This window comes from Bacillus sp. LJBS06 (genome assembly GCF_016924995.1).
Taxonomy (GTDB): domain Bacteria; phylum Bacillota; class Bacilli; order Bacillales; family Bacillaceae; genus Bacillus; species Bacillus stercoris.
In genome coordinates this window covers 2,790,401-2,905,743 of sequence record NZ_CP070483.1, presented here as the reverse complement: position 1 = coordinate 2,905,743, position 115,343 = coordinate 2,790,401, and the positions used below count along the sequence as shown (strand labels likewise).

Annotated in this window: 103 protein-coding genes, 2 tRNA genes, 4 pseudogenes, 1 riboswitch and 2 other annotated features (2 of these 112 running past the window's edge); of the genes and pseudogenes, 92 read left to right on the top strand and 17 right to left on the bottom strand. The window is 44.6% G+C overall.

Annotation, left to right across the window (positions count from 1 at the left end; all coding sequences use genetic code 11):
* Positions 1-172, bottom strand: the start of a protein-coding gene (ytrI, locus tag JQX68_RS14770) for a sporulation membrane protein YtrI (protein WP_003229408.1). It extends 332 nt beyond the left edge of the window; the window shows 172 of its 504 coding nt (coding positions 1-172); the start codon lies at positions 170-172; its stop codon lies beyond the left edge, outside the window.
* Positions 169-510, bottom strand: coding sequence for a sporulation membrane protein YtrH (gene ytrH, locus JQX68_RS14765; protein WP_003229410.1), 342 nt, complete (start codon positions 508-510; stop codon positions 169-171). The genes ytrI and ytrH overlap by 4 nt, the downstream gene beginning before the upstream one ends.
* 139 nt (positions 511-649) lie before the next feature.
* Here ytrH and dnaE point away from each other — a divergent pair, with 139 nt between their 5' ends.
* From dnaE to JQX68_RS14730, 7 genes are all read left to right on the top strand, one after another.
* Complete coding sequence (dnaE, locus tag JQX68_RS14760; RefSeq protein ID WP_172640529.1) at positions 650-3,997, top strand: DNA polymerase III subunit alpha; 3,348 nt, start codon at positions 650-652, stop codon at positions 3,995-3,997.
* Between the two features lie 137 nt (positions 3,998-4,134).
* A complete protein-coding gene (ystJ, locus tag JQX68_RS14755; protein ID WP_014664951.1) occupies positions 4,135-5,367 on the top strand; it encodes an NADP-dependent malic enzyme in 1,233 nt (410 codons plus the stop codon).
* A gap of 334 nt (positions 5,368-5,701) precedes the next feature.
* Complete coding sequence (accD, locus tag JQX68_RS14750; RefSeq protein ID WP_040082155.1) at positions 5,702-6,574, top strand: acetyl-CoA carboxylase, carboxyltransferase subunit beta; 873 nt, start codon at positions 5,702-5,704, stop codon at positions 6,572-6,574.
* Complete coding sequence (gene accA / locus JQX68_RS14745; protein WP_014664949.1) at positions 6,559-7,536, top strand: acetyl-CoA carboxylase carboxyl transferase subunit alpha; 978 nt, start codon at positions 6,559-6,561, stop codon at positions 7,534-7,536. The genes accD and accA overlap by 16 nt, the downstream gene beginning before the upstream one ends.
* Positions 7,537-7,719: 183 nt before the next feature.
* The gene (pfkA, locus tag JQX68_RS14740; protein ID WP_003229420.1) at positions 7,720-8,679 is read left to right on the top strand and encodes a 6-phosphofructokinase; all 960 of its coding nucleotides are present in this window, start codon (positions 7,720-7,722) and stop codon (positions 8,677-8,679) included.
* Positions 8,680-8,721: 42 nt separating this feature from the next.
* Positions 8,722-10,479, top strand: a complete 1,758-nt coding sequence (pyk, locus tag JQX68_RS14735; protein ID WP_014664947.1) for a pyruvate kinase — start codon at positions 8,722-8,724, stop codon at positions 10,477-10,479.
* Positions 10,480-10,572: 93 nt separating this feature from the next.
* Complete coding sequence (locus JQX68_RS14730; protein ID WP_014664946.1) at positions 10,573-10,956, top strand: FxsA family protein; 384 nt, start codon at positions 10,573-10,575, stop codon at positions 10,954-10,956.
* 31 nt (positions 10,957-10,987) lie between these two features.
* Here the strand turns inward: JQX68_RS14730 and ytvI are convergent, their stop codons facing one another.
* A complete protein-coding gene (ytvI, locus tag JQX68_RS14725; RefSeq protein ID WP_147772352.1) occupies positions 10,988-12,103 on the bottom strand; it encodes a sporulation integral membrane protein YtvI in 1,116 nt (371 codons plus the stop codon).
* 96 nt (positions 12,104-12,199) lie between these two features.
* On the opposite strand from ytvI, the gene JQX68_RS14720 reads away from it, so the two are divergent.
* From JQX68_RS14720 to coaE, 10 genes and pseudogenes are all read left to right on the top strand, one after another.
* A complete protein-coding gene (locus JQX68_RS14720) occupies positions 12,200-12,664 on the top strand; it encodes a DUF441 domain-containing protein (RefSeq protein ID WP_004398695.1) in 465 nt (154 codons plus the stop codon).
* A 332-nt stretch (positions 12,665-12,996) separates the two neighbouring features.
* Positions 12,997-14,115, top strand: a complete 1,119-nt coding sequence (gene citZ, locus JQX68_RS14715) for a citrate synthase (RefSeq protein WP_014664943.1) — start codon at positions 12,997-12,999, stop codon at positions 14,113-14,115.
* A 163-nt stretch (positions 14,116-14,278) separates the two neighbouring features.
* Positions 14,279-15,550: an NADP-dependent isocitrate dehydrogenase gene (icd, locus tag JQX68_RS14710; RefSeq protein WP_003229433.1), complete on the top strand. Its 1,272-nt coding sequence runs from the start codon at positions 14,279-14,281 to the stop codon at positions 15,548-15,550.
* 43 nt (positions 15,551-15,593) lie between these two features.
* Positions 15,594-16,532 (top strand): malate dehydrogenase, encoded by a 939-nt coding sequence (mdh, locus tag JQX68_RS14705; protein ID WP_003237775.1) that lies wholly within the window; start codon positions 15,594-15,596, stop codon positions 16,530-16,532.
* 211 nt (positions 16,533-16,743) lie between these two features.
* The gene (gene phoP, locus JQX68_RS14700) at positions 16,744-17,466 is read left to right on the top strand and encodes a two-component system response regulator PhoP (protein WP_014664941.1); all 723 of its coding nucleotides are present in this window, start codon (positions 16,744-16,746) and stop codon (positions 17,464-17,466) included.
* Positions 17,459-19,198 (top strand): sensory box histidine kinase PhoR, encoded by a 1,740-nt coding sequence (gene phoR, locus JQX68_RS14695; protein ID WP_147772351.1) that lies wholly within the window; start codon positions 17,459-17,461, stop codon positions 19,196-19,198. The genes phoP and phoR overlap by 8 nt, the downstream gene beginning before the upstream one ends.
* Positions 19,199-19,441: 243 nt before the next feature.
* Positions 19,442-22,084, top strand: a complete 2,643-nt coding sequence (gene polA / locus JQX68_RS14690; RefSeq protein ID WP_147772350.1) for a DNA polymerase I — start codon at positions 19,442-19,444, stop codon at positions 22,082-22,084.
* Between the two features lie 22 nt (positions 22,085-22,106).
* Complete coding sequence (gene mutM / locus JQX68_RS14685; RefSeq protein ID WP_147772349.1) at positions 22,107-22,934, top strand: DNA-formamidopyrimidine glycosylase; 828 nt, start codon at positions 22,107-22,109, stop codon at positions 22,932-22,934.
* Between the two features lie 151 nt (positions 22,935-23,085).
* A pseudogene (gene ytaF, locus JQX68_RS14680) lies at positions 23,086-23,736 on the top strand (sporulation membrane protein YtaF); the annotation flags it as partial.
* Between the two features lie 15 nt (positions 23,737-23,751).
* Entirely contained in the window at positions 23,752-24,345 is a 594-nt protein-coding gene (gene coaE / locus JQX68_RS14675) for a dephospho-CoA kinase (protein WP_103030821.1), read from the top strand.
* Between the two features lie 39 nt (positions 24,346-24,384).
* Here the strand turns inward: coaE and ytbE are convergent, their stop codons facing one another.
* Complete coding sequence (gene ytbE, locus JQX68_RS14670) at positions 24,385-25,227, bottom strand: aldo/keto reductase YtbE (protein WP_014664936.1); 843 nt, start codon at positions 25,225-25,227, stop codon at positions 24,385-24,387.
* A 23-nt stretch (positions 25,228-25,250) separates the two neighbouring features.
* Positions 25,251-26,441: an MFS transporter gene (locus tag JQX68_RS14665; RefSeq protein WP_147772348.1), complete on the bottom strand. Its 1,191-nt coding sequence runs from the start codon at positions 26,439-26,441 to the stop codon at positions 25,251-25,253.
* A 182-nt stretch (positions 26,442-26,623) separates the two neighbouring features.
* Between JQX68_RS14665 and JQX68_RS14660 the strand changes: the two genes are divergently transcribed.
* From JQX68_RS14660 to thrS, 9 genes are all read left to right on the top strand, one after another.
* Positions 26,624-27,004: a winged helix-turn-helix transcriptional regulator gene (locus JQX68_RS14660; protein ID WP_003229458.1), complete on the top strand. Its 381-nt coding sequence runs from the start codon at positions 26,624-26,626 to the stop codon at positions 27,002-27,004.
* A 203-nt stretch (positions 27,005-27,207) separates the two neighbouring features.
* A complete protein-coding gene (locus JQX68_RS14655; RefSeq protein WP_040082168.1) occupies positions 27,208-28,230 on the top strand; it encodes a glyceraldehyde-3-phosphate dehydrogenase in 1,023 nt (340 codons plus the stop codon).
* A 238-nt stretch (positions 28,231-28,468) separates the two neighbouring features.
* Positions 28,469-28,849 (top strand): adenosylmethionine decarboxylase, encoded by a 381-nt coding sequence (gene speD / locus JQX68_RS14650; protein WP_003223584.1) that lies wholly within the window; start codon positions 28,469-28,471, stop codon positions 28,847-28,849.
* A gap of 263 nt (positions 28,850-29,112) precedes the next feature.
* A complete protein-coding gene (gene nrdR, locus JQX68_RS14645; protein ID WP_040082169.1) occupies positions 29,113-29,571 on the top strand; it encodes a transcriptional regulator NrdR in 459 nt (152 codons plus the stop codon).
* A 114-nt stretch (positions 29,572-29,685) separates the two neighbouring features.
* Positions 29,686-31,104, top strand: a complete 1,419-nt coding sequence (gene dnaB / locus JQX68_RS14640; protein ID WP_147772347.1) for a replicative helicase loading/DNA remodeling protein DnaB — start codon at positions 29,686-29,688, stop codon at positions 31,102-31,104.
* A 26-nt stretch (positions 31,105-31,130) separates the two neighbouring features.
* Entirely contained in the window at positions 31,131-32,066 is a 936-nt protein-coding gene (dnaI, locus tag JQX68_RS14635; protein WP_147772346.1) for a primosomal protein DnaI, read from the top strand.
* Between the two features lie 33 nt (positions 32,067-32,099).
* Positions 32,100-32,741: a TVP38/TMEM64 family protein gene (locus tag JQX68_RS14630; protein WP_014664930.1), complete on the top strand. Its 642-nt coding sequence runs from the start codon at positions 32,100-32,102 to the stop codon at positions 32,739-32,741.
* A 78-nt stretch (positions 32,742-32,819) separates the two neighbouring features.
* Positions 32,820-33,665, top strand: coding sequence for a putative sporulation protein YtxC (gene ytxC, locus JQX68_RS14625; RefSeq protein ID WP_069150044.1), 846 nt, complete (start codon positions 32,820-32,822; stop codon positions 33,663-33,665).
* A gap of 395 nt (positions 33,666-34,060) precedes the next feature.
* Positions 34,061-35,992 (top strand): threonine--tRNA ligase, encoded by a 1,932-nt coding sequence (gene thrS, locus JQX68_RS14620; RefSeq protein ID WP_014480529.1) that lies wholly within the window; start codon positions 34,061-34,063, stop codon positions 35,990-35,992.
* Between the two features lie 38 nt (positions 35,993-36,030).
* On the opposite strand, the gene JQX68_RS14615 is transcribed toward thrS, so the two are convergent.
* Positions 36,031-36,813: an HAD family hydrolase gene (locus tag JQX68_RS14615; protein WP_147772345.1), complete on the bottom strand. Its 783-nt coding sequence runs from the start codon at positions 36,811-36,813 to the stop codon at positions 36,031-36,033.
* A 166-nt stretch (positions 36,814-36,979) separates the two neighbouring features.
* Here JQX68_RS14615 and lytS point away from each other — a divergent pair, with 166 nt between their 5' ends.
* The 8 genes from lytS (at position 36,980) to JQX68_RS14575 (ending at position 42,599) form a co-directional block, all read left to right on the top strand.
* On the top strand, positions 36,980-38,761 hold the full coding sequence (gene lytS / locus JQX68_RS14610; protein ID WP_147772344.1) for a two-component system sensor histidine kinase LytS: 1,782 nt from the start codon (positions 36,980-36,982) through the stop codon (positions 38,759-38,761).
* On the top strand, positions 38,739-39,464 hold the full coding sequence (gene lytT / locus JQX68_RS14605; RefSeq protein ID WP_014664926.1) for a two-component system response regulator LytT: 726 nt from the start codon (positions 38,739-38,741) through the stop codon (positions 39,462-39,464). The genes lytS and lytT overlap by 23 nt, the downstream gene beginning before the upstream one ends.
* A 133-nt stretch (positions 39,465-39,597) precedes the next feature.
* Positions 39,598-40,038, top strand: a complete 441-nt coding sequence (lrgA, locus tag JQX68_RS14600) for an antiholin-like murein hydrolase modulator LrgA (protein ID WP_069150039.1) — start codon at positions 39,598-39,600, stop codon at positions 40,036-40,038.
* Positions 40,039-40,058: 20 nt separating this feature from the next.
* Positions 40,059-40,754 (top strand): antiholin-like protein LrgB, encoded by a 696-nt coding sequence (gene lrgB, locus JQX68_RS14595; RefSeq protein ID WP_003229482.1) that lies wholly within the window; start codon positions 40,059-40,061, stop codon positions 40,752-40,754.
* A 205-nt stretch (positions 40,755-40,959) separates the two neighbouring features.
* Positions 40,960-41,090, top strand: a sequence feature (ribosomal protein L20 leader region).
* A gap of 58 nt (positions 41,091-41,148) precedes the next feature.
* Positions 41,149-41,670 (top strand): translation initiation factor IF-3, encoded by a 522-nt coding sequence (gene infC / locus JQX68_RS14590; protein WP_010886591.1) that lies wholly within the window; start codon positions 41,149-41,151, stop codon positions 41,668-41,670.
* Between the two features lie 12 nt (positions 41,671-41,682).
* Positions 41,683-41,883, top strand: a complete 201-nt coding sequence (gene rpmI, locus JQX68_RS14585) for a 50S ribosomal protein L35 (protein WP_003222418.1) — start codon at positions 41,683-41,685, stop codon at positions 41,881-41,883.
* Between the two features lie 31 nt (positions 41,884-41,914).
* Positions 41,915-42,274, top strand: a complete 360-nt coding sequence (gene rplT / locus JQX68_RS14580; protein ID WP_014114727.1) for a 50S ribosomal protein L20 — start codon at positions 41,915-41,917, stop codon at positions 42,272-42,274.
* Between the two features lie 55 nt (positions 42,275-42,329).
* Positions 42,330-42,599, top strand: coding sequence for a DUF1294 domain-containing protein (locus JQX68_RS14575; protein WP_014664923.1), 270 nt, complete (start codon positions 42,330-42,332; stop codon positions 42,597-42,599).
* Positions 42,600-42,615: 16 nt separating this feature from the next.
* On the opposite strand, the gene ysdB is transcribed toward JQX68_RS14575, so the two are convergent.
* On the bottom strand, positions 42,616-43,008 hold the full coding sequence (gene ysdB / locus JQX68_RS14570; RefSeq protein WP_003229493.1) for a sigma W pathway protein YsdB: 393 nt from the start codon (positions 43,006-43,008) through the stop codon (positions 42,616-42,618).
* Positions 43,009-43,191: 183 nt separating this feature from the next.
* Between ysdB and JQX68_RS14565 the strand changes: the two genes are divergently transcribed.
* The 17 genes and pseudogenes from JQX68_RS14565 to JQX68_RS14490 all read left to right on the top strand — a co-directional run bounded on the left by JQX68_RS14565 (position 43,192) and on the right by JQX68_RS14490 (position 60,408).
* On the top strand, positions 43,192-44,277 hold the full coding sequence (locus JQX68_RS14565) for a M42 family metallopeptidase (protein ID WP_014664922.1): 1,086 nt from the start codon (positions 43,192-43,194) through the stop codon (positions 44,275-44,277).
* A gap of 196 nt (positions 44,278-44,473) precedes the next feature.
* Positions 44,474-45,445 carry an arabinan endo-1,5-alpha-L-arabinosidase AbnA gene (abnA, locus tag JQX68_RS14560; RefSeq protein ID WP_040082185.1) on the top strand — a complete coding sequence of 324 codons (972 nt, stop codon included), beginning with the start codon at positions 44,474-44,476 and terminating at the stop codon, positions 45,443-45,445.
* A 181-nt stretch (positions 45,446-45,626) separates the two neighbouring features.
* Complete coding sequence (araA, locus tag JQX68_RS14555) at positions 45,627-47,117, top strand: L-arabinose isomerase (protein ID WP_069150037.1); 1,491 nt, start codon at positions 45,627-45,629, stop codon at positions 47,115-47,117.
* Between the two features lie 13 nt (positions 47,118-47,130).
* Positions 47,131-48,813 carry a ribulokinase gene (araB, locus tag JQX68_RS14550; RefSeq protein ID WP_147772343.1) on the top strand — a complete coding sequence of 561 codons (1,683 nt, stop codon included), beginning with the start codon at positions 47,131-47,133 and terminating at the stop codon, positions 48,811-48,813.
* A 16-nt stretch (positions 48,814-48,829) separates the two neighbouring features.
* Entirely contained in the window at positions 48,830-49,519 is a 690-nt protein-coding gene (araD, locus tag JQX68_RS14545; protein WP_040082189.1) for an L-ribulose-5-phosphate 4-epimerase, read from the top strand.
* Entirely contained in the window at positions 49,497-50,315 is an 819-nt protein-coding gene (gene araL / locus JQX68_RS14540; RefSeq protein WP_147772342.1) for a sugar-phosphatase AraL, read from the top strand. Before araD ends, araL begins: the two co-directional genes overlap by 23 nt.
* Positions 50,312-51,496: a sn-glycerol-1-phosphate dehydrogenase gene (egsA, locus tag JQX68_RS14535; protein WP_147772341.1), complete on the top strand. Its 1,185-nt coding sequence runs from the start codon at positions 50,312-50,314 to the stop codon at positions 51,494-51,496. Before araL ends, egsA begins: the two co-directional genes overlap by 4 nt.
* Before the next feature lie 30 nt (positions 51,497-51,526).
* Entirely contained in the window at positions 51,527-52,828 is a 1,302-nt protein-coding gene (araN, locus tag JQX68_RS14530; RefSeq protein ID WP_069150032.1) for an arabinooligosaccharides ABC transporter substrate-binding protein AraN, read from the top strand.
* 35 nt (positions 52,829-52,863) lie between these two features.
* Positions 52,864-53,805 (top strand): arabinooligosaccharides ABC transporter permease AraP, encoded by a 942-nt coding sequence (araP, locus tag JQX68_RS14525; protein WP_014664913.1) that lies wholly within the window; start codon positions 52,864-52,866, stop codon positions 53,803-53,805.
* Complete coding sequence (gene araQ, locus JQX68_RS14520) at positions 53,806-54,651, top strand: arabinooligosaccharides ABC transporter permease AraQ (RefSeq protein WP_040082200.1); 846 nt, start codon at positions 53,806-53,808, stop codon at positions 54,649-54,651.
* 18 nt (positions 54,652-54,669) lie between these two features.
* Positions 54,670-56,172 carry an alpha-L-arabinofuranosidase AbfA gene (gene abfA, locus JQX68_RS14515; RefSeq protein ID WP_147772340.1) on the top strand — a complete coding sequence of 501 codons (1,503 nt, stop codon included), beginning with the start codon at positions 54,670-54,672 and terminating at the stop codon, positions 56,170-56,172.
* A gap of 150 nt (positions 56,173-56,322) precedes the next feature.
* On the top strand, positions 56,323-56,649 hold the full coding sequence (locus JQX68_RS14510; protein ID WP_041521396.1) for a PadR family transcriptional regulator: 327 nt from the start codon (positions 56,323-56,325) through the stop codon (positions 56,647-56,649).
* On the top strand, positions 56,646-57,200 hold the full coding sequence (locus JQX68_RS14505) for an HAAS signaling domain-containing protein (protein WP_014664909.1): 555 nt from the start codon (positions 56,646-56,648) through the stop codon (positions 57,198-57,200). The genes JQX68_RS14510 and JQX68_RS14505 overlap by 4 nt, the downstream gene beginning before the upstream one ends.
* Positions 57,197-58,087, top strand: a complete 891-nt coding sequence (locus tag JQX68_RS14500) for a DUF4097 family beta strand repeat-containing protein (RefSeq protein ID WP_147772339.1) — start codon at positions 57,197-57,199, stop codon at positions 58,085-58,087. The genes JQX68_RS14505 and JQX68_RS14500 overlap by 4 nt, the downstream gene beginning before the upstream one ends.
* Positions 58,088-58,198: 111 nt before the next feature.
* Complete coding sequence (gene cstA / locus JQX68_RS14495) at positions 58,199-59,995, top strand: carbon starvation protein CstA (protein ID WP_014664907.1); 1,797 nt, start codon at positions 58,199-58,201, stop codon at positions 59,993-59,995.
* Positions 59,938-60,125 (top strand): annotated as a pseudogene (locus JQX68_RS21775) (hypothetical protein). The gene cstA and the pseudogene JQX68_RS21775 overlap by 58 nt, the downstream one beginning before the upstream one ends.
* On the top strand, positions 60,040-60,408 hold the full coding sequence (locus tag JQX68_RS14490; protein ID WP_237711724.1) for a VOC family protein: 369 nt from the start codon (positions 60,040-60,042) through the stop codon (positions 60,406-60,408). Before JQX68_RS21775 ends, JQX68_RS14490 begins: the two are co-directional and overlap by 86 nt.
* 38 nt (positions 60,409-60,446) lie before the next feature.
* Here JQX68_RS14490 and JQX68_RS14485 read toward each other — a convergent pair whose 3' ends face one another.
* From JQX68_RS14485 to sspI, 4 genes are all read right to left on the bottom strand, one after another.
* Positions 60,447-61,781 (bottom strand): (Fe-S)-binding protein, encoded by a 1,335-nt coding sequence (locus JQX68_RS14485; RefSeq protein ID WP_147772338.1) that lies wholly within the window; start codon positions 61,779-61,781, stop codon positions 60,447-60,449.
* Positions 61,778-63,190: a glycolate oxidase subunit GlcD gene (gene glcD, locus JQX68_RS14480; protein WP_147772337.1), complete on the bottom strand. Its 1,413-nt coding sequence runs from the start codon at positions 63,188-63,190 to the stop codon at positions 61,778-61,780. Before glcD ends, JQX68_RS14485 begins: the two co-directional genes overlap by 4 nt.
* Before the next feature lie 102 nt (positions 63,191-63,292).
* The gene (locus JQX68_RS14475) at positions 63,293-64,399 is read right to left on the bottom strand and encodes a CdaR family transcriptional regulator (RefSeq protein WP_147772336.1); all 1,107 of its coding nucleotides are present in this window, start codon (positions 64,397-64,399) and stop codon (positions 63,293-63,295) included.
* 68 nt (positions 64,400-64,467) lie between these two features.
* Positions 64,468-64,683 carry a small acid-soluble spore protein SspI gene (gene sspI, locus JQX68_RS14470; RefSeq protein ID WP_003222464.1) on the bottom strand — a complete coding sequence of 72 codons (216 nt, stop codon included), beginning with the start codon at positions 64,681-64,683 and terminating at the stop codon, positions 64,468-64,470.
* Positions 64,684-64,801: 118 nt separating this feature from the next.
* Here sspI and JQX68_RS14465 point away from each other — a divergent pair, with 118 nt between their 5' ends.
* Positions 64,802-65,548 (top strand): TrmH family RNA methyltransferase, encoded by a 747-nt coding sequence (locus tag JQX68_RS14465; protein WP_014664902.1) that lies wholly within the window; start codon positions 64,802-64,804, stop codon positions 65,546-65,548.
* Between the two features lie 66 nt (positions 65,549-65,614).
* On the opposite strand, the pseudogene JQX68_RS14460 reads toward JQX68_RS14465, so the two are convergent.
* Positions 65,615-65,822, bottom strand: a pseudogene (locus JQX68_RS14460) (hypothetical protein).
* Positions 65,823-65,902: 80 nt separating this feature from the next.
* Here JQX68_RS14460 and pheS point away from each other — a divergent pair.
* Both pheS and pheT read left to right on the top strand, forming a co-directional pair.
* Positions 65,903-66,937, top strand: a complete 1,035-nt coding sequence (gene pheS, locus JQX68_RS14455; protein ID WP_071581560.1) for a phenylalanine--tRNA ligase subunit alpha — start codon at positions 65,903-65,905, stop codon at positions 66,935-66,937.
* Between the two features lie 15 nt (positions 66,938-66,952).
* On the top strand, positions 66,953-69,367 hold the full coding sequence (pheT, locus tag JQX68_RS14450; RefSeq protein ID WP_147772335.1) for a phenylalanine--tRNA ligase subunit beta: 2,415 nt from the start codon (positions 66,953-66,955) through the stop codon (positions 69,365-69,367).
* Positions 69,368-69,559: 192 nt separating this feature from the next.
* On the opposite strand, the gene rnhC is transcribed toward pheT, so the two are convergent.
* Positions 69,560-70,501 (bottom strand): ribonuclease HIII, encoded by a 942-nt coding sequence (gene rnhC, locus JQX68_RS14445; RefSeq protein WP_147772334.1) that lies wholly within the window; start codon positions 70,499-70,501, stop codon positions 69,560-69,562.
* A 133-nt stretch (positions 70,502-70,634) separates the two neighbouring features.
* Here rnhC and zapA point away from each other — a divergent pair, with 133 nt between their 5' ends.
* The 14 genes from zapA to JQX68_RS14375 all read left to right on the top strand — a co-directional run bounded on the left by zapA (position 70,635) and on the right by JQX68_RS14375 (position 87,004).
* On the top strand, positions 70,635-70,892 hold the full coding sequence (zapA, locus tag JQX68_RS14440) for a cell division protein ZapA (protein WP_003229534.1): 258 nt from the start codon (positions 70,635-70,637) through the stop codon (positions 70,890-70,892).
* 6 nt (positions 70,893-70,898) lie between these two features.
* Positions 70,899-71,432, top strand: coding sequence for a CvpA family protein (locus tag JQX68_RS14435; protein WP_014664899.1), 534 nt, complete (start codon positions 70,899-70,901; stop codon positions 71,430-71,432).
* Between the two features lie 72 nt (positions 71,433-71,504).
* On the top strand, positions 71,505-73,217 hold the full coding sequence (gene polX, locus JQX68_RS14430) for a DNA polymerase/3'-5' exonuclease PolX (RefSeq protein WP_147772333.1): 1,713 nt from the start codon (positions 71,505-71,507) through the stop codon (positions 73,215-73,217).
* Between the two features lie 20 nt (positions 73,218-73,237).
* Complete coding sequence (locus JQX68_RS14425; RefSeq protein ID WP_040082230.1) at positions 73,238-75,595, top strand: endonuclease MutS2; 2,358 nt, start codon at positions 73,238-73,240, stop codon at positions 75,593-75,595.
* A gap of 14 nt (positions 75,596-75,609) precedes the next feature.
* Positions 75,610-76,014, top strand: a complete 405-nt coding sequence (locus JQX68_RS14420) for a DUF350 domain-containing protein (RefSeq protein WP_003222485.1) — start codon at positions 75,610-75,612, stop codon at positions 76,012-76,014.
* Between the two features lie 189 nt (positions 76,015-76,203).
* A complete protein-coding gene (lcfA, locus tag JQX68_RS14415; protein ID WP_147772332.1) occupies positions 76,204-77,886 on the top strand; it encodes a long-chain-fatty-acid--CoA ligase LcfA in 1,683 nt (560 codons plus the stop codon).
* A 101-nt stretch (positions 77,887-77,987) separates the two neighbouring features.
* Positions 77,988-78,572 carry a fatty acid metabolism transcriptional regulator FadR gene (gene fadR / locus JQX68_RS14410; RefSeq protein WP_040082234.1) on the top strand — a complete coding sequence of 195 codons (585 nt, stop codon included), beginning with the start codon at positions 77,988-77,990 and terminating at the stop codon, positions 78,570-78,572.
* A gap of 14 nt (positions 78,573-78,586) precedes the next feature.
* Complete coding sequence (locus JQX68_RS14405) at positions 78,587-79,363, top strand: enoyl-CoA hydratase (RefSeq protein ID WP_014664894.1); 777 nt, start codon at positions 78,587-78,589, stop codon at positions 79,361-79,363.
* 14 nt (positions 79,364-79,377) lie between these two features.
* On the top strand, positions 79,378-80,151 hold the full coding sequence (etfB, locus tag JQX68_RS14400) for an electron transfer flavoprotein subunit beta (RefSeq protein WP_147772331.1): 774 nt from the start codon (positions 79,378-79,380) through the stop codon (positions 80,149-80,151).
* 35 nt (positions 80,152-80,186) lie between these two features.
* Positions 80,187-81,164 (top strand): electron transfer flavoprotein subunit alpha, encoded by a 978-nt coding sequence (gene etfA, locus JQX68_RS14395; protein ID WP_134975972.1) that lies wholly within the window; start codon positions 80,187-80,189, stop codon positions 81,162-81,164.
* Positions 81,165-81,377: 213 nt separating this feature from the next.
* Positions 81,378-82,865, top strand: a complete 1,488-nt coding sequence (gene abfB / locus JQX68_RS14390; protein WP_147772330.1) for an alpha-L-arabinofuranosidase AbfB — start codon at positions 81,378-81,380, stop codon at positions 82,863-82,865.
* Between the two features lie 320 nt (positions 82,866-83,185).
* A complete protein-coding gene (gene trxA / locus JQX68_RS14385) occupies positions 83,186-83,500 on the top strand; it encodes a thioredoxin (RefSeq protein ID WP_014664890.1) in 315 nt (104 codons plus the stop codon).
* A 135-nt stretch (positions 83,501-83,635) separates the two neighbouring features.
* Positions 83,636-85,408: an excinuclease ABC subunit UvrC gene (gene uvrC, locus JQX68_RS14380; RefSeq protein ID WP_147772329.1), complete on the top strand. Its 1,773-nt coding sequence runs from the start codon at positions 83,636-83,638 to the stop codon at positions 85,406-85,408.
* Positions 85,409-85,472: 64 nt separating this feature from the next.
* Positions 85,473-85,652, top strand: a riboswitch (Lysine riboswitch).
* Between the two features lie 125 nt (positions 85,653-85,777).
* Entirely contained in the window at positions 85,778-87,004 is a 1,227-nt protein-coding gene (locus JQX68_RS14375; protein ID WP_014664888.1) for an aspartate kinase, read from the top strand.
* Positions 87,005-87,047: 43 nt separating this feature from the next.
* Here the strand turns inward: JQX68_RS14375 and JQX68_RS14370 are convergent, their stop codons facing one another.
* Positions 87,048-87,494 (bottom strand): YslB family protein, encoded by a 447-nt coding sequence (locus JQX68_RS14370; RefSeq protein ID WP_003222508.1) that lies wholly within the window; start codon positions 87,492-87,494, stop codon positions 87,048-87,050.
* Positions 87,495-87,786: 292 nt separating this feature from the next.
* Here JQX68_RS14370 and sdhC point away from each other — a divergent pair, with 292 nt between their 5' ends.
* From sdhC to JQX68_RS14285, 17 genes and pseudogenes are all read left to right on the top strand, one after another.
* The gene (sdhC, locus tag JQX68_RS14365; RefSeq protein WP_003222512.1) at positions 87,787-88,395 is read left to right on the top strand and encodes a succinate dehydrogenase cytochrome B558; all 609 of its coding nucleotides are present in this window, start codon (positions 87,787-87,789) and stop codon (positions 88,393-88,395) included.
* 33 nt (positions 88,396-88,428) lie between these two features.
* Complete coding sequence (gene sdhA / locus JQX68_RS14360; RefSeq protein ID WP_205440325.1) at positions 88,429-90,189, top strand: succinate dehydrogenase flavoprotein subunit; 1,761 nt, start codon at positions 88,429-88,431, stop codon at positions 90,187-90,189.
* Between the two features lie 2 nt (positions 90,190-90,191).
* Positions 90,192-90,953, top strand: a complete 762-nt coding sequence (sdhB, locus tag JQX68_RS14355; protein WP_003229569.1) for a succinate dehydrogenase iron-sulfur subunit — start codon at positions 90,192-90,194, stop codon at positions 90,951-90,953.
* A gap of 60 nt (positions 90,954-91,013) precedes the next feature.
* Positions 91,014-91,457, top strand: coding sequence for an acyl-CoA thioesterase (locus JQX68_RS14350; RefSeq protein ID WP_040082240.1), 444 nt, complete (start codon positions 91,014-91,016; stop codon positions 91,455-91,457).
* Between the two features lie 115 nt (positions 91,458-91,572).
* Positions 91,573-91,797 carry a spore germination transcription factor GerE gene (gerE, locus tag JQX68_RS14345; protein ID WP_003184172.1) on the top strand — a complete coding sequence of 75 codons (225 nt, stop codon included), beginning with the start codon at positions 91,573-91,575 and terminating at the stop codon, positions 91,795-91,797.
* Between the two features lie 246 nt (positions 91,798-92,043).
* A complete protein-coding gene (locus JQX68_RS14340) occupies positions 92,044-92,484 on the top strand; it encodes a MarR family winged helix-turn-helix transcriptional regulator (protein WP_003229573.1) in 441 nt (146 codons plus the stop codon).
* 7 nt (positions 92,485-92,491) lie between these two features.
* Positions 92,492-93,310, top strand: a complete 819-nt coding sequence (racE, locus tag JQX68_RS14335; protein WP_134975240.1) for a glutamate racemase — start codon at positions 92,492-92,494, stop codon at positions 93,308-93,310.
* Between the two features lie 113 nt (positions 93,311-93,423).
* Positions 93,424-94,524 (top strand): spore germination protein GerM, encoded by a 1,101-nt coding sequence (gene gerM, locus JQX68_RS14330; protein ID WP_172640508.1) that lies wholly within the window; start codon positions 93,424-93,426, stop codon positions 94,522-94,524.
* A gap of 110 nt (positions 94,525-94,634) precedes the next feature.
* Positions 94,635-95,372, top strand: coding sequence for a ribonuclease PH (rph, locus tag JQX68_RS14325; RefSeq protein ID WP_205440324.1), 738 nt, complete (start codon positions 94,635-94,637; stop codon positions 95,370-95,372).
* Positions 95,373-95,384: 12 nt separating this feature from the next.
* Positions 95,385-95,981: an XTP/dITP diphosphatase gene (locus tag JQX68_RS14320; protein WP_080488112.1), complete on the top strand. Its 597-nt coding sequence runs from the start codon at positions 95,385-95,387 to the stop codon at positions 95,979-95,981.
* A gap of 15 nt (positions 95,982-95,996) precedes the next feature.
* Positions 95,997-96,506, top strand: coding sequence for a metallophosphoesterase (locus JQX68_RS14315; RefSeq protein WP_014664882.1), 510 nt, complete (start codon positions 95,997-95,999; stop codon positions 96,504-96,506).
* A gap of 129 nt (positions 96,507-96,635) precedes the next feature.
* Positions 96,636-96,709 (top strand) — tRNA-Arg (locus JQX68_RS14310).
* 583 nt (positions 96,710-97,292) lie between these two features.
* On the top strand, positions 97,293-100,499 hold the full coding sequence (hsdR, locus tag JQX68_RS14305; protein ID WP_205440323.1) for a type I restriction-modification system endonuclease: 3,207 nt from the start codon (positions 97,293-97,295) through the stop codon (positions 100,497-100,499).
* 113 nt (positions 100,500-100,612) lie between these two features.
* Positions 100,613-102,043 (top strand): class I SAM-dependent DNA methyltransferase, encoded by a 1,431-nt coding sequence (locus JQX68_RS14300; RefSeq protein WP_205440322.1) that lies wholly within the window; start codon positions 100,613-100,615, stop codon positions 102,041-102,043.
* Entirely contained in the window at positions 102,040-103,473 is a 1,434-nt protein-coding gene (locus tag JQX68_RS14295) for a restriction endonuclease subunit S (protein ID WP_205440321.1), read from the top strand. Before JQX68_RS14300 ends, JQX68_RS14295 begins: the two co-directional genes overlap by 4 nt.
* A gap of 273 nt (positions 103,474-103,746) precedes the next feature.
* Positions 103,747-104,341, top strand: a pseudogene (locus JQX68_RS14290) (recombinase family protein).
* Between the two features lie 514 nt (positions 104,342-104,855).
* Positions 104,856-104,947: transfer RNA gene (locus tag JQX68_RS14285), tRNA-Arg, on the top strand.
* A gap of 59 nt (positions 104,948-105,006) precedes the next feature.
* On the opposite strand, the gene JQX68_RS14280 is transcribed toward JQX68_RS14285, so the two are convergent.
* The 3 genes from JQX68_RS14280 to cotQ form a co-directional block, all read right to left on the bottom strand.
* Positions 105,007-105,834: a YsnF/AvaK domain-containing protein gene (locus tag JQX68_RS14280; RefSeq protein ID WP_136654308.1), complete on the bottom strand. Its 828-nt coding sequence runs from the start codon at positions 105,832-105,834 to the stop codon at positions 105,007-105,009.
* Between the two features lie 169 nt (positions 105,835-106,003).
* A complete protein-coding gene (locus tag JQX68_RS14275; RefSeq protein ID WP_014664879.1) occupies positions 106,004-106,465 on the bottom strand; it encodes a GNAT family N-acetyltransferase in 462 nt (153 codons plus the stop codon).
* A 159-nt stretch (positions 106,466-106,624) separates the two neighbouring features.
* Positions 106,625-106,960: an inner spore coat protein CotQ gene (gene cotQ / locus JQX68_RS14270; RefSeq protein WP_205440320.1), complete on the bottom strand. Its 336-nt coding sequence runs from the start codon at positions 106,958-106,960 to the stop codon at positions 106,625-106,627.
* 446 nt (positions 106,961-107,406) lie between these two features.
* Positions 107,407-107,651 (top strand) — a binding site (T-box leader).
* 121 nt (positions 107,652-107,772) lie between these two features.
* On the opposite strand from cotQ, the gene ilvB reads away from it, so the two are divergent.
* The 7 genes in view from ilvB to leuD are tightly spaced (at most 49 nt apart) and all read left to right on the top strand, a layout consistent with a single transcriptional unit that may run on beyond the window.
* Positions 107,773-109,497 (top strand): acetolactate synthase large subunit, encoded by a 1,725-nt coding sequence (gene ilvB, locus JQX68_RS14265; RefSeq protein WP_205440319.1) that lies wholly within the window; start codon positions 107,773-107,775, stop codon positions 109,495-109,497.
* Complete coding sequence (gene ilvN / locus JQX68_RS14260; protein WP_069150004.1) at positions 109,494-110,012, top strand: acetolactate synthase small subunit; 519 nt, start codon at positions 109,494-109,496, stop codon at positions 110,010-110,012. The genes ilvB and ilvN overlap by 4 nt, the downstream gene beginning before the upstream one ends.
* 23 nt (positions 110,013-110,035) lie before the next feature.
* The gene (gene ilvC / locus JQX68_RS14255; RefSeq protein WP_003222549.1) at positions 110,036-111,064 is read left to right on the top strand and encodes a ketol-acid reductoisomerase; all 1,029 of its coding nucleotides are present in this window, start codon (positions 110,036-110,038) and stop codon (positions 111,062-111,064) included.
* Positions 111,051-112,607, top strand: a complete 1,557-nt coding sequence (locus tag JQX68_RS14250) for a 2-isopropylmalate synthase (RefSeq protein ID WP_040082253.1) — start codon at positions 111,051-111,053, stop codon at positions 112,605-112,607. Before ilvC ends, JQX68_RS14250 begins: the two co-directional genes overlap by 14 nt.
* A gap of 20 nt (positions 112,608-112,627) precedes the next feature.
* Positions 112,628-113,725: a 3-isopropylmalate dehydrogenase gene (gene leuB / locus JQX68_RS14245; protein ID WP_014664871.1), complete on the top strand. Its 1,098-nt coding sequence runs from the start codon at positions 112,628-112,630 to the stop codon at positions 113,723-113,725.
* A gap of 49 nt (positions 113,726-113,774) precedes the next feature.
* Positions 113,775-115,193, top strand: a complete 1,419-nt coding sequence (gene leuC / locus JQX68_RS14240; protein WP_014664870.1) for a 3-isopropylmalate dehydratase large subunit — start codon at positions 113,775-113,777, stop codon at positions 115,191-115,193.
* A 12-nt stretch (positions 115,194-115,205) separates the two neighbouring features.
* Positions 115,206-115,343, top strand: partial view of a 3-isopropylmalate dehydratase small subunit gene (leuD, locus tag JQX68_RS14235; protein ID WP_014664869.1) — the 5' portion only. It continues 462 nt past the right edge of the window; the window shows 138 of its 600 coding nt (coding positions 1-138); its start codon is at positions 115,206-115,208; its stop codon lies beyond the right edge, outside the window.

Here is a 115,343-nt window from a genome sequence, read left to right as displayed (position 1 = left end):
GATTGTTCAAGTCTTTTACATGCTCTTTTTGTTTTTCGATGAGGCTGACCTGCTCCTCTTGAAATGTTCCGTAAGTAAACAGGAAAAAGAACCAGCTGATTACGGCTCCGCACATCATTCCCGCGAAAAAGCGCTGCCATCCCGGTTTTTTGTAATGCTGTGGGACCCTCATGAAGAAAGATGCTCCTGGGTCAGCCATGATATAATAAGCCAGCCGCTTTGCGCGCCTCCCATGGCTGAAATAATCAAAAGAAGCTGCTTAAAGATATCTCTCGTATTGCCTTCGAGTATGCCGCGTTCAAAGCTGTATACCGCATCAAAGGTGCCTCCGATAGCTGCGACAAGCGCCCAAATTTTTAACCGGTTCGCAAGCTTTGTAATGGCTGTAAGCGGGGGTTCGCCCGCCAAATATGCTCCGAGCCCTCCGATGAGTGCGCCCCCGATCAGCACCCCTAACGCAATGAAGTAGCTATTGATAAAATTCACCATAAATCCTGCTTCCTGATCCATCTTTATCACCTCACCTTTTATATCATATTGAGCTTTCAGGACAAGTATGATGATGAGTCAAAAAAGAACATTTGTTTCTTTTGGAAACGGGCCTTATAATGAAGAAAGAAATGGATCGTAATGAGAAAGAGGTGATAGCATGTCTTTTGTTCACCTGCAAGTACATAGCGGGTACAGCCTGCTAAACAGCGCCGCGGCTGTGGAAGAGCTCGTCAGTGAAGCTGACAGGCTCGGATATGCGTCTTTGGCGCTGACAGATGATCATGTCATGTACGGAGCTATTCAATTTTATAAAGCTTGCAAGGCGAGAGGGATTAACCCGATAATCGGTTTGACGGCTTCTGTTTTTACAGATGACAGCGAGCTCGAAGCCTACCCGCTCGTCCTGCTGGCAAAATCAAATACAGGCTATCAAAACCTGCTGAAAATCAGCAGCGTTCTGCAATCTAAATCAAAAGGCGGGCTGAAGCCGAAATGGCTTCACAGTTATCGAGAAGGCATTATCGCAATAACGCCCGGCGAAAAAGGATATATTGAGACGCTTCTTGAAGGAGGCCTGTTCGAACAGGCCGCTCAAGCTTCGCTGGAGTTTCAGTCTATATTCGGAAAGGGAGCCTTTTATTTCTCCTATCAGCCTTTTAAAGGGAATCAAATTTTGTCTGAACAGATTCTAAAGCTGTCAGAAGAAACGGGTATCCCTGTTACGGCCACAGGCGACGTGCACTACATAAGGAAGGAAGATAAGGCTGCCTACCGTTGTCTGAAAGCGATTAAAGCGGGGGAAAAGCTGACGGATGCACCTGCTGAAGTTCTGCCTGATCTCGATTTGAAACCAATTGAAGAAATGCAAAACATTTATCGAGAGCATCCAGAGGCATTGCAAGCTTCTGTGGAGATCGCGGAACAATGCCGAGTTGACGTCAGCCTCGGGCAGACTCGTCTGCCGTCTTTTCCGACCCCAGACGGAACGCCCGCTGATGATTATTTAACGGGTATCTGTATGGAGGGACTCCGCAGCCGTTTCGGCACGCCTGATGAACGATACCTTCGCCGACTTCAATATGAGCTTGATGTCATCAAGCGGATGAAGTTCAGCGATTACTTTCTGATCGTGTGGGATTTTATGAAGCACGCCCATGAAAAAGGGATTGTTACAGGGCCTGGACGGGGTTCTGCGGCTGGCTCTCTTGTGGCATATGTGCTGTATATCACAGATGTTGACCCGATTAAGCATCACCTTCTGTTCGAGAGATTTTTAAATCCTGAACGCATTAGCATGCCGGATATTGATATTGATTTTCCCGATACAAGAAGGGATGAAGTCATTCAATATGTTCAGCAGAAATACGGTGCGATGCACGTCGCACAGATTATCACCTTTGGAACACTTGCGGCAAAGGCGGCGCTTCGGGACGTCGGCAGAGTATTTGGCGTCAGCCCGAAGGAGGCAGATCAGCTTGCAAAACTTATTCCTTCAAGACCGGGCATGACGCTGGATGAAGCGAGACAGCAGTCCCTGCAGCTGGATAAGCGGCTTCGGGAGTCAAGCCTGCTTCAGCAAGTCTATACAATTGCCCGAAAAATAGAAGGGCTGCCAAGGCATGCATCCACCCACGCAGCAGGCGTTGTCCTGAGTGAAGAACCATTAACAGATGTTGTTCCGCTTCAGGAAGGGCATGAAGGGATCTATTTAACGCAATATGCGATGGATCATCTTGAAGACTTGGGCCTTTTAAAAATGGATTTCTTAGGCTTGAGGAATCTGACGCTGATTGAATCCATCACTTCAATGATTGAAAAAGAAGAAAACATCAAAATAGATCTTTCAAGTATTTCCTACAGCGATGATAAAACGTTCTCCTTGCTGTCCAAAGGGGATACGACAGGGATTTTCCAGCTCGAATCTGCAGGGATGAGAAGTGTCCTGAAGCGGCTAAAACCTTCAGGCCTCGAGGATATTGTGGCGGTCAATGCGCTGTACCGGCCCGGTCCGATGGAAAATATTCCGTTATTTATTGACCGTAAACACGGCCGGGCGCCTGTCCATTATCCTCATGAGGATTTAAGGAGCATTTTGGAAGATACATATGGCGTTATAGTGTATCAGGAACAAATTATGATGATTGCTTCCCGCATGGCGGGGTTTTCTTTAGGCGAAGCAGACCTATTGAGAAGGGCGGTCAGCAAAAAGAAAAAAGAAATCTTAGACAGAGAGCGAAGCCATTTTGTTGAAGGGTGCTTAAAAAAGGAGTATTCTGTAGACACTGCAAATGAAGTCTACGATTTAATCGTCAAATTCGCAAACTATGGCTTTAACCGAAGCCATGCGGTGGCATACAGCATGATCGGGTGCCAGCTTGCGTATTTGAAAGCTCATTATCCGTTATATTTTATGTGCGGATTGCTGACAAGCGTCATTGGCAATGAGGATAAAATTTCTCAATATCTTTACGAAGCAAAGGGGAGCGGGATTCGTATCCTTCCTCCGTCAGTGAATAAAAGCAGTTTTCCGTTTACAGTTGAAGACGGATCTGTCAGGTACAGCCTCCGCGCGATAAAAAGTGTAGGCGTCTCAGCAGTCAAAGATATATATAAAGCAAGGAAAGAGAAACCATTTGAAGATCTTTTCGATTTCTGCTTTCGCGTGCCGTCAAAAAGCGTAAATCGCAAAGTGCTTGAAGCACTTATTTTTTCTGGTGCGATGGACGAATTCGGCCAAAACCGGGCCACGCTGCTCGCATCCATTGATGTTGCTTTGGAACATGCTGAGCTATTCGCCGCGGACGATGACCAAATGGGATTGTTTTTAGAGGAATCGTTTTCAATTAAGCCGAAGTATGTGGAAACGGAAGAGCTTCCGCTAGTGGATTTACTTGCATTTGAAAAGGAAACGCTCGGCATTTATTTTTCAAATCATCCGCTCTCCGCCTTCCGAAAACAGCTCGCTGCGCACGGAGCAGTCTCCATTCTGCAGGCTCAGCGGACAGTCAAAAGGCAGCTTTCGCTAGGCGTTTTGCTGTCGAAAATCAAAACGATTCGGACGAAAACAGGTCAAAACATGGCGTTTTTAACGCTCAGTGATGAAACCGGCGAGATGGAAGCCGTAGTCTTCCCTGAACAATTCAGACAGCTTTCACCCGTTTTAAGAGAAGGCGCTCTTTTGTTCACAGCGGGGAAATGCGAAGTAAGACAAGATAAGATCCAATTCATCATGTCCCGGGCAGAATTATTAGAAAATATGGATGCAGAAAAAGCGCCATCGGTTTATATAAAAATAGAAAGCAGTCAGCACAGCCAGGAGATCCTGGCGAAGATTAAGCGCATTTTGCTGGAGCATAAAGGGGAAACAGGCGTTTATCTCTATTATGAAAGGCAGAAACAGACGATTAAGCTTCCTGAGTCGTTTCATATCAATGCGGATCACCAGGTGTTATATCGCTTAAAAGAGCTGTTGGGTCAAAAAAACGTCGTTTTAAAACAGTGGTAACGAGTCACTTTTTGTTATACAATTGGAGCAATTATGTGATCCTGTTTAAATATTCAGATAGATTTTACTCCGCAGAATGCAGCAAACAACGCAGCAGCATACGAATCAAAAAATATCCATAAGGAGTGTTTAAGAGAATGTCATTAAGAGAAGAAGCATTACACCTGCATAAAGTCAACCAGGGGAAACTGGAGTCTAAATCAAAAGTAGAGGTCAGAAACGCGAAAGATTTAAGCCTCGCGTATTCTCCGGGTGTTGCAGAACCGTGTAAGGATATTCATGAAGACATTAACAAAGTATATGATTATACAATGAAGGGGAACATGGTAGCAGTTGTAACTGACGGTACAGCTGTGCTTGGCCTTGGAAACATCGGCCCTGAAGCCGCGCTTCCTGTTATGGAAGGAAAAGCCGTTCTATTCAAAAGCTTTGCGGGCGTAGATGCGTTTCCGATTGCTTTAAACACAAACGATGTTGATAAAATCGTAGAAACTGTTAAATTGCTTGAGCCGACATTTGGCGGCGTCAACCTTGAAGACATTGCAGCGCCAAACTGCTTTATCATTGAAGAGCGCCTCAAAAAAGAAACAAACATCCCTGTTTTCCATGATGATCAGCACGGTACAGCCATTGTAACGGTAGCAGGTCTTGTAAACGCGCTGAAACTGTCTGGAAAATCAATGTCATCCATTAAGGTTGTCGCAAACGGCGCGGGTGCGGCCGGCATTGCGATTATCAAGCTTCTTCACCATTACGGCGTTCGTGACATTGTGATGTGCGATTCTAAAGGGGCCATTTATGAAGGGCGCCCGAACGGCATGAACGATGTCAAAAACGAAGTGGCGAAATTCACGAACCAAGACCGCAAAGACGGTTCTCTGAAAGATGTCATCGTTGATGCTGACGTATTTATCGGTGTTTCTGTAGCGGGTGCGTTAACAAAAGAAATGGTTCAAAGCATGGCAAAAGATCCGATTATCTTTGCAATGGCAAATCCTAATCCGGAAATCATGCCGGAAGATGCGCGTGAAGCCGGCGCAAGCGTTATCGGAACAGGACGTTCTGACTTCCCGAACCAAGTAAACAATGTCCTTGCATTCCCTGGTATTTTCCGCGGAGCGCTTGACGTGCGTGCCACTCACATTAACGAAGAAATGAAAATCGCAGCGGTTGAAGCCATTGCTTCACTGGTTTCAGAAGATGAGCTTAGCGCAGACTATGTCATCCCTGCACCGTTTGATAAACGTGTTGCGCCTGCTGTTGCGAAGGCTGTGGCAAAAGCTGCGATGGAAACAGGTGTTGCAAGAATCACTGTTGACCCTGAGGAAGTCGCAGAAAAAACAAGAAAACTTACGATTATTGGCGAATAATTTTAATTCGTTCCAAAAATGGCAGCGCGTTGGCGGAGACCAGCGCGCTGTTCTCAAGTTAAACTGTCGGCTGAAATTTTTTTAGGGGGTTGGCCTTAAAAAAATTTCAGCCGGGTTTAACATTATTTTTGAATACGCTGTCAACCTTGTCATTTCAACACCTTATCTGATTTCATCCCAGCCTTTCCGAGCACGTCATCGAATAAAAAGTTGTCGAATTGAGGATGACAGCGTTTGACAAAAAAAGTACAATAGTTTCGGTAAAGTTATTAGCAAGTCTATCTGTTTGATGACATGCGGTGAAGAGAACCCTTCACAAAAGGGAGGTAATCATTTGTTAAAGGATATATTCACGAAAAAGAAAAAGTATGCTTCCGTACCATCTGATCAAGCGAAGCACGATGTTCCGGAAGGCATTATGACAAAATGTCCTAAGTGTAAAAAAATCATGCTCACTAAAGAGTTGGATAAAAATATGCGGGTATGCATGAACTGCGATTATCATTTCCCAATGAACGCAAAACAGCGTATCGAAAGCTTGATGGATGAACAATCCTTTGAGGAATTCAACCAGGGAATGCTGTCGGAAAATCCGCTTGGTTTCCCGGGATATCTGGAAAAGCTTGAAAAAGATCGCGAGAAAACATCCTTAAACGAGGCTGTTGTGACAGGTAAGGGCACCATCGGAGGACACCCTGCTGTTGTCGCCGTCATGGATTCTTCATTCAGAATGGGCAGCATGGGTTCAGTCGTCGGTGAAAAAATCACACTTGCGATTGAAAAAGCAAAAGCTGATAAAGTTCCGTTTATTATTTTTACGGCTTCAGGCGGCGCTAGAATGCAGGAAGGCATATTAAGTTTGATGCAGATGGCTAAGACAAGCTCTGCGTTAAAACTGTTCAGCGATGAACAGGGTCTTATCATTTCTGTGATGACGCATCCGACTACTGGAGGCGTATCAGCAAGCTTTGCATCTCTTGGCGATTACAATTTCGCTGAGCCTGGCGCGCTGATCGGTTTTGCCGGAAGACGGATTATTGAACAGACAATAGGAGAAAAACTGCCTGAGGACTTTCAAACGGCTGAATTTTTATTAAAACATGGACAGCTTGATGCGGTTATTCATCGTGACGATATGAAAAAAACGTTAGAAAATCTGCTGGATATGCATCAAACAGGAGGTGACATTGAGTGGCTCCAAGATTAGAATTTGAAAAACCGGTGATCGAACTGCAAAACAAAATCACCGAACTAAAAAAATTCACCCAAGATTCCGATATGGATCTAAGTGCGGAAATTGAACGGCTGGAAGACCGTCTCGCTAAGCTTCAGGATGATATTTACAAAAATCTGAAACCATGGGACCGGGTCCAAATCGCACGTCTGGCTGACCGTCCGACAACGCTTGATTATATCGAACACCTGTTTACTGACTTTTTTGAATGTCATGGAGACAGAGCATACGGTGACGATGAAGCCATTGTCGGCGGGATTGCGAAGTTCCACGGCCTTCCTGTAACGGTAATCGGGCATCAGCGCGGGAAAGATACGAAGGAGAACCTTGTCCGCAATTTTGGGATGCCGCATCCTGAAGGCTACAGAAAAGCGCTGCGTCTGATGAAACAGGCTGACAAATTTAATAGACCGATTATCTGTTTTATTGATACGAAGGGGGCATACCCTGGACGAGCAGCGGAAGAAAGAGGACAAAGCGAAGCCATTGCCAAAAACCTATTTGAGATGGCCGGCCTCCGAGTACCTGTTATCTGCATCGTCATTGGTGAAGGCGGAAGCGGCGGAGCCCTTGGTCTGGGTGTAGGCAACCACTTGCATATGCTGGAAAACTCTACTTATTCTGTTATTTCTCCAGAAGGTGCCGCGGCACTTTTATGGAAGGACTCCAGTCTTGCTAAAAAAGCAGCAGAAACCATGAAAATCACTGCGCCGGATTTAAAAGAATTAGGTATTATAGATCATATGATTAAAGAAGTAAAAGGCGGAGCGCATCACGATGTAAAGCTGCAGGCAAGTTATATGGACGAAACCCTTAAACAATCGTTAAAAACTTTGTTGAAGCTGAGCGAAGAAGAATTAATTCAGCAGCGCTATGAAAAATATAAAGCGATTGGCAAAGTCTCGGTTGAAGATCAATATATCGGGGTAAACTAAATAAACGTGAAGCCTTTGGCTCACGTTTATTTTTTGTGACATTCCTTAAATTTTATTTAAAAACGATTTATTTAATTGTATAATAGGTAAGGTTTCATAGGGAGGATGGAGATCCCTTTTCATTGTTTTTAGGGCAATGATCATGTTATGTTTAATCATATATGTTGCTGAGGTGAATGGAGAATGAAACGTATAGGGGTATTAACGAGCGGCGGGGATTCCCCGGGAATGAACGCAGCAGTTCGCGCAGTAGTCAGAAAAGCGATTTATCATGACGTTGAAGTTTACGGTATTTACAACGGATACGCGGGATTAATCAGCGGAAAGATTGAAAAGCTTGAACTCGGATCAGTAGGCGATATTATACATCGCGGAGGCACAAAGCTTTATACGGCAAGATGTCCTGAATTCAAAACAGTTGAAGGCCGTGAAAAAGGGATAGCAAACTTGAAGAAGCTTGGTATTGAAGGCCTTGTTGTTATTGGCGGAGACGGTTCCTATATGGGTGCGAAAAAATTAACGGAACACGGGTTTCCATGTGTAGGTGTACCGGGTACAATTGATAATGACATTCCGGGCACGGATTTTACCATCGGTTTCGATACAGCTTTAAATACAGTAATTGACGCAATTGATAAGATTCGAGATACAGCGACTTCTCATGAACGTACATATGTGATCGAAGTAATGGGCCGTCATGCCGGCGATATCGCATTGTGGGCCGGTCTTGCAGGGGGCGCGGAATCGATCTTAATCCCTGAGGCAGACTATGACATGCACGAAATCATTGCCCGCTTAAAACGCGGCCACGAACGCGGCAAGAAGCACAGCATTATCATTGTTGCCGAAGGTGTAGGCAGCGGGGTTGAATTCGGGAAACGCATTGAAGAAGAAACAAATCTTGAAACTAGGGTATCTGTATTGGGCCATATCCAGCGCGGAGGTTCTCCGAGTGCTGCTGACCGTGTGTTGGCAAGCCGTCTCGGCGCATATGCAGTTGAACTGCTGCTTGAAGGAAAAGGCGGACGCTGTGTAGGTATACAAAACAATAAGCTTGTAGACCATGATATTATAGAAATATTGGAGACAAAACACACAGTTGAGCAAAACATGTATCAGCTTTCAAAAGAACTGTCTATCTAATATGCAGCTGAAGGCTGAAGATTTCAGAAGGAAGTGAACCAAATGAGAAAAACGAAAATTGTTTGTACCATCGGTCCAGCAAGTGAAAGTATTGAAATGCTTACGAAATTAATGGAGTCAGGAATGAACGTGGCTCGATTAAACTTTTCTCACGGAGATTTTGAGGAGCACGGTGCAAGAATTAAAAATATCCGTGAAGCAAGCAAAAAACTTGGCAAGAACGTTGGAATTCTGCTTGATACAAAAGGTCCTGAGATCCGCACACATACAATGGAAAATGGCGGCATTGAGCTTGAAACAGGCAAAGAGCTTATCATTTCAATGGACGAGGTTGTAGGAACAACAGATAAAATTTCAGTGACATATGAAGGTTTAGTCGATGACGTTGCACAAGGTTCAACGATTCTGTTAGATGACGGCCTTATCGGTCTTGAGGTACTTGATGTAGATGCCGCTAAACGCGAAATCAAAACAAAAGTATTAAACAACGGAACACTGAAAAATAAAAAAGGTGTTAACGTACCGGGCGTAAGTGTCAATCTTCCGGGTATTACTGAGAAGGATGCGCGAGACATCATTTTTGGTATTGAGCAAGGAGTAGACTTCATCGCGCCATCTTTCATTCGACGTTCCACGGACGTGCTTGAAATCCGTGAGCTTCTTGAAGAGCACAACGCTCAGGATATTCAAATCATCCCTAAAATCGAAAACCAAGAGGGCGTTGACAACATCGATGCGATTCTCGAAGTGTCTGACGGCTTAATGGTTGCGCGCGGAGACTTAGGCGTGGAAATTCCAGCTGAAGAAGTGCCGCTTGTGCAAAAAGAACTGATCAAAAAATGCAACGCGTTGGGCAAACCTGTTATCACAGCGACACAAATGCTTGACAGCATGCAGCGCAACCCGCGTCCGACTCGTGCGGAAGCAAGTGACGTTGCAAACGCGATCTTCGACGGCACAGATGCGATCATGCTTTCTGGTGAAACAGCTGCCGGAAGCTATCCGGTTGAAGCCGTTCAAACCATGCATAACATCGCGTCCCGTTCTGAAGAAGCTTTGAATTATAAAGAAATTCTCTCAAAACGCAGAGACCAAGTAGGCATGACAATTACAGACGCAATTGGACAATCTGTCGCGCATACGGCGATTAACCTGAGCGCTGCTGCGATCGTAACGCCGACAGAAAGCGGCCATACAGCACGCATGATTGCAAAATACCGTCCGCAGGCACCGATTGTTGCGGTTACTGTAAATGACTCTATTTCCAGAAAGCTTGCCCTCGTATCTGGCGTATTCGCGGAAAGCGGCCAAAATGCAAGCTCAACAGATGAGATGCTTGAGGATGCTGTCCAAAAATCATTGAACAGCGGAATTGTAAAACACGGTGACCTTATCGTCATTACGGCAGGTTCTGTCGGTGAGTCTGGCACTACAAACCTAATGAAAGTTTATACTGTCGGCGATATCATCGCTAAAGGCCAAGGCATTGGACGCAAATCAGCTTACGGTACGGTTGTCGTTGCTCAAAATGCAAAAGAAGCTGAGCAAAAAATGACTGACGGTGCGGTACTTGTTACCAAAAGCACTGACCGTGATATGATTGCATCTCTTGAAAAAGCGTCTGCTCTTATTACAGAAGAAGGCGGCTTGACAAGCCATGCTGCGGTAGTCGGATTGAGCCTCGGCATTCCGGTTATCGTTGGTCTTGAAAATGCGACATCTATTTTGACAGAAGGACAGGATATTACCGTTGACGCTTCCAGAGGCGCAGTCTACCAAGGCCGTGCGAGCGTTCTTTAATCACAGGTGAAAACGGAAGGGGAATCCCTTCCTTTTCTCTTTATCTTGCCTTATGTTGAACAGAGGCGTGTTACACGTGTGGGGGGCTTGGATATGAGATTTTTATTTTTGCTTTTTATTGTGTTTCCGGCAATAGAAATCGGCATATTCCTCTTTTCAGGCAAGCTGATTGGCATTTTGCCGACAGTTCTTTTAATGATTCTGACAGGCATTATCGGAGCAGCAGCTGCAAAAAAACAAGGAACCGAAGTGTATTATAAGGTTCAGCGTGATCTTCAATATGGCAAAATGCCGGGAGAAGCGATTGCTGACGGCCTATGCATTTTCATTGGCGGCCTATTGTTGATGCTTCCGGGCTTTTTATCAGATTTGGCCGGCGCCTGTCTTCTTATCCCGTTTACCCGCGGCTGGTGTAAGCCAATTCTGTTCAAATGGCTGAGAGGAATGTCAAAGAATAAGCGGATCATCATCAAATAAAAACGGCAGCCATGTAACATGGGCTGCTGTTTTATTTTTGCTGAACGGTGATATAGGACCATACTTCCTTTAATGCGCCTGTCGTAATGAAAGCTTGGATAATGACGAGAACAGCCGGCCCGGCAATCAGTCCTAAAAACCCGAATAATTTAAAGCCGGCAAACAGGGCAATGAGCGTTGCCAGCGGATCGATCCCGATAGATTTACTGAGTATTTTAGGTTCTGTCAGCTGCCGCTGAACAAGAACGACGAGATACAGTATGCCGATTCCGATCGCTTGGGGCAGCTGGCTTGTAATCGATAAATACAAAATCCACGGCACAAATACGGAGCCCGCACCCAAGTAAGGGAGAAGATCAACAAGCCCGATTAAAAAAGCGATTGTTGCGGCATGTTCAACCTGTAAGAGAGAAAGGCCGATAAACACAATCACCATCGTGATGAAAACGAGGACGGCTTGTGCTTTGATAAAACCAGTCATTGCTTTTTTTAATTCGCTGCTGATCGCTTTACTATTAGCTGTCACACGATCCGGCAGAAGCAAAACAAGCATGGCTTTCAGCTTATGCCAATCCTTTGTCATAAAAAATGTTGCCAGAAGAGAAAAAATCAGAACCGCCGCCGTATTGGGAAGAAGCGCGAAAAACCTTGGGATCATTTCTAGAATGTGGGACAGCAGCAGCCCGGCATTTTTAGCGGCTGAATCACCGAGTGTCTGGATGTGGGTGACGATGGAAGCCTGCTGGTTCGTTTCCAATTCTTGAAACAAAAGAGTTAACTCGTTATAGAGCGGCTGAATATGAGTTGTAAACAATTTTTCGCAATAGGAAATAAACGTGCTGATATGCGGAGGCAGCGTTTTTGCTAGATAGGCTGTACCCGTTACGATTTCGGCTACCAGAATGGTGAGAACGCCGAAGGCTGCGAGCAGAAAAAAAGCAAGCACGCCCAGAACATTTATCGTTCGGGGGAATCCTGTCACTTTGTCCAAATAATCGACAACAGGATGAATCACTGATGAAAGAATAAGTGCGATCAGGAACGGATAAGTTAACGGAAACGAATAATAGGCCGCAGCTATCGACCCTGCGGTAATTGATATGACAAAGAGGGTTCTGAAAAAAATAGTAATATAAGATTGATTCACGAAAACGGTCCTCCTCTCGTCAGCATGTCCTATTTTTTATATGTATTCACGCTGCGGCTGAATATGAATACATTCACCTTAAAGGAGGGATGGCATGTGTTTACACAAGCGAATTTATTTTTAATTTTACTCTTGGCCATCGCACTTATCGCAAAAAACCAATCATTGCTTTTTGCTGTATCCGTCCTTTTGATCATCAAAATCGTTGGACTTGATCAGAAATTATTTCCAACTATCCAGTCAAAAGGCATTAACTGGGGTGTGACCATTATTACCATCGCCGTTCTTGTCCCGATTGCCACGGGAGAAATCGGATTTAAGCAGCTTGGAGAGGCAATGCGGTCTTCCTACGCATGGATCGCCTTGGGAGCGGGAATCGCAGTGGCGCTGATTGCCAAAAACGGCCTGACTCTGCTGGAAAATGACCCGCATATTACAACTGCCCTTGTGATCGGGACCATTCTCGCAGTCGCGCTTTTTGGCGGAGTAGCAGTGGGCCCGCTGATCGGAGCGGGGATTGCTTATTTAGCCATGCAGATCGTAAAACTGTTCACTTCATGAAAAAAGCGGCCTTAAAGCCGCTTTTTTTGTATGCAAAAACCCGCAAATAAAGGCGTTTTTTCGGGGAAATCACAGAATGAAAAAAAAAATTATAGGTAAACATTTAACAAATGTCTGATTATTGTTTATAATGAGAATAGGCTTAAACTTAAATAAGCTTATAAGAATTTGTTATGTTCTTTCATAAGCAAAGGGTTTTAGTACTAGCAGCCAGTAAAATGTAAGCATTTTCTTTTTGGGGGAGAGAAATACTTGCATCGTGCTTTTTAAGTAAGCCTCATGTTTTTACAACACTCTTAAAGGGGAAATTTATTGAAAAGGAGATGTTATATATGACAGCGACACGCGGTCTTGAAGGGGTTGTAGCAACAACATCATCTGTTAGTTCTATTATTGACGATACCCTTACATATGTGGGGTATGATATCGATGATTTGACAGAGAATGCAAGTTTTGAAGAAATCATCTACTTGCTTTGGCATCTAAGGCTGCCAAACAAAAAAGAGCTTGAAGAGTTAAAGCAGCAGCTTGCAAAGGAAGCTGCCGTTCCGCAAGAAATTATTGAGCACTTCAAATCTTATTCCCTCGAAAATGTTCATCCCATGGCTGCTCTTAGGACAGCAATTTCATTATTAGGCCTGCTTGACAGCGAGGCTGATACCATGAACCCGGAAGCCAACTACAGAAAGGCGATCCGCCTTCAGGCAAAGGTGCCTGGCCTGGTTGCAGCGTTTTCCAGAATTCGCAAGGGTCTTGAGCCTGTAGAACCGAGAGAAGATTACGGTATTGCGGAGAATTTTCTTTACACATTAAACGGTGAAGAGCCTTCACCAATTGAGGTTGAAGCCTTCAACAAAGCATTGATTTTACATGCTGACCACGAGCTGAACGCGTCAACGTTCACAGCGAGGGTCTGCGTCGCGACACTTTCTGATATCTATTCAGGCATTACTGCAGCAATCGGTGCGCTTAAAGGACCTCTGCACGGCGGGGCGAATGAAGGCGTTATGAAAATGCTGACAGAAATCGGTGAAGTGGAAAACGCTGAGCCGTACATCCGCGCTAAACTTGAAAAGAAAGAAAAAATCATGGGATTCGGCCACCGAGTGTATAAGCATGGTGATCCGCGCGCGAAGCATCTGAAAGAAATGAGCAAGCGCCTGACAAACCTGACGGGTGAAAGCAAATGGTATGAGATGTCGATTCGTATAGAAGACATCGTTACATCAGAGAAAAAGCTTCCGCCTAACGTTGATTTCTATTCGGCTTCTGTATATCACAGTCTCGGCATTGACCATGATTTGTTTACACCGATTTTTGCTATAAGCAGAATGTCCGGGTGGCTCGCTCATATTCTTGAGCAGTATGACAACAACCGTCTGATCCGCCCGCGGGCAGATTACACAGGCCCTGACAAACAAAAATTCGTTCCGATTGAAGAAAGAGCCTAAAGAACCATTGGAGGCTGGCTTGCGTCAATGAGGTTAGCCTCTTGTTCAGAACATCAAATTTGAGTTACACTTTAAATTGAATGTTGAGAAAAATCATTTTGTTTTCTATATAAGAAAAATAAAATGTTTTCTAAATATGAATTACATACTGGGAGGTTTTATTGTGGCACAAGGTGAAAAAATTACAGTCTCTAACGGAGTATTAAACGTACCAAACAACCCGATTATCCCGTTTATCGAAGGAGACGGAACCGGTCCTGATATTTGGAACGCGGCTTCGAAGGTTTTGGAAGCAGCAGTAGAAAAAGCATACAAAGGCGAAAAGAAAATTACATGGAAAGAAGTTTATGCCGGAGAAAAGGCTTATAATAAAACAGGTGAGTGGCTCCCTGCTGAAACATTAGATGTGATCCGCGAATATTTTATCGCGATTAAAGGCCCGTTAACGACACCTGTCGGCGGCGGTATCCGTTCTTTGAACGTAGCACTCAGACAAGAGCTTGACCTGTTCGTCTGCTTAAGACCTGTAAGATACTTTACTGGAGTGCCGTCACCGGTAAAACGACCTGAAGATACTGATATGGTTATCTTCCGTGAAAATACAGAAGATATTTACGCAGGCATCGAGTATGCAAAAGGCTCAGAAGAAGTACAAAAGCTTATCAGCTTCCTTCAAAATGAGTTAAACGTCAACAAAATCCGTTTCCCTGAGACATCAGGCATTGGCATTAAGCCTGTTTCCGAGGAAGGAACAAGCCGTTTAGTCAGAGCTGCCATTGATTATGCAATCGAGCATGGCCGCAAATCCGTAACGCTTGTTCATAAAGGAAACATCATGAAGTTCACTGAAGGCGCCTTCAAAAACTGGGGCTATGAACTTGCTGAAAAAGAGTACGGAGATAAAGTCTTCACATGGGCTCAATATGACCGCATTGCTGAAGAACAAGGAAAAGACGCTGCCAACAAAGCGCAAAGCGAAGCGGAAGCAGCAGGAAAAATCATTATCAAAGACAGCATTGCTGACATTTTCCTTCAGCAGATCTTAACGCGTCCAAACGAGTTTGATGTCGTTGCGACAATGAACTTGAACGGAGATTACATTTCTGATGCCCTTGCTGCGCAAGTCGGCGGAATCGGCATTGCTCCTGGAGCGAACATCAACTATGAAACAGGACATGCGATTTTCGAGGCGACGCACGGAACGGCTCCTAAATATGCAGGCCTTGATAAAGTAAATCCATCTTCAGTTATTCTTTCAGGCGTTCTGCTTCTTGAGCATTTAGGATGGAACGAAGCGGCTGATTTGGTTATCAAATCTATGGAAAAAACAATCGCTTCTAAAGTCGTAACTTACGATTTTGCCAGATTAATGGATGGCGCGACTGAAGTGAAATGTTCAGAGTTCGGAGAAGAACTGATCAAAAACATGGACTAAGCAAGGAAAAAGCCTAAAACTAGCCATAAAGGAGAAGAGAGACATGGGAAATACTCGTAAAAAAGTTTCTGTTATCGGAGCAGGTTTTACCGGAGCTACAACTGCATTTTTAATCGCTCAAAAAGAGCTGGCAGACGTTGTTCTTGTTGACATTCCGCAATTGGAGAACCCGACAAAGGGAAAAGCGCTTGATATGCTTGAAGCAAGCCCGGTTCAAGGCTTTGACGCAAAAATTACGGGAACATCCAATTACGAGGATACAGCTGGCTCTGACATTGTTGTCATTACAGCCGGTATCGCAAGAAAACCTGGTATGAGCAGGGATGATCTGGTCTCTACAAACGAAAAGATTATGAGAAGCGTTACACGGGAAATCGTGAAATATTCTCCTGACTCTATTATTGTGGTGCTGACAAATCCTGTTGATGCAATGACATACGCGGTGTACAAAGAATCCGGCTTCCCTAAAGAGCGTGTAATCGGCCAGTCCGGTGTGCTTGATACGGCGAGATTCAGAACATTTGTGGCAGAGGAATTAAACCTGTCAGTGAAAGATGTGACTGGTTTCGTACTCGGCGGACACGGTGACGATATGGTGCCGCTTGTGCGTTATTCTTATGCCGGCGGTATCCCGCTTGAAACTCTCATTCCGAAAGAACGGATTGACGCAATTGTGGAGCGCACTAGAAAAGGCGGAGGCGAAATCGTGAATCTTCTTGGAAACGGAAGCGCGTATTATGCGCCTGCGGCTTCTCTGACAGAAATGGTCGAAGCGATCTTGAAAGATCAGCGCCGCGTCCTTCCTACAATTGCTTATCTTGAAGGGGAATACGGCTATGAAGGCATCTACCTTGGCGTTCCTACAATTGTAGGCGGCAACGGACTTGAACAAATCATTGAACTTGAACTGACAGACTATGAAAGAGCGCAGCTGAATAAATCAGTTGAATCTGTCAAAAATGTCATGAAAGTATTATCCTAATAAAAAGAGAGAAAGGCTTGCTTGATACAGCCTTTCTCTTTTTGCTATATATGAAAGCGCTACCATTATCGTTTGTATTTCTTTTAAAAATGGTGTAAAAGGCGAATTGTCGGAATGTCCTGCTTTCGCTAAAATAAAATCATGAAACATGTTAAGATGACATAAAATAGAGAAATAGGATGTCGGGGAATTATAATACTGGAGGCACAGCATGAACAAGAAAATTTTAGTTGTGGATGATGAAGAATCTATTGTTACTCTTTTACAGTACAATTTGGAACGGTCAGGCTATGATGTTATTACCGCCTCGGATGGGGAAGAAGCACTCAAAAAAGCGGAAACAGAGAAACCTGATTTGATTGTGCTTGATGTGATGCTTCCAAAATTGGACGGAATCGAAGTATGCAAGCAGCTGAGACAGCAAAAACTGATGTTTCCCATTTTAATGCTGACAGCGAAGGATGAGGAATTCGATAAAGTATTAGGGCTTGAGCTTGGCGCTGACGATTATATGACCAAGCCGTTCAGTCCAAGGGAAGTAAATGCGAGAGTCAAAGCGATTTTAAGGCGTTCGGAAATGGCTGCGCCCTCTAGTGAAATGAAGAACGATGACATGGAAGGCCAGATCGTAATTGGCGATCTGAAAATCCTGCCTGATCATTATGAAGCGTACTTTAAAGAAAATCAGCTTGAACTGACACCGAAAGAATTCGAACTGCTGCTTTATTTAGGCAGACATAAAGGCAGAGTTCTGACAAGAGATCTGCTGCTGAGTGCAGTCTGGAATTATGATTTTGCCGGAGATACGAGAATAGTTGATGTGCATATCAGCCATCTTCGCGACAAAATTGAATATAATACCAAAAAACCGATCTATATTAAAACGATTAGGGGATTGGGGTATAAACTGGAGGAGCCAAAAATGAATGAATAAAAACCGTGTGCGCCTTTTTTCTGTATTCGTTGTCTGTTTGATTCTGGTGTTTTGTGTCCTCGGGCTGTTTTTACAGCAGCTCTTTGAAACATCTGGTCAAAGGAAAGCAGAGGAACACATTGAAAAAGAAGCAAAATACATGGCTTCGCTACTTGATGCCGGCAATCTAAATGATCGAGCAAACGAGAAAATCATTAAAGATGCAGGCGAGGCGCTTGATGTGAGTGCAGCCGTTATTGATACAGACGGCAAGGTGCTGTATGGGTCAAACGGGAGGGCGGCAGATTCCCAAAAGGTGCAGGCGCTTGTTTCTGGCCATGAGGGGATTCTTTCAACAGCAGATAACAAGCTTTATTACGGACTTTCACTTAGAAGCGAAGGTGAAAAAACAGGATATGTGCTGCTTTCCGCCTCTGAAAAAAGCGACGGCTTGAAAGGCGAATTGTGGGGGATGCTGACGGCCAGTCTTTGTACCGCATTTATCGTCATTGTTTATTTTTATTCCAGCATGACCTCACGTTATAAAAAGTCAATAGAAGCAGCGACAAATGTAGCCACAGAGCTTTCCAAGGGGAACTATGATGCACGGACGTACGGCGGCTATATCAGACGTTCTGATAAGCTTGGACGTGCGATGAACAGCCTTGCCATTGATCTGATGGAAATGACCCGAACACAGGAAATGCAGCGGGATCGGCTGCTGACAGTCATTGAAAACATTGGCTCCGGACTGATTATGATCGACGGAAGAGGCTTTATTAATCTTGTAAACAGGTCTTACGCCAAGCAGTTTCATATCAATCCGAATCAGATGCTGCGCCGTCTTTATCACGATGCATTTGAACATGAAGAAGTGATCCAGCTAGTCGAAGATATTTTTATGACGGAGACAAAGAAATGCAAGCTGTTAAGACTTCCGATCAAAATAGAACGGCGTTATTTTGAAGTGGACGGCGTTCCGATTATGGGGCCGGACGATGAATGGAAAGGAATTGTGCTCGTTTTCCATGACATGACAGAAACGAAGAAATTAGAGCAGATGAGGAAGGATTTTGTGGCCAATGTTTCTCATGAGCTGAAAACGCCGATTACGTCCATAAAAGGGTTTACGGAGACGTTATTGGATGGGGCGATGGAGGACAAAGAGGCGCTTTCTGAATTTCTCTCTATTATTCTTAAGGAAAGCGAAAGACTTCAGTCTTTGGTTCAGGATTTGCTCGATCTCTCAAAAATCGAGCAGCAAAATTTCACGCTCAGTATCGATACGTTTGAGCCGGCCAAAATGCTTGGTGAGATTGAAACGCTTCTGAAGCATAAGGCGGATGAGAAAGGCATCTCCCTGCAACTGAATATTCCGAAAGACCCTCAATATGTGTCAGGTGATCCGTACAGGCTGAAACAGGTATTTCTTAATCTCGTAAACAATGCGTTAACCTACACGCCTGAGGGAGGCTCAGTGGCTATCAATGTAAAGCCCAGAGAAAAAGACATTCAGATTGAGGTCGCCGATTCCGGAATCGGAATTCAAAAAGAAGAAATTCCGCGCATTTTTGAACGCTTTTACCGCGTAGATAAAGACAGAAGCAGGAATTCGGGGGGGACCGGGCTGGGCCTTGCGATTGTGAAGCATTTAATAGAGGCTCATGAAGGGAAAATTGATGTCACAAGCGAGCCTGGACGGGGAACTGTCTTTACCGTGACGCTGAAACGGGCCGCTGAAAAGTCCGCCTAATGTTTACAAAGGTTTAACAATATCTTCATGCACTGTTAAACCTATGCTGGTAGGATGTAGTAGAACCCCTTCATCCAAGGAGCCAATTTTGACGGCGGGAACCTATTTGTGTTCCCGTCCTTTTTTGTGTGTTCTCTTATAGTTCACGTATTTTCCTTTCAAATTGAACTTTGTTAAAATAAGAGGAGCTAATGACTATGTAAGAGATGAATGGAAGCGTGAGGCTTCTTAGGAGGAAATTGAATGACGGAACGAAAAAAATTAGTGCTTGTAGACGGAAACAGTCTGGCTTACCGGGCGTTTTTTGCATTGCCGCTGTTAAGCAATGACAAAGGTGTTCATACAAATGCTGTATACGGCTTTGCGATGATTTTGATGAAAATGCTTGAGGATGAAAAACCGACGCATATGCTGGTTGCGTTCGATGCCGGGAAAACAACATTTCGTCACGGCACATTTAAAGAATATAAAGGCGGCAGACAGAAAACCCCGCCTGAGCTTTCCGAACAAATGCCTTTTATCCGCGAGCTGCTTGATGCCTATCAGATCAGCCGCTATGAACTGGACCAATATGAAGCGGATGATATTATCGGTACACTGGCCAAATCGGCTGAAAAAGACGGGTTTGAAGTAAAGGTTTTCTCAGGAGATAAGGATTTAACTCAGCTGGCAACGGACAACACGACAGTTGCCATTACGAGAAAGGGAATTACCGATGTTGAATTTTACACACCGGAGCATGTCAAAGAGAAATACGGGCTTACGCCTGAACAAATCATTGACATGAAGGGTCTGATGGGCGATTCCTCAGATAATATCCCGGGTGTGCCCGGCGTCGGAGAAAAGACTGCGATTAAGCTTTTAAAACAATTTGATTCCGTTGAAAAGCTGCTGGAGTCCATTGACGAGGTGAGCGGAAAGAAATTGAAGGAAAAGCTTGAGGAATTTAAGGATCAGGCATTGATGAGCAAGGAGCTTGCGACGATTATGACGGATGCTCCGATTGAGGTATCTGTTTCCGGCCTGGAATATCAAGGCTTTAACCGTGAACAGGTCATTGCCATCTTTAAAGATCTTGGCTTCAACACGCTTCTTGAACGGCTTGGGGAAAACAGTGCAGAAGCGGAGCAGGATCAGTCGTTAGAAGACATTAATGTCGAAATCGTTACAGACGTAACCAGCGGCATATTGGTTTCTCCATCTGCATTTGTCGTTGAACAGATTGGCGATAATTATCATGAAGAGCCGATTCTCGGATTTTCGATCGTAAATGAAACGGGAGCTTATTTCATTCCGAAAGACATTGCCGTTGAGTCTGAGGTGTTTAAAGAATGGGTGGAAAATGACGAGCAGAAGAAATGGGTCTTCGACAGCAAGCGGGCTGTTGTTGCCTTGCGCTGGCAGGGCATTGAGCTAAAGGGTGCCGAGTTTGATACGCTCCTTGCGGCCTATATCATCAACCCGGGCAATTCATATGACGACGTGGCGAGTGTGGCCAAGGATTATGGCCTGCATATCGTTTCGAGCGATGAATCAGTTTACGGCAAAGGGGCAAAACGGGCAGTGCCGTCAGAAGACGTACTGTCTGAGCACCTTGGCCGAAAAGCGTTAGCGATTCAAAGCCTTCGGGAAAAGCTTGTTCAGGAGCTGGAAAATAATGATCAGCTTGAGCTGTTTGAAGAGCTTGAAATGCCTCTTGCGCTTATTCTCGGAGAAATGGAATCAACTGGCGTCAAGGTCGATGTTGACCGTTTAAAACGGATGGGTGAAGAACTGGGTGCGAAGCTGAAGGAATATGAAGAAAAAATCCATGAGATCGCGGGAGAGCCGTTTAACATCAATTCTCCGAAACAGCTCGGCGTCATCTTGTTTGAAAAAATTGGCCTTCCTGTCGTAAAGAAAACGAAAACAGGTTATTCTACGTCTGCAGATGTGCTTGAAAAGCTGGCTGACAAGCATGATATTGTCGACTATATTTTGCAGTACAGACAAATTGGCAAGCTCCAATCAACATATATCGAAGGGCTTTTAAAGGTGACGAGACCTGATTCGCATAAAGTGCACACGCGCTTTAATCAGGCCTTAACGCAAACTGGCCGTCTCAGCTCGACTGATCCGAATCTGCAAAACATTCCGATCAGGCTTGAGGAAGGACGAAAAATTCGCCAAGCTTTTGTGCCGTCTGAAAAAGACTGGCTCATTTTTGCAGCCGATTATTCACAAATCGAGCTGCGGGTGCTTGCCCATATTTCAAAGGATGAAAATCTTATCGAAGCTTTTACAAACGATATGGATATTCATACGAAAACGGCAATGGATGTGTTCCATGTTGCTGAGGATGAAGTAACATCTGCGATGAGACGCCAGGCGAAAGCGGTCAACTTTGGCATTGTTTACGGCATCAGTGATTACGGTCTGTCACAGAACCTCGGCATCACCAGAAAGGAAGCTGGTGCATTTATCGACCGCTATCTGGAAAGCTTCCAAGGTGTAAAAGCGTACATGGAAGATTCAGTTCAGGACGCGAAGCAAAAAGGGTACGTAACAACACTTATGCATCGGCGCCGCTACATTCCTGAGCTGACGAGCCGAAACTTTAATATTCGCAGTTTTGCGGAGCGGACGGCCATGAATACACCGATTCAAGGAAGCGCCGCTGATATCATCAAAAAAGCTATGATTGACATGGCTGCCAAGCTGAAAGAAAAACAGCTGAAAGCGAGGCTGCTGCTTCAAGTACACGATGAATTGATTTTTGAAGCGCCACAGGAAGAAATTGAAATTCTTGAAAAGCTTGTTCCTGAAGTAATGGAGCATGCGCTTGCATTAGATGTGCCGTTAAAGGTGGACTTTGCATCAGGCCCATCTTGGTACGATGCGAAATAAACAGAGATAGGAAGTGATGGATGTGCCGGAATTACCAGAGGTTGAGACGGTCCGGCGCACTCTGACCGGGCTTGTAAAGGGAAAAACAATCAAATCGGTAGAGATCAGATGGCCGAATATCATCAAACGGCCTGCCGAACCGGAGGAATTTGCGCGAAATCTAGCAGGAGAAACGATACAGTCTATCGGAAGACGGGGAAAGTTTTTGCTGTTTCATTTAGATCATTATGTCATGGTTTCCCACCTGCGAATGGAAGGGAAATACGGGCTTCATCAAGCGGAGGAGCCAGACGATAAACATGTGCATGTCATATTTACGATGACGGATGGAACCCAGCTCCGTTACAGAGATGTTCGTAAGTTTGGAACAATGCACTTATTTAAACCGGGAGAAGAGGCGGGCGAGCTCCCGCTTTCTCAGTTAGGTCCGGAGCCGGATGCAGAAGAATTTACGAGTGTGTATTTAAAAGAACGGCTTGCCAAAACAAACCGCGCTGTCAAAACTGCCCTGCTGGATCAAAAAACGGTCGTCGGACTAGGGAACATTTATGTGGACGAGGCTCTTTTCAGAGCGGGTGTCCATCCCGAGACAAAAGCAAATCAATTATCAGATCAGACAATCAAAACCCTTCACGCTGAAATCAAAAATACCCTGCAGGAAGCGATTGATGCAGGCGGCAGCACAGTCCGCTCGTATATCAACTCCCAAGGGGAAATCGGAATGTTCCAGCTGCAGCATTTTGTGTACGGAAAAAAAGACAAGCCATGCAAAAATTGTGGAACGATGATTTCGAAAATTGTCGTCGGAGGAAGAGGCACGCATTTTTGCGCAAAGTGCCAGAAAAAATAGTAGCATAAAGCTTCATCGTCCAAGCTGTCGGTGCATATATCAGTAACTCTGTAATAGAGGATGTCATTTTTGAAACACGGATTTTTCACTTTCCCATATATATGATTGTGATGGATCCCGGGTATTTCACATCTGATATAAGAGCACCAACAGAAAGGAAGAAACGGATATGCAAATGGTTTCTATACTGCTGCTGGCGTTGGCTGTCAGCTTGGACAGTTTTTCAGTCGGATTTACGTACGGATTGAGAAAAATGAAAATACCGTTTAAAGCGATTTTGGTTATCGCCTGCTGTTCCGGTGCTGTCATGTTTATATCCATGCTGATCGGAAGCTTTCTCACAAAGTTTTTTCCTGTATATGTGACGGAGAAGCTTGGCGGTTTGATATTGGTCGGAATTGGAGCGTGGGTTCTGTATCAATTTTTCAAACCTGCGAAAGACAAAGAATACCTATTGCATGAAAAAACGCTGCTTAATTTAGAGGTTCGGTCATTAGGGATTGTGATTCATATTTTGAGAAAACCGATGAGTGCGGATATCGACAAATCGGGTGTGATCAATGGAATTGAGGCGGTCCTATTGGGATTTGCCTTATCGATTGATGCTTTTGGGGCAGGTATAGGCGCAGCCATTCTCGGTTTTTCACCGATTGTGATGAGCATCGCCGTGGCAATCATGAGCTCACTGTTTGTATCAATCGGAATCAATGCCGGCCATTTTTTGTCTAAGTGGAAATGGATCGATAAAATGGCGTTTTTGCCAGGGCTTCTGCTGATCACGATTGGGCTCTGGAAATTGTAAAAAGGAGTGGATCTCTTGACCTTAGTCATTGGTTTAACGGGAGGAATAGCTAGCGGCAAAAGCACGGTAGCCAATATGCTGATTGAAAAAGGAATAACAGTTATAGATGCAGATATCATTGCAAAACAAGCGGTAGAAAAAGGGATGCCGGCCTACCGGCAAATCATTGACGAATTCGGTGAAGACATCCTGCTCTCAAATGGCGATATAGATCGAAAAAAGCTTGGGGCGCTGGTATTTACAAATGAACAAAAGCGTCTCGCCTTAAATGCAATTGTTCATCCCGCAGTCAGGCAGGAAATGCTCAAGCGCCGTGATGAGGCCATTGCAAATCGGGAGGCATTTGTTGTATTGGATATCCCGCTTTTGTTCGAAAGCAAATTGGAATCATTGGTTGATAAAATTATTGTGGTCAGTGTGACAAAAGAGCTCCAACTGGAACGTCTGATGAAGCGCAATCAGCTGACGGAAGAAGAAGCAGTCAGCCGTATCCGCTCTCAAATGCCCTTAGAGGAAAAGACAGCAAGAGCAGATCAAGTCATCGATAACAGCGGCACGCTCGAAGAGACCAAAAGGCAGCTTGATGACATCATCAACAGCTGGGCATAATACAAAAACACCGTTCAATATGAACGGTGTTTTTTGCCATTAAAAATCAAAGTTGTCCGGATCAGGGCCGACGCGCAAATCTTCATTCAGGGCATCGATTCGGTTCATGTCATCCTGTGTTAATTCAAAGTCAAAGACACTTGCATTTTCTTTAATGCGGTGTTCCTTCGTTGATTTTGGAATTGTGATGATGCCATGCTGCAGATCCCAGCGCAAAATAATTTGTGCGACAGATTTGTTATATGCTTGAGCGATGTCAGCCAATACAGGGTGATCCAGCAGCTGCCCCTGCATCAAAGGTGACCAAGCCTCCATCTGGATGTCCTGATTTTGGCAGTAACTTATCAATTCTTTTTGTGTGAGGCGCGGGTGAAATTCCACTTGGTTAATCATAGGCTTAATTTCAGCTGCCGTCATCAGATCTTCAAGATGGTGAATTTGGAAGTTGCTTACGCCGATTGCTTTGATACGGCCTTCTTTATACAATGTTTCAAGCGCTCTCCAAGCATCTTTATACTTTCCTTCTACAGGCCAGTGGATGAGGTATAGATCTAAATAATCCAGACCGAGTTTTGACAGGCTTGTTTCAAATGCGGCGAGTGTTTCCTCGTAGCCTAAATCAGCATTCCATACTTTCGATGTAATAAACAGATCCTCTCTTGAAATGCCTGCTTCTTCAATGCCCTGCCGAATCCCTTCTCCGACTCCAGCTTCATTTCCATAGATAGCTGCAGTATCAATACTGCGGTACCCGTGGGCAATGGCAGTTTTAACTGCGTTTACCAGTTCAGATCCTTCCTCCACTTGGAAGACGCCGAGGCCGAACCAAGGCATTTTTACCCCATTATGAAGTGTTGCTGTTGCTTGTAAATGTGTTGTCATGTTTATTTCCTCCTTTAAAATTGTCAGGCTTCCTGCCGATCCCGTTTTTCCATCAAGCGGCTCCAGCCTGTTAAAATAACTGCTCCGGCCACCATTAATCCGCCTATCCAAGCGGTATGAATCAATCCGATTGAATCGGTGATCACACCACCAAGGTATGAGCCAAGCGCGATCCCTGCATTAAAGGCAGCGATATTCATCGCGGATGCGACGTCAACTGCACTCGGGACAAAACGCTCAGCCAGCATGACGACATACACCTGAAGGCCGGGCACGTTCATAAAGGCCAGCAATCCCATACAGAGAATGGTGATGAGGCCTGCTGCTTGATATGAGGCCGTAAATGTCAGTACAAATAGAACGATTGCCTGTACGATAAACATATAGAATAAAGCGGCAATCGGATTTCGGTTAGACAGCTTTCCGCCAATCATATTTCCGATAGCGATAGCGATTCCATATCCGAGCAGAATCACTGCAACAGTTCCGGCTTTGAAGCCTGTTACTTCCTGAAGCAGGGGAGACAGATATGTGAATACAACGAATGTTCCTCCGTACCCAAGAGCTGTAATGACAAATAAAAGCAATAACCGGCCGTTTGTCACAAGCTTCAATTGATCCCGCATCGTTGTTTTTGTCCCTTTTCGTAATTTGGACGGTACAAGAACGCCATTTGTAATAAAAGCAATGATTCCGACGGCGATAATGACCATAAAGGCAAAACGCCAGCCGAACTGCTGGCCGATAAACGTGCCGAAAGGAACTCCGGTTACAGTTGCCACAGTAAGACCGGTAAACATAATCGAAATCGCGCTGGCCCTTTTATTCTCCGGGACAATATCCGCTGCGATTGTCGAACCGATTGACATAAATACACCGTGTGAAAATGCCGATATCACACGGGCTGCTAATAAAATCCCGATGCTTGAAGCGGTTGCCGCCATCGTATTACCGGCAATAAAAATAAACATGATCCAAAGCAATAGTGTCTTACGAGACATGCTTGAGGTCAATGAAGTTAATATAGGTGCTCCAAATGTAACGCCGAGCGCATAAAGGGAAACAGTCAATCCCGCTGTTGTGACGGGAATATGCAGGTCATCAGCAATGAGCGGCAAAAGGCCGACACTGATAAATTCGGTTGTCCCTATCGCGAATGCACTTACGGCCAAAGCCAGGAGTGCAGGAATACTGCTTTTATTGGCTGAAGTCATGATGTTCCTCCTTTGTATGTGTGTTGTATGATTGAAATTCTGCTGAGTAAGCTATATAAATAAAAAAGAGCAGATTCAAATCAGCCGGCAAATGTGATTATGAAACATATCATTAGGAAAGAAAAGTACGTACTTTTAAGTGCTATAGTCACTTTTTGGTGCCTGTAAGGAGAATGGATTGTATGGAGAAGAAAAAATATAACATTTCTGTTGAAGCGACTCTCGAAGTGATTGGCGGGAAGTGGAAATGCGTGATTCTATGCCATCTGACGCACGGAAAAAAACGCACGAGTGAATTAAAGCGCCTGATGCCCAACATCACGCAAAAGATGCTGACCCAGCAGCTGCGTGAGCTGGAAGCGGACGGTGTCATTAACCGGATCGTTTATAATCAGGTTCCTCCAAAAGTGGAATACGAGCTCAGCGAATACGGCCGCAGCTTAGAAGGGATTTTAGATATGCTGTGTGCTTGGGGAGCGAATCATATTAACAGAGTGTACGGAGATACTTTTTCTGTGTTAGAAGAAAGTGTGCTCAATGATAAGTTGAAACAGGAATCATAAGTATGAAGGCAGTCAGTGCAGAGCGCTGGCTGCTTTTTGGCTTTACGCCTGATATTTTGTGCAAGAAAACATATGATGTATCATAAATTAGCGTTATAATCGTTGATTTTTATCAATATGTACTGGCGAATTCGTTTTAATGTGTTATACTAATTTTAGATAGTAACATATTAGGATGGCATAATTGATAAGGGGTGTCCAACATGAAGGTAAAAGTAGCGATCAACGGGTTTGGAAGAATCGGAAGAATGGTTTTCAGAAAAGCGATGTTAGACGATCAAATTCAAATAGTGGCCATTAACGCCAGCTATTCCGCAGAAACGCTGGCTCATTTAATAAAGTATGACACAATTCACGGCAGATACGATAAAGAGGTTGTGGCTGGTGAAGACAGCCTGATCGTAAATGGAAAGAAAGTGCTTTTGTTAAACAGCCGTGATCCAAAACAGCTGCCTTGGCGGGAATATGATATTGACATAGTCGTCGAAGCAACAGGGAAGTTTAATTCAAAAGATAAAGCGATGGGCCATATAGAAGCGGGCGCAAAAAAAGTCATTTTGACTGCGCCGGGAAAAAATGAAGACGTTACCATTGTGATGGGGGTAAATGAAGACCAATTCGACGCTGAGCGCCATGTGATTATTTCAAATGCGTCATGCACGACAAACTGCCTTGCGCCTGTTGTAAAAGTGCTGGATGAAGAGTTTGGCATTGAGAGCGGGCTGATGACTACAGTTCATGCGTATACGAATGACCAAAAAAATATTGATAACCCGCACAAAGATTTGCGCCGGGCGCGGGCTTGCGGTGAATCCATCATTCCGACGACAACAGGAGCGGCAAAGGCGCTTTCGCTTGTGCTGCCACATCTGAAAGGAAAGCTTCACGGCCTCGCCTTGCGTGTCCCTGTTCCGAACGTCTCATTGGTTGATCTCGTAGTTGATCTGAAAACAGATGTTACGGCTGAAGACGTAAACGAGGCATTTAAACGCGCTGCCAAAACGTCGATGTACGGTGTACTTGATTATTCAGATGAACCGCTTGTATCGACTGATTATAATACAAATCCGCATTCAGCGGTCATTGACGGGCTTACAACAATGGTAATGGAAGACAGAAAAGTTAAGGTGCTGGCGTGGTATGACAACGAATGGGGCTACTCCTGCAGAGTTGTTGATTTGATCCGCCATGTAGCGGCACGAATGAAACATCCGTCTGCTGTATAAAATAAGGTCATGGACACATTTTAAAGAAAAAACCCTTAACAGCATATTTCTAAAAAAACGCACCTTGCAAATTAGACTTAAACACAGTATACTATTTTTCGTGAACTTCTTGCTTGAGACTGTTTCGGAATTACTTAAAGGGTTAGGACCTCTCCGGACTAACTTTCCCCCGTGGTAAATGGCCGACCCAGTTGTTGGAATTTCACTTTTTAATTCTTGTTAAGGGGGGTCCATGACTATGGAAACAATGGGGCGTCACGTTATCTCCGAGCTATGGGGATGCGATTTTGATAAGCTGAATGACATGGATTTTATTGAAAAAACGTTTGTAAATGCTGCTCTAAAATCAGGTGCTGAGGTGCGCGAGGTTGCATTTCACAAATTTGCACCGCAAGGCGTAAGCGGAGTTGTGATTATTTCTGAATCACACTTAACGATTCACAGTTTTCCTGAGCACGGATATGCGAGCATTGATGTTTATACTTGTGGAGACTTAGATCCTAATGTTGCTGCTGATTACATCGCAGAAGCATTACATGCTGATACAAGAGAAAACATTGAAATACCGAGAGGAATGGGGCCTGTGCAAATTAAACAGGCGCAAGCAAAAGTACTATAAAGTAAATGCGAACACAAAGGGAGCTGAAGCTAGAAGGCCATTATGCGCTTTTTAGCTTATGCTCCTTTTATTTTTTATAAAGAAACGAGAGTGTCAGCTTTTTCTTTTTTCATTTTTTTTGTAAAATAAGAAGGAGATTTTCACAAACCACCTAATGCTATAGAAACATATTGAACAACGGCTCTCCCGACAGATGCTGTCACAAAAGGCGGAGGCTGCCGAAAATACATTGCAGGGAACGATATAGTTGGGAGCTGATTTTATTGAAATGTCCTTCATGCCAGCATAACGGAACGCGAGTCCTTGATTCACGGCCTGTAGATGACGGAAAATCGATTCGCCGAAGACGCGAGTGTGAATCCTGCCACTACCGGTTTACGACCTTTGAGAAAGTGGAGGAAACCCCGCTCATCGTTGTGAAAAAAGAAGGTGTGCGTGAGGAGTTCAGCAGAGAAAAAATGCTGCGCGGCCTCATAAAAGCATGCGAAAAAAGGCCTGTTTCACTCAAAACGCTTGAAGACATGTGCTTTGATATTGAAAAAGAACTTCGCAATCAAGGCTGCTCTGAGGTGAAGAGTGAGTTCGTCGGAGAAATGGTCATGGACCGGCTGGCTAAGATTGATGAAGTTGCATATGTGCGGTTCGCGTCCGTCTATCGGCAGTTTAAAGATATAAACGTCTTTATCGACGAATTAAAAGACTTAATAAAGAAAGAGCGTTAAAAGAGCTAAGAGGATTCTTCTAGCTCTTTTCTCATGTGCAAAATTGGCATTTGATAGATATAAGAAACGGTGTAAAATGAAAGGTAGAAACAAATTCGGAAGGTTTGAGAATGTATGGCTGACTATTGGAAAGATGTACTGCCTGTAGACCCGTATGTGGTTAAAAGCAGATCGATGCTGCAGGATATTGACAGACAAATTATTACACAACTGTACCAGCCCTTAATCGGCCCTGTTGCATTCTCTCTTTATATGACATTGTGGGGAGAGCTTGAACAAAACCGTCTGTGGGGCGGAGAGTCCACACATAGACAGCTGATGGGGATGACACAGTCCAACTTAAAAACGATCCATCAGGAACAGGGGAAGCTCGAGGGCATCGGATTACTGAAAGTATATATGAAAGAATCCGAGCGGCAGGAGCGCCTCTTTATATATGAACTCCTTCCGCCGCTCAGGCCAAATGAATTTTTTGAAGACGGCATGCTGAATGTTTTTCTGTACAACAGGGTCGGAAAGACGAAATATCAGCAATTAAAACAATTTTTTACGCACCCGGCCATTTCAGAAGATGCGAAGGACATTACGCGGCCGTTTAATCACGCGTTTGAATCGCTGCAGCCGAGTGAATGGAAGCTCACATCTGATATGGAGGAAACGGTAAGACTTGCCGAGGGGAACGAGTATACTTCTGTCGGACAGGCTCCGTCCTACACCGTAACGGAGGATGTGTTTGATTTTGATTTGTTTTTAGCGGGACTTTCTGAGACGATGATTCCGAGAAAAGCGATGACCCAGCAGGTGCGGGACACAATCAAAAAGCTTTCTTATCTGTACGGAATTGACCCATTGCAGATGCAAAATGTCGTGATGAGCGCAATTGATGAGCATGATGTCATTACGACGGAGGCATTAAGAAAAGCGGCCAGCGACTGGTATCAAATCGAAAGAAACGGACAGCTGCCCGATTTAGTGGAAAAAACACAGCCGGTGCATCTGCGTGAAGGCGAAAAACCGGCAGAAGAGGATTCTCTGGACGGGAAGCTGATCGCATTGCTGGAGACGATTTCTCCGAAGAAGCTTCTGCAGGACATTGCTGACGGAACAGAGCCGTCAAAAGCGGATCTGAAAATCATAGAAGAAATTATGTTCGAACAGAAACTCGAGCCAGGCGTCACAAATGTGTTAATTTATTATGTCATGCTGAAAACCGACATGAAGCTGTCGAAAAACTATATTCAAAAAATCGCGTCGCATTGGGCACGAAAAAAGGTAAAAACGGTCAGGGAAGCGATGAAACTCGCGATAGAAGAGAACCGCCAATACCTTGAATGGGCTGATGGAAAAACAAAGTCTTCGAAACGAAACCAAAAAGTGATTCGCGAAGAAAAGCTTCCTGACTGGATGAAAGAAAAAGAAACAGCGTCCGATTCAGAATCCGGACAGCGGAAGCTGCATCCGCAAGATTTGGAAGAACAGAAGAAAAAGATGATGGAAGAAATGCAAAAACTGAAAAAATACTCTGCCTATTAAAGACAGAGATGCGGGGTGAGGAATAGATGGAACCAATCGGCCGTTCCCTGCAGGGCGTAACCGGCAGGCCGGATTTTCAAAAACGTCTTGAACAAATGAAGGAAAAGGTCATGAAAGATCAAGATGTTCAAGCATTTTTGAAGGAAAACGAAGAAGTGATTGACCAAAAAATGATCGAAAAAAGCTTAAATAAGCTTTATGAATATATCGAACAAAGCAAGAATTGCTCCTATTGTTCGGAAGACGAAAATTGCAACAATTTGTTGGAGGGCTACCATCCGAAGCTTGTTGTCAATGGGCGGTCTATTGATATCGAATATTATGAATGCCCAGTTAAACAGAAGCTCGACCAGCAGAAAAAACAAAAGTCTCTTATGAAAAGCATGTATATCCAGCAGGATCTTCTCGGTGCGACGTTCCAGCAGGTCGATATCAGTGACCCGAGCAGGCTCGCGATGTTCCAGCATGTTACAGATTTTCTGAAAAGCTATAACGAGACGGGAAAAGGCAAAGGACTATATTTATACGGGAAATTCGGGGTGGGAAAAACGTTTATGCTCGCTGCGATTGCCAATGAGCTGGCTGAAAAAGAATATTCATCCATGATTGTCTATGTGCCCGAATTTGTGAGAGAGCTTAAAAATTCCCTGCAAGACCAAACATTAGAAGAGAAGCTCAATATGGTAAAGACCACACCCGTATTGATGCTAGATGACATCGGAGCTGAATCAATGACAAGCTGGGTAAGGGATGAAGTCATCGGAACAGTGCTTCAACACAGAATGTCCCAGCAGCTGCCTACTTTCTTTTCTTCTAATTTCTCACCTGACGAGCTGAAGCATCATTTTACGTATTCGCAAAGGGGAGAAAAGGAAGAAGTAAAAGCGGCTAGATTAATGGAGCGGATATTATATTTGGCTGCTCCGATCCGCCTTGACGGAGAAAACCGCCGCCATCCGTAACTGCTGCGGTTCAAAGGGGAAGGAACTGAGGGTATGAAACGAAAAACCGCTTTTAAATGGCTGGCAGTGCTGGCAGGTGCAGGTTTAATCTTTTGGGGAAATAAAAGATATTTGAATGTATCGCCGAAAGAGATCAGGGTATGGGTATTGTCGTTCGGTGTTTTTGCTCCGCTGATGTTTATCGGGATATCCATCGTCAGGCCGCTCGTTTTATTTCCGGTGTCTGTTATTTCAATAGCGGGCGGACTTGCGTTTGGTCCGCTTCTCGGCACGTTTTATACGTTAGTCGGTTCAATGTGTGCTTCAGCTGTTTCGTTTTTTGCGGCCGGTTTGTTTGCGGCGAAAAAGAACGGCTATTATGAAAAGCTTGAAGCCATCCAGAAGCAAATGGAGGATAACGGATTTTTCTATATCTTCCTTTTAAGAATCCTGCCGATCAATTTTGATTTCGTCAGCTATGCTGCAGGCCTTTCCAATGTCAAAGCGATGCCGTATTTTGCGGCGACGGCTGTGGGAATCATCCCTGGGACCATTGCGCTGAATGTTCTGGGAGCGAGCTTTTTGTCTGGTAATCTGCCAGCTTTCTTTCTTGTTCTCGCTCTGTATATCGTGTTTATTTCGCTGCCATTAATCTTCAGAAAGAAAATGCAAAACTTGTTCCAGGAATCAAATTAAGATTTGCCAGTGACCTTTACGTCTATTTTAAAAACATCCCCCATATACTTGTAACAGATGCCGTAAGGGGGGACAAACATGCTTGAAATAATCTTTGAAGATGACCATGATGCAGCCGCTTTTTTACATCTCATTCAGCATTCGGACGATCGGAACAATATCATTGTCCGTGAAGGCATACGAAAAATCGGGATTAAAAAAGCGAAGCGGGCTTTCTCTATTCAACGTTTTATGGAGCCGATTCTGGTCAAATTTTTTTTGGAATGCAAAGAAGACGAGCATATGCTGTCATTGATTGAGGAAACATATTGTTTCACTGACCAGGATGAACAGCAGCAAATTCTTCAGCTCGCACACAGTATTATTGAAGGTGAAGCAGACGATCTTCAGTTTGAGCCGCTGAAGCTTTCACGGAAACAATCTATTTTGGATGAACTCCAAACGATCTGTTTAGAGGAAGGCGTATTTTACATTCGCTCCTTTCAGACCTTCCGGCTTGGATCATACTATAAGCAGCTGAGAGATATTACAGAAGCAGCGATTGATGAATATAAGATGGAACAGGAATATCAAAACTTTATTCAAACACTCAGAGACTATGTAAACGCCAAACAGCCGCGTATCAAAAAAGTGCATATTGTCCATGATGGTTCCTTTACATTATGGGAGCTGCGCTATGTGCCGGAACGGGAAAAAATGAAATACATAGACAGGCGGTTTGTCCGGGATCATCCTATGTATATTGATTCTCATTTGCTCGCGCCTCTGATTTCCATTGCGCCTGATGAAGTCGTGCTTTATACCGACCAGCCAGAGCACATGATGGCAAGGACCATTCAAAACGTGTTTCAAGAAAGAGTGGAAATGCTTCCGCTGCACGCTTTTTCAGATGCAGAAACAACGGTGAAGCAATCGGAAGGATAAGGGCCGGCAGCCTGTATATATAAGGCTGTCGGTTTAAAAAAAGGAAACGCGGCCGTGTTGATTTTTTGGATTGAACAATTTATAATACATAGGAGATTAAGAAAGACACACGTATTGATAAGGACACGAAGGAATGATACCGGCTCAAAGAGAGGGAAGCCCCGGCTGCAAGCTTCCCAGCTAAGGACCATTCGCTTTACCGCCTTTGAACTTCAGCTGTGAACCCCTTGAAAAGGAACAGTAATGGCTGACGGGAACTCCCGTTACAGAGCTTAGAGCCGCAGGTGCCGTATTGGCTTTGCGGAAAAAAGGGTGGAACCACGATTCCGTTTATTCAACCTCGTCCCTTTCATAGGGGGCGGGGTTTTTTATATGCAAAAAAAGGAGTGACAAAGATGTCAGATATGGTAAAAATCACATTTCCTGATGGAGCAGTCAAGGAGTTTGCGAAAGGAACAACAACAGAAGATATCGCGGCATCCATCAGTCCGGGTTTAAAGAAAAAATCATTAGCCGGAAAACTGAACGGAAAAGAAATCGATTTGAGAACGCCGATCAATGAAGACGGTACAGTGGAAATCATTACAGAAGGCTCGGAAGAAGGTCTTCAAATTATGCGTCATAGTACGGCTCACTTACTGGCTCAAGCGATTAAACGCATCTACAAGGATGTTAAATTCGGCGTCGGTCCGGTCATCGAAAACGGTTTTTACTACGATGTAGAAATGGACGAAGCGATTACACCGGAGGATCTGCCGAAAATCGAGAAAGAAATGAAAAAAATCGTCAATGCGAACCTTCCGATCGTTCGAAAAGAAGTCAGCCGTGAAGAAGCGAAAGCCCGTTTTGCGGAAATCGGTGATGACCTGAAGCTTGAACTATTGGATGCGATTCCTGAAGGAGAAACCGTTTCGATCTATGAGCAAGGCGAATTCTTTGACCTGTGCCGCGGCGTCCACGTTCCTTCAACTGGGAAAATCAAAGAATTTAAGCTGTTAAGCCTTGCAGGCGCATACTGGCGCGGTGACAGCAAAAACCAAATGCTTCAGCGCGTATATGGTACAGCTTTCTTCAAAAAGGCTGATCTTGAAGAGCATCTTCGTATGCTAGAAGAAGCGAAAGAACGCGATCACAGAAAGCTCGGCAAAGAATTAAAGCTGTTTGCGAACTCTCAGAAAGTCGGACAAGGCCTGCCGCTTTGGCTGCCAAAGGGCGCAACAATCCGCCGCGTCATCGAGCGCTACATTGTCGATAAAGAAATCAGCCTCGGCTATGAGCATGTGTATACACCTGTGCTCGGCAGCAAAGAGCTGTATGAAACATCAGGACATTGGGACCATTATCAGGAAGGCATGTTCCCTCCGATGGAAATGGACAATGAAACACTTGTATTGCGTCCGATGAACTGCCCGCACCATATGATGATTTACAAACAAGACATTCACAGCTACCGCGAGCTTCCGATTCGGATTGCGGAGCTGGGAACGATGCACCGCTATGAAATGTCAGGTGCGCTGTCAGGGCTTCAACGCGTACGCGGAATGACGTTAAACGATGCACACATCTTTGTGCGCCCGGATCAAATTAAGGATGAGTTTATCCGTACAGTCCGTTTAATCCAGGATGTATATGAGGATTTCGGTTTAAGTGATTACACATTCCGTCTGTCTTACCGCGATCCGGAAGATACAGAGAAATATTTTGATGACGATGAAATGTGGAACAAAGCGCAATCCATGCTGAAAGAGGCAATGGACGAAATCGGCCATGACTATTATGAAGCAGAAGGTGAAGCGGCATTCTACGGCCCTAAACTTGATGTTCAAGTAAAAACTGCAATCGGCAAAGAAGAAACATTGTCTACGGTTCAGCTTGATTTCTTATTGCCGGAACGTTTCGATCTGACATACATCGGTGAAGACGGCAAGCAGCACCGTCCGGTTGTCATTCACAGAGGCGTCGTCTCAACAATGGAACGTTTTGTCGCCTTCTTAATCGAAGAACACAAAGGCGCACTGCCGACATGGCTTGCACCGGTTCAGTTCCAAGTCATCCCGGTTTCTCCGGCTGTGCATTTAGACTACGCGAAAAAGGTACAGGAACGCCTGCAGCGTGAAGGCCTGCGTGTTGAGGTCGACAGCCGTGATGAAAAAATCGGCTACAAAATCCGTGAAGCACAAATGCAAAAAATCCCGTACATGCTGGTGGTCGGTGACCAAGAAGCAGAAAACGGGGCGGTAAACGTGCGGAAATACGGTGAACAGAACTCTGAAACGATTTCTCTTGATGAGTTTGTCAAAAAGGCAGTAGCTGAAGCGAAAAAATAAAATAAAAAGCATGATCTCATTGAAGAGATCATGCTTTTTTATTTCTCTAATATAGGAAACAAATCATGAAGGCTGCTGATGATGTAATCAGGCGATACGTCAGTTTCGTTTTTCTTATCCGTCCGGTTGATCCAAACGGTTTTGATTCCGGCTCTTGAAGCGCCTAAAATATCAGTATTCAAATTATCGCCGACCATGATGGCATCGTCTTCTTCAATATTCATCAGCTTAAGGCAATGTTCAAAAATGGAAACATCCGGTTTGCCCTTGCCGAATGCGCCAGAGATGACAATTTCATTGAAGTAAGGGGCGAGCTCAGGTACGCCGGCAAGCTTCTCCTTTTGCAGACTCGGATCGCCATTTGTCAAAAGCAATAATTCATACTTGCCTTTTAATTGATCGAGTACAGCAAATGTTTCATCATATACAAACGGGCGTTTTCTGCGCTCTGCCGCAAAAAACTCTCCCAAGTATTCGCCATATGCAGGATCATCGATCCCAAGCGCTTTAAGTCCGTTTGTCCACGCATTTCTTCTGTACTCCGGTACAATCTTGTTCAACTTTTGAAAGCCCTCACTGATAGGCTCTGAGAAATTGGACCACAGCCCTTCAAACGGGTTAATGCCGATCATCACTGTATATGGATACGTCTCATATGACATGTACAATTCTCTCGCCGCTTCGCGAACAGCTGCTTCGAATTCCTCAGGGTCAAGGCCATATTTTTTCCCCGCCTGTAAGCAAGTTTCTGCAAATGTTGTTCTGACGCTTTTTTCGTCCCAAAGTAGTGTATCATCTAAATCAAAAAATACGGCTTTCATGATCTTCTCCTCTGCTTCAGATTCAAATCTTTCTGCCAAAAGGCTCATGTTTTATTTTACAATAGATAAAAGCCTTGTGAAATATGTTTTCAGATGATTTTAAAAAAACAGTCAGCCGCAAAACGAAAACATGCTAGAATGAAAACGGAAAGAACAGGTGACATGAATGATTCATTTGATGATTATGATGCTCGAGAGGGTAGGGATTATTGTTATATTAGGGTTCATTCTCGCCCATACGAAACTTTTCAGACAAGCTCTTCAGAATCAGGACGGCTATAAAGGAAAAGCGGTTTTGATTTCTATTTTTTCTCTTTTCAGCATCATCAGTAATTATACAGGTATCGAAATTCAAAGAAATATGATCGTAAATAATGACTGGGTGCTTACGATAGATCCATCGGGCTCTATCGCGAATACCCGTATTTTGGGTGTGGAAATCGGAGGCCTTCTCGGAGGTCCGTTTGTAGGGACTGGAATTGGCATACTGGCGGGCCTGCATCGTCTTTCACTCGGTGGCAGCACGGCCTTAAGCTGTGCCGTGTCATCCATTTTAGCGGGTGTTCTTGCAGGCTTGATCGGCAGGTATTTTACGAAGCGATATCGAATGCCGACACCGCGTATCGCCGCTCTTGTGGGAATCGGCATGGAGTCCCTGCAAATGCTCATTATTTTGCTGATGGCAAAGCCGTTCAGTGGCGCTTGGGAGCTTGTCAGCATGATCGGGATTCCGATGATCCTAATCAATGGTACAGGCAGTTTTATTTTTCTGTCGATTATTCAAGCAATCATTCGCAAGGAAGAGCAGGCGAGGGCTCTCGAAACGCATCGAGTGCTGACGATTGCTGATCAGACACTTCCATTTTTTCGCCAAGGATTAAATGAAAACTCCTGTAAAAGTGTGGCGGCTATTATCCATAAGCTGACTGGAACAGATGCGGTGTCTCTCACTGATAAAGAAAAGATCCTTGCGCATGTCGGCGCGGGCATGGATCACCACATTCCATCAAAAAGCTTGATCACCGGCCTGTCTAAAAAGGTAATTAAAACAGGGCATATCATGAAGGCGATTTCGAAGGAAGAGATTGAATGCACGCATGCTGAATGCCCTTTGCACGCCGCAATTGTCCTGCCGCTGACATCGAACGGCAACACAATCGGCACCTTAAAAATGTATTTTAAAAGCCCGGCAGGCCTTAGCCAGGTAGAGGAGGAGCTTGCTGAGGGGCTGGCCATGCTGTTTTCGACACAGCTTGAGCTTGGGGAAGCAGAGCTGCAAAGCAAGCTTCTCAAGGATGCTGAAATCAAGGCGCTTCAAGCACAGGTGAATCCGCATTTTTTATTTAATGCGATCAACACGATTTCTGCGCTCTGCCGCACAGATGTTGAAAAAACCCGCAAGCTTCTATTGCAGCTCAGTGTTTATTTTCGTTCAAACCTTCAAGGAGCGAGACAGCTGCTGATCCCGCTCTCAAAGGAGCTGAACCATCTTAACGCCTATTTGTCATTAGAACAGGCGCGTTTTCCCGGGAAATATAAAATTGAGCTCAATATCGACAGCAGACTGGAGCAGATTGAAATCCCTCCGTTTGTTTTGCAGGTGCTAGTCGAGAACGCGCTTCGGCACGCGTTTCCGAAAAAACAAGACATGTGCAAGGTTACAGTCTGTGTCATATCTGATAATGCGTCCGTCTATATGAAGGTGACGGATAACGGACGCGGAATACCGGCGGACGTCCTGCAGGAACTGGGGAAGAAGCCATTTCCGTCTAAGGAGGGAACCGGTACAGCGCTTTATAACCTAAATCAACGGCTGATCGGTTTATTCGGACAGCAGGCTGCACTGCATATCAGCAGTGAGGTTCATAAAGGGACAGAGGTTTCCTTTCAAGTGCCAATGCAACAGATGAAAGAGGGAGAAGAACATGCTCAGGGTGTTAATAGTTGATGATGAGATGCTGGCAAGGGATGAACTGGCGTACTTGCTCAAGCGGACCAATGAGGAAATGGAAATCAATGAAGCGGAAAATATCGAATCCGCATTTGACCAAATGATGGATCAAAAACCTGATTTGCTGTTTTTAGACGTTGATTTATCTGGAGAAAACGGTTTTGATATCGCAAAGCGATTGAAGAAAATGAAGCATCCTCCTGCTGTTGTGTTCGCGACAGCGTATGACCAGTATGCGCTCAAAGCGTTTGAGGTAGATGCTCTTGATTATTTAACCAAACCTTTCGATGAGGAAAGAATTCAGCAAACGCTGAAAAAATATAAAAAAGTCAATCGGGATATTGTCGAAACAGATCAAAACAGCCATGCCGGGCAGCATAAGCTCGCGCTATCTGTGGGAGAATCGATTGTGATCGTGGATACGAAGGACATTATCTATGCCGGAACAGAGGATGGCCATGTTAATGTAAAAACCTTCGATCATTCTTATACGGTCAGCGAGACGCTTGTTGTGATAGAGAAAAAGCTTCCGGATTCTGATTTTATCCGCGTCCATCGGAGCTTCGTCGTCAATACCGAATATATTAAAGAAATTCAGCCATGGTTTAATTCAACGTATAATCTGATCATGAAAGACGGATCGAAAATACCGGTCAGCCGGACATATGCGAAAGAATTGAAAAAGCTGCTCCATATTTGATGGGCGGCTTTTTGCATTTCAGCCATTTGATTCTGCAACTCAGGCCCGCTATTCGGCATGTTATCTTGTAAGCGCTTCATAATGGGAGATTCTTATTTATAATGAGGGTACCAAAGAGAAAGAGGTGAAGAAAATGAGTGCTAAAAAAGTGTACGGGTTTTTAACACAAGCATTTATTTTTGCCGTCATTATGCTGGTTTCGAATATGATTGCCGCTATTGTCCCAATACCTATCCCCGCATCGGTTGTAGGGTTGGTCTTATTATTTCTCCTATTATGTTTGAAAGTCATTAAACTGGAACAAGTGGAAACGCTCGGAACGTCTTTAACCTCTCTGATCGGATTTTTATTTGTTCCGTCAGGTATATCTGTTATGAATTCGCTTGGTGTGATGCAGCAATACGGCCTGCAAATTGTTCTTGTCATTCTGCTCGCAACGATTATTTTGCTGGGGGCTACGGGATTGTTTTCTCAGCTGATTCTTTCGCTGGGCGGAAATCGCAAAACTGCAGCGGACATGAAAACAAAAACAGTGCAAAGCCCGCAGAACAATAACGAACTTGTTCACCATTAAGGAAACAGGAGGTTCATCACATGGAAAGCACAATGAGTCCTTATTTTGGGATTGTCGTATCACTTGCTGCATTCGGCATCGGCACCTTTTTATTTAAGAAAACAAAAGGCTTCTTCCTTTTCACTCCTTTGTTTGTTGCCATGGTGCTTGGGATCGCATTTTTAAAAATCGGCGGTTTTTCCTACGCAGACTATAATAACGGAGGAGAAATCATTAAGTTTTTCCTGGAACCGGCAACGATTGCTTTTGCCATTCCTTTGTACAAACAAAGAGATAAGCTTAAAAAATACTGGTGGCAAATCATGGCCTCCATTATTGCCGGGTCTATCTGCTCTGTCACGATTGTTTATTTGCTCGCAAAAGGCATTCATCTCGATTCGGCCGTAATGAAAAGCATGCTTCCGCAGGCGGCTACAACGGCAATTGCGCTTCCTTTATCAAAAGGCATCGGGGGCATCAGCGACATCACAGCCTTTGCGGTCATCTTTAACGCTGTCATCGTATATGCGCTCGGAGCATTGTTCTTGAAGGTGTTTAAAGTAAAGAATCCGATTTCTAAAGGATTGGCTCTCGGAACATCCGGACATGCACTTGGTGTAGCGGTCGGGATTGAGATGGGAGAAGTTGAAGCTGCGATGGCGAGTATTGCGGTTGTCGTAGTAGGAGTGGTAACGGTTCTGGTCATTCCTGTGTTCGTGCAGTTGATCGGAGGTTAAGCCAAGGCATTCAGCCCTGGCTTTTTTCGTTTATGGTGCGTGGGTGAGCGGTTCAGAAACTTCACATTCTGGTTGAGGATGAAAGATTTTCTTTTTCTCTCTTGCGCTCATAGAAAACCCATGTTACAATGTAAAAGTTGTTCCGGATAAGTCGTCCTTGACTAAAGATCCGGTATTGTGTAGAATAGTTATTGAATTGAATATAAATCACAAGCAGAAGCACCCGCTTCTCACCTGATTGACACATGCATGTAGTTGGCAGGTTGACCGTACATTTTTATTGATACAGATGTTCGTAGTGTGGGTGTTTTATAATGCCCACACTTTTTGTTTGCCTGCAGAATGCAGTCAAAATGAGTTGTGAATCAATTCGAAGAAACTATGGAGGTGGCTCATTATTAGCAAAGATCAATTGGTTAATGAGGGTATCCGTGCACGTGAGGTCCGTTTAATCGGACAAAATGGCGACCAGCTTGGCATCAAGTCCCGTCAGGAAGCACTTGAAATCGCCGGCCGCGCAAATCTTGACCTTGTGTTAGTTGCAGCGAATGCAAAACCGCCTGTCTGCCGAATCATGGACTACGGTAAGTTCCGATTTGAGCAACAGAAAAAGGAAAAAGAAGCACGCAAGAATCAAAAAATCATTAACTTAAAAGAAGTTCGGTTAAGTCCGACAATCGATGAGCATGACTTTAACACGAAATTGCGCAATGCGATTAAATTCCTTGAAAAAGGCGATAAAGTGAAAGCTTCTATCCGCTTTAAAGGACGCGCAATCACTCATAAAGAAATCGGTCAGCGTGTGTTAGACCGTTTTTCTGAAGCATGTGCTGAGGTTGCGACTGTCGAAACAAAACCAAAAATGGACGGCCGCAGCATGTTCTTAATGCTCGCGCCGAAAAACGAAAAGCAATAAGGAGGAAATCCCATGCCAAAAATGAAAACTCACCGCGGATCTGCTAAACGTTTTAAAAAGACAGGTTCTGGGAAGTTAAAACGTTCTCACGCGTATACAAGTCACTTATTCGCTAACAAATCTCAAAAGCAAAAGCGTAAGCTTCGCAAGAGTGCTGTTGTAAGTGCAGGAGACTTCAAACGTATCAAACAAATGCTTGCTAACATCAAGTAATCGGATAAGGAACAATTAGGAGGGAAATTTAATGCCAAGAGTAAAAGGCGGAACTGTTGCGCGTAAGCGTCGTAAAAAGGTTCTTAAATTAGCAAAAGGTTATTTCGGTTCAAAACATACATTATACAAAGTAGCTAACCAGCAGGTCATGAAATCTGGAAACTATGCTTTCCGTGACCGTCGTCAGAAAAAACGTGATTTCCGTAAACTTTGGATCACTCGTATCAACGCAGCTGCTCGCATGAACGGCCTTTCTTACAGCCGTTTAATGCACGGTCTTAAGCTTTCTGGTATCGAAGTAAACCGTAAAATGCTTGCTGATCTTGCTGTAAACGATCTTACTGCATTCAATCAGCTTGCTGATGCTGCCAAAGCTCAATTAAACAAGTAATCATATAGAGCCGCTCTCCAGCAGAGCGGCTTTTTTATATAAAGGATGAGGCGACATGGTTATTGCAGTCTATTTGGTGTTGATGAATCTGTGCGGTTTTTGGGTGATGGGCGTTGACAAACGAAAAGCGCAGCAGCACAAATGGAGAATTTCTGAAGACCGGCTGTGGCTGATAGCCATCGTGTTTGGAGCGCTCGGTATCTGGCTTGGCATGCAAACCTTCAGACATAAAACGAAACACGCTTCTTTTAAGTACGGAGTACCGCTTCTTCTGGTAATAGAAGCGATTCTCATCGGTATTTACTACAGTCCGTTTGATTTATAAAAAGCAGAAAAGCGTTTTAACGCTCTTCTGCTTTTTTTGCAAGTTTAATGGGCTGGTCCCAGTCAATTTTACAATTTGGATATCGTTCCAGCACTTTTTCTTCAATGTTCTCAAAATCTTTTGCAGAGAAATGCTTCAGCTTCTCAGGAGATTCTGTCCAGACAAAGATGGTGTGGATAAACAGAGGATGATCCTTGGAAGGAATATGCTTTTCTCCTTCAAAAAGCACGCCTTTATACGTCAGCTGAAAGTTCTTTCGGGTATTGTTCTGTTCATCGATAATATAAAAATGTTCTTTTGATTGGGCCAGCTTAAGCCTTCTCTTTGGATTCGCGACATATTTGACCACGGCATAAATACAATAAGCAAAAAGTGCAAGCAAAATAATCCTTAGAACCATGACAAACATTGTGTGAAGGCACCTCCCTTATTGTGATGATCTGATGTAATACGAAGAGCATAGAAAAAAGTTTCACTTTTTCTAAAAGAAAGTTCTAAAAACATATACCCGATTTTCAAGTGAAATAGTCGTATGGTTAGCGCCATGTTTTGTATAATAAGAATGCAGGACTGATGAAGGAGGGTTTGGAACATGGAAAAATTAGATAAAACATTGACCATGCTGAAAGATTTAACAGATGCAAAAGGCATACCGGGCAATGAAAGAGAAGTAAGGCAAGTGATGAAATCATACATAGAACCATTTGCTGATGAGGTGACAACAGATCGCCTGGGCAGTTTAATTGCTAAAAAAACTGGTGCAGAAAACGGCCCGAAAATTATGATCGCCGGACATTTGGATGAAGTCGGCTTTATGGTGACACAAATCACAGATAAAGGCTTTATCCGTTTTCAAACCGTTGGCGGCTGGTGGGCTCAGGTTATGCTTGCCCAGCGCGTCACCATCGTCACAAAAAAAGGAGAAATCACAGGGGTTATCGGATCTAAGCCGCCTCATATTTTGTCTCCTGAAGCAAGAAAAAAATCAGTGGAAATAAAAGATATGTTTATTGATATCGGAGCTTCAAGCCGGGAAGAAGCCTTGGAGTGGGGCGTGCTCCCGGGAGATATGATTGTTCCGCATTTTGAATTTACGGTTATGAACAATGAAAAATTCCTGCTCGCAAAGGCTTGGGACAATCGCATCGGCTGTGCGATTGCAATTGATGTATTAAGAAACTTACAAAACACTGATCATCCAAACATTGTGTATGGCGTCGGAACCGTGCAGGAGGAAGTCGGCCTGAGGGGAGCGAAAACGGCTGCACACACCATACAGCCTGATATTGCGTTTGGGGTCGATGTAGGAATCGCAGGAGACACGCCTGGCATTTCCGAGAAGGAAGCGCAAAGCAAAATGGGTAAAGGCCCGCAGATTATCGTTTACGATGCATCTATGGTCTCTCACAAAGGTTTGCGCGATGCAGTTGTCGCTACCGCGGAAGAAGCAGGCATTCCGTACCAGTTTGATTCGATTGCCGGCGGCGGAACTGATTCGGGAGCCATCCATTTGACGGCAAATGGCGTTCCTGCGCTGTCCATTACCATTGCAACGCGCTACATTCATACGCACGCAGCCATGCTCCATCGTGATGATTATGAAAACGCCGTTAAGTTAATTACAGAAGTCATTAAGAAGCTAGATCGTAAAACGGTTGATGAAATTACGTACCAATAAAGATACGGAGGAATCCGCCTCAACAGGCGGATTCTATTTTTTTGTCTGTACAAATTACAGCGGAGTGACTACAATAAAGAGGATACCGAAAATGTCCTGAACATGAAGATCTACGATACCCAGCTCATTTGAAAGGAAGGGAGGGTAAACAATCTATTTTGTAAGCGCTTTCTAATTTAAGGGAGGATGAACAAAATTGAAAACAAAAAAAACATGGAAACGTTTCTTTCACTTTTCGAGTGCCGCTCTGGCTGCAGGTTTGTTATTCACTTCCGCTGCTCCCGCAGAGGCCGCGTTTTGGGGTGCATCCAATGAGCTGCTTCATGACCCGACTATGATTAAAGAGGGGAGCTCATGGTATGCGCTCGGCACAGGGCTTACGGAAGAACGGGGACTGCGGGTGTTGAAGTCTTCAGACGCTAAAAATTGGACCGTACAAAAATCTATTTTCAGCACACCGCTATCGTGGTGGTCCAATTATGTGCCGAATTACGAGCCAAACCAATGGGCGCCGGACATCCAATACTATAACGGAAAGTACTGGCTGTATTATTCTGTTTCTTCTTTTGGAAGCAATACATCTGCCATTGGCCTGGCATCTTCCACAAGCATCAGTTCGGGGAGTTGGAAGGACGAGGGCTTGGTGATTCGTTCGACAAGCTCAAATAATTATAACGCCATTGATCCGGAGCTGACATTCGACAAGGATGGCAACCCATGGCTCGCGTTCGGCTCGTTTTGGACGGGCATTAAGCTGACCAAGCTTGATAAGAATACGATGAAGCCTACAGGCTCGCTCTATTCGATTGCAGCCAGACCGAATAATGGCGGTGCGCTGGAAGCCCCTACTCTTACGTATCAAAATGGTTACTACTATTTAATGGTTTCATTTGATAAATGCTGTGCCGGCGTAAACAGTACGTACAAAATTGCTTACGGAAGATCTAAAAACATTACAGGACCTTATCTTGATAAAAGCGGAAAAAGCATGCTCGAAGGCGGAGGCACCATTTTGGATTCGGGCAATGACCAGTGGAAAGGACCTGGAGGCCAGGATATTGTAAATGGAAACATTCTTGTTCGCCATGCCTATGATGCCAATAACAACGGCATTCCGAAGCTTCTTATCAATGATTTGAATTGGAGCTCGGGCTGGCCGTCCTATTGAATCAAAAAGCCGGGGGCAGAGCCCGGCTTTTTTTAAAAGAAAAGATTGACAGTGTAATAGTCAATTACTATAATGAAATTGTTCGTACAAATTATTATTTATAGGTTTGTTTTCTATCATTAGTACGTATCTTTTTCTTGTGTTTGAAAGCGTTTTATTTTATGAGAAAGGGGCAGTTTACATGCTTCAGACAAAGGATTATGAATTCTGGTTTGTGACAGGAAGCCAGCACCTATACGGGGAAGAGACGCTGGAACTGGTGGATCAGCATGCGAAAAACATTTGTGAGGGGCTCAGCGGGGTTTCTTCCAGATATAAAATGGTTCATAAGCCCGTCGTCACTTCACCGGAAACGATTAGAGAGCTGTTAAGAGAAGCGGAGTACAGTGAGACGTGCGCTGGCATCATTACATGGATGCACACATTTTCCCCTGCAAAAATGTGGATAGAAGGCCTTTCCTCTTATCAAAAACCGCTTTTGCATTTGCATACCCAATATAATCGCGATATTCCGTGGGGTACGATTGACATGGATTTTATGAACAGCAACCAATCCGCGCATGGCGATCGAGAGTACGGTTACATCAACTCGCGAATGGGGCTTAGCCGAAAAGTCATTGCCGGCTATTGGGATGATGAAGAAGTGAAAAAAGAAATGTCCCAGTGGATGGATACGGCGGCTGCATTAAATGAAAGCAGACATATTAAGGTTGCCAGATTTGGAGATAACATGCGTCATGTCGCGGTAACAGACGGAGACAAGGTCGGGGCGCATATTCAATTTGGCTGGCAGGTTGACGGATATGGAATCGGAGATCTTGTTGAGGTGATGAATCGCATTACGGACGACGAGGTTGACACGCTTTATGCGGAATATGACAGATTATATGTGATCAGCGAGGAAACAAAACGTGACGAGGCAAAGGTAGCGTCCATTAAAGAGCAGGCGAAAATTGAACTTGGCTTAACCGCTTTTCTTGAACAAGGCGGATATACAGCGTTTACGACATCGTTTGAAGTGCTGCACGGAATGAAACAGCTGCCGGGACTTGCCGTTCAGCGCCTGATGGAGAAAGGCTACGGTTTCGCCGGTGAAGGGGATTGGAAGACAGCGGCCCTTGTACGGATGATGAAAATCATGGCCAAAGGAAAAAGAACTTCCTTCATGGAAGATTACACGTACCATTTTGAACCGGGAAATGAAATGATTCTGGGCTCTCACATGCTTGAAGTGTGTCCGACTGTCGCTTTGGATCAGCCGAAAATCGAGGTTCACCCGCTTTCGATCGGCGGCAAGGAGGACCCTGCGCGTTTTGTATTTAACGGCATCAGCGGTTCGGCCATTCAAGCCAGCATTGTTGATATTGGCGGGCGTTTCCGCCTTGTGCTGAATGAAGTCAACGGCCAGGAAATTGAAAAAGACATGCCGAATCTGCCGGTGGCCCGAGTTCTCTGGAAGCCGGAGCCGTCATTGAAAACAGCAGCGGAGGCATGGATTTTAGCCGGCGGTGCACACCACACCTGCCTGTCTTATGAACTGACAGCTGAGCAAATGCTTGATTGGGCGGAAATGGCGGGGATCGAAAGTGTTCTCATTTCCCGTGATACGACAATTCATAAACTGAAACACGAGTTAAAATGGAACGAGGCGCTTTACCGGCTTCAAAAGTAGAGGGGGATGTCACATGGCTTACACTATAGGGGTTGATTTTGGAACTTTATCTGGAAGAGCGGTGTTGGTTCATGTCCAAACAGGGGAGGAACTTGCGTCTGCTGTAAAAGAATACAGGCATGCTGTCATTGATACCGTCCTGCCCAAAACGGGCCAAAAGCTGCCGCGCGACTGGGCGCTGCAGCACCCTGCTGATTACCTCGAAGTCTTGGAAACAACCATTCCGTCTTTACTTGAACAGACGGGCGTTGAACCAAAAGACATTATCGGGATTGGAATTGATTTCACGGCATGTACAATCCTTCCTATTGACAGCAGCGGGCAGCCGTTGTGCATGCTGCCTGAATATGAAGAGGAGCCGCACAGCTATGTGAAGCTCTGGAAGCATCATGCGGCACAAAAACATGCTGATCGGCTCAATCAAATCGCGGAAGAAGAAGGAGAGGCTTTTTTACAGCGGTACGGAGGAAAAATTTCTTCAGAATGGATGATTCCAAAGGTCATGCAAATAGCTGAGGAAGCGCCTCACATTTATGAAGCGGCTGACCGGATCATCGAGGCTGCGGACTGGATCGTGTACCAGCTGTGCGGCTCGCTCAAGCGAAGCAACTGTACTGCAGGGTATAAAGCGATTTGGAGTGAAAAAGCGGGATATCCGTCAGATGGTTTCTTTGAGAAATTAAACCCTTCAATGAAAACGATTACAAGAGATAAATTGGCAGGGCCGATTCATTCAGTAGGGGAAAAAGCCGGCGGCCTGACTGACAAAATGGCAAAGCTGACAGGGCTTCTTCCGGGAACGGCTGTTGCGGTTGCCAATGTGGATGCTCATGTTTCCGTGCCGGCGGTCGGCATCACAAAGCCAGGGAAAATGCTGATGATTATGGGAACCTCAACGTGCCATGTTCTACTTGGTGAAGAGGTGCATATCGTTCCAGGGATGTGCGGCGTTGTGGACAACGGAATTCTCCCGGGCTATGCGGGATATGAAGCCGGACAGTCCTGTGTAGGCGATCATTTTGACTGGTTTGTGAAAACGTGTGTTCCGCAAGCGTATCAAGAGGAAGCAAAGGAAAAAAACATTAGCATTCATGAGCTGCTGAGTGAGAAAGCAAACCATCAAGCGCCGGGTGAAAGCGGCCTGCTTGCTTTAGATTGGTGGAATGGCAACCGTTCAACTCTTGTTGATGCAGATTTAACAGGGATGCTGCTTGGCATGACCCTGCTGACGAAGCCTGAAGAGATTTATAGAGCGTTAGTTGAAGCGACAGCCTACGGAACACGGATGATTATCGAAACGTTCAAAGAAAGCGGTGTTCCGATTGAGGAGCTGTACGCAGCCGGCGGAATTGCTGAGAAAAACCCGTTTGTCATGCAGATTTATGCGGATGTGACAAACATGGACATTAAAATCTCTGGGTCACCGCAAGCCCCAGCCTTAGGATCTGCCATTTTCGGCGCGCTAGCAGCAGGCAAAGAAAAAGGCGGATACGACGACATCAAAGACGCAGCGGCGAACATGGGAAAACTGAAAGATATATCTTATACGCCAAATGCCGAAAATGCCGCGGTCTATGAAAAATTGTACGCTGAATATAAAGAGCTGGTTCATTATTTCGGAAAAGAAAACCATGTCATGAAGCGTCTGAAAACCATCAAAAATCTTCAATTTTCATCTGCCGCCAAAAAGAATTGATAAAGGGTGATGGAGCATGCTTGAAACATTAAAAAAAGAAGTGCTGGCTGCCAATCTGAAGCTTCAAGAGCATCAGCTGGTAACCTTTACGTGGGGAAATGTCAGCGGCATTGACCGTGAAAAAGAAAGAATTGTCATCAAACCTAGCGGAGTCGAATACAGCGACCTGACAGCAGATGACTTGGTTGTTTTGAACCTTGAAGGAGAAGTCGTCGAAGGCTCGCTTAAGCCTTCTTCAGATACACCTACCCATGTTTATTTATATAAAGCCTTTCCGAATATCGGGGGAATAGTTCATACCCATTCTCAATGGGCGACAAGCTGGGCGCAATCAGGCAGAGACATTCCGCCTTTAGGCACGACTCATGCTGATTATTTTGACAGTGCGATTCCGTGTACTAGAGAAATGTACGATGAAGAAATCATTCATGAGTACGAATTGAATACAGGAAAAGTCATAGCGGAAACCTTTCAGCAGCATAACTACGAACAGGTGCCGGGTGTGCTCGTGAATAATCACGGACCGTTCTGCTGGGGAACGGATGCCTTAAATGCCATTCATAACGCAGTTGTATTAGAAACGGTTGCCGAAATGGCCTATCACTCCATTATGCTGAACAAGGATGTAACCCCAATTAATACAGTCCTGCATGAAAAGCATTTTTATCGAAAACACGGAGCAAATGCGTATTATGGCCAGTCATGATACGCCTGTGTCACCGGCTGGCATTCTGATTGACTTGGACGGTACTGTATTCAGAGGAAATGAGTTGATCGAAGGAGCAAGAGAAGCGATCAAAACGCTTAGGAGAATGGGAAAGAAAATCGTCTTTTTAAGCAACCGGGGGAATATCTCCCGTGCCATGTGCAGAAAAAAACTTCTTGGCGCGGGGATTGAAACGGACGTAAACGACATTGTTCTGTCGTCAAGTGTAACGGCAGCCTTTCTGAAAAAACATTATCGTTTTTCAAAGGTATGGGTGCTTGGAGAACAAGGTTTGGTTGACGAGCTGAGACTGGCCGGTGTGCAGCGTGCGAACGAACCGAAGGAAGCGGATTGGCTCGTCATCTCCCTTCATGAAACGCTTACGTACAAAGATTTAAATCAAGCTTTTCAAGCGGCTGCCGGCGGCGCTCGTATCATTGCTACAAACAAAGACCGCTCTTTTCCAAACGAAGACGGAAATGCCATTGATGTGGCCGGAATGATTGGGGCGATAGAGGCTTCCGCTCAAGCGAAGACTGAACTTGTTGTCGGAAAGCCGTCTTGGCTGATGGCTGAGGCTGCCTATACAGCAATGGGGCTGTCCGCACATGAATGCATGATTATAGGAGACAGCATTGAATCTGACATTGCAATGGGAAAGCTTTATGGCATGAAAAGCGCCTTAGTGCTTACTGGTTCTGCGAAACCGGGAGAACACCGTTTGTACACGCCGGATTATGTGCTGGAGTCCATAGAGGATGTAACCAAATTGGCTGAGGAGGGGATTCTGATATGAATCGTATCGCAGCTGACGTTCAGCGTGCTTTTGAACACGCCGGAGAAGAGACGTCTCCTATAGAAGTTGAAGAAATTGTTCTCGGTAAACATGCCGCTGATTCGCTCTTGGATTATGTAAAACGAAAAAACAACAAACATATTGTCCTTGTTTGCGACGCGAATACACACCGCATTGCAGGAATTGATTTGGAAAACCGGCTGAATCAAGCAGGATTTCAGGCCGAGTGCCTGATCATTCCAGAAAATGAAGCCGGAGATGTGACAGCTGATGAACGATCGCTCATTCATGCGCTGATCCATACGAAACAAACAACGGATGTCATGATTGCAGTCGGTTCGGGCACGATTCATGATATCGTCCGCTTTGCAGCGTTTCAGAGAGATTTGCCGTTTATTTCTTATCCGACTGCTCCATCTGTAGACGGTTTTACGTCAGCCGGGGCGCCGATTATTTTATACGGCACGAAAACAACCATTCAAACGAAGGCCCCATCTGCGCTGTTCGCTGATCTGGATCTATTAAAAGCGGCACCGCAATCAATGGTGGCGGCTGGGTTTGGTGACATGCTCGGTAAAATAACATCTTTAGCAGATTGGGAAATATCCCGGCATCTTGCCGGTGAGCCTTATTCGCCAGCAGGAGCTAAGATCGTTCAAGAGGCGCTTGACGCCTGTATCGCACACACAGAAGACATCGCGATGAAAACGGAAACTGGCATACGGGTGTTGATGGAGTCTTTAATCGTATCGGGGCTTGTCATGCTGGCCTTAGATCATTCCCGCCCGGCATCAGGCGGCGAGCATCATATTTCACATTGGATTGAGATGGAATTAATGGAGAAAAAACGGCCTCAGATTCTTCATGGGGCAAAGGTGGGCTGTGCCGCTGTTTTATTAACTGACACATACAGAAAGCTCGCTAAGGATGAGGGATTGAATGAATTTTCACCAAGCCGGCGGCAAGCCATCCAATCGGCTTATCAAACACTCCCGGAAGGAGAAGTGCTTGCTGATTGGCTGAGATCAGCCGGAGGCCCTGCGTATTTTGACGAAATCGGTGTCGGGCAGGATTCCGTCAAAAATGCCTTCAGACACGCGCACACCTTAAGAGACCGCTGCACCGGATTAAGAATTATCAATGAAAACAAAACGCTGATCAATCATGGTCTATATGAATAGCCCGCACCTCGAATGGAAGGGGTAACGCAGATGAAAAAAATGACTGTCTGTTTTCTTGTGCTCATGATGCTGCTGACATTACTCATTGCCGGGTGTTCAGCAGAAAAATCATCCGGCAAATCGGGTGAAACTGAGCTGACCTTTTGGACATTTAACGGGCTTCATGAGCAGTTCTATGTGGAAATGGTGAAGGAATGGAACAAAAAATATCCTGACCGCAAAATTAAGCTGAATACGGTCGTTTATCCGTATGGGCAAATGCATGATAACTTATCTATCTCCTTGATAGCGGGAGAAGGCGTCCCTGATATTGCCGATGTCGAATTGGCCCGTTTTTCAAACTTTTTGAAGGGCTCTGACATACCACTTGCCGACTTGACTCCGCTGATTGAAAAGGACCGCGATAAATTCGTAGAGGCGCGGCTGACCCTGTACAGCAAAAACGGAAAGCTTTACGGACTCGATACGCATGTAGGGACTACAGTCATGTTTTATAACATGGATGTGATGAAAAAAGCCGGCGTCAATCCTGACGATATTAAAACATGGGATGATTACCATAAAGCCGGACAGAAAGTGCGCAAAGTGACCGGGAAGCCGATGGGAACGGTGGAAACAAATGATTCCGGAACCTTCTTATCTATGATTTCACAGCAAAACTCAGGCTATTTTGATAAAAACGGCAAGCTGATCCTCAATAATGACACCAACGTAAAAACACTTCAATATTTAAAAGACATGATCAATGATAAAACGATGATTCCTGCTCCAGGCGGCGGGCATCACAGTGAAGAATACTACGGTTTTATGAACCAAGGAGGAGCTGCTTCAGTCCTCATGCCGATTTGGTATATGGGAAGATTTATCGATTATATGCCTGATCTGAAAGGGAAGATTGCCATCAGACCGCTCCCGGCATGGAAAGAGGGGGGCGACCGCTCGGCAGGCTTGGGCGGTACGGCAACCGTTGTACCGAAGCAATCCAAGCATGTTGAGTTAGCAAAAGAGTTTTTGGCCTTTGCGAAGGGCTCTAAAGAAGGAAATAAAAAACTCTGGAGCGTACTCGGGTTTGACCCGCTTCGCTGGGATGTTTGGAGCTCCAAGGAATTGAAAGAGAAAAACAAATACACGGATTACTTCCAAAACGGAACAGGCATTTTTTCTGTGCTGCTCGATATCAAGGATGAAATCAATCCAATTTATTTACATGAGGATTTTGCCAAGGCTTCAGACCTTGTCAACAGAAGCGTATTGTTCGACGCGCTTAAATCCCAGCAAAAAACGCCTAAACAAGCCTTGGACAGAGCGGCAGGTGAACTGAAACAGAAATAGAATCCCATTCAAAAAGTGAAAGCGGGGAGGTTCTCATGAAACCTGTGAAAACGGGAACGGTTCATCCCGTTCCTTCAGCTGCGAAACAATCAGGCTGGCGAGATCTATTTTATTCGAAAAAAGCGGCGCCCTATCTGTTTACAGCGCCATTCGTTTTATCCTTTCTCGTATTTTTTCTATACCCCATCATTAGTGTCTTCATCATGAGCTTTCAAAGAATTTTGCCGGGAGAGGTGTCGTTTGTCGGATTGTCTAATTATACAGCGCTAAACAACCCGACGTTCTATACCGCCCTTTGGAATACGCTGGAATACACCTTTTGGACGCTGATCGTGCTGATTCCTGTCCCATTGCTTCTGGCCATATTCCTGAATTCAAAGCTGGTCAAATTTCGAAATATATTTAAATCAGCGCTATTCATACCGGCATTGACCTCCACCATTGTCGCGGGGATCATTTTTCGGCTGATCTTCGGAGAAATGGAAACGTCTCTGGCTAACTCCATCCTACTCAAACTCGGCTTATCACCTCAGAACTGGATGAACAATGAACATACCGGCATGTTTTTGATGGTGCTGCTTGCTTCGTGGAGATGGATGGGAATCAACATCCTTTACTTTTTAGCAGGCCTGCAAAATGTGCCGAAAGAGCTGTACGAAGCCGCTGATATAGACGGCGCGAATACGATGAAAAAATTCCGACACATCACGCTGCCGTTTCTCAAGCCTGTTACCGTATATGTGCTGACCATCAGCATTATCGGCGGCTTCAGAATGTTTGAGGAAAGCTACGTGCTTTGGCAGAATAATTCCCCGGGTAATATTGGTCTGACGCTTGTCGGATATTTGTATCAGCAGGGGCTTGCCTACAACGAAATGGGGTACGGAGCGGCCATCGGCATTGTGCTTTTGATTGTGATACTTGTTGTCAGCCTGATTTCATTAAAGCTGTCAGGCTCGTTTAAGGGGGAGGGATAAATGTTGCGGAACAGTCCTCAGTTTAGCGTTTACAGAATTGCGCTGACTCTGTTTTTTATGATGCTGAGCCTATTGTATATTTTTCCGATTTTCTGTTTGCTTTTAGGATCCTTAAAGCCGTCATCTGAGCTTTTGCGTGTGGGGCTGAATCTTGACATTGATCCTAAAGTAATGAGTCTTGATAATTATACATTTCTGTTTAACGGCGGCAGCATTTATTTCAAATGGTTTTTTAACAGCCTTGTGCTTGGGCTTTTCACAACCGTGCTCACCCTGTTTTTTTCTTCGATGATCGGGTACGGGCTTGCGGTTTATGATTTTAAGGGCAGAAGTATCATCTTTGTTCTTGTGCTGATTATCATGATGGTTCCGCTGGAGGTTATGATGCTTCCTCTGTTTAAGCTAACCGTCGGACTGCACTTGATCGATTCGTATACGGGTGTCATATTGCCGTTTATCGTTTCACCTGTTGCCGTATTCTTTTTTAGGCAATATGCGCTTGGTCTTCCAAGGGATCTGTTGGATTCTGCAAGAATGGACGGCTGTACGGAATTTGGCATCTTTTTCAGGATTATGGCGCCGCTGATGAAACCGGCTTTCGGCGCGATGATCATCCTTCAGTCCTTAAACAGCTGGAACAATTTCTTGTGGCCGCTGATTGTGCTTCGGTCGAAAGAAATGTTTACGCTTCCAATTGGTCTGTCCAGCTTGCTGAGCCCTTATGGAAATAATTACGACATGCTTATCTCCGGCTCGGTATTTGCGATTTTGCCGGTCATTATCATTTTCTTGTTTTTCCAAAAATACTTTATCTCCGGCCTGACGGTAGGGGGAGTCAAAGGTTAATGAAGGAGGAAACGTGTGATGAAAAAAGCACGAATGATTGTAGACAAAGAATATAAAATTGGTGAAGTAGACAAACGGATTTACGGATCGTTTATCGAACATATGGGGCGTGCGGTATACGAAGGCATATATGAGCCTGATCACCCTGAAGCGGATGAAGATGGGTTTAGAAAAGATGTCCAGTCGCTGATTAAAGAATTACAGGTTCCGATCATCCGCTATCCGGGCGGAAACTTTTTATCCGGATACAACTGGGAGGACGGTGTCGGACCAGTTGAAAATCGCCCGAGACGGCTTGACTTGGCATGGCAAACGACAGAAACCAATGAAGTGGGAACAAATGAATTTTTAACTTGGGCAAAAAAGGTGAACACCGAGGTCAATATGGCCGTCAATCTCGGCACAAGAGGCATAGATGCCGCCCGTAATCTCGTTGAATATTGCAATCATCCGAAAGGCTCTTATTGGAGTGATTTAAGAAGATCACATGGCTATGAACAGCCGTACGGCATCAAAACATGGTGCTTAGGAAACGAAATGGATGGACCGTGGCAGATCGGCCACAAAACAGCTGATGAATACGGACGGCTAGCCGCAGAGACGGCAAAGGTCATGAAATGGGTTGACCCATCAATTGAACTTGTTGCCTGCGGCAGCTCAAACAGCGGCATGCCGACCTTTATCGATTGGGAAGCGAAGGTGCTGGAGCATACGTACGAGCATGTTGACTATATCTCTCTTCACACCTACTACGGAAATCGGGATAACAATCTGCCAAACTATTTGGCCCGTTCCATGGATCTGGATCATTTCATTAAATCTGTCGCCGCAACCTGTGACTATGTAAAAGCAAAAACACGCAGCAAGAAAACGATCAATCTCTCTCTGGATGAATGGAACGTCTGGTATCACTCAAATGAGGCTGACAAAAAAGTCGAGCCGTGGATCACTGCGCGTCCGATTTTAGAGGATATTTACAATTTTGAAGATGCCTTATTAGTCGGCTCGCTCCTCATTACGATGCTGCAGCACGCAGATCGTGTGAAAATCGCGTGTCTTGCGCAGCTTGTCAATGTCATCGCGCCGATCATGACGGAAAAAGGCGGAGAAGCATGGAGACAGCCGATTTTCTATCCATACATGCATGCTTCTGTTTACGGAAGGGGCGAGTCACTGAAACCGCTTATTTCTTCTCCGAAGTACGACTGTTCTGATTTTACTGATGTGCCATATGTTGATGCTGCTGTTGTGTACTCTGAAGAGGAAGAAACCCTCACTATTTTTGCGGTAAACAAGGCTGAGGATCAGATGGAGACGGAGATTTCGCTCAGAGGCTTTGAATCCTACCAAATCGCAGAGCACATCGTGCTTGAGCATCAGGATATCAAAGCGACAAACCAGCATAACAGAAAGAATGTCGTCCCGCATTCCAACGGAACATCGTCTGTTAGCGAAAACGGCTTAACTGCTCATTTCACGCCGCTTTCCTGGAATGTGATCCGCCTGAAAAAACAATCATAAGAGAAGCAAAGCCGGAGATTTCTCTCCGGTTTTTCTTTTTTCTCAGTAGATATCATTCAGTACCTTGTAATGTTCAGTAGTGGATGTTACCATATGGATAAGTGATGGGAAAAATAAACAAAATTGACCAGCCGCAGGGAGGAGCTTATGATGAATGCTCAATTCAAAAAGGGAGCATTAGAGCTATGTGTGCTTGTATTAATATCCGAAAAAGACCAATACGGATATGAGCTTTCTCAAAACATTTCCAGACACATGGCGATAGCTGAAGGCACCTTATATCCTCTTCTCAGGAGACTGACGAAAGAAGAATATTTAGAAACATATATGGCGCCGTCTTCCGAAGGGCCTGCCAGAAAATATTACACGATGTCAAAGCTTGGTTTCGTGCGAATGAAACTGCTGCTGGCAGAATGGGATCAGTTCACAGCATCTGTCAATCAAATCATTGATGCGGCAAGGGGAGGAGAACGATGAATCAAGAAAAGTTTTTACAGGAGTTAAGTAAAGCGTTACAGCCGCTTTCTAAAGAAGAGCGGAATGAAATCTTATTTGATTTTGAAGAACATATTACAGAAGGGATGAAAGAAGGCAGGCCGGAAGCGGACATCATCAGGGAACTCGGCTCCCCAAAACAAATAGCAAAGGAATTGGTGCCAGATGTCACGGAAACTGCTCCAGCAGTGCAGCGCCCTAAGAAGAACCTCTTTCAGATGGCATGTTCAGCAGCAGCGATAAGCATCTTAAATTTGATTTTTGTGCTGGGACCAGCTATTGGCATTTTTGGAGTGTACGTGGGTTTATGCGGGGCGGCGCTTGCACTTTCTGTATCACCAATTATGTTTGTCGGCATGGTGATGTTTCAAATGAATACGCACATGATGCTGGAGTTCTTTTTATCACTCGTGTTTGGCAGTCTGGGGCTGCTCTTGTGTATAGGGCTGTGGCATTTAGGCAAGCTGCTGTATGGCATGAGTTTGCGATATATCAGATATAATTTAAAGCTGGTGACGGGGGCGCAGACATGAAAAAAATCATAATAGGATTGATCGCAGTATTTGCAGTCGGGGTAATCGGGGCTGTCATCTCTGCAGCTGCCTCGGATTTTACAAAAGAAGAGGTGAAAGCTGCCGAAACATATGATCCTGCAGATATTAAAAAAATTGAGGTAACAACGAGCTCGATGCATGCAGAGGTCAAAAGCGGGCAAACGGATGATATTCAGGTAGCCGCTGAAGGGCTAGTCAGTGATAAAAGCAAAAAGCTGTTCGATGTGAGCCAAGATGGCAATTCATTAACAATCAATCAAATAGCACGCGAGAATATCATCTCTTTTATACCGTGGGGCAGCGAAAAGGATATGAAAATCACAATCACGATTCCGGAAAAGAAGTATGATGAGATAACCGTAACGACAACCTCTGGCGATATTTTGATAGAAAATACGCAAGCGGATCAATCAGCTGCTGACTCTACATCAGGAAATATTGAGCTGAAGCATACACGCATCGAAAACGAGCTGACGCTAAAAACAACGAGTGGAGAAATTCAAACTGACCAAAATTCATTCGGCCAAGGTGAAGTAAAGACAACAAGCGGATCAATAAAAAGCAGCCGCACAACAGCTGAAAAGGTGAACTATAAGACAACTTCCGGGGATATTGATCTTCTTCAGGATCATCAGAACGAAGAGATCGACATCGTCACTACGAGCGGAAGTGTGTCAGTAGAGTATCAGAAAGAACCTGCATCTTTGGCAGTGGATTTTCAGGCTGACTCAGGTGATGCCGCGGCCAATCTCGATCACATCTTGTATAAAGAAAAATCAGAGCACCGTATTGTAGGTTATGTAGGTGATAGCCCCTCTAACCGTTTAAAAGTTCGTACAACATCTGGAGACATTGAACTAAACTAACTGCCTCAAGCCGGCCCATCCCAGCCGGCTTTTTTGTATAGGAAAAAATGACCGCTTTTCCCCATGAAATTATGATATATTTATGAAAAACAGCAAAGGGGATGGGAGAAAATGAATGCGGTTACAATCGTGATAGCATCAATGTGTATTTTGGCTATTGCCTATCGTTTATACGGAACATTTATGATGGTGAAGGTTCTCAAAGTGAATGATGACAAGCCGACACCCGCTCACACGCTTGAGGATGGGAAAGACTATGTGCCTACAAATAAATGGGTTTCGTTCGGCCACCATTTTGCCGCGATCGCAGCGGCCGGGCCGCTGGTCGGACCCATTCTGGCGGCGCAGTTTGGCTATTTGCCGGGGTTATTGTGGCTGTTAATCGGGGCGGTAATAGGGGGAGCCGTCCATGATATTGTTGTGCTGTTTGCATCAATGCGCAAAAACGGAAAATCGCTGTCGGAAGTGGCGAAGGATGAGCTTGGCCCTGTTGCCGGCTTTTGTACGGGACTGTCCATGCTGTTTATTATCACGATTACGATGGCGGGTCTCTCGATGGTCGTGCTGCACGCGCTTGAACGCAATCCATGGGGAACATTTGCGGTAGGGATTACGATTCCGATTGCGATGGGCGTGGGCTTATTTTATAAGAAAACGGGAAATTTAAAGCTCGCGTCAACGGTCGGTTTTCTCTTTTTAATGACAGGAGTCTTTATCGGCCCATGGGTACAGACTACCGCGCTCGGTGACTTTTTAACACTAGATACGAAAACGCTTGCAATCGCGCTTCCTGTTTATGCGTTTTTTGCCGCTGCGCTTCCTGTTTGGCTACTTCTCGCACCGCGTGATTATTTAAGCAGCTTTATGAAAATCGGTGTTTTTATCGCTTTGATTGTTGGTGTGTTTGTCGTCAATCCGTCCATTCCGTTTCCTGCGTTTACAGAATTCGTAAAAGGAGGCGGGCCTGTGCTGGCAGGACCTGTCTGGCCGTTTATCTCAATAACCATCGCCTGCGGGGCGATCTCTGGGTTCCATGCCTTTGTCGGCTCAGGAACGACACCCAAAATGCTGAATAAATGGAGTGATATGAAGCCGGTGGCGTTTGGCGCAATGCTTGTTGAGTGTCTTGTCGGCATCATGGCACTGATTGCGGCCACCGCCTTACAGCCTGCTGATTACTTTGCGATTAACAGCACGCCGGAGGTTTTCCGTACGCTTGGCATGAATGTCGTCCATCTGCCTGAATTGAGCAGGGAAATCGGCTTGGACTTAGAAGGGAGAACTGGGGGAGCCGTCACGCTTGCGGTGGGTATGACTTATATTTTTACCGGAATGCCGTTTTTCAGCCATTTGGCCTCATACTTTTTCCAATTTGTCATTATGTTTGAAGCGGTATTTATTTTAACAGCGATTGACGCCGGCACACGTGTTGCCCGTTATTTGATCCAGGATTTCTTCGGAGAGGTGTATAAACCGCTGAAGAAAACAGACTGGATTCCAGGCTCTGTATTTGCCAGCGCGCTTGCCTGTTTGATGTGGGGGTACTTGCTGTATTCAGGAGATATCGGTTCCATTTGGGCGCTGTTCGGTGTTTCCAATCAGCTGATGGCGTCAGTAGGGCTGATTATCGGAGCGACCATCGTGTTGAAAATCGCCGATAAACGCCGATACATTTTGACATGTCTTATCCCGCTTGCCTATTTATATGTCACTGTCAACTATGCGGGCTATTGGATGGTGCGCCATGTGTATCTTAATCCTGAAGCAGCAGGATATAGTGTATTGAATGGCGTATTATCTATCATCATGCTGGTGTTAGGCTTCATCATTATTGTGGCGGCCGTGAAAAAGTGGGCGCAGATGTGGAGAGATCCGAGTTTAAGGATGGAAGCATCTATACCGGGCTAGAAGGACTATTGAAATGCTGAGGGGGCGTGGCAATGAATCTATCAATGAAATATCTTATTCTATACGTATCGGACAGCAAGCGGGCTATTCATTTTTATCGGGATATTTTAGGACTGCCGATTCGTGCTGAACACGGCACATATGTCGAATTTGAAACAGGATCGACGATATTGGCCCTTAATACGAGGGAAAGCGCTAGAAATATCACAGCGCTGGATATTCCGGAAACATCTGCTTCAAACACATTTGAAATCGGGTTTGTTACTGAAAATGTAGAAACTGTCATCAAAAGGATGAGAGAACAAGGCGTCTCGATTATCGGGGAGCCGAAAGTGAAACCATGGGGGCAGACGGTCGCCTATATCGCAGATCCGGATGGACATTATATCGAAATTTGCAGTCCGATGGAATAACGAACAAAAGCCCAAAACAATTTCTGTTTTGGGCTTTCTCATGTTGTTTTGTGCCCGGTTGCTTCTAATAGCAAATCAGCCAGGTGAACGGCTCTGACTTTACCGCTTAGTCCTTCGCGTTCAATCCCGAGCTTCATCTGCAGCAGGCAGCCCGGGTTTGCTGTTACAATGAGGATCGCGTCGGTTGCTTTGACGGCAGCCATTTTACTGTCCAGTATTTTCATAGACATTTCAGCTTCGACGATGTTGTAAATTCCCGCTGATCCGCAACAGCTGTCTGCTTTCTCCATTTCTCTGAATTCAGCCCCTTTGATGCTCTGGAGCAGCTGGCGGGGCTCAAGCGACGTATGCATTACATTTCTTAGGTGGCATGAATCTTGATAGGTAACGACCTGGGGCGTCCTGAGCGCTAAGTCCATTTGATGGAAATCCAGTTCAACCAAAACAGAAGAAAAATCCTTCAGCTTTTGAACAAAAGCGGCGGCGCGCTCCGACCACTCCGGTTCATCCTTCAGCAAATGATCATATTCAGTAAGAAAGGCTCCGCATCCTCCTGCGTTTGTGATGACAGCATCCACGTCTAACGCTTCGAAAGCAGCAATATTTTGTTTCGCGAGCTCTTTCCCTGCGTTTTTTTCACCGCTATGCCCATGCAGTGCCCCGCAGCAAGCCTGTTCAGGCGGGATGACAATGTCGCAGCCTGCCAGCTGCAGCAGCTTCAATGTGGCATTGTTAGTCGGTAAAAACATCGTATCCATTAAGCAGCCCGAAAAAAAGGCGACCCGTTTTTTCATGGGGCCAATGGACGGCAGGAAATGCGGCCGATTGTTCATTTCTTTGCTTTTTGGAACATCAGGAAGAACAGCTTCCATCGTCCGCAAATGCTCAGGCAGGACCCGAAGCATACCGGTTTTTCGCACAGCGGTTTGCAGTCCTGACCGCTGATACAAACCGATAAGGCTTACAGCTGAGCGCATGCGGTTTTGGTGCGGAAACAGCTCGTGAAAAGCCGTCTTTCGCATGACACGTGCGCCAAGCGAGTGTTTTTTATTTTGGTGGATAATATCTCTGGCTTCCTCCAGCAGCTGACCGTATTTCACGCCGGATGGGCATACGGGTTCACAGGCTCGGCAGCCGAGGCAAAGTGACAGCGAACGTTCGACATCATCATCCGGTTCAATCATACCGTCCGCCACGGCTTTCATTAAGGCGATACGCCCGCGCGGGGAGTGTGTTTCCTGAAACCCTGATTCGATATAGGTCGGACAGGAAGGAAGACAAAATCCGCAGCGCATACAATTTAATAACTCACCTTCATCCATACGCTCTTTAAATTCATTTTGGATCTGTTTCATTTCTTTTTCTGTTGTCATCTTTGTGCCACCACACGTTTTCTGGCATCTTTTGCAAACACTTTGCCGGGATTTAATATGTTCTGGGGATCAAATGCCGCTTTCAACGCTTTCATCGCATCAATGCCTTCTTTTTTTAGCTTCATCTCCAAGTAAGGCGCTTTCATGGCCCCGACTCCGTGCTCTCCGGTTATCGTGCCGCCAAGTTCAATCGCTTTCTCAAAAATCTCGGCAAAAGCCTGTTCGACACGCTCCATCTCATCTTCATTGCGTATATCTGTCGTGCATGTCGGATGGAGGTTCCCGTCTCCTGCATGGCCGAAGGTGCAAATGGAAATATCGTATTTAGCAGCAATATGATTAATCGCTTTGACCATATTGGCGATTTCTGAGCGAGGAACAGTCGCATCCTCTAAAATCGTCGTCGGCTTGAGGCGTGCAAGGGCAGAAAGGGCGGAGCGCCGAGCTTCAGTCAGGGCGAATGCCTCCTCCTCCGTTTGTGCGGTCTGAACGGAAACGGCGTCGCCTTTTTTGCAGATCGCCTCAATCTTTTCCATATCCCGTTCAACGGTTTCAAGCGGTCCGTCTTGTTCAATTAACAGAACTGCTTTTGCGCTTGTCGGAAGTCCGATTTTGGCATAATCCTCAATTACCAATAGTGTAGGCTGGTCGAGAAATTCAAGTGTTGCGGGTATCATTTTCGCGGCAATAATGTCCGATACCGTTTGAGCAGCGGCATCGATGTTTTCATAAAGGGCGAGCAGCGTCTTCTTGGTTTCCGGTTTTGGAACAAGTTTGACGATGGCTTCTGTCACAATGCCGAGTGTTCCTTCTGAGCCGACAAAAAGACGCGTCAGATCGTATCCGGCCACATCCTTCGCGAGTTTTCCTCCGGTGCGGATGATGTCTCCATTTGCGAGCACAACCTCCAGACCAATCACATAGTCGCGGGTGACGCCATATTTTAATCCGCGGAGCCCGCCGGAATTTTCATTGATGTTTCCGCCGATGGTTGATATTTTCATAGAACTCGGATCGGGCGGATAAAATAAACCTTTGCTTTCAACCGCGCGGATCATATCCAACGTAATGACGCCCGGCTGAACTGTGGCAGTTAAATTTTCTTCATCAATCTCAAGAATCTTGTTCATGTGCTTAAAGAGAAGCACAAGGCCGCCTTCAGTCGGGCACGTGCCGCCGCAAAGGTTTGTCCCTGATCCTCTCGGAACGATCGGCACGCGATGTTCTCTGCAAATCGTTAAAATTTGTGAAACTTCATCTGTATTCCTGGGCGCAATCACGGCATCAGGCATAGATTGAAACTGCGGCGTCGCATCATAAGAATAAACGAGCCGGCCGGCTTTTGAGTCATCAAAGTTTTCGGGTCCGACGATTTGAATCAGCTGTCCTTTTACATCCTTTGTGATCATTTCACCAATCCCCCTGTTGAAAAACGCTTTCAATCTATTGTAAAAGAAAAAAAGAAAAGCTTTCCATGGAGAAACATACAAAAAATGAAACTAAAACTCTTTCTATTTTGTATCTTGATCTAAAAAATAGAGTGCGACGTACATCGTGACGATGTCCTCGATGCGGTCAAAGTGCAAACCGGTCAGCTGTTCAGCCTTATCCAGACGATAACGTAATGTATTGATATGAATATGCATATCTTCAGCGGTTTGTTTCAAAGACAAATCATGTAGAAAGAAGGTCCGTATCGTTCTCATTAGTTCCTGATGCCGAAGCGTCTCTCTGAATACTCTTTGCGGAAATTCGTTTCTGGTCCCTGGGCTGATTTCCGTCAGACACATATCAAGCTTCAGATCCTCTTCGAATATGGGCGTTTTTCGCTTAAGGCTGACAGCCAGCGCTTTTTCCGCTTGCTCGTATGAATCTGTCAGGCTGGAGCTTGCGACAGTCCTTCCAGCGCCAGCTGCTGCCAATTGGCTGTTTGCGGTATTGGCAAACGAACAAATGTGAAGGATCTGCCGTAAAAGCCGATCTCTTTGTTCATGCTGTGGCACTTCGTGATTAATCAAAATCCGTTCATTTCCCCACCTGATGAACAAATCCGCAGGGTACGAGGATTTCCAAATACGTGCCATTTGCTCAATATCATGAGGTGACCACTCATACCCCTGAATCAGAATCATTTGACGCCGGGAGGCAAGGTCAACACCAAGAAGCTGAGCTTTCTCAAGAAAACCCGAAGACCACTCTTTTAATTGGAGCCAATCGATCATGAAAGATTCCAGCATTCTTTCACGCCACTGGGACTGCTCTAAATGCCATGATTCCTTAATGAACAGCTCTGTCATTTTTCGAAGCAGTTCTCCGTAAGGCTGGATCTCAGCGGGCTCACCTGTCAGCCCGAAGACAGCAATCACATCATGATCAGAAAATACAGGGAGGTTAATGCCCGCCTTTACTCCTTTTAACCTTTTTTCATCTTCCTTTGTAATAATGACGCTGCGTTTTTCTTTTGCGCAGAGAAGCGCTCCTTCATGAAATTGTCCGACCCGCTCATCGTTTGTGCTCGCCATAATAAGGCCATCCGTGTTTACGATAATGACCTCACGTTCGTACATTTTTTTGACTTCAGCAATAATTTTTTTCGCTAATAATGGCTGTAAAAACATGGCGTTCCCCCTCATCATGTTTTTATTATATAAGAAAAAAACCGGGCGCAGTCACCCGGTTTCATGTCTTATTGGGCAGGTTTTAATCCGCCTTCAAGCGTTTTCAGCATTTCGTTTTTCTCACTTTCGGATGCGTGCTGCCAAATGACTTCAAATAAAACGCCGAGCCCTGGAAGCATTTTTTCTTCACCGCTTTGAATCGCATCTACAATTGTATGCTCAAGCTGTTCCTGATTATTGCCGGTTACGTTGGCAATGACGGCATGACGTAAATTAAGATCCATGTAAAACGCTCCTTTTCCTAAAATGTAATACGTATATTCTAACCCTGCACCTGGTTTATTATGTGCTGTTCTTGCGATATAATAACATCATGTTAAAAAAAGGAGCGCCACACAGACAGTGAAACATATAGAATCAGCAAAAAACCAAAAAGTGAAGGATTGGAAAAAGCTTCACACAAAAAAAGAACGAACAAAAACAAATACATTTCTGATAGAGGGAGAACACCTCGTTGAAGAGGCGCTGAAAAGCCCGGGTACGGTGAAAGAAATTCTTGTAAAGGATGAAACAAAGATTCCTTCAGATCTTGAGGCGGGTATCCAGTGCTATGTGCTGAGCGAAGATGCGTTTTCAGCTGTGACTGAAACCGAAACGCCGCAGCAGATTGCCGCCGTATGCCATATGCCTGAAGAACAGCTGGCAACGGCACGTAAGATGCTGCTGATTGATGCCGTTCAAGATCCGGGAAACCTAGGCACAATGATTCGAACGGCTGATGCGGCCGGTTTGGATGCAGTTGTACTCGGTGACGGCACGGCCGACGCCTTTAACGGAAAAACACTGCGGTCTGCGCAAGGATCTCACTTTCATATTCCTGTTGTGAGAAAAAACCTGCAGTCATATGTGGACGAATTGAAGGCAGAGGGCGTAAAAGTGTACGGCACGGCGCTGCAAAACGGAGCGCCTTACCGGGAGATCCCTCAGTCTGAATCCTTTGCGCTCATTGTAGGAAATGAAGGCGCAGGGGTGGATGCTGCATTGCTGGAAAAAACGGATTTGAACCTGTACGTGCCGCTTTACGGACAGGCTGAATCACTAAACGTTGCAGTTGCGGCTGCCATCCTCGTGTATCACTTGCGAGGATAGTGTTGCGTCAAGCGTTGGATTTCTCTATAATAGAACATAATATTTCAAAAACCGTGACAGAGGACCTCAATTTCTGATCAACTGCTTTCCAGGGAGAAAATGCCGCTGACTGAGAGCATTTTTAACGCAGCCGGAAGTTGGCTTCACCTCTTGAGTTGTCGCCGGGACCGCGCCACACTGCGCGTAAAGGTGAACCGGAATCTGATTCCGTTATGTCAATGAAGCTGACGACAGCATCAGTCTGTCTGAAATAAGGGTGGTACCGCGGCCACAACTCGTCCCTTGTATAGGGACGGGTTTTTTTTATTTTCCAAAGACATATGACGGTTTGTTTACATAAAAGGAGGATGCAAAATGGAAGAAAAGCTAAAACAGCTGGAACAAGAAGCCATAGAACAAGTAGAAGCAGCAAGCTCATTAAAGGTTGTCAATGATATTCGGGTGCAATATCTCGGAAAAAAAGGGCCGATTACAGAAGTGCTGCGCGGAATGGGCAAGCTTTCTGCTGAAGAACGTCCAAAAATGGGGGCGCTCGCGAACGAAGTAAGAGAGCGTATCGCTAATGCGATTGCTGACAAAAACGAGAAGCTTGAAGAAGAGGAAATGAAGCAGAAGCTTGCGGGACAGACAATTGACGTCACGCTGCCTGGGAATCCTGTTGCAGTCGGCGGCCGCCATCCGCTCACTGTTGTCATTGAAGAAATTGAAGATTTATTTATCGGGATGGGCTACACAGTCGAGGAAGGGCCAGAGGTTGAAACGGATTACTACAATTTCGAATCGCTCAACCTGCCAAAAGAACACCCTGCGCGCGATATGCAGGACAGCTTTTACATCACAGAGGAAACTTTGATGAGAACGCAAACTTCTCCTGTCCAAACACGGACGATGGAAAAGCATGAAGGCAAAGGGCCTGTTAAAATCATTTGCCCGGGAAAAGTTTATCGCCGTGATAACGATGACGCGACGCACTCTCATCAATTTATGCAAATTGAAGGGCTTGTCGTTGACAAAAACATCAGCATGAGTGATTTAAAAGGAACGCTTGAACTCGTTGCGAAAAAAATGTTCGGGCAAGACCGCGAAATCAGACTCCGCCCAAGCTTCTTCCCGTTTACTGAGCCTTCAGTAGAAGTGGATGTGACATGCTTTAAATGCGGTGGAAACGGCTGCTCAGTATGTAAAGGAACAGGCTGGATCGAAATCCTCGGCGCCGGCATGGTTCACCCGAATGTGCTTAAAATGGCTGGCTTTGACCCGAAGGAATATCAGGGCTTCGCATTCGGAATGGGTGTTGAGCGCATCGCGATGCTGAAATACGGCATTGATGATATCCGCCACTTCTATACAAACGATGTCAGATTTATTTCGCAGTTTAAACAGGCGTAAGAGGAGGATGCAAGGATGTTTGTTTCTTATAAATGGTTAGAGGATTATGTTGATTTAAAAGGCATGGACCCGGCTGTTCTTGCTGAAAAAATTACAAGAGCCGGTATTGAGGTTGAAGGAATTGAATACAAAGGAGAAGGAATCAAAGGCGTTGTCATCGGCCATGTGCTGGAGCGCGAGCAGCACCCGAATGCTGATAAGCTGAATAAGTGCCTTGTGGATATCGGAGCGGAAGCCCCTGTACAAATCATTTGCGGCGCGCCGAATGTGGATAAGGGACAAAAAGTCGCAGTTGCAACAGTCGGAGCGGTGCTGCCGGGCAATTTCAAAATCAAAAAAGCCAAGCTTCGCGGTGAAGAATCAAACGGCATGATCTGTTCTTTACAGGAGCTTGGGATTGAAAGCAAACTTGTGGCGAAGGAGTATGCGGAAGGCATTTTCGTATTCCCGAATGACGCTGAAACAGGAAGCGATGCTTTAGCGGCTTTACAGCTTGACGACGCGATTCTTGAGCTTGGCTTAACACCAAACCGCGCGGATGCCATGAACATGCTTGGTGTTGCTTACGAGGTTGCGGCGATTTTAGACACTGAGGTAAAGCTTCCGCAAACGGATTACCCGGCTGTTTCAGAACAAGCGTCTGATTACATTGCTGTCAAAATCGAAGATCAAGAAGCGAACCCGCTGTATGCTGCAAAAATCATTAAAAATGTCACGATTGCTCCGTCACCGCTTTGGATGCAAACAAAGCTGATGAATGCAGGCATTCGTCCGCACAACAACGTTGTTGACATCACAAACTTTGTCCTGTTGGAATACGGACAGCCGCTTCACGCGTTTGATTATGACAGATTTGGCTCTAAGGAAGTCGTAGTAAGAAAAGCAGCTGAGAATGAAATGATCGTCACTCTTGATGATCAAGAACGTAAGCTGTCTGCCGATCACCTTGTCATTACAAACGGAACGAAAGCGCAGGCCGTTGCCGGTGTCATGGGAGGAGCAGAGTCAGAGGTTCAGGAAGATACGAAAACGATTTTGCTTGAGGCTGCTTATTTCAACGGGCAGACGGTTCGCAAGGCTTCCAAGGACCTTGGTTTGAGAAGTGAATCAAGCGTAAGGTTTGAAAAAGGAATTGATCCTGCGCGCGTGCGTCTCGCAGCAGAACGGGCTGCACAGCTGATCCATCTGTATGCCGGCGGTGAGGTGCTTGCTGGAACGGTTGAGGAAGATCACCTGACAATCGAAGCAAATAACATTCACGTGTCTGCTGACAGAGTGAGCAGCGTTCTAGGCATGACGATCAGCAAGGAAGAACTGATCAGCATTTATAAACGTCTTGGTTTTACGGTTGGTGAAGCGGATGATCTTCTCGTTGTGACCGTCCCATCACGCCGCGGTGACATTACAATAGAAGAGGATTTAATCGAAGAAGCGGCAAGACTGTACGGCTACGATAACATTCCGTCTACGCTTCCTGAGACAGCGGGAACAACAGGCGGATTAACGCCATATCAGGCAAAACGCCGTAAAGTCAGACGTTTCCTTGAAGGCGCAGGCTTATCCCAAGCCATCACTTACTCATTGACAAATGAGAAGAAAGCGGCAGCGTTTGCGATTGAAAAATCACTGAACACTGTGCTTGCGCTTCCTATGAGTGAAGAAAGAAGCATTCTCAGACACAGTCTTGTTCCGAATCTGCTTGATTCTGTTTCTTACAACCTCGCGAGACAGACTGACTCAGTTGCACTGTACGAAGTCGGCTCCGTTTTCCTGACGAAGGAAGAGGACACAAAACCTGTTGAAACAGAACGTGTGGCAGGAGCTGTTACCGGATTATGGCGCAAGCAGCTATGGCAGGGTGAGAAGAAACCAGTTGATTTCTTTGTTGTCAAAGGTATTGTCGAAGGGCTGTTAGACAAACTCAACGTCCTAGACAGCATTGAATTTGTACAGTCTGAACGCAAACAGCTGCACCCGGGCAGAACAGCGAACATTTTACTGAATGGCTCTCTGATCGGCTTCATCGGCCAAGTCCACCCTTCATTGGAAAAAGAACTGGATATAAAGGAAACATACGTATTTGAGATTGATCTTCATGCGTTACTTGCAGCAGAAACAGCACCGCTTGTTTACACGGCGATTCCGAAATATCCGTCTGTGACACGTGATATCGCTCTTGTAACAGATAAAACCGTCACAAGCGGCCAGCTCGAGAGCGTCATTAAAGAGGCCGGCGGCAAGCTTCTGAAAGAGGTAACCGTATTTGACGTATACGAAGGAGAGCATATGGAGGAAGGCAAGAAGTCAGTCGCTTTCTCACTCCAGTATGTTAACCCTGAACAAACACTGACTGAAGAAGCAGTGACAAAAGCGCACAGTAAAGTGCTGAAGGCGTTAGAAGACACATATCAAGCTGTTTTAAGAGGCTGATAAAAAAGCGTGCAGAGAAATCTGCAAGCTCAGCGTCTTGGCAAATCCTTGCATTCGTTGTCAAGTCTGCGCGTTGGTGCTCACGAATTAGAACATTCGCTGTGCTCCAATGCTCGTCTTTCCTAGACTTCAAGGATTTTCAATCACGCTGAAAGGTGAAAAAAGCTTGCAGAGAAATCTGCAAGCTTTTTTCTATGAACGTTTTTTATCAGCAAGACGCTGCGCTTTTTGCGTATTGGCGAAATGGAGTTTTGTAAAGGCTCTGAGTGCGGATGCCCCTTTTTTGAGGATCAGCTTGGCGGCCGCTTCATCGACGTGCGGACCGGCTCCTTTCGGAAGCGTCATTCCTGCCTCGCGTGACAGTTTATCCATTTCCATTAAAAATGAATATCTTGCAATGATTGAAGCAGCGGCGACAGCCAGGTGAATACCTTCAGCTTTTGTGCTAAAATAGGTCCGCTCCTTCACAATGTCTCTGCCCTTTAAATGATTGAAGTAGACGCCTGGCTCAGCGAATTGGTCAATCAAAATGGCCTCAGGCTTTACTCCATCCAATTTTCTTAATAAATGGGTGATCGCCTGATTGTGCAGCAATGCTTTCATTTTTCCTTGGCTCATGCCTTTTTCCTGCATGTTGTTATACTTTTCATTCTTTAACACCAGCAGGCTGTACGGAATGGTTTTAATCAGATTTCGGGCAATCTCAATGATCTGTGGATCCTTTAAATCCTTAGAATCCTTCACACCGAGTTCCTTCATTAAAGGGAGCATGGTTTTGTCGACGTACGCGCATACAACCGTCATTGGACCAAAGTAATCCCCGGTTCCGACTTCGTCAGAGCCGATAACAGACATGCCGGCGATATCCGCCGGAGGGGCATAACGTGGATCAGCCGGCTTTTTAACCGGTTTCTTCTTTTCCTGAGGCTCAGCTGTTCCCCAGCGCGCGGATTCTGCCGCTGCGTTTTTGCCTTGAAACAGGACCTTGCCTGATTGATATGCTGTAATGGTACAGCCGGGCGGTTTCGCCTGAAAAACGGCTCCCTGCGGAACAGAGGCGGTAAGCGAACCGCTGTACGTCATTTTCATTTGGTCAATAGCAGACAACGATACTTTTATCACTGAATGGGACACGTAATAATCTCCTTTTTTTACACTTTTCACTGTATATACCAGTGTATCATAACAGCGGGAGGCTCGTCTTTCCATTCATTTAATAAACGTGTTATGATAAGAACTAGGATTCTCGCGGAATGGAGGAGAAACGTTGTCTGACGGCAAAAAAACAAAAACAACCGTTGACATTTACGGCCAGCACTTCACGATTGTCGGTGAAGAAAGCAGAGCCCATATGAGGTATGTCGCCGGAATTGTTGATGATAAAATGAGAGAAATCAATGAAAAAAATCCATACCTTGATATAAATAAACTTGCAGTGCTGACAGCGGTAAATGTGGTGCACGATTATGTTAAGTTACAAGAGAAATGTGAAAAACTGGAGCGTCAGCTTAAAGAAAAGGATTGAACAACTATGCTGGATATCATCATCTTAATCTTGCTCCTGATGGGGACTTTACTGGGGTTAAAACGCGGTTTTATCCTGCAGTTTATCCGCTTGACGAGCTTTATTTTATCGATCGCCTTTGCGGCTTTATTCTATAAAAATGTGGCGCCGCATTTAAAGTGGATTCCCGCACCCGACTTTTCAGCGGGACAGCCGGCTCTTTCTTTTTTTACGGGAAATTTAGAAGCGGCCTATTATAATGCGATTGCGTTTATCGTTTTATTTATCATCGCTAAAATCTTACTGAGAATCATCGGCTCGTTCTTGAGTATTGTCGCCGGCATTCCGGTGATCAAACAAATCAACCAGTTGCTGGGCGCCGTTCTCGGTTTTCTAGAAGTCTATTTATTTACATTTGTGCTGTTGTATGTCGCATCCGTTCTGCCGGTAGATGCGTTGCAGCAAATGATGGGGCAATCGTCTCTCGCAAATGTGATCATTAACCATACACCGTACTTGTCAGGGCTTTTAGAAGAGCTGTGGACACAGTACGGGGCATAAAAAACTTCTCTTGTCCGGAGAAGTTTTTTTCGAGTATGATGGAAACATATGTGAACGTCTGGGGGTTATTGTATGCATAAAAAAGATATTATCCGGCTGCTTGAAACCATCGCAGTCTATATGGAACTAAAGGGGGACAACCCGTTTAAAGTATCCGCATTCCGAAAAGCAGCGGCAGCCCTGGAACAGGACGACCGAAGCTTATCAGAAATGGACGATATGATGTCGCTGTCCGGCATTGGAAAAGGAACGTACAGCGTCATTAAGGAGTATATAGATGAAGGAAAGTCAAGCACGCTCGAATCGTTGCAGAAAGAAGTGCCGGAAGGACTCGTGCCTTTATTGAAGCTGCCGGGGCTCGGCGGCAAAAAAATCGCAAAGCTGTATAAAGAGCTCGGCGTACATGATGCAGAATCTCTGAAGGAAGCCTGTGAACAGCAAAAAGTGCAAGGCCTTGCGGGTTTTGGCAAAAAATCAGAAGAAAAAATATTACAGGCGCTCGGAGAAGCCGGAAAGCAGCCTGAGCGGTTCCCGATCGGATATGCCCTCCGGATCGCGCGGGAAATTGAGGAGCATCTTTCTCAATTTACGCATATCATCAAATTTTCTCGTGCCGGAAGTCTTCGCAGAGCGCGGGAAACGGTGAAGGATTTGGACTATATCATTGCTACAGATCAGCCGGCTGAAGTAAGGGAACAGCTTCTTGCACTGCCAAACATCAAAAGCGTGATCGCGAGCGGAGATACGAAGGTGTCCGTCATCCTTTCCTTTGAATATGAAACGAGCGTCGATTTCCGTCTTGTGACGGAAGAGCAGTTTCCGACAACACTCCATCATTTTACGGGATCAAAGGATCACAACATTAAGATGCGCCAAATCGCAAAAGAACGTGGCGAGCGGATCAGTGAATACGGCGTTGAGACAGTTGAAACCGGTGAGATCAAAACATTTCCGAGCGAACGTGAATTTTATGCGCACTTCGGCCTGCCGCTGATTCCGCCGGAAATTCGTGAAAGCGGGCAGGAAGTGGAAACCTACAGCGATAGCATTGAGCTGATAGAGCCCGGGCAAATCAAGGGAGATCTCCACATGCACTCAACGTGGAGCGATGGTGCGTTTTCGATCAGAGAGATGGCTGAAGCATGCATCAAAAAAGGCTATCAATACATGGCGGTCACCGATCACTCACAATATTTAAAGGTCGCCAACGGGCTTACTGCAGAAAGACTTAAACAGCAGGCAAAAGAAATTGACGCGCTGAATGCTGAGTTCGAAAACTTCCGTATCTTAAAAGGTGTCGAGATGGATATCCTGCCTGACGGTACGCTCGATTATGATGACGATGTGCTGGCGGAAATGGATATCGTTATTGCATCGATTCATTCCAGTTTTAATCAGCCGGAACACGTGATTATGAAGCGGCTTGAGACGGCACTGACAAACAAACATGTTGACATTATCGCACACCCGACCGGACGCCTGATCGGCAGACGGGCCGGTTATGAAATCGATATTGATAAGCTGATTGATCTTGCGAAAAAAACAAATACGGCGCTTGAACTCAACGCTAACCCTGCGCGCCTCGATCTGCGCACAGAGCATTTACTGAAAGCAAACGAACAAGGGGTTACATTGGTGATTAATACTGATGCCCATAACATTGAGATGTTAGACGATATGAAAACTGGCGTTACTGCCGCGCGCAAAGGATGGACGGAAACGAAAAACGTTCTGAATGCCAGGTCGCTTGAAGACGTAGAGGCATTCCTGAAGCGCAACGATTAAGTAAGGAGGCTCACACAATCGTGCAGCAAAAAGTATTATCAGCTCTTGAATTTCATAAAGTGAAAGAACAGGTTATTGAGCATGCCGCTTCATCGCTCGGAAAAGAAATGCTTCTCCAGCTTAAGCCTTCTGCTTCTATAGACGAAATCAAAAAACAGCTGGATGAAGTAGACGAAGCTTCTGCCATTATCCGGCTGAGAGGCCGAGCGCCGTTTGGCGGTCTTGTTGATATCAGAGGAGCATTAAGACGAGCGGAAATCGGCAGCGTTCTCAGCCCTTCAGAATTCACTGAAATCTCAGGCTTGCTTTATGCAGTTAAGCAGATGAAACATTTTATCACCCAAATGGCTGAAGACGGTGTTGACATTCCGCTGATCCATCAGCACGCTGAACAGCTTATCACGCTGTCCGATTTAGAACGGGACATTAATTCCTGCATCGATGATCACGGAGAAGTGCTTGATCATGCATCGGAAAAATTGAGAGGAATCCGCACGCAGCTCAGAACACTCGAATCGAGAATCAGAGACCGGTTAGAGTCAATGCTGCGTTCCTCTTCCGCTTCAAAAATGCTGTCTGATACGATTGTTACGATTCGGAATGACCGCTTTGTAATCCCGGTCAAACAGGAGTACAGATCAAGCTACGGCGGAATTGTGCACGATACTTCGTCCTCCGGCGCAACACTATTCATTGAACCGCAGGCAATTGTAGATATGAACAATTCCCTTCAGCAGGCGAAAGTGAAAGAAAAGCAAGAAATCGAACGGATTTTGCGTGTGCTGACAGAGAAAACGGCAGAGCATACAGAAGAGCTATTTCTAGATTTGCAAGTGCTGCAGAGGCTTGACTTTATTTTTGCAAAAGCAAGATATGCAAAAGCGGTCAAAGCGACAAAACCGATGATGAACGACACCGGCTTTATCCGTTTAAAAAAAGCCCGCCATCCATTGCTTCCGCCTGATCAGGTTGTTGCCAATGACATTGAGCTTGGCGGCGATTTTTCAACCATTGTCATTACAGGGCCAAACACCGGGGGGAAAACAGTCACCCTTAAAACGTTAGGCCTGTTAACCTTAATGGCACAATCAGGTCTTCATATCCCGGCAGATGAAGGGTCAGAAGCGGCGGTATTTGAGCACGTATTCGCTGATATCGGTGATGAACAGTCGATTGAGCAAAGCTTAAGTACGTTCTCATCCCATATGGTGAACATTGTCGGCATTTTAGAACAGGTCAATGAAAACAGCCTTGTGCTTTTCGATGAACTTGGTGCAGGGACAGATCCGCAGGAGGGGGCGGCCCTCGCCATGAGCATCCTGGATGACGTGCATCGCACCAATGCACGAGTGTTAGCTACGACGCATTATCCGGAATTGAAGGCGTACGGCTATAACAGAGAAGGCGTCATGAATGCGAGCGTTGAATTTGACATCGAAACGCTGTCACCAACCTATAAACTTTTAATTGGTGTCCCGGGACGAAGCAACGCTTTCGAAATTTCAAAACGCCTTGGACTTCCAGACCATATCATCGGGCAGGCGAAGTCAGAAATGACGGCTGAGCATAACGAAGTTGATACAATGATTGCGTCGCTGGAACAAAGCAAAAGACGTGCGGAAGAAGAGCTTTCTGAGACAGAATCGATCAGAAAAGAAGCGGAAAAACTGCACAAAGAGCTGCAGCAGCAAATCATCGAGCTTAACAGCAAAAAAGACAAAATGCTCGAGGAGGCTGAACAGCAAGCGGCTGATAAAGTAAAAGCGGCAATGAAAGAAGCCGAAGATATTATTCACGAATTGCGCTCCATAAAAGAAGAACATAAATCCTTCAAGGATCACGAGCTGATCAACGCGAAGAAACGGTTAGAAGGCGCAGTTCCTACCTTTGAAAAGTCCAAAAAACCGGAAAAAACGAAAACGCAAAAACGTGACTTCAAGCCAGGTGATGAGGTGAAAGTTCTCACCTTCGGGCAAAAAGGGACATTGCTTGAAAAAACCGGCGGCAATGAATGGAATGTACAAATCGGCATATTAAAAATGAAAGTAAAAGAAAAAGATCTGGAGTTTATCAAATCAGCTCCGGAGCCAAAAAAAGAAAAAATCATTACGGCGGTCAAGGGAAAGGATTATCATGTATCGCTTGAGCTTGATCTTCGCGGCGAACGCTATGAAAATGCCCTCAGCCGTGTTGAAAAATATTTGGACGATGCAGTGTTAGCCGGATATCCTAGAGTGTCAATCATCCACGGAAAAGGAACCGGCGCTTTAAGAAAAGGCGTGCAGGATCTTCTGAAGAACCACCGCAGCGTCAAAAGCTCCCGTTTCGGTGAAGCAGGTGAGGGAGGATCAGGCGTTACGGTTGTTGAACTAAAATAAAAGGGAGTATGGCCATGAGTGATTTTTGGGAAAACGAGCTTGTGGAAATCGCGGCGTATTACAGTGTCGCGGTTCTCTGCCTCGTCCTCTTTTTGACTGTGTTTGAGCTGGTGACGGCTTATAAAAACTGGGAAGAGATTCAAAAAGGAAATCTTGCGGTGGCAATGGCAACCGGCGGAAAAATTTTAGGAATCGCAAACGTATTCCAGCATTCCATCTCCCAGCACAATTCGCTGCTGCAAATGATCGGCTGGGGCGTTTACGGATTTGTTATGCTTCTTTTAAGCTACTTTATTTTTGAGTTTTTGACTCCGCGGTTTAAAATTGATAAGGAAATCGAAAATGATAACCGGGCTGTCGGCTTTATTTCATTTGTCATTTCTGTCGGGCTTTCATTTGTGGTGGCAGCCGGAATATAAGGGGACGGAGAATAGATGGAAAAGCTTGCAAAAGTACTGCTCGCCGCGGCGGGAATCTTTTTGTTAATTGGTCTTATATATCTGTTCGTATGATGAGAAAAAGAAAGATTTACCTTTCTTTTTCTTTTTTTTGCCGTCCATCTGCTATAATGATAGGGTGGAACTCTAAAATCGAAAGGGGGAGGTTTTATGCAGTCTCAAAAGCCGTGGCTTGCCGAGTATCCCGACGATATCCCGCATGAGCTTCCGTTGCCGAATAAAACCCTGCAATCCATCCTGACAGACTCCGCCGCACGATTCCCTGACAAAACCGCAATATCTTTTTATGGAAAAAAACTCACCTTTCATGACATTCTGACGGATGCTCTTAAACTCGCAGCTTTTTTGCAGTACAATGGCCTGCAAAAAGGAGACAGAGTGGCTGTTATGCTGCCCAATTGCCCACAAACAGTGATTTCTTATTATGGTGTCTTGTTTGCTGGCGGCATCGTGGTGCAGACGAACCCGCTTTATACCGAGCATGAGCTTGAATATCAGCTCAGAGACGCTGCAGTAAGTGTGATCATCACCTTAGATTTGCTTTTCCCGAAGGCAATAAAAATGAAAACGTTATCAATAGTCGAACAGATTTTGATCACCAGCGTAAAAGACTATTTGCCTTTTCCGAAAAATATTCTTTATCCGCTCACACAAAAACAAAAAGTTCATATCGACTTTGACAAAACAGCTAACATTCACACGTTCGCTTCCAGTTTGAAGCAGGAAAAAACTGAACTCCTGACAATCCCGAAGATCGATCCTGAGCATGATATCGCTGTCCTCCAGTATACCGGGGGAACAACCGGAGATCCCAAAGGGGTCATGCTTACGCACCAAAATATTTTGGCCAATACTGAAATGTGCGCCGCTTGGATGTTCGATGTGAAGGAAGGCGCTGAAAAAGTGCTGGGCATTGTCCCGTTTTTTCATGTCTACGGACTGACGGCAGTCATGAACTATTCGATTAAACTAGGCTTCGAAATGATTCTTCTTCCTAAGTTTGATCCGCTTGAAACACTTAAAATCATCGACAAACACAGACCGACGCTATTTCCAGGGGCACCGACAATTTACATTGGCCTTTTGCATCACCCCGAATTGCAGCATTATGATTTGTCATCCATTAAAAGCTGTCTTAGCGGATCAGCCGCGCTCCCTGTGGAGGTAAAGCAGAAATTTGAAAAGGTGACTGGCGGAAAACTTGTGGAAGGCTATGGTTTGTCTGAGGCATCCCCAGTGACGCACGCCAACTTTATCTGGGGGAAAAACAAGCCGGGCAGTATCGGCTGTCCTTGGCCGAGTACGGACGCCGCGATCTATTCTGAAGAGACGGGTGAGCTTGCCGCTCCGTATGAGCATGGAGAAATCATTGTAAAAGGTCCGCAGGTCATGAAAGGATATTGGAACAAACCAGAGGAAACCGCCGCTGTTCTGAGAGATGGCTGGCTGTTCACCGGGGACATGGGCTATATGGATGAAGAGGGTTTTTTCTATATTGCTGACAGGAAAAAGGATATCATCATTGCCGGAGGTTACAATATTTACCCGCGTGAAGTAGAAGAAGCGCTTTATGAACATGAAGCCGTCCAGGAAATTGTCGTCGCAGGTGTGCCCGACTCCTACAGGGGAGAAACAGTAAAAGCATTTGTCGTATTAAAGAAAGGCGCAAATGCCGATGCAGAAGAACTGGACGCCTTTGCGAGATCCCGACTGGCGCCATACAAGGTGCCCAAAGCCTATGAGTTCAGAAAAGAGCTGCCGAAAACGGCGGTCGGAAAAATTTTAAGAAGGCGTTTACTTGAAGAAGAAGCGGAAAATCATCATATCAAATAAAAAAGAACGCCTATGAATAAACTTGACAAACCCGAAAATCCTTCTTATCATGAAATTATGAATGAATAGTCATTCATTTCTATAGGAAGGAACGATGAACATTGAAGCAAAAACGGCCAAAGTATATGCAGATTATTGATGCAGCAGTAGAAGTCATTGCGGAAAACGGCTACCACCAGTCACAGGTATCCAAAATTGCCAAACAAGCCGGAGTAGCGGACGGCACCATCTATCTCTATTTTAAAAACAAAGAAGATATTTTAATTTCTCTTTTCAAAGAAAAAATGGGCCAATTTATTGAGCGGATGGAAGAGGACATTAAAGAAAAAACAACAGCGAAGGAAAAATTGGCGCTTGTGATTTCAAAGCATTTTTCCCTTTTAGCAGGTGACCATAATCTCGCGATTGTCACTCAGCTTGAACTACGCCAATCCAACTTGGAGCTGCGCCAGAAAATCAACGAAATATTAAAAGGCTACTTAAATATTTTAGATGGCATTTTGACGGAAGGTATACAATCAGGCGAAATAAAAGAAGGCCTCGATGTCCGCCTCGCCCGGCAGATGATTTTTGGAACGATTGACGAAACCGTGACAACTTGGGTGATGAATGACCAAAAGTACGATCTTGTTGCGCTTTCAAACAGCGTTTTAGAATTATTGGTATCCGGAATTCACAATAAGTAAAGGAGTTCTGTCCTATGAATGCAATTTCACTTACGGTGGATCAATTTGTGGCAATCTTGACGATTCACAATCCGCCGGCAAACGCGCTTTCCAGCCAGATATTAGAAGAGCTGTCTTCCTGTCTTGATCAATGTGAGACAGATGCAGGCGTACGAAGCATTATCATTCACGGCGAGGGAAGATTTTTCTCAGCCGGCGCTGATATTAAAGAATTCACATCGTTTAAAGGCAATGAGGATTCCTCATTGCTCGCTGAGCGCGGCCAGCAGTTAATGGAGAGAATCGAAAGCTTTCCAAAACCGATTATCGCAGCGATTCACGGCGCTGCTCTCGGAGGCGGGCTGGAGCTTGCAATGGCCTGTCACATCAGAATCGCGGCAGAAGATGCTAAGCTGGGGCTCCCAGAGCTTAACCTTGGTATCATCCCGGGTTTTGCAGGAACACAGCGTCTTCCGAAATATGTCGGTACAGCCAAGGCACTAGAGCTCATCGGCTCAGGAGAACCGATATCCGGAAAAGAAGCGCTTGATCTCGGACTTGTCTCAATTGGAGCAAAAGATGAGGCAGAAGTGCTTGAAAAAGCAAAAGCACTTGCCGCTAAGTTTGCAGAGAAAAGCCCGCAAACGCTTGCGTCTTTGCTTGAGCTTCTTTATTCCAACAAGGTGTATTCCTACGAAGGAAGCTTAAAGCTTGAAGCAAAACGATTTGGGGAAGCATTTGAGTCAGAGGACGCCAAGGAAGGCATCCAGGCATTTCTCGAAAAAAGAAAGCCTCAGTTCAAAGGCGAATAAAAGGGGATATGATCATGAATCTATTTGTACTGATGAAACGGACGTTTGATACAGAGGAAAAAATCGTCATTGAAGCAGGAAAGATTCAGGATGACGGAGCGGAATGGATCATTAATCCATACGACGAGTATGCAATAGAGGAAGCCATCCAACTGAAGGAAAAGCACGGCGGTTCGATCACCGCCGTCACGGTCGGCGGTGAAGAAGCGGAGAAAGAGTTGCGTACTGCGCTTGCCATGGGATGTGACCAAGCCATTTTAATCAACATAGAAGATGATCTCGAAGAACCCGACCAATATTCCATTTCTCAAGTTTTATACCATTATATGAAGGATCAGGAGTTTGACTTGATTCTCGGCGGAAATGTTGCCATTGACGGAGGCTCAGGACAAGTGGCGCCTAGGCTTGCCGAGCTCCTGGACATTCCGTGTATCACTACGATCACCAAACTCGACATCAACGGAACTGATGCAGAAGCAGAAAGGGATGTCGAAGGGGATGTTGAAAAAATCAAAACGACGCTCCCATTGCTTGTCACAGCTCAGCAGGGCTTAAACGAGCCGCGCTATCCATCACTTCCGGGAATTATGAAGGCTAAGAAAAAGCCGCTTGAAGAGCTTGAGCTTGATGATCTTGACCTAGACGAGGAGGACGCCGAACCAAAGCTGAAAACCATTGAACGTTTTCTGCCGCCGAAAAAAGAAGCCGGGAAGCTTCTGCAGGGAGAGCCTGCCGAACAGGCAAAAGAGCTTGTCTCATTGCTCCGCAGCGAAGCTAAAGTCATTTAAAGCTTGGACATTCAAAGAAACAGGGGGATGTTAGAATGGGAAAAAAAGTGATCGTACTCGGAGAAATACGCGACGGAGAATTGCGGAATGTCACCTTTGAAGCAATAGCTGCAGGAAGGACCATTTCAGGCGATGGAGAAGTTATCGGTGTTCTGATCGGCGAAAATGTACAAAGCATTGCACAAGAACTTATCCACTACGGAGCAGATAAAGTTCTCACAGCCGAGGATCCGAAGCTGAAATCATACACGGCAGACGGATACAGCCAGGTCATGAGAGGTGTGATTGTGCAAGAAAAGCCTGATTCAGTCATATTCGGGCATACGGCAATGGGGAAGGACCTTTCGCCGAAGCTTGCTGCCCGGCTGCAAACAGGCTTAATTTCTGATGCTACTGATGTAAGCGTTACCGGAGGGAATGTTGTGTTCACACGCCCGATTTACTCGGGGAAAGCTTTTGAAAGGGTCATTTCCACCGATCCGATGATTGTTGCAACGATTCGCCCTAATAACATTCAAGCCTTAGAAAAAGACACAAGCAGGTCGGGAAGCATCGAAAGCGTTGATGTTTCTCTAACTGATCTCCGTACCGTGATCCAAGAGGTCGTGAAAAAAACAGCCGACGGTGTTGATCTTTCTGAAGCGAAAATTATCGTTGCGGGCGGCCGAGGAGTCAAAAGCAAGGAAGGATTTCAGCCGCTGGAGGAGCTTGCTGAGGTCCTGGGAGCCGCAGTCGGGGCTTCTCGCGGTGCATGTGACGCTGATTATTGCGATTACGCTCTCCAAATCGGGCAGACCGGGAAAGTCGTCACCCCGGATTTGTACATTGCATGCGGCATTTCCGGCGCCATTCAGCATTTGGCCGGCATGTCAAACAGCAAGGTGATCGTCGCCATCAATAAAGACCCTGAAGCCGACATCTTTAAAATAGCCGATTACGGCATTGTCGGAGATTTATTTGAAGTCGTCCCGTTATTAACTGAGGAATTCAAACAGTTGAATATACACTCATAAAGAAAACCCGGACTTTTAAAGTCCGGGTTTTTAAATTTATAAATACATACGTACAAATATAAATACGATAGAAAATATCGTTGACATGTACGAACATATATAATATGGTTACTTTAAAAGCGCTTACATTCATGCTGACTCCTCAGGCAAACGACAGATCACATATTTGACTGTGGTGCTTTTCATATTCGTATGAAAGGAATGATCAGAGGCATGTCTGAACATCAAGCTGTGATTCAAACAGATATCGTAAAAGGAACCATTAACAAAAATATATACGGTCATTTTGCTGAGCATTTAGGAAGAGGGATTTATGAGGGGATATGGGTCGGGACGGACTCAGACATTCCCAATATCAACGGAATACGAAAGGACGTGCTGGAAGCGCTCAAACAGCTGCATATTCCTGTTCTCAGGTGGCCGGGCGGGTGTTTTGCGGACGAATACCATTGGGCAAACGGTGTCGGTGACCGTAAAACAATGCTTAACACTCACTGGGGCGGTACAATTGAATCAAATGAATTCGGAACGCATGAATTTATGATGCTTTGCGAGCTGCTTGAATGCGAGCCATATATTTGCGGCAATGTCGGAAGCGGAACCGTTCAGGAAATGGCGGAATGGATTGAGTACATGACATTTGAAGAAGGCACGCCCATGTCAGACTGGAGAAAACAAAATGGAAGAGAAGAGCCTTGGAAGCTGAAATATTTTGGCGTAGGCAATGAAAACTGGGGCTGCGGCGGCAACATGCATCCCGAATACTACGCAGATCTGTACCGCCGTTTTCAGACTTATGTCCGCAATTACAGCGGGAATGAAATTTATAAAATTGCAGGCGGCGCAAATGTCGATGATTTTAACTGGACGGACGTGCTTATGAAAAAAGCCGCTGGCCTGATGGACGGGTTGAGTCTTCATTATTACACGATTCCGGGTGATTTCTGGAAGGGCAAAGGATCAGCCACAGAATTCACGGAGGATGAATGGTTCATTACGATGAAAAAAGCCAAATACATCGATGAATTGATTCAAAAACACGGCACGATTATGGACCGGTACGATCCGGAGCAGCGGGTCGGGCTGATTATTGATGAATGGGGCACGTGGTTTGATCCTGAGCCAGGCACGAATCCAGGTTTCCTTTATCAGCAAAACACCATACGTGATGCACTGGTGGCGGCTTCTCATTTTCACATTTTCCATCAGCATTGCCGCCGGGTGCAAATGACCAACATCGCTCAAACAGTAAACGTTCTTCAAGCGATGATTTTGACTGAGGGAGAACGGATGCTTTTGACACCGACGTACCATGTGTTTGATATGTTTAAGGTGCACCAGGATGCTTCTCTTTTAGATACAGAGGTATTGTGTGCCGACTATGAATGGAAGGGTGAAACGCTCCCGCAAATCAGCATTTCAGCGTCAAAACAAGCTGGAGGCGATATCAATATCACGATTTGCAACATCGATCACCAAAACCAAGCAGAGGCTGAGATCGAGCTGAGAGGCCTGCAAAAGCAAGCGGACCATTCCGGAGTCATTCTTACGGCAGAAAAAATGAATGCACATAACACATTTGACGATCCTCATCACGTCAAACCGGAAGCGTTCAGACAATACACGCTCAGCAAAAACAAACTGAAAGTAAAACTCCCGCCAATGTCAGTCGTCTTGCTTACGCTGCGTGCTGATTCGTAATCGCGAGAGCGCCGGCGCTTTGTGCCGGCGCTTTTTCATGTTTTAAAACAGTATCAAAAGGGCATGGTAAAGTACATGACAGTGAAGAGGAGATGTTATCCCATGCTTCGTACTATTCTAATGATTATCGGGGCTATTGTAGTAATCGGTGCCATTATCAGATTCGTGTTTTAATAAAAGTGACACATCCCATTCAACCCGGATAAAAATGAGTAAACCGGTTATGATCAGGAAAAAATAATTTGTAAGCATTAAGATAGCGTGAACGAATGGGAGATGCTATACTAAAAATCATCATTTCACATTGGAGGAATTCAATAATGGCTATCGTAAAAGCAACTGATCAATCTTTCTCAGCTGAAACAAGCGAAGGCGTCGTACTGGCAGACTTCTGGGCTCCTTGGTGCGGACCTTGTAAAATGATTGCACCTGTTCTTGAAGAACTGGATCAAGAAATGGGAGATAAACTGAAAATCGTAAAAATCGATGTAGACGAAAACCAAGAAACAGCTGGAAAATACGGCGTTATGAGCATCCCGACACTTCTTATCTTAAAAGACGGAGAAGTAGTTGAAACTTCAGTCGGTTTCAAACCGAAAGAAGCGCTTCAAGAGCTTGTAAACAAACATCTTTAATTTTCGGCTGCTTACATGCCAGAGCGATTCCGATTGAGGGATCGCTTTTTTTATTCGCCAATTGTGAATCATAGAGAAAAACAAACGTTCGTGTTAAACTGGAAACAAAGGATTAAATATAAGGAAGGGTATTATATGAACAAACAACTGAAAGAAAAACTCGCCCTCCTTCCCGATCAACCGGGTTGTTATCTCATGAAGGACCGGCAGCAGACTGTGATCTACGTAGGAAAAGCAAAGGTGCTGAAAAACAGAGTGCGCTCCTACTTCACCGGTTCTCACGACGCGAAAACCCAAAGGCTTGTGACGGAAATCGAGGATTTTGAATATATCGTGACGTCCTCCAATCTTGAAGCGCTTATTTTAGAAATGAATCTGATCAAAAAGTATGATCCGAAATACAACGTCATGCTCAAAGACGACAAAACCTATCCTTTCATAAAACTCACCCATGAACGCCACCCAAGGCTGATTGTCACCCGCAATGTCAAAAAAGACAAAGGGCGATATTTTGGGCCGTACCCGAATGTACAGGCAGCAAGGGAAACAAAAAAATTGCTCGACCGTCTGTACCCTCTCAGAAAATGCTCCAAGCTGCCGGACAGAGTGTGCCTTTACTATCATCTGGGCCAATGTCTTGCTCCGTGCGTAAAGGACATTTCCGAAGAGACGAACAGAGAGCTGGTTGAAAGCATTACCCGTTTCTTAAGGGGCGGCTATAATGAGGTCAAAAAAGAGCTCGAAGAAAAAATGCACGAAGCCGCTGAGAATCTTGAGTTTGAACGGGCAAAAGAGCTTCGTGACCAGATCGTCCATATTGAATCAACGATGGAAAAACAAAAAATGACGATGAACGATCTAGTCGACCGGGACGTGTTTGCGTACGCATATGACAAGGGCTGGATGTGCGTGCAGGTCTTTTTCATCCGCCAAGGGAAGCTCATTGAGCGCGATGTCAGCATGTTCCCGCTTTATCAGGAAGCGGATGAAGAGTTCCTTACATTCATCGGACAGTTCTATTCAAAAAACAACCACTTCCTTCCGAAGGAGATTTTAGTTCCGGACAGCGTAGATCAATCCATGATCGAGCAGCTGCTGGAAACAAACGTTCACCAGCCGAAGAAGGGCCAGAAAAAAGAACTGCTCATGCTGGCCCATAAAAATGCGAAAATCGCACTGAAAGAAAAATTCTCCTTAATCGAACGGGACGAGGAGCGTTCAATCGGGGCTGTGCAGAAACTCGGTGAGGCATTGAATATTTATACGCCGCACAGAATTGAAGCGTTTGATAACTCAAACATACAGGGGACAAACCCGGTTTCCGCGATGATCGTGTTTATCGACGGCAAACCGTACAAAAAGGAATACCGCAAATATAAAATCAAAACCGTTACAGGACCGGATGATTACGGTTCTATGAGAGAGGTCGTCAGAAGACGCTACACGAGAGTGCTTCGTGAAAATCTGCCGCTGCCTGATCTGATCATCATTGACGGAGGAAAAGGGCAGATCAACGCTGCAAGGGATGTCATTGAAAATGAACTCGGGTTGGATATCCCGATCGCCGGTTTAGCGAAAGACGAAAAGCACAGAACCTCAAACCTACTGATCGGGGAGCCGCTGGAGGTGGTGTATCTGGAACGAAACAGCCAGGAATTTTATCTCCTGCAGCGCATTCAGGACGAGGTGCACCGTTTTGCAATCAGTTTTCACAGACAAATCCGCGGAAAAAGCGCGTTTCAATCCGTATTGGATGATATCCCGGGTATCGGAGAGAAAAGAAAGAAAATGCTGTTAAAGCATTTCGGTTCCGTTAAAAAAATGAAGGAAGCAAGCCTTGAAGACATCAAAAAAGCGGGTGTTCCCGCTGCGGCGGCTCAGCTCCTTTACGATAAATTGCAAAAATAATGTTGTCCTTTTCAATAAGATCTGATAAAATGTGAACTAATTTCATAGTTAGATCGTGTTATATGGTGAAGATAGAGGTGCGAACTTCAAGAGTATGCCTTTGGAGAAAGATGGATTCTGTGAAAAAGGCTGAAAGGGGAGCGTCGCCGAAGCAAATAAAACCCCATCGGTATTATTTGCTGGCCGTGCATTGAATAAATGTAAGGCTGTCAAGAAATCATTTTCTTGGAGGGCTATCTCGTTGTTCATAATCATTCATGATGATTAATTGATAAGCAATGAGAGTATTCCTCTCATTGCTTTTTTTATTGTGGACAAAGCGCTCTTTCTCCTCACCCGCACGAACCAAAATGTAAAGGGTGGTAATACATGGGTCTTATTGTACAAAAATTCGGAGGTACTTCCGTCGGCTCAGTCGAAAAAATTCAAAATGCGGCAAACCGCGCGATTGCAGAAAAACAGAAAGGCCATCAAGTCGTTGTTGTCGTGTCAGCTATGGGAAAATCCACTGACGAATTGGTCAGCCTTGCAAAAGCCATTTCTGACCAGCCGAGCAAACGCGAAATGGACATGCTGCTGGCGACAGGCGAACAGGTCACGATTTCACTCCTCTCAATGGCATTGCAGGAAAAAGGCTATGACGCCGTGTCTTATACTGGCTGGCAGGCGGGAATCCGTACGGAGGCCGTTCACGGAAACGCCAGAATTACAGATATCGACACATCGGTTTTAGCAGACCGGCTTGAAGAAGGAAAAATCGTCATTGTTGCAGGATTTCAAGGCATGACAGAGGATTGTGAAATTACGACATTGGGCCGTGGCGGTTCAGATACAACAGCAGTAGCTTTGGCTGCCGCTTTAAAAGCTGATAAATGTGACATATATACAGACGTGCCCGGCGTGTTTACAACCGATCCGCGCTATGTGAAATCAGCGAGAAAACTTGCCGGCATCTCATACGATGAAATGCTTGAGCTTGCCAATTTAGGCGCCGGCGTTCTTCATCCGAGAGCTGTTGAGTTCGCGAAAAATTACCAAGTGCCGTTAGAAGTGCGTTCAAGTACAGAAACCGAAGCGGGTACATTAATTGAGGAGGAATCATCCATGGAACAGAACTTAATTGTCAGAGGCATTGCATTTGAAGATCAAATCACAAGGGTAACCATTTACGGGCTGACTAGCGGCCTGACAACTTTGTCTACTATTTTTACGACACTTGCCAAAAGAAACATAAACGTGGATATCATTATCCAAACGCAGGCCGAGGACAAGACTGGAATTTCCTTCTCTGTCAAAACAGAAGATGCAGACCAAACCGTTGCGGTGCTTGAAGAGTATAAAGACGCGCTGGAATTCGAGAAAATCGAGACTGAAAGCAAATTGGCCAAAGTATCCATTGTCGGATCCGGCATGGTCTCGAATCCCGGTGTAGCGGCTGAAATGTTTGCTGTACTGGCGCAAAAAAACATTTTAATCAAAATGGTCAGCACATCTGAAATCAAAGTGTCAACCGTCGTAAGCGAAAACGATATGGTGAAAGCAGTCGAATCGCTTCACGATGCATTCGAGCTTTCAAAACACCCTTCAGCTGTGTAATGACAATCAAAAAGGCGGGACTATGCAGTCACCGCCTTTTTGATTACACTGGGTCTTTCATATCCCATTTCACAGTCAGAACCACTTTATCGGCTCTCTTTTTCACTTGTTCGTATGATTCGGCAATCTGATCATTCATCAATTGAATTTGTTCAGCGATAAAACCAGCTTCCAGCTGAAAGCAAGGTTCTTTCTGATGTTTAAGCCGGTTGGAAATGATCGGCCCTTCGAGTTCAAATTCAAGCTCCTGTTTTTTAGCGCTTACGTTGGTGAGGGTTCCCCAGCCCGCTTCTTCAAAGAAGGCCGGAAATTCCTCCCATGATTCAAGAGGAAACTTACGGGCGAGATGTTTTCCTGCCCAATACATCATGGAAGAGTAATCTTGGCCAAGCATATCTGGGAGAACGATCTCTCGTATTAGTTCGTAGGCATAGGCGTTCATTTCAATTTCTTTTAGGTTGTCAATAGATGCTTCAAATTTAGACTTCATATCTGTCTCCCCTCTCTCCTGCGTATATTATAGCTCAAACAGGGGGGAGGATTACAGAATGATCCTGTAATTCTTATGAAAAATTAAGCGAGAAATATATATTGATAAAATAAAATTTTTCAATCAACTAATCAATTCGGAAAATTATAATTTATGTACGCGTTTTCTTGACGCCCTTTTGAGGGAGGAGTAAAATGAAATTGTCAATAAATCTTAATAAAGTGCTTACAATTGAAAGAAGTGGAGGAAGAGATTTAGCACATTTCGCACTTATCAAACAGGGGGTAAAGTAATGTCTGGGAACAGAGAGTTTTATTTTCGAAGATTGCATTCCTTGCTTGGCGTCATACCGGTCGGCATCTTTCTCATTCAGCATTTAGTCGTCAACCAGTTTGCCGCAAGGGGCGCTGAAGCATTCAATAGCGCTGCTCATTTTATGGATAGCCTGCCTTTCAGGTATGCCTTGGAAATTTTTATTATCTTCTTACCATTAATTTATCATGCAGTTTATGGTGTGTACATAGCGTTTACTGCGAAAAATAACGCAGGCCAATACAGCTATATGAGAAACTGGCTATTTGTCCTGCAGCGTGTAACCGGTATCATCACTCTTATTTTCGTCAGCTGGCATGTGTGGGAAACCCGCATTGCCGCACAAATGGGCGCTGAGGTCAATTTCGACATGATGGCGAATATTTTGAGCTCTCCGGCTATGCTTGGCTTTTACATTGTCGGTGTTTTATCAACAATTTTCCACTTCTCGAACGGTTTATGGTCTTTCGCTGTTACATGGGGCATCACGGTAACGCCTCGTTCTCAAAGAATTTCGACATACGTTACGCTGATTATTTTTGTTGCACTGTCATACGTAGGCTTAAAAGCGATTTTCGCATTTGTTTAAGAGTACTAGATTACTAGAGGGAGAGGGGCTATCATGAGTCAATCAAGCATTATCGTAGTCGGCGGAGGTCTTGCCGGCCTCATGGCGACAATTAAAGCAGCGGAATCAGGAATGGCGGTTAAGCTGTTTTCCATCGTTCCTGTCAAACGTTCTCATTCAGTTTGTGCGCAAGGCGGCATAAACGGAGCGGTCAATACAAAAGGGGAAGGTGACTCTCCGTGGGAACATTTTGATGACACGGTATACGGGGGAGACTTTCTTGCCAACCAGCCGCCGGTCAAGGCAATGTGTGAAGCGGCGCCTTCGATCATCCACTTATTAGACCGGATGGGTGTTATGTTTAACCGGACGCCTGAAGGCCTGCTTGATTTCCGTCGATTCGGGGGTACACAGCATCACAGAACGGCTTATGCGGGTGCGACGACGGGACAGCAGCTGCTTTATGCACTGGACGAGCAAGTGCGCAGATACGAAGTTGCGGGTCTGGTCACAAAATACGAAGGCTGGGAATTCCTTGGCGCTGTATTAGATGATGACAGAACCTGCCGCGGAATTGTTGCGCAAAACCTGACAAACATGCAAATTGAATCCTTCCGTTCTGACGCGGTCATTATGGCGACCGGCGGACCGGGGATCATTTTTGGAAAATCAACGAACTCCATGATTAATACAGGATCTGCTGCTTCAATCGTTTATCAGCAGGGAGCGTACTATGCAAACGGAGAATTCATTCAAATCCACCCGACAGCCATCCCGGGCGATGACAAACTAAGACTGATGAGTGAATCAGCGCGTGGTGAAGGCGGCCGCGTGTGGACATATAAAGACGGTAAACCGTGGTATTTCCTCGAGGAAAAATATCCGGCATACGGAAACCTGGTGCCGCGTGATATTGCGACACGTGAAATATTTGATGTGTGTGTGAACCAGAAGCTTGGCATTAACGGTGAAAACATGGTCTATCTCGATCTGTCTCATAAAGATCCGAAAGAGCTGGATATTAAGCTTGGCGGCATCATTGAGATTTATGAGAAATTCATGGGAGACGACCCGCGCAAGCTTCCAATGAAAATCTTCCCGGCGGTCCATTATTCTATGGGCGGTTTATGGGTGAATTACGATCAAATGACAAACATCCCTGGACTGTTTGCGGCTGGGGAATGTGATTACTCTATGCATGGCGGCAACCGCTTGGGAGCAAACTCCCTGCTGTCTGCGATTTACGGAGGCATGGTGGCCGGACCGAACGCGGTGAAATATGTAAACGGCTTAGAATCTTCAGCGGAAGACATGTCTTCTTCTTTATTCGACGCTCACGTTAAAAAAGAAGAAGAAAAATGGGCTGATATTATGAGCATGGACGGAACCGAAAATGCCTATGTTCTTCACAGAGAGCTCGGTGAGTGGATGACGGCGAACGTAACGGTTGTCCGCCATAATGACAAGCTTTTGAAAACGGACGACAAAATTCAGGAATTAATGGAGCGCTTTAAAAAGATCAACATCAATGACACGACAAAATGGAGCAACCAGGGCGCAATGTTCACACGCCAGTTCTCGAACATGCTCCAGCTTGCGAGGGTGATTACCCTTGGCGCTTACAACCGTAATGAAAGCCGGGGCGCCCATTATAAACCGGATTATCCTGAACGTAATGATGATGAATGGCTCAAAACAACAATGGCTAAACATGTAAGCCCGTATGAAGCGCCGGAATTTGAGTATCAGGATGTCGATGTATCACTGATAACGCCTCGGAAACGGGATTACTCGAAGAAGAAGGTGGCGAAATAATCATGAGTGAACAAAAAACCATACGATTTATTATCACACGTCAAGATACAGCCGACAGCACGCCTTACGATGAAGAATTTGAGATTCCATACCGCCCGAATCTGAACGTCATTTCCGCTCTGATGGAAATCCGTCGGAATCCGGTTAATGTCAAAGGTGAAAAGACAACCCCTGTCACATGGGATATGAACTGTCTTGAGGAAGTATGCGGCGCATGTTCAATGGTCATAAACGGAAAGCCCCGCCAGTCTTGTACGGCGCTTATCGACCAGCTTGAACAGCCGATCCGTTTAAAACCAATGAAAACATTCCCAGTCGTTCGTGATTTGCAGGTTGACCGCAGCAGAATGTTTGATTCATTGAAAAAGGTAAAAGCGTGGATACCGATTGACGGCACGTACGATCTAGGACCGGGGCCGAGAATGCCGGAAAAACGCCGTCAATGGGCATATGAATTATCTAAATGCATGACGTGCGGCGTCTGCCTCGAGGCCTGCCCGAATGTGAACAGCAAATCGAAGTTCATGGGGCCGGCACCGATGTCGCAAGTCCGCCTGTTTAACGCACATCCGACAGGCGCCATGAATAAATCTGAACGATTAGAAGCACTAATGGATGAAGGCGGCCTTGCAGATTGCGGCAACTCGCAAAACTGTGTCCAATCCTGTCCGAAGGGCATTCCGCTTACCACTTCGATTGCAGCCTTAAATAGAGACACAAACTTACAAGCGTTCCGCAATTTCTTCGGAAGCGACAGAGTATAAGAAGAAAAAACCTCTTCCGCATGGGAGAGGTTTTTTTAAACAATAAGGAGATGAAAAAAGATGAAGCTTCCTGCTTATATTGATATGCCGTTTCCAGAATGGAAAAGATCCTTTTCTTTTTTTAATGAGGTATCCGTAAGATTTTCCGAGACGGACATGTTTGGGCATATGAATAATGTAACCCCTTTTATATATTTTGAGGAGGCGCGAATTTCTTATTTTAAAAAGCTGAATATGATGAGTGAAAACAAACAGACCATGACAGTTGTGGCAAGCCAGCAGTGCGATTATTTGCGCCAAGTCATGCCTTATGAAGAGCTGCGTATCTATGTGAAAACAAGCGCTGTCGGCAGTTCATCTCTTACCTTGCATTATCTCGGAGAGAACCACAAAGGCGAACCTTGCTTCACCGGAGCAGTCGTGATGGTTCAAGTCTCGAAGGAAAGCGGCAAGGCTGTCAGCTGGACGGATGATGAGAAAGAAACGCTTCTCCATACACGATAAACTAATTCTCTTGTAAACGTCACCTCCTGCGCCCTTCTTACATATGATATCTCGACTATATCAAAACCCATTCGTTTCTGATTCGCTCTCACCTTAGCAAGGAGGGTTACAATACTTGAAGGAGAAAGAATTTCAATCGAAGCCGCTGCTAACGAAAAGAGAAAGAGAAGTGTTCGAATTGCTCGTTCAAGATAAGACAACAAAGGAGATTGCAAGCGAGCTATTTATCAGTGAGAAAACCGTTCGAAACCATATTTCAAATGCCATGCAGAAATTGGGTGTGAAAGGGCGTTCGCAAGCCGTTGTTGAGCTTCTTAGAATGGGTGAGCTAGAGCTTTAATTCTTGCCGGTATTCCTTCTTTTCAGGAAGGAGCCGGTTATTGCTGTTTGTTTGGAACATTCGAAACCATATTTTTGAATGCTGTGCAAAACGTAGGCAAGTCATAAAATGAATTTTTTTGCTTGATGTTGTTTGACTGAAGTCCTCTATTTCTCTCCTGCGAGTCTTGCATTTTCTTCAAAAAAGAAGGAAAATAGACACGGAACGCTTTTGTGCGTAAGAGATCCTTGAGTGAGGGATGGACAAATGACATCAAAACCTTTGGAGCATGTTGCGGATATTGAAAAGTCTCTCCGCCACATTGCCGCGATCATTAAGCAAAAAGGACGAGAAATCCTTAACCAATATGCAATTACGCCGCCGCAATTTGTCGGCCTGCAATGGCTTTATGAACTGGGAGATATGACAATCGGCGAACTATCGGGCAAAATGTATCTGGCATGCAGCACGACAACGGACTTAATCGACCGCATGCAAAAAAATGAGCTTGTTGAGCGGGTCAAGGACCCGGCGGACAGACGTGTTGTCCGGATACATCTGCTGCCTGAAGGAGAACGGATTATCCAAGAGGTCATTACTAAAAGGCAGGAATATTTGCGTGATATGTTCGAATCGTTTACAGATGAAGAAATAGCCATCTTCGAAAAATCTTTGATGAAACTGCAGCATGAAATGAAGAGAAAATGAGGCGATTTTGTTGGAACAACCAATAGGGGTCATTGATTCCGGGGTTGGCGGTTTAACCGTTGCGAAGGAAATCATGAGACAGCTACCTAAAGAAAATATTATCTACGTCGGGGATACGAAACGGTGTCCGTACGGGCCGCGCCCTGAAGAAGAGGTGCTTCAATATACGTGGGAGCTGACGAATTATTTACTCGAAAACCACCACATCAAAATGCTCGTGATCGCCTGTAACACAGCAACAGCGATCGCTTTGGATGACATCCAGCGCAGCGTCGGTATACCGGTGGTCGGAGTCATCCAGCCTGGTGCGAGAGCAGCGATAAAAGTGACGGATAATCAGCATATCGGTGTCATCGGCACAGAGAATACGATTAAGAGCAATGCATACGAAGAAGCGCTTTTGGCATTAAATCCTGATTTGAAGGTTGAAAACCTTGCCTGCCCGCTGCTTGTGCCTTTTGTGGAAAGCGGGAAGTTTCTCGACAAAACAGCAGACGAGATTGTCAAAACCTCGCTGTACCCGTTAAAAGACACATCGATTGATTCGCTGATTTTAGGCTGCACCCATTACCCTATTTTAAAAGAAGCCATTCAAAGATATATGGGAGAGCGCGTAAACATTATTTCGTCCGGCGATGAAACAGCCCGGGAAGTCAGCACAATTCTCTCTTATAAAGGGCTGCTGAACCAGTCTCCGATTGCCCCGGATCATCAGTTCCTGACAACAGGGGCGCGTGATCAGTTTGCAAAAATCGCAGACGATTGGTTTGGCCATGAAGTGGGGCATGTGGAATGTATCTCACTGCAAGAACCGATTAAAAGATAGGTTTTCCCGCAACGGAATGTTGCGGGTTTTTTCTGTTTTGCCGGAATTCTTCGGTCTATTTCCTAAAGAGGCTCGTATACATAATAGTACAAACATCCTTAGGAGGGAAAAGTATGCTGAAAAAAGGACCTGCAGTCATTGGTGCGACTTGTCTCACCTCTGCCTTGCTTTTATCCGGATGCGGTTTGTTTCAATCTGATAAGGCAGCCAAGGAAATTGATCCGCCTCAAGACGTTACATACGTGAACGATGAAGCGGGGGCTAAGTCAAATACTACAGCAGCCGAAAAAACAGAGAATAAAAAGAGTGATACCGCAAAAACGGATCAAGCCTCATCTGCTGTTATGAGGGAGCTATATCTTATTGATAAAAACGGGTATGTCGTCGCGCAAACGCTGCCTCTTCCTAAAAGTGAGAGCACGGCTAAGCAGGCGCTTGAATACCTCGTACAGGGCGGGCCTGTGTCTGAAATTCTTCCGAATGGCTTCAGAGCAGTATTGCCGGCTGACACAACCGTTAACGTTGACATCAAAAAAGATGGAACCGCGATAGCTGATTTCTCTAATGAGTTCAAAAATTATAAGAAAGAGGACGAACAGAAAATCGTTCAATCTGTGACGTGGACGCTGACGCAATTCAGTTCGATAGATAAAGTGAAGCTGAGAATAAACGGGCATGAGCTGAAGGAGATGCCTGTAGGAGGGACGCCGATCTCAGATGATTTAAGCCGCAAAGACGGCATTAATTTGGAAACAGCCGGTGTAAATGATCTCACTGCTACCCACCCGCTGACAGTCTACTATTTGGCGGAAAACGAAGACAGTGAGTACTACGTGCCTGTGACGAAACGAATCGACAATTCGGAAAAAGACGACATTACAGCAGCCATCAATGAATTGGCTAAAGGTCCAAGCAAGGTGAGCGGGCTGTTAACAGACTTCAATGAAGATGTAAAGCTGGTCAGCAAACCGAAATTGAAAGACGGTCGCGTGACGTTGGATTTCAATCAATCTATATTCGGCAGCGCCGATGAGAAGACGAAAATGATTTCTTCAGAAGTGCTGAACAGCATTGTGCTGACGTTAACGGAACAGCCGGATGTAAAAGGCGTCTCTGTTAAAGTGAATGGAAAATCAGAGCTTGTAAACGAAAAAGGCGAAAAGCTCACAGAACCGGTCTCCAGACCTTCTCAAGTGAATACGGGTAGTTTTTAAATTGGGATTTTTGATATACTAGAAAGAAAGAGGTTAGCGTTCCGGCTGCCTCTTTCTTTATTCAATTCCGGGACAAAAATGGTTTATGTACATACAATCGGAGGTAAAACATGAGACATGACGGAAGACAACACGATGAGCTGCGTCCAATCACATTCGATTTGGATTTTATCAGCCATCCGGAAGGTTCTGTTCTAATAACAGCGGGAAATACAAAGGTAATCTGCAACGCGTCTGTTGAGGACCGCGTACCGCCGTTTTTGCGGGGCGGAGGAAAAGGATGGATTACAGCAGAGTACAGCATGCTGCCGCGGGCAACTAATCAAAGAACAATTAGAGAATCTTCTAAAGGGAAAATTTCCGGCAGAACAATGGAGATCCAACGCCTGATCGGCCGTGCGCTTCGGGCTGTTGTAGATCTGGAAAAGCTCGGTGAACGGACGATTTGGATTGACTGTGATGTTATTCAGGCTGATGGCGGAACAAGAACAGCTTCCATTACAGGCGCATTTCTTGCGATGGCGATTGCCATTGGCAAGCTGATCAAAGCAGGAACAATCAAGACAAATCCGATCACTGATTTTCTCGCTGCGATCTCTGTTGGAATTGATAAGGCACAGGGAATTTTGTTAGATTTAAATTATGAAGAAGATTCCTCTGCTGAAGTTGACATGAATGTCATCATGACAGGCAGCGGCCGTTTCGTGGAACTGCAGGGAACCGGCGAAGAGGCGACTTTTTCAAGGGAGGATCTGAATGGTCTTCTCGGTCTTGCGGAAAAAGGAATTCAAGAGCTGATTGACAAGCAAAAAGAAGTGCTGGGGGATTCTCTGCCAGAACTGAAATAAAGACAGAAAGGCTTGATCATCATGAAAGAAGCAATTATTGCGACACATAATCCGGGAAAAGTGAAGGAATTTAAAGAAATTCTTGAGCCAAAAGGCTACGATGTCAAATCGTTAGCTGAAATTGGATTCACAGAAGAAATTGAAGAAACAGGCCATACATTTGAAGAGAATGCCATTCTGAAAGCGGAAGCTGTTGCCAAAGCAGTGAACAAAATGGTGATTGCGGACGACTCAGGCCTATCCATCGATAATCTTGGCGGCAGACCCGGGGTTTATTCAGCACGCTATGCAGGGGAACAGAAAGACGACCAGGCAAATATCAATAAAGTGCTCAGCGAGCTGAAAGGAATCGAAAAAGAACAGCGCACCGCCCGTTTCCGCTGCGCATTGGCCGTGAGTATTCCGGGAGAGGAAACAAAAACAGTCGAAGGCCATGTTGAAGGGTATATTGCTGAAGAACCGAGAGGAGAATACGGCTTTGGCTATGATCCAATCTTTATCGTGAAAGATAAAGATAAGACAATGGCTGAACTGACTAGTGATGAAAAAAATAAAATCAGCCATAGGGCTGACGCGCTTAAAAAGCTGTCTAAGCTTTTGGAGGCATAAGGAGGGAGCTCGTACATGAACGTGCTGATTATCAGTGACAGCCATGGGCTTGAAGAAGAACTCCAGACCATTGCGAAACGGCACGAAGCAGAAGTTGACCTTATGATTCATTGCGGAGACTCTGAGCTAGAAACAGGGCATCCTGCATTGGAGCCTTATGCGGTTGTAAAAGGCAATTGCGATTTTGCCGGCGATTTTAAGGACGAGCTTCTTCTAACTGCCGGTTCAAGAAAAATACTCGTCACACACGGCCACCTTCACGGTATAAAACAGACCTTGTTAAACGTATACTATCGTGCAGAGGAGCTCGGAGCGGATATTATCTGCTTCGGGCATTCGCACATCGCGGGAAGCGAAGTGCTGCGCGGAAAACTGATGATTAACCCAGGCAGCATCCGGCTTCCAAGGGTGCGCAGGACAGAAAGCTATGCTATACTGACATTAGAAAATGATGCTGCGACAGTCCGTTTTTACGACCAAGCAGGCAATGAAATTGAGGATCTGCAAAACCGAGTCACACTTTGAAAATGTCATGAGGAAGAAAATTTTCTTCCTCATGAAAAAAATTCTAAAAAACCGTTGACTTATTGTTGCATCCCATATATAATAAATCTTGTCGCTGATAGTTAAAGCGAAAAACAAAAAACAAAACGTGTCCCAGTAGCTCAGCTGGATAGAGCAACGGCCTTCTAAGCCGTCGGTCGGGAGTTCGAATCTCTCCTGGGACGTAATTAAATCGGGTGCTAAAACCCGTCAAATCAACCTTCTATATCGTTTAGTGAAACGGTCAGTATAACGGTCACGTAAGAAATTACACCTGTTATTGACTTATATAACTTTCGATATAGGAGGTTTTTTGTTGTAACCAAAAGAAAAGGATTATTAGATGTTGATTCGGATGTAAAGGGATTATTAAATGGATTGACCATAACTAGTTCCACCGCTTCAAAAGAAAAAATAAAACAGTTTGAGGTCTTGGATGACTCAATGTTGATTTCTGATGCTCTCGAAACCAACACTAGGCAAATGAAGGTGAGTGAGAATAGAAGCCGTACAACAAGCGATTATGTCCTCCATGTAGAGCATTTTCAGAGTATAACAATTGAGGCTCTTCTTTTTATCGATCAAATCTGATGTCGTAGCCTCGATATTTAAACAATAACTAATAAAACCCGTCTTTTATTCACTTGGTTAAAGAATGAACCTAAACTAAGGAGCAGAGTAGAAAAAGAGCGATACATCTTCTTTCCTAATTTTTGCATGATTATAGTATAATAGACACAAACAATCTTTTAGGAAACGGTGATAAAAATGAGTAGCAACTTTTCATTTTTTCAAGGGAAATGGGATGTACTTGCTAACTTGGGAGAGACAGCTGAGAGAAATGTATATCATGACCCCCATACAACAGTAATGAAACTGCGATTGTTCGCTGAAACACTAACTAAATTTATTCTTGCCGCTGAAAATATTAAAGAGGCATATGGTACAACGCAAGTGGATCGCATTAACACTTTGCGTCGGGAAAGGTTACTTGAGCCTGAATTAATTGATATATTAGAGGCTCTTCGTCGCAAAGGGAATGTAGCGATGCATGAAGCGGATTATGGAAAAGTAGAAGAAGCAAAGGCTTTGTTGCAATTAACGTTCCGCTTGTCCATTTGGTTCATGGAGGTATATGGTGATTGGGATTTTCAAGCACCAGAGTATACAGAACTTCAAGAACAAGTAGAACAGAGTACAGAAACACTTCAGCGAGAATATGAGGAGAAAGTCAAAAAGCTTGAAGAAGAATTAGAGGCAATTCGTCGACAGGCGGAAGTGGAACAAGAAGAGGTAAAAATCGAACGTAAAAAGATATCCAAAAACTTTATGCGTCGACAGCAATTAACTGAAGCTGAAACACGTACGATTATTGATGGAAAACTACGTGCTGTTGGGTGGGAAGTAGACACAACTGTACTAAATCATCAAAAGAACGGAACGCTGCCAGAGAAAAATCGAAACATGGCAATTGCAGAATGGAAGGTCAATGGCGGCAGGGTTGACTATGCGTTGTTTATTGGCTTAAAGCTTGTTGGCTTTATTGAAGCTAAGGCAAAAAAGAAAACGATTCCTGGCGCATTAGAAAGTCAAACAAAAGTGTATGCAAAAAATGTGACACAAGTCGAAGATGAAGTCATCATACCTACAACAGGTGAATATAAAGTGCCGTTTTTATACGCAACGAACGGCCGACCATACTTGAGACAACTTCAAGAAGAGTCGGGCATCTGGTTTTGGGATTCACGTAAACCGTTAGAACATGCTCGCCCATTAGAAGGCTGGCATTCACCTGATGACTTGCAGCTTCTTCTTAGTCAAGATGACAAGGATGCAAATAAACGCTTAGAAGAAGAGGATATTACGAAGTTTGGTTTGCGTCATTATCAGCAAAGAGCGGTACTTTCCGCTGAAGAGGGATTAAAAGAAGGGCAACGAAGAATGCTTATTGCGATGGCAACGGGAACTGGGAAAACTCGTACAGCTATCGCCCTCATGTATCGCTTAATTAAGTCCAAAAAATGTCGTCGTATTCTTTTCCTTGTAGACCGTAATTCGTTAGGAAAACAGACAGAGGATGCACTTAAGGATACAAAAATTGAAGGCTACTCATTTGCTGATATATACGATGTAAAGTCTTTAGAAGACATGTCTCCAGAAGTTGAAACGAAGGTGCAAATTGCGACGGTGCAGGGAATGGTTAGAAGACTTTTCTATAGCGATAACGAGAAGCTTCCAAGTGTCGGGCAGTATGATTTCATCATTGTAGATGAAGCACATCGTGGCTATACAAGTGACAAAGAAATGTCAGAGGAAGAATTAGAATTCCGTGATCAGAATGATTATATTAGTCAATATCGGCGCGTTATCGATTATTTTGATGCGGCATGTTTAGGGCTTACCGCAACACCTGCTCTACATACAACAGACATTTTCGGTATGCCAATTTTTAAATATTCATATAGCGAAGCAGTGTTGGACGGATATCTAGTGGACCATGAGCCCCCTTATTTGTTTAAAACAGAACTTTCACAAGTGGGCATCACCTTTGAAAAAGATGAGGAAGTAGAAGTATATGATGTTGATAAAGGGGAGATTCAACTAGAAAAGGTAGAAGATACTGTGCACTTTGAAGTGGAGCAGTTTAATAAAAAAGTCATTACAGAACCGTTTAACCGTGCAGTTTTAAATAAATTAGTTGATTATATTGACCCTGCAGGTAAAGAAAAAACGCTCATCTTTGCAGCTACTGATCAACACGCAGATCTTGTTGTTCGCTTATTAAAAGAAGCATTTAAAGAACGTGGTGATGACATTGAAGATGATGCCATTATGAAAATCACTGGCTATATCTACAAGCCATTAGATGCCATTAAACGGTTTAAAAATGAGCGACTACCTAATGTCGTAGTTACAGTTGATTTACTCACAACAGGTATTGACGTGCCGCCGATCACAAATTTGGTGTTTTTAAGAAGAATACAATCTCGTATTCTCTATGATCAAATGCTTGGCCGTGCGACTCGTCTCTGCCCAGAGATTGGGAAAACACACTTTAACATCTACGATGCCGTTGGTATATATGACAAGTTGCAACATTATACAGAAATGAAACCAATTGTGAAGAAACAAAACTATCGTATTGGTGAGTTGTATAATTCTCTTATAAATGCGACGACTGATGAGGAAGCTTCATTTTATCGTGATCAATTAGTAGCGAAAATTCAGCGTCGCAAACAAAGATTTGACGAAGAAGGCATGGGAAAGTTTGAAGAATTATCAAATGGAAAACATGTGGATGAATGGGTGAAAGAAATTCAAACATACTCACCGCAAGAAGCCACACAGCATAATATCCTATTTGAATACATGGAAACGTACCAAGTAACACGTGAAAAACGCTATATATCTGATAAGGAAGATGAAGTAACAGACGTCATTCGTGGGTATGGTGAAGGAAACAAGCGACCAGAAGATTATCTGGATGGTTTTGTTCGATTTATCCAAGAAAATATCAATGAAATTCCCGCTTTGCATCTGATCTGTACACGGCCAAAAGATCTAACAAGACAAGATTTACGAGAACTTATGACGATTTTAGAAACAAAAGGCTTTAAGCAATCTCATTTACAAACCGCTTGGAAACAGACAAAAAATGAGGACATTGCAGCAGATATTATTAGTTTTATTCGCCAAGCTGCATTAGGTGAAGCACTCGTTGACCATGAAGCACGTATTAAACAGGCAATGCACAAAGTGTATTCACTGCATGATTGGACGCCAAGGCAAAAGAAGTGGTTAGAGAGAATAGAAAAGCAATTACTTCAAGTGCCTGTTCTTGCGCCTACCGCAGAAGAGGCATTCTCGGAAGAACCTTTTAGAACGTCTGGTGGCTACAAATTACTGAAGCGGGAGTTCGGTGACTATATTGATCATATTGTCAATATGATCAATGAGAACCTTTATATCAGCTAACGACTGTGCCTCTTCATTGAGGCACTTTTTTGGGTTATAATGAAAAGGTTCGCTTTCAACTAAAAATCATCAAGTTTGATTTAATAGATAGAAGATTTCCAGGAGGAAAAAAGATGAATAACCAAGAAATCGTTCAAAAATTATGGAATTTATGCAATGTGCTTCGTGATGACGGTATTACATATCAACAATATGTCACGGAGTTAACCTATATTTTATTTTTAAAAATGATGAAAGAACAGCAAACAGAAAATGTAATACCCGAAGGATATAGATGGGATGATTTGCTAGAAAAAGAAGGAGTAGAACTCAAAACATTTTATCAACATCTTTTAATTAAGCTGGGCAATAGCGAGAATGCTCAATTGCGTCAAATTTACACTGATGCTGCTACAAGTATTACAGAACCCAAGAACTTAGAGAAAATTCTGAAGACCATTGATGGCCTTGATTGGTACAACGCAAAAGAAGAAGGTTTAGGTAATTTATATGAAGGCTTGTTAGAAAAAAACGCAAGCGAAACAAAATCAGGTGCTGGTCAATACTTTACACCGCGTGTATTAATTGATGTAATGGTGCAACTGATTGACCCTAAACCTGGAGAAAAATGCAATGACCCTGCAGCTGGTACATTCGGTTTTATGATTGCGGCAGACCAGTATTTGAAAAATAAGACAGATAACTATTATGATTTAGATCCACAACTGGGCGTTTTTCAAAAGAAAGAAGCGTTTACTGGAATGGAACTCGTCACAGGGACTCATCGTCTTGCTCTAATGAATGCATTACTTCATGATATCGAAGGGCGACTGGAACAAGGAGATTCGTTATCTAGTAATGGAAAGTGGATGAAAAACTTTGATGTCATTTTAACCAATCCACCATTTGGGACAAAAAAAGGTGGAGAGAGTGTCTCGCGTGATGACCTGACGTTTGAAACTTCCAATAAACAGCTGAATTTTCTACAGGTAATTTATAACGCTTTAAAAGACGATGGTCATGCACGGGCAGCAGTTGTATTACCTGATAATGTCTTGTTTGAAAGCGGGGTTGGTGCACAGATTCGCCGTGATTTAATGAATAAATGCAATCTGCATACAATCTTACGCTTACCAACGGGGATTTTCTATGCCCAAGGTGTGAAAACTAACGTCTTATTTTTCACAAGAGGAAAAACAGACCAAGATAATACAAAGGATGTTTGGGTATATGATCTCCGCACCAATATGACGTCATTCGGAAAACGGAATCAGCTAACAATGGCACACTTTGAAAACTTCATGAAAGCATATGTAGCAGAAGACCGCTCAAAAGTAGTGGATGAACGTTGGAATGTATTCACAAGAGAAGATATTGCAAAAAAAGGGGACAGTTTAGATATCGGTTTGATTGCGGATGAATCATTATCTTCATACAATAATTTACCAGACCCGATTGAGTCGGCAGAAGAAGCGATTGCGAAACTTCAGCAGGCTATGGGGTTATTAAATGAGGTAGTTGAAGAGTTGCGTGCTGTTGAAAAGGATGAGGTGGTCAAAAAGTGACTAAGAGAAAGAAGACTGTTAATGAATTGTTGGAAGAAGCACTTTTTGTAGAGGATGAACAACTATTCCAAGTACCTGAGAATTGGGTTTGGGTAACTTTAAAAGATGTTTGTAAGATAAATATGGGACAGTCGCCTAAAGGTGAATATACTACTGATGATTCAAACAATATACCTTTAATAGGTGGTCCAGCAGACATGGGAGAAACATATCCAAATGCTAAAAGATATACAATTAAACCTACAAAATTATCTGAAAATGGCGAGTTAATTGTATCTGTTAGAGCAACTTTAGGAAAAACAAATATCGCAGATGGACAATATTGTCTTGGACGTGGTGTAGCAGGAATAAAATCAAATATCATAGATATCAGATTGTTAAGGTATTACTTTGAAACAATTAAGTCACATCTGTATTCGGTTAGCACAGGAACTACTTTTCAACAAATATCTAGGAAGAATATTGAAAGTATTGCATTTCCGCTTTTACCTTTAAATGAACAAAAACGAATTGCTGACAAAGTGGAGAGGTTTTTAAGTAAAATTGAAGAAGCAAAGCAGTTGATTGGCGAAGCGAAGGAAACGTTTGAACTTCGTCGAGCGGCTATTTTGGATAAGGCGTTTAGGGGAGAGTTGACGAGGAAGTGGCGAGAAGAACACCCTGATATAGAAAATGCAGAAGTGTTATATGATAAAATAATTAGTCTAATTAAGCCTAAAAAATTCGAGATTATTGAAGAGCAAAGTGAGTATATTCCATGTAAATGGAAATGGGTCAGACTGGGAGAAGTTGTACAAGTAAATCCCCCAAAGAAAAAGTTAAATGAAGTATCTGAAGAACAAAAATGTACATTTATACCGATGCCTGCGGTGAGTGATAAAACTGGTAAAATCGAAGAACCAGAAGAAAGAGAATATAGAAAAGTTAAAAAAGGCTATACGTTTTTTTTAGAGAATGATGTACTGTTTGCTAAGATTACCCCTTGTATGGAAAATGGAAAATCAGCTATAGCTAGACAATTAAAAAACGGGTTTGGCTATGGTTCAACAGAATTTCATGTTTTACGTACTTCTGAGTATGTGAATGAACAGTATATTCACTATTTGGTTCGTTCACAAAGGTTTAGGGCAAAGGCTAAGAGAGAAATGACGGGAGCGGTTGGTCAGCAACGAGTGCCAAAAGAATTTTTATTGAACTATCCATTTCCTCTACCTCCTAAAGAGGAACAAGATGCTATTGTAAACATTTTGGATGATATCTTCGCTAAGGACAATTGTTCAAAATTCAATCTTCAACTCGAATCTGAGTTGGACATATTGAAACAATGCATCCTTTCGAAAGCTTTTCGTGGCGAACTTGGAACAAATGATCCAAGTGAAGAAAGTGCTGTTGAATTGCTAAAAGAAGTGCTACAAGAACAAGTAAAATAGTTATAAGAAGACATCCAAATTAATTGGGTGTCTTTTATGGTTGTATACATGCCAAGTTGTGGTATTAGTTTGATACAGAACCACTCTCATTCACAAACTGACAATCGGTAAATTTTCGATACGACTCAGATTCTCAATGTGATTTAACATGGTAAAGTAATAAGAGTTGCAGTGAAACCCTATTCGAGTTCGATAATAATATCGATAGCAGAGAGTGTAGACTTATAAGTGATATCAAAGAAAAGATACCGATGCCTCAAGGTGGAATCAATTATGGACAACAAAGAATTTGGATACGTTAGAGTAAGCAGCAAAGACCAAAAAGCACGACAACTGAATAGTATGTATGCTCTTGGAATTGATGAGCGCGATATTCATATCTATAAGCAAAGCGGGAAAGACTTCAATAGACCTTAATACCAAGCTTTGAAATTGTGTTTGCGTAAAGGAGATACGTTATACATACATCCATTAGATAGGCTAGGTCGTAATAAAGAGGTGATTTTAAACGAGTGGAAAGATATCAAACAGAACATCAATGTACATATTGTTGAAATGGATATGCCATTGTTGGATACACGGAAATACAATGACTCATCGGTTCTTTCATGGCTTACTTGATGTTACATGTATTATCGTGGGTTGCTGAAGAAGAGAAGGATAGCTGTAGCTAAGGCACAGGGTAAACACCTTGGAAGACTTAAAAACAACTATTACAACTGAGTTTGAGCAGGCTTATAAACAATGGAAAGCAGGAGAAATTACAGCGGTTGAAGCAATGAAGAAATCAAGTATGACTAAGGCTACATTCTATCGCAGGGTTAAGGAATATGAAGCAAGTAAAAGATTCCTATCACTTCTCTCTTAAGAATATGGGGGATGTTTCTACATTATCACTGGGACATGAAAGGGATAAACCTATAGTCGGTTCATCCACACACCATGAAAGAATTAACTTGTCGAAACGAATCTAATTCTAGTCCATCTCAAATTACATTATTTTAAATGATCAATCCCTATCCTGTTCTTTGTTACAGTCTGGACATTTCCATTTAATAATCCTATCAGCTTCTAATGCTTACACCGATTTTTCGTGTGAAATGGGCAGAACCATATACTTTCTGCGATATTTTAGGAATAGGTTCTCCTTGTAAATCAGCTTTACAATATGGACAACATTCTTTGTTATCTCTCATGAAACCACTCCTTTAAATAAATACCTTTGCGTTTTAATTTAGCAGATTTAAGTACAACTGTATTACCTTTTCAATAGGGTTGTTTTCTACTATATGAATGCTTGAATTGTAAAGCATAAGCAAATATAATAGAAAATTAAGTCAATCGGTCAAAGTTCGGAAAGTGACCGTTATACATGAACGTGAACGAATAGCGATATAAAAAGGATGGAAGCTGGATAGAGCAACGGCCTTCTAAGCCGTCGGTCGGGAGTTCGAATCTCTCCTGGGACGTACCAAAGTGAAAAACCTCAAATCCATTTAGGATTTGAGGTTTTTTGTTGTCGGTCTATGATTTTTATTTATTATTTAACGGATCATCATCATCCAAGCCGTCAACTTTTCCTTCTTTATTCAGACGAGGTTCTTCTTTTTTCACAGTTTCAGAAATATGTTCATTTTCTTCAACAGTGCGTTTACCGACAACCACTTCATCAGTGACAACTGGTTTTTTAGTCACTTCCAGCTTTTCCTCAACGATTGGCACTCTGATCTCTTCCGAATCGTTGACGGGAGAAGCATCCGCTTTATTTTCATCCACTGGCCGGCGTTCGACATAAATTTCATCGTGTCTCACCGGGATGTCCATATCTCTTTTTTCTGTTTTCACTTCTTTTCCTATCTCTACTTCGCCGGTTTGAACGTCTTCCTTATCGACTTTCAGCTGTTCTTCCCGGAGCGGCATCGTTTTTTCTTCTTTCGTTGTATAATCCGCCATTTCATTTGTGCTTGAAAAGCCGCCTGAAAGGGCATTGCCGTTATCCATAGGAGCATTTACATCTGCATCTGTATCGACGGCTACCAGGAGTTTTCCGTCATCCAAATCTTCTTGATACTTGTCTATTTCATCCGTTTTAATATCCAAATCGGATAATGCTTTGCTGTGTGCAGCAGTATCATCCATTGTGAAATAATCTTTCAGTTTATCGAAAAAAGATTCAGATTCGCCCTGATGTGCATCGATGGCTTGATTGACCTCTGTTCCTGTACGTGACTCCAAATAATCTGTATCTCGCCGGCTTGTTACAACAGAGATGTCGTCAGAATCATAGCCTTTTGTGAGTAAGCCTTCAATCGCTGCGATGGTTTCCTGTGGGGTTTCGTATACACCAACTATGCTTTTCATATCAATCTCCTCCTTTATGAATTTGCATGATATCGTTCATGTCGTTTGTAATTCCCGATGCTCTTTGAATTAAACAAAATTGAAAACATTGGCGGGTATCAAAAGGGTGAAATGTGTGTGAATATCAAAAAAGATAGATAAGACAGACTTTCCTCTGTCTTATCTATCTTCATAGTTGCAGCTCCTTCGTCATAAACACACTGTTCGGATCTTCAACATAGTCTGCAAACGGTTCGCAATACTGAAAACCAAAGCTTTCATACAATTTTCTTGCCGGCTCAAATGAAGCCATTGAACCCGTTTCTAAGCTTAGTCGCTCATAACCTCGCTTCTCGGCTTCTTCAATGATGTGCTGGAGAACTTGTTTGGCAACGCCTTTTCTTAAATGTGATGCAGATGTTCGCATTGATTTGATTTCTCCATGCCGGCTGTCCAGTTCTTTTAGCGCTCCGCAGCCGGCTAGTTCATCGCCCTCCCATGCGCTCCAAAATGTTATTTCAGGCTCTCTTAGTTTCTCTAAACCTAAGGCATGAGTGCTTTCTGGCGGGGACATAAGCGTCATGCTATGTAAATGCTCATTCACAAGTGAGACCACCTGACGTCCAGTTAAATCGTCTATTTTTATATGCAATTTTATTCCTCCTCAAACATTGATCTTAATCATATTTCATCCTGTTTCCAACTATAAAGACAGAAAACCTGACAGTATTGAAGCCAATATATGAGTTGCAAAAGATGTTTGAAAGCAAAAAAAGAGGCCGAAATCGTTGTTCGGCCCTTGCAGTCTTCTTTAATTTCTAAAGCCTCCATGCACACCGGCTGTTCCGCTAAAACCGCCGACATGTGTCGCCGGAATACTGAACCCGCCGCTATGGCCGCTGAAGCCAGTGCCTGAAAATTGCTGCCCGAAAAAATCTGAAGTGTATGGATAAGAGGAGTACATAGCAGAGGGAGTGGTCAACGGGCTATATGCCTGGCTGAACGGCTGTCCGTATCCGTAGCCTCCAAATGGCTGTTGGCTTTGCTGGTAAAAGGCAGGGGAAGCAGGATAATGCTGCTGCGGAAAGCTAGGGAAGCTTGGAAAGCCCACAGGAAATCCTTGCATGTCTGCAAATGATTTATTCATCGTATCACCTTTTCTTTGCAAGATACCATTAATGTATGCCGAGGGAACAAGGGGAGTGCCTATCCAGATTGAAATGGTTTGCAAGATGATCTGCCAGACTCAATTCCCATACGAATTATAGCGTGTTATAAAATCTTACACGTTTATGTAAAATTGAATTATTCTGGTGTATCCTTGATAGATTAATAAAAAAATTATAAAAACTTTTAACATTTGCAATTCCTTTTGTACCAATAATGAAAGCGTATACAATATAGATTGATTAATCAAAATTGTCTAATAATTTTAAAAAATGCTGTTGACACTGCGTCCAAAGCGGCGTAATATGAGTTCAACAAAAGATAAACGCAAGCTTCACAAGCGAAAATGATCGCAATATGATTCTGAAAAAATGAAAAACAATCGACCTTCTTGAACAGCTTGCAAGGCGTTCTGAAGGATGAATATGAAAAGCGCAGATGAGGATAAGTAGCCTTGATAAAGCTTTCCACAGAGAACCGGGTTAGCTGAGAACCGGCGAAGCTTTACAAGGTGAACTCGCCTCAGAGTGCCAGTCTGAAATGACAGTAGGACTTGGCCGGGTGAACTTGATTCACTCGTTACTAAAGCGGATAGAAATATCCATGAGACGGCCGACTAAGGCCGTAAACAAGGGTGGTACCGCGGAAAGAAAAGCCTTTTCGCCCCTTTTAGCTATCGCAGTTACTGCGCGGCTGATTGTGGGTGGAAGGGCTTTTTTTATTGAATAATCAGCTATCTAGCTAATAAAAAGATGATCTTTAAAGGATGAAAATCCAAAAGGAGGAACTAAAATGGGGACTAATGTACAGGTGGATTCAGCATCTGCCAAATGTACACAGACGATGAGCGGAGCATTAATGCTGATTGAATCATTAAAAAAAGAGAAAGTAGAAATGATTTTCGGTTATCCGGGCGGGGCTGTGCTTCCGATTTACGATAAGCTATACAATTCAGGGTTGGTACATATCCTTCCCCGTCACGAACAAGGCGCGATTCATGCAGCGGAAGGATACGCAAGAGTCACTGGAAAACCGGGTGTCGTTATTGCCACATCAGGACCGGGAGCGACAAACCTTGTTACAGGCCTTGCTGATGCCATGATTGATTCATTGCCGTTAGTTGTCTTTACAGGGCAGGTGGCAACCTCTGTTATCGGGAGTGATGCATTTCAGGAAGCAGACATTCTAGGGATTACGATGCCGGTGACAAAACACAGCTACCAGGTTCGCCAGCCGGAAGATCTGCCGCGCATCATTAAAGAAGCGTTCCATATTGCAACAACTGGAAGACCCGGCCCAGTATTGATCGATATTCCGAAAGATGTAGCAACAATTGAAGGAAAATTCAGCTACGATCATGAGATGAACCTCCCGGGATACCAGCCGACAACAGAGCCGAATTACTTGCAGATCCGCAAGCTAGTAGAAGCCGTGAGCAGTGCGAAGAAACCGGTGATCCTGGCGGGTGCGGGCGTACTGCACGGAAAAGCGTCAGAAGAATTAAAAAATTATGTCGAACAGCAGCAAATCCCTGTGGCGCACACCCTTTTGGGGCTCGGAGGCTTCCCGGCTGACCATCCGCTTTTCCTGGGGATGGCGGGAATGCACGGCACGTATACAGCCAATATGGCTCTTCATGATTGTGATCTTTTAATCAGCATCGGCGCCCGTTTTGATGACCGTGTCACAGGAAACCTGAAACACTTTGCCAGAAACGCAAAGATTGCCCACATCGATATTGATCCAGCTGAAATCGGAAAAATCATGAAAACACAGATTCCTGTAGTGGGAGACAGCAAAATTGTCCTGCAGGAGCTGATCAAACAAGATGGCAAACCAAGTGATTCAAGCGAATGGAAAAAACAGCTCGCCGAATGGAAAGAAGAGTATCCGCTCTGGTATGAAGATAATGAAGAAGAGGGTTTTAAACCTCAGAAATTGATTGAATATATTCATCAATTTACAAAAGGAGAAGCCATTGTCGCCACGGATGTAGGCCAGCATCAAATGTGGTCAGCGCAATTTTATCCGTTCCAAAAAGCAGATAAATGGGTTACGTCAGGCGGACTTGGAACGATGGGATTCGGCCTTCCGGCGGCGATCGGTGCACAGCTGGCTGATAAAGATGCCACTGTCGTCGCGGTTGTCGGAGACGGCGGTTTCCAAATGACGCTTCAAGAACTCGATGTCATTCGTGAATTAAATCTTCCGGTCAAGGTAGTGATTTTAAATAACGCTTGTCTCGGAATGGTCAGACAGTGGCAGGAAATTTTCTATGAAGAACGCTATTCAGAATCTAAATTCGCTTCTCAGCCTGACTTCGTCAAATTGTCCGAAGCATACGGCATTAAAGGCATCAGAATTTCATCAGAAGCGGAAGCGAAGGAAAAGCTGGAAGAGGCATTAACGTCTAGAGAACCTGTTGTCATTGATGTGCGGGTTGCCAGCGAAGAAAAAGTATTCCCGATGGTGGCTCCGGGAAAAGGGCTGCATGAAATGGTGGGGGTGAAACCTTGAAAAGAATTATCACATTGACTGTGGTGAACCGCTCAGGCGTGTTAAACCGGATCACCGGTCTATTTACAAAAAGGCATTACAACATTGAAAGCATTACAGTCGGACACACAGAAACAGCAGGCGTTTCCAGAATCACCTTTGTCGTTCACGTTGAAGGTGAAAATGATGTTGAACAGTTAACAAAACAGCTCAACAAACAGATTGATGTGCTGAAAGTCACAGACATCACAAATCAATCGATTGTCCAGAGGGAGCTGGCCTTAATCAAGGTCGTCTCCGCACCTTCAACGAGAACAGAGATTAATGGAATCATAGAACCGTTCAGAGCCTCTGTCGTCGATGTCAGCAGAGACAGCATCGTTGTTCAGGTGACAGGCGAATCTAACAAAGTTGAAGCGCTTATTGAATTGTTGAAACCTTATGGCATTAAAGAAATCGCGAGAACAGGTACAACGGCTTTTGCGAGGGGTACCCAGCAAAAGGCGTCATCCAATAAAACAATATCTATTGTATAAAACATAACAAGGGAGAGATTGAAATGGTAAAAGTATATTATAACGGTGATATCAAAGAGAACGTATTGGCAGGCAAAACAGTAGCGGTTATCGGATACGGTTCGCAAGGCCACGCACATGCCTTGAACCTTAAAGAAAGCGGAGTAGACGTGATCGTCGGTGTTAGACAAGGAAAATCTTTCACGCAGGCCCAAGAAGACGGACATAAAGTATTTTCAGTAAAAGAAGCGGCAGCCCAAGCTGAAATCATCATGGTTCTGCTTCCTGATGAACAGCAGCAAAAAGTATACGAAGCTGAAATCAAAGATGAATTGACAGCAGGAAAATCATTAGTATTTGCTCACGGATTTAACGTGCATTTCCATCAAATTGTTCCTCCGGCGGATGTTGATGTATTCTTGGTAGCGCCTAAAGGTCCGGGACACTTGGTCAGAAGAACATATGAGCAAGGAGCCGGCGTACCTGCATTGTTCGCAATCTATCAAGATGTGACTGGAGAAGCAAGAGACAAAGCTCTCGCATATGCAAAAGGAATCGGCGGCGCAAGAGCGGGCGTATTAGAAACGACATTTAAGGAAGAAACAGAAACAGATTTGTTCGGTGAGCAGGCGGTTCTTTGCGGCGGATTAAGCGCGCTTGTCAAAGCAGGATTTGAAACATTAACTGAAGCAGGTTATCAGCCTGAACTTGCATACTTCGAGTGTCTTCATGAGCTGAAATTAATCGTAGACCTTATGTACGAAGAAGGACTTGCAGGAATGAGATATTCAATTTCTGACACAGCACAGTGGGGAGATTTCGTATCAGGACCTCGCGTTGTGGATGCTAAAGTAAAAGAATCGATGAAAGAAGTATTAAAAGATATCCAAAACGGTACATTCGCAAAAGAATGGATCGTCGAAAACCAAGTAAACCGTCCTCGTTTCAATGCTATCAATGCGAGCGAGAACGAGCATCAAATCGAAGTAGTGGGAAGAAAGCTTCGTGAAATGATGCCGTTTGTGAAACAAGGCAAGAAAAAGGAAGCGGTGGTCTCCGTTGCGCAAAATTAATTTTTTCGATACGACGCTTCGTGATGGTGAACAGTCCCCTGGAGTGAACTTGAATACACAGGAGAAACTTGCCATAGCTAAGCAGCTCGAAAGACTCGGGGCAGATATCATTGAAGCGGGATTTCCCGCTTCGTCCCGAGGTGACTTTTTAGCTGTTCAGGAAATCGCTAGAACCATTAAAAATTGTTCAGTGACTGGTCTGGCCCGTTGTGTAAAAGGTGATATTGATGCTGCTTGGGAAGCGTTAAAGGATGGTGCTTACCCGAGAATTCATGTTTTTATCGCCACATCGGACATTCATTTGAAACACAAGCTGAAAATGACACGTGAGCAAGTCATTGAAAGAGCAGTTGAAATGGTGACATACGCAAAAGAACGTTTTCCGGTTGTGCAGTGGTCAGCTGAAGATGCCTGCCGCACTGAGCTGCCGTTTCTGGCAGAAATCGTCGAGAAAGTGATTGACGCAGGCGCCAGTGTTATCAATCTTCCAGACACTGTCGGCTACCTGGCTCCAGCGGAATACGGAAATATCTTTAAATATATGAAGGAAAACGTTCCGAACATTCACAAAGCAAAGCTTTCAGCTCATTGTCATGATGATTTGGGAATGGCAGTTGCAAACTCTCTTGCTGCGATTGAAAATGGCGCTGATCAAATTGAATGCGCTGTGAACGGGATCGGTGAAAGAGCCGGAAACGCGGCATTAGAGGAAATTGCCGTTGCCCTTCATATCAGAAAAGATTTCTACCAAGTTGAAACAGGAATTACATTGAACGAGATTAAGAGAACAAGCGATTTAGTAAGCAAGCTGACCGGCATGGCTGTCCCGCGCAATAAAGCAGTTGTGGGCGATAATGCATTTGCTCATGAATCAGGCATCCATCAGGACGGCTTTTTAAAAGAGAAATCAACTTATGAAATTATTTCGCCGGAGCTTGTCGGTGTAACCGCAGATGCGCTTGTCCTAGGTAAACATTCTGGACGCCACGCATTTAAAGACCGGTTGACTGCTTTAGGATTCCAATTTGACAGTGAAGAGATTAATAAATTCTTTACGATGTTTAAAGAGTTGACTGAGAAGAAAAAAGAAATCACTGATGAGGATCTTGTTTCTCTTATTTTAGAAGAAAAAGTAACAGATCGCAAGATTGGGTATGAATTTCTTTCTCTGCAAGTACATTACGGAACTAGTCAGGTCCCTACGGCTACTCTTTCTTTGAAAAATCAAGAAAACGCAGAGCTTATTCAGGAAGCTGCAACTGGGGCCGGAAGTGTGGAAGCAATCTACAACACGCTTGAGCGCTGCATCGATAAAGACGTGGAGCTCTTAGACTACCGCATTCAGTCTAACAGAAAAGGCGAAGATGCATTTGCCCAGGTGTATGTAAGAGTTTTGGTGAACGGAAAGGAATCAGCAGGGCGGGGCATAGCGCAAGACGTATTAGAAGCATCAGCGAAAGCCTATTTGAACGCAGTAAACCGTCAATTGGTTTTCGAGTCGAATATGAGCGGACTTAAAAACCACACAGCTGTCGGATCATAAAAGAAAGGAGAACGGTTAATTTGAAGAAACGTATTGCTCTATTGCCCGGAGACGGGATCGGCCCTGAAGTATTAGAATCAGCGACAGACGTACTGAAAAGTGTTGCCGAACGCTTTAACCATGAATTTGAATTTGAATATGGCCTGATTGGAGGGGCGGCGATTGACAAACATAACAACCCCCTCCCAGAGGAAACCGTTGCCGCTTGTAAAAATGCAGACGCAATATTGCTTGGCGCTGTCGGCGGACCGAAATGGGATCAAAACCCTTCGGAGCTGAGACCGGAAAAAGGGCTGCTCAGCATCAGAAAACAGCTTGATTTGTTTGCGAATTTACGTCCAGTGAAGGTGTTTGAAAGCCTTTCTGACGCTTCGCCTTTGAAAAAAGAATACATCGATCATGTTGATTTTGTTATCGTCCGAGAGCTGACAGGCGGCTTGTATTTCGGCCAGCCGAGCAAACGCTATGTAAACACTGAAGGTGAGCAGGAAGCAGTAGACACCCTGTTTTATAAGCGGACGGAAATTGAACGCGTGATCAGAGAGGGCTTTAAAATGGCAGCAGCCAGAAAAGGAAAAGTAACCTCTGTTGATAAAGCAAACGTTCTAGAATCAAGCAGACTGTGGCGTGAAGTGGCTGAGGACGTTGCAAAAGATTTTCCTGATGTAAAGCTGGAGCACATGCTTGTGGATAATGCAGCCATGCAGCTGATTTATGCACCGAATCAATTTGATGTCGTGGTGACTGAAAATATGTTTGGTGACATTTTAAGCGATGAAGCGTCGATGCTTACAGGATCACTCGGGATGCTCCCGTCAGCCAGCCTATCAAGCTCCGGTCTTCATCTGTTTGAGCCTGTTCATGGCTCCGCGCCTGATATTGCCGGCAAAGGGATGGCAAATCCATTCGCGGCCATATTGTCAGCGGCAATGCTTTTGAGAACATCTTTCGGGCTTGAAGAGGAAGCGAAAGCTGTAGAAGATGCGGTAAACAAAGTCTTGGCTTCCGGAAAAAGAACAAGAGACTTGGCACGGGGTGAAGAGTTCAGCAGCACTCAGGCCATTACGGAGGAAGTTAAGGCAGCAATCATGAGTGAAAATACAATTTCTAATGTGTGACAGCTTACGATAAGCGGTCTTAGTTCATAGGTAGAGGGAGGAAATAAAGATGATGCCTCGAACAATCATCGAAAAGATTTGGGATCAGCATATTGTAAAACATGGTGAGGGAAAACCCGATCTTCTCTATATTGATTTGCATCTCATTCATGAGGTGACGTCACCTCAGGCATTTGAAGGTTTGAGACAAAAGGGAAGAAAGGTCAGAAGACCCCAAAACACATTTGCGACAATGGACCATAACATCCCGACCGTCAATCGTTTTGAGATAAAGGATGAAGTTGCGAAACGCCAAGTAACGGCGCTTGAAAGAAACTGTGAAGAATTTGGCGTGCGCCTTGCCGATCTTCACAGTGTGGATCAAGGGATTGTCCATGTCGTCGGCCCTGAACTGGGCTTAACGCTTCCAGGGAAAACGATCGTGTGCGGCGACAGTCATACATCGACACATGGCGCTTTCGGCGCTCTTGCATTTGGAATCGGGACGAGTGAAGTTGAACATGTCCTTTCCACACAGACTCTTTGGCAGCAGCGTCCGAAAACACTTGAAGTGCGTGTAGATGGAACGCTTCAAAAAGGGGTAACGGCAAAGGATGTCATTCTTGCTGTCATCGGTAAATACGGTGTGAAATTCGGCACTGGCTACGTCATTGAATACACTGGGGAAGTATTCAGAAATATGACGATGGATGAACGAATGACCGTTTGCAACATGTCAATTGAAGCAGGAGCAAGAGCAGGTTTGATTGCACCTGACGAGGTAACATTTGAATATTGCAAAAACCGCAAGTACACGCCAAAAGGCGAAGAATTTGACAAGGCTGTAGAGGAATGGAAAGCGCTGCGCACAGACCCGGGCGCTGTTTACGATAAATCTATCGTCCTTGACGGCAACGACATTTCTCCTATGGTGACATGGGGCATTAACCCGGGAATGGTTCTTCCTGTCGATTCTGAAGTTCCAGCGCCGGAAAGCTTTTCTGCAGAAGATGACAAAAAAGAAGCGATTAGAGCTTATGAATATATGGGGCTGACTCCCCATCAGAAAATCGAAGACATTAAAGTGGAGCACGTATTTATCGGTTCCTGCACAAATTCCCGCATGACAGACCTTCGTCAGGCTGCAGATATGATCAAAGGGAAGAAGGTAGCTGACAGCGTTAGAGCCATCGTCGTGCCAGGATCCCAAAGTGTGAAGCTTCAGGCTGAACAAGAAGGGCTTGACCAGATTTTCTTGGAAGCTGGATTTGAGTGGAGAGAGTCAGGCTGCAGCATGTGTTTGAGTATGAATAATGATGTTGTTCCTGAGGGAGAGCGCTGTGCGTCAACCTCTAACCGCAACTTTGAGGGAAGACAAGGAAAAGGTGCAAGAACACATCTCGTCAGCCCGGCAATGGCTGCGATGGCTGCCATTCACGGACACTTCGTTGATGTCAGAAAGTTTTATCAGGAAAAAACAGTTGTGTAAGGAGTGCGCGAGATGGAACCTTTGAAATCACATACGGGGAAAGCGGCCGTATTAAATCGGATCAATGTTGATACTGACCAGATTATTCCTAAACAATTTTTGAAGCGGATTGAAAGAACAGGCTACGGGCGTTTTGCATTTTTTGACTGG

Coding starts and splice junctions, on each gene's coding strand:
- JQX68_RS14575 (WP_014664923.1), top strand. CDS start 42,330: ATGGTTATTGCAGTCTATTTGGTGTTGATGAATCTGTGCGGTTTTTGG.
- rplT (WP_014114727.1), top strand. CDS start 41,915: ATGCCAAGAGTAAAAGGCGGAACTGTTGCGCGTAAGCGTCGTAAAAAG.
- araQ (WP_040082200.1), top strand. CDS start 53,806: ATGTTGCGGAACAGTCCTCAGTTTAGCGTTTACAGAATTGCGCTGACT.
- JQX68_RS14490 (WP_237711724.1), top strand. CDS start 60,040: ATGAAATATCTTATTCTATACGTATCGGACAGCAAGCGGGCTATTCAT.
- JQX68_RS14510 (WP_041521396.1), top strand. CDS start 56,323: ATGAATGCTCAATTCAAAAAGGGAGCATTAGAGCTATGTGTGCTTGTA.
- JQX68_RS14565 (WP_014664922.1), top strand. CDS start 43,192: ATGGAAAAATTAGATAAAACATTGACCATGCTGAAAGATTTAACAGAT.
- glcD (WP_147772337.1), bottom strand. CDS start 63,190: ATGATCACAAAGGATGTAAAAGGACAGCTGATTCAAATCGTCGGACCC.
- JQX68_RS14405 (WP_014664894.1), top strand. CDS start 78,587: ATGAATGCAATTTCACTTACGGTGGATCAATTTGTGGCAATCTTGACG.
- JQX68_RS14435 (WP_014664899.1), top strand. CDS start 70,899: ATGCTGGATATCATCATCTTAATCTTGCTCCTGATGGGGACTTTACTG.
- araD (WP_040082189.1), top strand. CDS start 48,830: ATGCTTGAAACATTAAAAAAAGAAGTGCTGGCTGCCAATCTGAAGCTT.
- JQX68_RS14340 (WP_003229573.1), top strand. CDS start 92,044: ATGACATCAAAACCTTTGGAGCATGTTGCGGATATTGAAAAGTCTCTC.
- JQX68_RS14500 (WP_147772339.1), top strand. CDS start 57,197: ATGAAAAAAATCATAATAGGATTGATCGCAGTATTTGCAGTCGGGGTA.
- ytbE (WP_014664936.1), bottom strand. CDS start 25,227: ATGACAACACATTTACAAGCAACAGCAACACTTCATAATGGGGTAAAA.
- JQX68_RS14615 (WP_147772345.1), bottom strand. CDS start 36,813: ATGAAAGCCGTATTTTTTGATTTAGATGATACACTACTTTGGGACGAA.
- lrgA (WP_069150039.1), top strand. CDS start 39,598: ATGAGTGCTAAAAAAGTGTACGGGTTTTTAACACAAGCATTTATTTTT.
- thrS (WP_014480529.1), top strand. CDS start 34,061: ATGTCAGATATGGTAAAAATCACATTTCCTGATGGAGCAGTCAAGGAG.
- dnaE (WP_172640529.1), top strand. CDS start 650: ATGTCTTTTGTTCACCTGCAAGTACATAGCGGGTACAGCCTGCTAAAC.
- lcfA (WP_147772332.1), top strand. CDS start 76,204: ATGCAGTCTCAAAAGCCGTGGCTTGCCGAGTATCCCGACGATATCCCG.
- abfA (WP_147772340.1), top strand. CDS start 54,670: ATGAAAAAAGCACGAATGATTGTAGACAAAGAATATAAAATTGGTGAA.
- uvrC (WP_147772329.1), top strand. CDS start 83,636: ATGAACAAACAACTGAAAGAAAAACTCGCCCTCCTTCCCGATCAACCG.
- ysdB (WP_003229493.1), bottom strand. CDS start 43,008: ATGTTTGTCATGGTTCTAAGGATTATTTTGCTTGCACTTTTTGCTTAT.
- mdh (WP_003237775.1), top strand. CDS start 15,594: ATGGGAAATACTCGTAAAAAAGTTTCTGTTATCGGAGCAGGTTTTACC.
- pyk (WP_014664947.1), top strand. CDS start 8,722: ATGAGAAAAACGAAAATTGTTTGTACCATCGGTCCAGCAAGTGAAAGT.
- araL (WP_147772342.1), top strand. CDS start 49,497: ATGCGTATTATGGCCAGTCATGATACGCCTGTGTCACCGGCTGGCATT.
- lytT (WP_014664926.1), top strand. CDS start 38,739: ATGCTCAGGGTGTTAATAGTTGATGATGAGATGCTGGCAAGGGATGAA.
- lytS (WP_147772344.1), top strand. CDS start 36,980: ATGATTCATTTGATGATTATGATGCTCGAGAGGGTAGGGATTATTGTT.
- rph (WP_205440324.1), top strand. CDS start 94,635: ATGAGACATGACGGAAGACAACACGATGAGCTGCGTCCAATCACATTC.
- araA (WP_069150037.1), top strand. CDS start 45,627: ATGCTTCAGACAAAGGATTATGAATTCTGGTTTGTGACAGGAAGCCAG.
- citZ (WP_014664943.1), top strand. CDS start 12,997: ATGACAGCGACACGCGGTCTTGAAGGGGTTGTAGCAACAACATCATCT.
- JQX68_RS14300 (WP_205440322.1), top strand. CDS start 100,613: ATGAATAACCAAGAAATCGTTCAAAAATTATGGAATTTATGCAATGTG.
- JQX68_RS14475 (WP_147772336.1), bottom strand. CDS start 64,399: ATGTTTTTACAGCCATTATTAGCGAAAAAAATTATTGCTGAAGTCAAA.
- JQX68_RS14370 (WP_003222508.1), bottom strand. CDS start 87,494: ATGAAGTCTAAATTTGAAGCATCTATTGACAACCTAAAAGAAATTGAA.
- ytrH (WP_003229410.1), bottom strand. CDS start 510: ATGGATCAGGAAGCAGGATTTATGGTGAATTTTATCAATAGCTACTTC.
- araN (WP_069150032.1), top strand. CDS start 51,527: ATGAAAAAAATGACTGTCTGTTTTCTTGTGCTCATGATGCTGCTGACA.
- ilvB (WP_205440319.1), top strand. CDS start 107,773: ATGGGGACTAATGTACAGGTGGATTCAGCATCTGCCAAATGTACACAG.
- JQX68_RS14630 (WP_014664930.1), top strand. CDS start 32,100: ATGAAACGAAAAACCGCTTTTAAATGGCTGGCAGTGCTGGCAGGTGCA.
- ytxC (WP_069150044.1), top strand. CDS start 32,820: ATGCTTGAAATAATCTTTGAAGATGACCATGATGCAGCCGCTTTTTTA.
- hsdR (WP_205440323.1), top strand. CDS start 97,293: ATGAGTAGCAACTTTTCATTTTTTCAAGGGAAATGGGATGTACTTGCT.
- etfB (WP_147772331.1), top strand. CDS start 79,378: ATGAATCTATTTGTACTGATGAAACGGACGTTTGATACAGAGGAAAAA.
- JQX68_RS14730 (WP_014664946.1), top strand. CDS start 10,573: ATGAGATTTTTATTTTTGCTTTTTATTGTGTTTCCGGCAATAGAAATC.
- ystJ (WP_014664951.1), top strand. CDS start 4,135: ATGTCATTAAGAGAAGAAGCATTACACCTGCATAAAGTCAACCAGGGG.
- sdhB (WP_003229569.1), top strand. CDS start 90,192: ATGAGTGAACAAAAAACCATACGATTTATTATCACACGTCAAGATACA.
- etfA (WP_134975972.1), top strand. CDS start 80,187: ATGGGAAAAAAAGTGATCGTACTCGGAGAAATACGCGACGGAGAATTG.
- gerM (WP_172640508.1), top strand. CDS start 93,424: ATGCTGAAAAAAGGACCTGCAGTCATTGGTGCGACTTGTCTCACCTCT.
- JQX68_RS14420 (WP_003222485.1), top strand. CDS start 75,610: ATGAGTGATTTTTGGGAAAACGAGCTTGTGGAAATCGCGGCGTATTAC.
- JQX68_RS14315 (WP_014664882.1), top strand. CDS start 95,997: ATGAACGTGCTGATTATCAGTGACAGCCATGGGCTTGAAGAAGAACTC.
- pheT (WP_147772335.1), top strand. CDS start 66,953: ATGTTTGTTTCTTATAAATGGTTAGAGGATTATGTTGATTTAAAAGGC.
- JQX68_RS14350 (WP_040082240.1), top strand. CDS start 91,014: ATGAAGCTTCCTGCTTATATTGATATGCCGTTTCCAGAATGGAAAAGA.
- sdhC (WP_003222512.1), top strand. CDS start 87,787: ATGTCTGGGAACAGAGAGTTTTATTTTCGAAGATTGCATTCCTTGCTT.
- polX (WP_147772333.1), top strand. CDS start 71,505: ATGCATAAAAAAGATATTATCCGGCTGCTTGAAACCATCGCAGTCTAT.
- abfB (WP_147772330.1), top strand. CDS start 81,378: ATGTCTGAACATCAAGCTGTGATTCAAACAGATATCGTAAAAGGAACC.
- JQX68_RS14655 (WP_040082168.1), top strand. CDS start 27,208: ATGAAGGTAAAAGTAGCGATCAACGGGTTTGGAAGAATCGGAAGAATG.
- polA (WP_147772350.1), top strand. CDS start 19,442: ATGACGGAACGAAAAAAATTAGTGCTTGTAGACGGAAACAGTCTGGCT.
- cotQ (WP_205440320.1), bottom strand. CDS start 106,960: ATGAATAAATCATTTGCAGACATGCAAGGATTTCCTGTGGGCTTTCCA.
- egsA (WP_147772341.1), top strand. CDS start 50,312: ATGAATCGTATCGCAGCTGACGTTCAGCGTGCTTTTGAACACGCCGGA.
- sdhA (WP_205440325.1), top strand. CDS start 88,429: ATGAGTCAATCAAGCATTATCGTAGTCGGCGGAGGTCTTGCCGGCCTC.
- JQX68_RS14280 (WP_136654308.1), bottom strand. CDS start 105,834: ATGAAAAGCATAGTTGGTGTATACGAAACCCCACAGGAAACCATCGCA.
- phoR (WP_147772351.1), top strand. CDS start 17,459: ATGAATAAAAACCGTGTGCGCCTTTTTTCTGTATTCGTTGTCTGTTTG.
- JQX68_RS14665 (WP_147772348.1), bottom strand. CDS start 26,441: ATGACTTCAGCCAATAAAAGCAGTATTCCTGCACTCCTGGCTTTGGCC.
- dnaB (WP_147772347.1), top strand. CDS start 29,686: ATGGCTGACTATTGGAAAGATGTACTGCCTGTAGACCCGTATGTGGTT.
- cstA (WP_014664907.1), top strand. CDS start 58,199: ATGAATGCGGTTACAATCGTGATAGCATCAATGTGTATTTTGGCTATT.
- dnaI (WP_147772346.1), top strand. CDS start 31,131: ATGGAACCAATCGGCCGTTCCCTGCAGGGCGTAACCGGCAGGCCGGAT.
- JQX68_RS14375 (WP_014664888.1), top strand. CDS start 85,778: ATGGGTCTTATTGTACAAAAATTCGGAGGTACTTCCGTCGGCTCAGTC.
- ilvC (WP_003222549.1), top strand. CDS start 110,036: ATGGTAAAAGTATATTATAACGGTGATATCAAAGAGAACGTATTGGCA.
- JQX68_RS14505 (WP_014664909.1), top strand. CDS start 56,646: ATGAATCAAGAAAAGTTTTTACAGGAGTTAAGTAAAGCGTTACAGCCG.
- JQX68_RS14660 (WP_003229458.1), top strand. CDS start 26,624: ATGGAGAAGAAAAAATATAACATTTCTGTTGAAGCGACTCTCGAAGTG.
- araB (WP_147772343.1), top strand. CDS start 47,131: ATGGCTTACACTATAGGGGTTGATTTTGGAACTTTATCTGGAAGAGCG.
- lrgB (WP_003229482.1), top strand. CDS start 40,059: ATGGAAAGCACAATGAGTCCTTATTTTGGGATTGTCGTATCACTTGCT.
- JQX68_RS14485 (WP_147772338.1), bottom strand. CDS start 61,781: ATGACAACAGAAAAAGAAATGAAACAGATCCAAAATGAATTTAAAGAG.
- speD (WP_003223584.1), top strand. CDS start 28,469: ATGGAAACAATGGGGCGTCACGTTATCTCCGAGCTATGGGGATGCGAT.
- trxA (WP_014664890.1), top strand. CDS start 83,186: ATGGCTATCGTAAAAGCAACTGATCAATCTTTCTCAGCTGAAACAAGC.
- leuC (WP_014664870.1), top strand. CDS start 113,775: ATGATGCCTCGAACAATCATCGAAAAGATTTGGGATCAGCATATTGTA.
- pheS (WP_071581560.1), top strand. CDS start 65,903: ATGGAAGAAAAGCTAAAACAGCTGGAACAAGAAGCCATAGAACAAGTA.
- rpmI (WP_003222418.1), top strand. CDS start 41,683: ATGCCAAAAATGAAAACTCACCGCGGATCTGCTAAACGTTTTAAAAAG.
- sspI (WP_003222464.1), bottom strand. CDS start 64,683: ATGGATCTTAATTTACGTCATGCCGTCATTGCCAACGTAACCGGCAAT.
- pfkA (WP_003229420.1), top strand. CDS start 7,720: ATGAAACGTATAGGGGTATTAACGAGCGGCGGGGATTCCCCGGGAATG.
- phoP (WP_014664941.1), top strand. CDS start 16,744: ATGAACAAGAAAATTTTAGTTGTGGATGATGAAGAATCTATTGTTACT.
- araP (WP_014664913.1), top strand. CDS start 52,864: ATGAAACCTGTGAAAACGGGAACGGTTCATCCCGTTCCTTCAGCTGCG.